Source organism: Pseudomonas sp. SWRI81, from assembly GCF_014268545.1.
GTDB lineage: Bacteria > Pseudomonadota > Gammaproteobacteria > Pseudomonadales > Pseudomonadaceae > Aquipseudomonas > Aquipseudomonas hamedanensis.
Genome location: NZ_JABWQS010000001.1, coordinates 1 through 115,343 on the forward strand (window position 1 = coordinate 1; position 115,343 = coordinate 115,343).

A 115,343-nucleotide genomic window follows, 5' to 3' on the forward strand; every position below is an offset into this window, starting at 1 on the left:
TTCCCCATGTGAGAGTAGGTCATCGTCAAGATTAAATTCCGAAACCCCAATTGCGAAAGCAGTTGGGGTTTTGTTTTGCCTGCGAGAAAGTTCTTACAGCATTCGCAGACGCCGTCCGGCTGTCACAACCTGCCGACAATGCTAAGGTTCTGCCCTGGCTTTCGTACTTCTCCAAGGAAACCTCTATGCCGGACGCCCAGTCCCTCAACGCTGCATTCATGGTGGTCCAGAGCAACAGCCTGGACGAACTGCGCAGCCTGGTGGTCAGCATCATGCGTCGTTACCCATTGGCGCCACTGGAGAACGAGATTGCGCTGGTGCAAAGCAACGGCATCGCTCAATGGCTCAAGTTGGCCTTGGCCGAAGATCCGCAAGAGGGCGACCTGGGTGGCTGCGGTATCGCTGCGGCGATCGATGTGCAACTACCTGGCAGTTTCATGTGGCAGCTCTATCGCATGGTTTTGGGGCGCGACGAAATTCCAGCCAAATCCCTGCTCGATAAGGCGCCGCTGACCTGGCGTCTCATGCGGCTGCTCCCCCAGGTGATTGACCGCCCGCATTTCGAGCCGCTGCAACGCTTCCTCACCCACGACACCGATTTGCGTAAACGCTATCAACTGTCCGAGCGCCTGGCGGATCTATTCGACCAATATCAGGTGTACCGGGCCGATTGGCTTGAAGACTGGGCCGAAGGGCGGCACCAATTGCGAAATGTCCGAGGCGAAGCCAAAGCGCTGCCTGCCACCAGTTGCTGGCAAGCCGAACTGTGGCGCGCATTGCTGAATGATGTCGGCAAGCAAGGCATGGCGCAAAGTCGTGCCGGCGTTCATCAACGCTTTATCGAGCGAATCAACACCCTTGCCGAGGCGCCGGCGGTACTGCCCTCACGGGTGATCGTTTTTGGGATTTCTTCGTTGCCGGCCCAAGTCCTTGAAGCACTGGCCGGGCTCGCGCGTTTCAGTCAGGTTCTGCTTTGTGTGCACAACCCTTGCAGACACCACTGGGCGGATATCGTCGCCGACAAGGATTTGCTGCGTCACCAATACAAGCGCCAGTCCCGCAAGAATGGAATGCCTGTTGTACTTGATCCCGAGACACTGCATCAACATGCTCACCCGCTGTTGGCTGCATGGGGTAAGCAAGGTCGGGATTACATCAATCTGCTCGACAGCTATGACGATCCCGACAGCTATCGTGCAGCCTTCCGCGATGGCCGCATCGACCTGTTCAGTGAAACCCGGCCACAGAATCTGCTCAATCAACTGCAGGACGACATTTTAGAACTGCGCCCACTCAACGAGACGCGCGAGCACTGGCCTGCTGTCGATCTGCAAAAAGACGAGTCGATCCGTTTTCACATCGCCCACAGCGCTCAACGCGAAGTGGAAGTCCTGCATGACCAGTTACTCGCGCGTTTCAGCGCCAATCCGGACCTGCGCCCTCGCGATGTTATTGTGATGGTGCCCGATATCGACAGCTATGCACCGCATATCCGCGCGGTGTTTGGTCAGCTCGATCGGCACGATCCACGTTTCATTCCCTTCACCTTGGCGGATCAGGGCCAGCGGGGCCGCGATCCGCTGCTGATTGCGGTCGAGCATCTGCTTAAACTCCCCGACAGTCGTTTTCCCGTCAGCGAGATTCTCGATCTGCTCGACGTCCCCGCCTTACGCGCCCGTTTCGGTGTGGAGGAGCGTGACCTGCCCACATTGCATCGCTGGATCGAGGGCGCGGGGGTGCGCTGGGGCATGAACGCCGAACAACGCGCAGGGCTGGGTTTGCCGGAGGAACTTGAGCAAAACAGCTGGCATTTCGGTCTGCGGCGGATGCTCCTCGGTTACGCCGTCGGCAGCGCCGGCGCCTGCGCAGGGATTGAACCCTATGATGAAATTGGTGGGCTGGACGCCGCATTGATCGGTCCACTGGTTGCCCTGCTGGATGCATTGGAACTCGCCCATCAGCAGCTCATGCAACCGGCTCAACCCAAGGAATGGGGCCAGCGCCTGCAAGCGCTCATTCAGTTGTTCTTCAAGGCGAGCAACGAGCACGACGATTACTTGCTGGCTCAGTTGGAAGAGCTTCGCGAAACCTGGCTGGAAACCTGTGAAGCGGTCGGTCTGGTCGATGACCTGCCGTTGACGGTCGTTCGTGAGGCTTGGCTTGCCGGTCTGGACCAGGGCCGCTTATCTCAGCGTTTCCTCGCCGGGGCGGTAAATTTCTGCACGCTGATGCCCATGCGCGCCATTCCGTTCAAACTGGTGTGTTTGCTGGGCATGAACGATGGCGATTACCCCCGTGCGCAACCGCCGCTGGACTTCGACCTGATGGGCAGCGACTACCGCCCGGGCGATCGATCGCGGCGTGAGGACGACCGTTATCTGTTGCTTGAGGCGCTCCTTTCCGCGCGCGATCAGCTGTATATCAGTTGGGTCGGGCGCAGCATTCGCGACAACAGCGAGCGGCCTGCTTCGGTACTGATCGGCCAGTTGCGCGATCATCTCGCCAGCGGCTGGCGTCTGCTGGAGGAAGGTCAGGATCTGCTCGGGGCGATGACCCAAGAGCACCCGCTGCAGCCGTTCAGTGCGCGTTATTTCCATGAGGGGGACCCACTGTTCAGCTATGCCAGTGAATGGCAGGTGCTGCATCAGCAACAGGCAACCGATAACCACGCAGAATTACTCTCCCCCTTTGTGCAGGAAGAGCCGCTGAGCCTGGCCCTGCTGCAGGATTTTTTGCGTAACCCGGTAAGGCATTTCTTCACGCAACGACTAAAAGTGTTTTTCGAAGCGGCCGAGGCACCGCTCGCCAACGAAGAACCCTTCGTGCTGGACGCTTTGCAGCGTTATACGCTCAGCGACAGCCTGCTCGAGGCAGCGCTCGGGCAACCGGACAATATCGTCCAGGCGCTCGAAACCCAGGCACGACGTCTGCAAAACAGCGGGCTATTACCAATGGCCGGATTTGGCGAATGCCTGCAACGCGAATTGATCGAACCGCTGCCCGATCTGGTGCAGCGTTATCAACAGTTGCTGACGTTATGGCCGATGCCATTGACCAGCGCGATTGCGCTCAATCTCGACCTTCAGGGTTTACGTATCGACGGATGGCTTTCAGGTCTGCATCAACGCGCCGACGGTGGCCAGCTATCAGTCACGACCATTCCCAATAGCATCGGCTCGATCAAAAGTCGCAAGTGGCATCGGTTGACCAAACCGTGGGTCAATCACCTTGTGGCCTGTGCAAGCGGACTGGCATTGACCACGGCACTGGTTGCCAGTGACGACACCTTGCTGCTTGAACCGATGGCGCAAGACCGTGCGCTGGGGTTGCTTGGCGACCTGCTCCTCGCCTGGCAGGCTGGCATGCGTCAACCTTTGCCGATCGCTGTGAAGACCGCTTTTGCCTGGTTGTCCCAGACCGATCCGCTCAAGGCCGAAGCCGCAGCCCGCAAAGCCTATGAAGGTGACGGCCAGACCAGCGATGGCGAGCGCCGTGAGAGTCCGGCGCTGTCACGCCAGTTTGCCGACTTCGATGCATTAATTATGGATGAGACATTCTCCGGTTGGTGCGACGCCTTGTATCGACCATTGCTCGAAGCCCCTTGGCGTTCATTGTCCAGTGAAGGGGCATGTGCATGAGTACGAAAACACCTTTGGCGCTGGCATTTCCTCTGCGTGGCAGCCAGTTGATCGAAGCCAGCGCCGGCACGGGCAAGACTTTCACCATATCGGCGCTTTATCTGCGGCTGATCCTGGGACACGGTGGTGAAGCCAGCAGCTTCGGCCGCGAACTGCTGCCGCCGCAAATTCTGGTCGTGACGTTCACCGATGCCGCGACCAAAGAACTGCGCGAGCGGATTCGTACACGGCTGGCCGAAGCCGCACGTTTCTTCCGTGACGAGACGCCGGTTCCGGACGGCTTGATCGCCGAACTGCGTGGTCAGTTCGATCCTCAGCAATGGCCAGGTTGCGCCAATCGTCTTGATATTGCTGCGCAGTGGATGGACGAAGCCGCCGTTTCGACCATTCACAGCTGGTGCCAGCGCATGTTGCGTGAGCATGCTTTCGACAGCGGAAGCCTGTTCACCCAATCGCTGGAGACCGATCACAGCGATTTGCTCGGCGAAGTGCTGCGTGATTACTGGCGGTTGTTCTGCTACCCGATGCAGGGCGATGCCCTGAACTGGGTTCGCAGCAATTGGGGCGGCCCTGCGGCTCTGCTCCCGCGCGTTCGCGGTCTGTTCGCCAGCGCGCGCGACAGTGACGAAGACAAGACGCCCGCCGAGCTGATCGACGCCTGCTTGCTGGAACGACGTGCGGCCTTGAGTGAGCTGAAAATGCCGTGGCGCCAATGGGCAGACGAGCTGCTCGCGATCTGTCACCAAGGCGTCACCAGCAAAACTGTCGACGGTCGCAAGATGCAGGCGCGCTACTTCGAACCGTGGTTCGAGAAGCTCAAGGCATGGGCCGAAGACGAAGCTCTGGAACAGTTGGACATCGGCACCGGTTTCAGTCGGCTGACTCCCGATGGCATGGCTGAAGCCTGGAAGGGCCAGGCGCCGAACCATCCGGGGCTGGACGCCATGCCCGGACTCAAGTCGAGTCTCGACGCGTTGCCGACCCCTGATGCGGCAGTTTTGCAGCACGCGGCCAAGTGGGTCGGCACGCGCTTCGAAGAGGAAAAGCGCCGTCGCGCCGAAATGGGTTTTGACGACATGCTTTTGCGCCTGGATGCCGCGCTGCAATCGGAGGGCGGTGAGCGTCTTGCGACATTGATTCGCGAGCAATTCCCGGTGGCGCTGATCGATGAGTTCCAGGACACCGACCCGGTGCAGTACCGGATTTTCGAGAGCATTTATCGCATCGAAGAGAACAGTCCCGACACCGGCCTGTTTCTGATCGGCGATCCCAAACAGGCGATTTACGCCTTCCGTGGCGCGGACATCTACACCTATCTGCGTGCGCGCCAGGCCACCGCCGGACGCTTGCATACGCTGGGCACCAACTTCCGATCCAGCCATGGCATGGTCAAGGCGGTCAATCATGTATTCGAGCGCGCCGAGTCCCGCGAGCAGGGGCGCGGCGCGTTTTTGTTCCGGGAGAGTAGCGGCGAAAATCCCGTGCCGTTCCTGGCCGTCGACTCTCAGGGACGCAAAGAAAAATTGCAGATTGCCGGCAAGGACGTCGCGGCGCTCAGCGTCTGGCTGTTGAGCAGCGACCAGCCATTGTCAGGCGCGGTGTATCGACAACAATTGGCGGCGGCCTGTGCCAGCGAAATCACCGCGTTGCTTAATGGCGGGCAGCGCGGCAGTGCTGGATTCGTTCGGGACGGCAACGATTTCGTCGGCCTGCGCCCCTCGGATATCGCGATCCTCGTTCGTGATGGCAAGGAGGCGCAGGCCGTGCGCAGTGAGCTTGCCGCCCGTGGGGTGCGCAGTGTCTACCTGTCTGACAAGGACTCGGTTTTCGCCTCGCAGGAAGCGCACGACCTGCTGTCCTGGCTCAAGGCCTGCGCCGAACCTGACGTCGAGCGCTTGCTCAAGGCCGCATTGGCCTGCATCACGCTGAACCTGCCTTTGGCTGAACTGGAACGACTCAACCAGGACGAGCTGGTCTGGGAGGCCCGCGTCATGCAGTTTCGCGGTTATCGCGACATCTGGCGCAAGCAGGGCGTACTGCCGATGCTGCGACGCCTGCTGCACGACTTTCATTTGCCGCAGACCCTGATGGCTCGCAACGATGGCGAGCGAGTGCTGACCAACCTTTTGCACCTGTCCGAACTGATGCAGCAAGCCGCCGCCGAACTCGATGGCGAACAAGCACTGATTCGCCACTTGGCCGAGCTCCTGGCCTTGTCCGGTCAGGCCGGCGAGGAGCAGATCCTGCGTCTGGAAAGCGACGAGCAGTTGGTCAAAGTGGTGACCATCCACAAATCGAAAGGGCTCGAGTATCCATTGGTGTTCCTGCCATTCGTGTGCTCGGCAAAACCGGTCGACGGCAGTCGTTTGCCGCTGCATTACCATGACGCGACGGGCACGGCGCAGGTCAGCCTGAAACCGACCGCCGAGTTGATCGCGCAAGCGGACGAAGAGCGTCTGGCCGAAGATTTGCGCCTGCTCTATGTCGCCTTGACCCGCGCGCAGCATGCCTGTTGGCTGGGAGTGGCGGACCTCAAACGCGGCAATAACAACAGCTCGGTGCTGCACCTTTCAGCGTTGGGCTACCTGCTCGGCGGTGGGGCATCTCTGGAGGAGTCGGCAGGACTCGGACGTTGGTTGCAAGACCTGCAGCAAGACTGTCCGGTGATCGCTATTGATGAAATGCCGCCGTCCACCGACGAATACTACCAACCTGCGCGCAGCGAAGCTGTCCTCAGTGCCACGCTGTTGCCCAAGCGCAAGGCGAGCGAGAACTGGTGGATCGCGTCCTACAGCGCCCTGCGTATCAGTGACATTTTAAGTAGCGGCAGCGACGAAGCACCGGACAGTCCGCAAGCACAAAAGCTGTTCGATGACGAACGCCTCGACCCTGACGCCCCGCGCGAAATCATGGCCGGCGGCGCCGATATCCATCGTTTCCCCCGTGGCCCCAATCCTGGGACGTTTCTTCACGGTTTGCTGGAGTGGGCGGGGAGTGATGACAGCTTCGTAGTAACGCGCGAGGCACTGGAGGATGCGGTCGCCCGTCGCTGCAACCTGCGTGGCTGGGAAGGCTGGATTACCACCTTGAGTGACTGGCTGCAGCATCTGCTCAAATCCCCCTTGCCGATTGCCGACGGGCAGCCGCCGGTGATTCTCGAGCAACTGAAGCAGTACCGCGTAGAAATGGAGTTCTGGTTCGCCAGCCATAAAGTCGATGTGCTCAAGCTCGATGAACTGGTCCGCCAGCAGACCCACAACGGCGTCGCTCGCGTGGCGGCAGAGCCGGTGCAACTGAACGGCATGTTCAAGGGCTTCATCGACCTGACCTTCGAACACCATGGCCGTTATTACGTCGCGGATTACAAATCCAACTGGCTGGGTGTGGATGATCTCGCCTACACCAGGCAAGCGATGGAACAGTCGATTCTCGACAACCGCTACGACTTGCAATATGTGCTCTACCTGCTGGCACTGCATCGTCAGCTCAAGGCCCGCTTGCCCGACTACGATTACGACCGGCACGTCGGCGGGGCGCTGTATCTTTTCCTGCGCGGTACTCGCGCCGACAGTCGCGGCGTCTTTTTCGCCCGTCCGCCTCGTGAGTTGATCGAACGGCTGGACCGGATGTTTCAGGGCCAACCCGAACCCAAGGCCGAACCCGCATGGGAACAGGGAGTCCTGCTATGAACCGCACCTTTGCCGATCTGTTGCCGACACCGTTGACGGCCGAGAGTCTCTCTGGACTTGCGCCACTGACCCGCGCCGATGATCTGCTGCTGTTGCTGACCCGCTGGGTCGAACGCGGCTGGCTTCGCGCGCTGGACAAGGCATTCGTTGCCTTCCTTCACGAGCTTGAGCCGGATACCGATCCGTTGGTGCTGCTTGCCGCTGCGTTGACCAGCCATCAACTGGGTCACGGACACGTCTGCCTCGATTTGTTCGAAACCTTGAAGGCCCCGGATTTCGCCCTGTCATTACCGCCCGAGGGCGACGTGCAAGGCGGCGTGTTGCTACTGCCTTCGCAGTTGCTTGAAGCGCTGGATGGTGCGCATTGGTGCAAAACCCTGGCGGGTAGCCGCCTGGTGGCGCTCGCCGTCGATTCCAGTGAAACAGCGCAAGAGCGCCCGCTGGTGCTGTCCGGCAAACGCCTGTACCTGCGCCGTTACTGGACTTACGAAAGGCGCATCGACAGCGCGTTGCGCCAACGTCTCGCCCAAGGTGAGGCGCCACCGAAGGATCTGCCGAAACGCCTCGACGAGCTGTTTGGTTCGGCCAGAGCGGGCGCGCCGATCGACTGGCAGAAACTCGCCTGTGCCCTCGCCACCCGCGGTGCCTTCAGCATTGTCACGGGCGGTCCGGGCACCGGTAAAACAACAACGGTGGTGCGCCTGCTCGCCTTGCTGCAAGCGCCGGCGGTGGAGTCCGGTCATCCGCTGCGCATCCGTCTCGCTGCCCCGACCGGCAAAGCCGCTGCGCGGTTGACCGAGTCGATCAGCCAGCAAGTGCAATCGTTGAAAGTCGCCGAAGACGTGCGGGCAAAAATTCCCTGCGATGTGACCACCGTGCACCGCTTGCTTGGCAGCCGTCCCGGCACACGGCACTTCCGTCACCACGCGGGCAATCGTCTTCCGCTGGATGTGCTAGTGGTCGATGAAGCCTCGATGATTGACCTGGAAATGATGGCCAACCTGCTCGACGCATTGCCCGATCACGCCCGTCTGGTGTTGCTGGGTGACAAGGACCAACTGGCGTCTGTGGAGGCCGGCGCAGTGCTCGGGGATCTTTGCCGTGACGCCGAACACGGCTGGTACAACCCGCAGACCCGAGAGTGGCTGGAGTCGGTCAGTGGCGAGCGCCTGCAGGGCAGCGGCTTGTTCGAGGACGTCGATGGCTCGCATCCGTTGGCGCAACAGGTGGTGATGCTGCGTCACTCGCGGCGCTTTGGCGAGGGCAGTGGGATTGGCCAGCTCGCGCGCCGGGTCAACCAGCAGTTACCGGATGAGGCGCGTCAGTTATTGGCGGGCGGGCATTATGAGGATGTTTATTCACTGCCGCTCAAGGGCGAGCATGACCACACGCTGGAGCGTCTGCTGCTTGAAGGGCACGGGGAGGGGCCGCAAGGTTACCGGCATTATCTGAGCGTGCTGCGCAATCAGCGTCCGGCGCAGGGCCGGCCGCTCGAGCATCCGGACTGGGTCGGCTGGGCTCGCGAAGTCTTGCAGGCGTTCGACACCTTCCAATTGTTGTGCGCTGTGCGCAAGGGACCGTGGGGCGTCGAAGGCCTGAACCAGCGCATCACTGCCGCGTTGCTCAAGGCGCGTTTGATCGACAACGACCAGCAGTGGTACGAAGGCCGTCCGGTGTTGATGACCCGAAACGACTACGGCCTCGGCTTGATGAATGGCGACATCGGCATCGCCCTCAAGCTGCCCGAGCGCGAAGGGCCGGAGGCCGGCAAAACGGTTTTGCGCGTGGCCTTTCCACGCAACGATGGGCAAGGCGGGGTGCGCTTCGTCCTGCCCAGCCGGCTCAATGATGTGGAAACCGTCTATGCAATGACGGTACACAAGTCGCAGGGTTCGGAATTTGCCCACACCGCTTTGATCCTGCCGGATGCTCTGAATCCGGTGCTGACCAAGGAGTTGATTTACACCGGCATCACCCGGGCCAAACACTGGTTCACCTTGATCGAGCCGCGCGCCGGGGTCTTCGAAGAGGCGGTGCAGCGCAAGGTCAAACGTCTGAGCGGGCTGATGCTGGAGCTGGAGGAGGGCAGCGAACCTCGCGGATGAGAACCTCGGCGCGCCGTGGCGATTGCTGACCAGCCGGTCAGAGGTCGCCGCCTCGCTGGTGTTTCAGCGCTGTGCTATCGTTGCGGCATCATTTCGCTACAACCCAAGAGAATCCCTGCATGAAGGTGTCTGTCTCGGCGACAGGGCGCGTCATTGGCGGCAAGCACGTGTTGCGCGTCGGTTTGCTCTGGTTGCTGGCGAGCGCGGCCTGTGCACAGCCGTCAACATCGCCGGGCATGGCGGAGCAGCGAGCCAAATCAGTCACCCAAGTGGTTCTTGGCATCCTCAGTTATGCGCGCTGGCCGGTTGAGCCAGCACAATTGCGCCTGTGCATCGTCGGCCCTACCGAATACACCGACGATCTGGTCAAAGGCACCACGCAGGCGACCGGTCGACCGGTGACGGTACGTCGCCTGCTGGCCGACAACCCGGCCATCGTCAATCAATGCGATGCGGTCTACATCGGCAAACTCACCGCCGATGAACGCAGCCGGCTGTTCGCCGCGTTGATCGGCCATCCGGTGCTGAGCATCAGCGAAAGCGATGACCAATGCACCGTCGGCAGTCTGTTCTGCCTGCGCGTGGGGGATGAGCAGGTGTCCTTCGAGGTCAACCTCGACTCCGTCGCCCGCAGCGGCGTGCGCATTCATCCAAGCGTGCTGCAATTGTCGCGTCGCAAAGCGGCGGCACCATGAGGCTGTTCACATCGAAAACCCGCCCGACCCTGGGCTCGGTCATTGGCCGTGGACATCTGATCGTCGCGCTGGTGGGGGTCGCGATGGCCAGTGTTTCGCTGACCTTGCTTGGCGTGTTGGCGCTACGGGTTTACGCCGATCACAATCTGCACCTGATTGCTCGCTCGATCAGCTACACCGTTGAGGCCGCTGTAGTTTTCAACGACAAGGCGGCAGCCACTGAAGCGCTGGCCCTGATCGCCGCCACCGAGGAAGTGGCAGATGCCAAGGTGCTGGACGCTCAAGGCCAATTAATTGCGCAATGGCAGCGAGCTGAAAGCGGTCTGTTCTCCGAGCTGGAAATGCAGATCACCCGCGCCGTCCTGGAAAAACCGGTCAGCCTGCCGATCGAGCATCAGAATCGCGAAATCGGCCGGGTATTGCTCATCGGTCACGGCGGTAGCCTGATGCGCTTTCTGCTCAGCGGCCTGGCCGGCATTGTGCTGTGCACCGCGATCAGCGCCTGGGTTGCGCTCTATCTGGCGCGGCGGCAGTTGCGCGCCATCATCGGCCCGTTGCACGGCCTCGCTAAGGTGGCGCATGCCGCGCGTAGCGAACGCGCGCTGGATCGGCGCGTGCCGCCGGCGCAGATTGCCGAACTCGACAACCTCGGTAACGACTTCAATGCTCTGCTCGATGAACTGGAGTCCTGGCAGACCCACCTGCAAAACGAAAACGAAACCCTCGCCCATCAAGCCAGCCACGACAGCCTCACCGGTCTGCCGAACCGGGCGTTTTTCGAAGGACGGCTGATTCGTGCCTTGCGAAACGGCAAGAAACTGAATGAGCGTGTCGCCGTGTTGTTTCTCGACAGTGACCGTTTCAAAGGCATCAACGATAACTTCGGCCACGCCGCCGGCGACGCGGTGTTAGTGGCTGTCGCCAATCGCGTCCGCGCGCAACTGCGTGAAGAAGATCTGGTGGCGCGGCTGGGCGGTGACGAGTTCGCCGTGTTACTCACACCGCTGCACTCGGTCGAAGACGCCGAGCGCATTGCCGACAAAATCCTCGCCAGCATGGACATGCCCATTGCGCTGCCGGGTGACAGCAGTGTCGTGACTTCGCTCAGTATCGGCGTCGCGGTTTTTCCCGATCATGGCACCACGCCCGGTGCTCTGCTCAATGCCGCCGACGCAGCGATGTACCAGGCCAAACGCCTGTCGCGCGGTGCGCAATTCACGGCCGGGTCGGAGGACCCGGTCGATCCCGTTCAATCCAGGAGCTGAACCCGTGTTTATAGTGTCCAAGCGATCTTTTTTTGCGTTGCTATTGATGGCGGCGCTGGCCCTGAGCGGCTGCCAAAGCACGCCAAAAGGCCTTTCTCCTGCACAGATCGCCGTGCTCAAACAGCAAGGTTTTGAACTGACCGACGAAGGTTGGGAATTTGGCCTGTCGGGCAAGGTGCTGTTCGGCAGTGACGTCGAAAGCCTGAATGCGCCCAGCACGCAAATCGTCGAACGCATCGGCAAGGCCTTGCTGGGCGCCGGCATCGAACGCGTACGGGTCGACGGTCATACCGATGCGTCAGGCAAGGAGATCTACAACCAGCAATTGTCGCTGCGCCGGGCCAAAAGCGTCGCCAACGTGCTGGGCACAATCGGCATGAAACCCGAGAATATCCAGCTGCAGGGCCTCGGCAGCAGCGAACCGGTGGCGCCCAACGACACCGCCGCGGGTCGCACGGAAAACCGCCGGGTGTCGATTGTGGTCAGCGCCGGTTAATCGGCAAAGCGCATTTCCCGCGTCTGCCCCATCAGTAACGCCTGATTACGCTCAGTCACTTCCCGGATGTAATCCCACAACAGGGTGATCCGTTTCAACTTGCGCAGATCCTCCCGGCAGTACATCCAGAACTGCCGGGTGATATCGATTTCCTCCGGCAGCACCGGTAGCAGACGCGGATCTTGCGCGGCGAGGAAGCACGGCAGAATCGCCAGCGAGCGCCCCTGCTGGGCCGCAACGAATTGCGCGATCACGCTGGTGCTGCGCAAATGCGCACTGGCACCGGGCAGCACGTTGGCCAGGTAAAGCAGCTCCGAGCTGAACGCCAGATCATCCACATAACTGATGAATTGATGCTTGCTCAAGTCAGCCGGGCGGCGGATCGGTGGGTGTTTGTCCAGATAGTCTTGAGTCGCGTAGAGCTGCAAGCGGTAGTCGCAGAGTTTGCAGCAGACATACGGCCCGTGTTCCGGGCGCTCCAGCGCAATGACGATGTCGGCCTCGCGCTTGGAGAGGCTGATGAAGTGTGGCAGCGGCAGGATGTCCACTGAAATCGCGGGGTAGGCGTCGACGAAATGGCTCAACTGCGGCGTGATGAAAAAACTGCCGAAGCCTTCGGTGCAACCCATGCGCACATGCCCGGACAGCGCCACGCCTGAGCCGGAGACCTGCTCGCAGGCCATGTGCAGCGTGCTTTCGATCGACTCGGCATACCCGAGCAAACGCTGGCCCTCGGCTGTGAGGACGAAGCCGCTGGTGCGGGACTTTTCGAACAACAGCGTACCGAGCGCCGCTTCCAGTGAACCGATCCGCCGCGACACTGTTGTGTAGTCGACGGCCAGGCGTTTGGCGGCGGTGCTGGCCTTGCGGGTACGGGCGACTTCGAGGAAAAACTTCAAGTCATCCCAGTTCAGCGAGCCTAATGAGGTGATGTTTTTTTGCATGATGGACGGGCTTTTATGTGCGTTCTTATTAGAAGTTTGCACATCTATACTCCAAAAACAGTCCGACAACCAATTCGTGACACACGCCTCATCTCAAGGCGAACCTTTCGCCTTGGCTCCTACGATAAAAACAAGTTTCGGAGACCAGCATGAACGCATCGCTTACGCCCAACGAAACCACGGTCCAGAAGGTCAAGCTGTTGATCGACGGCGAGTGGGTCGAATCGCAGACCGCCGAATGGCACGACATCGTCAACCCGGCGACCCAGCAAGTGCTGGCCAAGGTCCCGTTCGCCACCGCCGCTGAGGTCGATGCCGCTGTCAGCGCCGCCCAGCGTGCCTTCCAGACCTGGAAACTGACCCCGATCGGCGCGCGGATGCGCATCATGCTCAAGCTGCAAGCGCTGATCCGCGAGCATTCCAAGCGCATCGCCGTGGTCCTCAGCGCCGAGCAGGGCAAGACCATCGCTGACGCTGAGGGCGATATTTTTCGTGGCCTGGAAGTGGTCGAACACGCCTGCTCCATCGGGACCCTGCAAATGGGCGAGTTCGCCGAGAACGTCGCGGGTGGCGTCGACACCTATACGCTGCGCCAGCCGATCGGCGTCTGCGCTGGCATCACGCCGTTCAACTTTCCGGCAATGATTCCGCTGTGGATGTTCCCGATGGCGATCGCCTGCGGTAACACCTTCGTGCTCAAGCCTTCGGAACAGGATCCGCTGTCGACCATGCTGCTGGTCGAACTGGCGATCGAGGCCGGCGTTCCTGCTGGCGTGCTCAACGTTGTTCATGGCGGTAAGGATGTGGTCGATGGCCTGTGCACGCACAAGGACATCAAAGCCGTGTCGTTTGTCGGTTCGACCGCGGTCGGCACTCACGTTTACGATCTTGCCGGTAAACACGGCAAACGCGTGCAGTCGATGATGGGCGCGAAAAACCACGCCGTGGTGCTGCCGGATGCCAATCGCGAGCAAGCGCTGAACGCCTTGGTCGGCGCCGGTTTCGGTGCAGCCGGGCAACGCTGCATGGCCACCTCGGTGGTGGTGCTGGTCGGTGCCGCAAAACAATGGCTGCCGGATCTGAAAGCGCTGGCGCAGAAACTCAAGGTCAACGCCGGCAGCGAGCCGGGCACCGACGTCGGTCCGGTGATCTCGAAAAAAGCCAAGGCGCGCATTCTTGAGCTGATCGAAAGCGGCATCAAGGAAGGTGCCAAGCTTGAACTGGACGGTCGCGACATCAGCGTGCCGGGCTACGAACAGGGAAACTTTGTCGGTCCGACCCTGTTTTCGGGCGTGACCACCGACATGCAGATCTACACCCAGGAAATCTTCGGCCCGGTGCTGGTGGTGCTGGAAGTCGATACCCTCGATCAAGCGATTGCCCTGGTCAACGCCAACCCGTTCGGCAACGGCACCGGTCTGTTCACCCAGAGCGGCGCGGCGGCGCGCAAATTCCAGAGTGAAATCGACGTCGGTCAGGTCGGCATCAATATTCCGATTCCGGTGCCGGTGCCGTTCTTCAGCTTCACCGGTTCGCGCGGTTCGAAACTCGGCGACCTCGGCCCGTACGGCAAGCAAGTGGTGCAGTTCTACACGCAGACCAAAACGGTCACGGCGCGCTGGTTCGATGACGACAGCGTCAACGACGGCGTGAACACCACCATCAACCTGCGCTGAGGAATCGATCATGAAAATCGCATTTATCGGGTTGGGCAACATGGGCGCGCCTATGGCCCGGAACCTGATCAAGGCCGGCCACTCGCTGAACCTGGTCGACCTGAACAAAACCGTGTTGGCGGAACTGGAACAACTGGGCGGCACTGTCCGCGGATCGGCGCGCGAGGCGGCGGAAGATGCCGAACTGGTGATCACCATGCTGCCGGCCGCTGTGCATGTGCGCAGCGTCTGGCTGGGCGAAGAGGGCGTACTCGCCGGGATTCGCCAAGGCGTACCGGCGGTGGATTGCAGCACCATCGATCCGCAGACCGCCCGCGATGTGGCCGCCGCGGCGGCGAAACACGGCGTGGCCATGGCCGATGCGCCAGTCTCCGGCGGCACTGGCGGCGCGACGGCCGGAACGCTGACCTTCATGGTCGGCGCCACCCCGGAACTGTTCGCGACGCTGCAACCGGTGCTGGCGCAAATGGGCCGTAACATCGTGCATTGCGGTGAAGTCGGCACCGGGCAGATCGCCAAGATCTGCAACAACCTGCTGCTGGCGATTTCCATGGTTGGCGTCAGTGAAGCGATGGCCTTGGGTGATGCACTGGGCATCGACACTGGCGTGCTGGCCGGCATCATCAACAGCTCGACCGGGCGTTGCTGGAGTTCGGAGATGTACAACCCGTGGCCGGGCATCGTCGAAACGGCCCCGGCTTCGCGCGGTTATACCGGCGGATTCGGTGCGGAACTGATGCTCAAGGACCTCGGGCTGGCGACGGAAGCGGCAAGGCAGGCGCATCAACCGGTGGTGCTCGGTGCCGTGGCGCAGCAGTTGTATCAGGCGATGAGCCAGCGCGGTGACGGCGGGAAAGACTTCTCGGCGATCATCAACAGCTATCGCAAACCGCAGTAATCGCGATCAGGCCTTTGTGGCGAGGGGATTTATCCCCGTTGGGTTGCGCAGCAGCCCCCTACATTGTGTCAGGTAAACCGAGTGTTCAGGTTTCGCGACTGCTGCGCAGCCGAGCGGGGATGAATCCCCTCGCCACAGGGTTCTCTATTTCCACAGGTAACACTGGGGTGTGTTTAAAAAATTGCAGTAGGTGTTGCCGGGAAATCACGTCGGGTGGTTCCCGGCTTTTTTGCATCAAGCAAAGACGAAATATTTACGCACGGTCTCGACCACTTCCCACGTGCCTTTCATCCCAGGCTCAACCACGAAGATATCGCCAGCGCGCAGGTGAATCGGCGCCATGCCGTCCGGGGTGATCACGCAGTAACCTTCCTGGAAATGGCAGTATTCCCATTTCACATATTCGACGCGCCACTTGCCCGGTGTGCAGATCCATGTGCCCATGATCTTGCTGCCGTCTTCGCTGGTGTAGGCGTTGAGGTTGACGGTGTGCGGGTCGCCTTCGAGTTTTTCCCACTTGCAGGCGTCGAGTACCGGCAGCGGGTGAGTGTCGCGCAGAACGGTGATAGGGGCGGTCGCGGTCATGGGGACTCCGGGGCTAGTGGACTTGAGAGTTGAAGTCGCACCCTATAGCGCCCGGTTATCGTCCGGTTGTCTGGGGTCGACATCGGGGTGCTCAGAAACGCGCGCATCGATGAGCGCTTGTAACAACGCCTGGGCATAACCTGGCAGCGCCGCGAAATCTCTTGCGCAGAGCAACAACGTGCGGCGGGCCCAGGGCTCATTGAGTGTCACGCGCTTGAATCGGCCGACTGTCGCGCGCTGCACCGCTGCCAGCGGCACGATGCCCAGACCGGCGCCACGCGCGACCATGCGCATCACGCCATCGAAACCGTCAGCGCGGATGCGCACCTGCATCCGCGCGCCGCTGTGCAGCGCCTGTTCTTCCAGATAAATCGCCAGTGCACTGTCGGCGCTCAGTCCGACAAAGTCGTGTTGCAACGCATCGCTGAAATTGACCTCGTCGACGTCAGGCAACGGGTGGTCGAGCGGCAGAATCAGCACCAGCGGATCGTCACGAAACGCCTCAGTCTGTAGGCCGTTGGTGTCGACCGCGTCGGAGACTATGCCCAGATCCGCTGCGCCTTCACGCAAGGCATGGATAATCCGCGCGCTCGGCAATTCCTGTAAATCGATGTCGAGATTAGGCTGGTCACGCAGAAAATCAGCGAGCACTTCCGGCAGGTATTCGGTGATTGCCGTGGTGTTGCACAACAGCCGCACCTGACCTTTGACGCCTTGGGCGTATTCGGCGAGATCCTGCTGCATGCGTTCGGCCTGTTGCAAAAGGATGCGCGCGTGGTGGGCGAGGGCCTTGCCGGCCGGTGTCGGGGTGACACCACGGCGTCCGCGCTGCAGAAACTCGGTGCCCAGCGAGGCCTCCATCGCACGGATTCTGGCGCTGGCGGCGGCGAGGGACAAATGGCTGCGCACGGCGCCGGCGGTGATATTGCCGGTGTCGAGGATGTGCAGGTAGAGGCGCAGGTCGGTGAGGTCGAAGTGCATGGGGCTAGCCTCTGGTTTTTTTGTTGTCTGGGCTGGCCTCATCGCGAGCAGGCTCACTGCTACAAGGGATCTGCTGCGAACACGAAACTGTAGGAGTGAGCCTGCTCGCGATAGGGCCAGCCCAGACGAAAATATCAGCCTCTTGCGTAAAAAGAGGCAGCCTCAGTATATGGCAGATTTCCACCCAGCCCCGATCAGCGCACATTACCCCCATGCACACGCTAACCAACTTCTACCAAACCCTCGGCCTGACCCTATCCCTGCTGGTCATCGCCACCTTCCTCCTCGCCGGCATGATCAAGGGCGTGATCGGCCTCGGCCTGCCCACCGTCGCGATGGGCCTGCTCGGTGTGGCTATGGCGCCGGCGCAGGCAGCCGCACTGTTGATCATCCCGGCGACCCTGACCAACCTCTGGCAGCTAGCCTTCGGCGGTCACCTGAAAAGCTTGATCAAACGCCTCTGGCCGCTGCTGCTGATGATCTTTCTCGGAACGGGCATCGGCACACTGTGGATTGGCATGTCCGGCGGGCACTGGGTGGTGCGCGGACTCGGCGCGGCGCTATTGCTGTACGCATTGAGCGGACTTTTCCTGCCCACGCTGCACGTCAAACCGCGCCATGAAGCGTGGCTCGGCCCGCTGTGTGGCTTGATCACCGGCATCATCACCTCGGCCACCGGCGTGTTCGTGATTCCAGCGGTGCCGTACCTGCAGGCGTTGGGGCTGAGCCGCGATGAACTGGTGCAGGCGCTCGGCCTGTCGTTCACCGTCTCGACCCTGGCGCTGGCTGCCGGACTGCTCTGGCACGGCGCACTCGGCGGCGCTGAATTGAGCGCCTCGCTGCTGGCGCTGATCCCGGCCATGCTCGGCATGTGGCTCGGCCAATGGCTGCGCCAGCGCATCAGTGCCGTGCTGTTCAAGCGCGTGTTCTTTGTCGGACTGGGCGCGCTCGGCGCCCATTTGTTGATCAGCGGCTAGCCGAGGATTCGCTGAGCATGTCGATCGGGCGGATATCGAAATCACGCTCCAGATACTCCATGCGTTTGGCGAAAAACGCCTTCATGTGCGGTAACGCCGAGTGCACATCCAGATGCGCCTGGCTTTCCCAAATCTCGTAAAAGATAAACAGCGTCGGATCTTCCTTGTCGCGCAGCATGTGGTACTCGATGCAGCCGGGTTCGGCGCGGCTCGGTTCGACGTAGGCGCGGAACAGCGCTTCGAACGCGGCGGCTTTTTCCGGGCGGGTCTTGGCGTGCAGGATGAAACCCTGGCGTTCACTCATCACAACTTCCTCGAATTCAGAAAGCGGCGAATGCTACGGCAACAATGCGCTGTCGATTCGTGCGTTTTGATCAATTGTATTTTGCGTCGGCGTGGCTGTTTCCGCGCGAGGTCGATGGTTAATCTGCCGCCATTCCATTTCCTGATTCCAACCAGCTCAAGGGCTGCGCCGAGGTTTTCCGATGAAAAAAGTCCTGTTGCTCAATGGCGGTAAAAAATTCGCCCACTCCGATGGCCGCTACAACTCCACCCTGCACGAAACCGCACTGAGCGTGCTCGATCGCGGCGGTGTCGACGTCAAGACCACCTTCATCGATGAGGGCTACGACGTTGCCGAAGAAGTGGCCAAGTTCCTTTGGGCTGACGTGATCATTTATCAGATGCCAGGCTGGTGGATGGGCGCGCCGTGGACGGTGAAAAAATACATCGACGAAGTGTTCACTGAGGGCCATGGCAGCCTCTACGCCAGCGACGGCCGCACCCGCTCCGACGCTTCGCAGAAGTACGGCAGCGGCGGTCTGATTCACGGCAAACAATACATGCTGTCGCTGACCTGGAACGCGCCGCAGCAAGCCTTCGATGACCCGACGGATTTCTTCGAAGCCAAAGGCGTGGACGCGGTGTATTTCCCGTTCCACAAGGCCAATGAGTTTCTGGGCATGACTGCGCTGCCGACCTTCCTCTGCGTCGACGTGATGAAGCGTCCGAACATCGAGAATGATGTGGCGCGCTATGAACAGCATCTGCAGCAGGTCTTTGGTCTCAAGGCGTAAGGCGATTCAGCTACTATCGAATAGCTCGACCCACTCTGTGGCGAGGGAGCAAGCTCCCTCGCCACAATGAATATGTATTCGATTAGAGAATTTCTGTGAAAGCCAGATCCGATGAGTTGCAGATTTTCGTCTGCGTGATCGAGTGCGGTTCGATTTCCGCCGCTGCCGAGCAGGTCGGCCAGACGCCGTCGGCGGTGAGCCGCACGTTGTCGAAGCTCGAAGCCAAGCTCGACACCACGCTGATCAACCGCACCACGCGGCGCATGGACTTGACCGAGGAAGGGAAGTATTTCTTCGAACAGGCCAAGCTGATTCTCGATCAGATGGAGCAACTTGAAGAACGCCTGTCCTCGCGCCAGCAAACGCCGTCCGGGCGCCTGCGGATCAACGCCGCGTCGCCGTTCATGCTCCACGCCATCGTTCCCTACATCGACGAATTTCGTGGGCTTTACCCGGACATTCAGCTCGAACTCAACAGCAACGACCTGATCATTGACCTGCTGGAACAAAGCACCGATGTCGCCATCCGCATCGGCACCCTTGCCGATTCGACGCTGCACGCGCGTTCGCTCGGCTGCAGTCCGTTGCTCATCGTCGCCAGCCCCGCGTATTTGAAAAAACACGGTGCGCCACGACAGGTCGCGGATCTGAGTGAGCACACGCTACTCGGTTTCACCCAGAACGAAGGCCTCAATCAGTGGCCGCTGCGCTACGTGCACGGCGACCGCTGGCCGATCACCCCGGCGATCAGCGCCTCCAGCGGCGAGACCGTGCGCCATCTGGCGCTGGAGGGGCAGGGCATCGCCTGCCTTTCGCATTTCATGACCATCGACGACATCCGCGCCGGGCGTTTGAAGGTTTTGCTTGGCGAATTCAACAGCGGCTACCGCCAGCCAATCAACGCGGTGTACTACCGCAACTCGCAACTGGCGTTGCGCATCCAGTGCTTTCTCGACTTTATCCAGGGCAAACTCGCGGCCTACGCCAGCGCTGATTTCAAAGGCTGATTCGTGATCCCAGCGCAAGATTGAATTGGCCTGTGGCGGGTTTTTCGCCGAGGTTCATCGGTCGATACTCACTGCATCAATTACTCACGCAGGGAGTTTCTCCATGAACGTATTCATCACCGGCGCTGCCGGATTTATCGGCGGTTCCATCGCAACCGGTCTGGTGCAGGCCGGGCACAACGTCACCGGTCTGGTGCGCAGTGTCGAGCAGGCTGACGAGCTGAAGGCATTGGGCATGAATGCCGTGATCGGCACCCTTGAGGACAGCCAATTGCTGGCTGAGCAGGCGCGTGTCGCTGATGCTGTGATCAACGCAGCTAGCAGTGATCATCGCGGCGCGGTTGAGGCGTTGCTTGGCGCCTTGCGCGGTTCCGGCAAAGTGTTTCTGCACACCAGCGGTTCGAGCATTGTCGGCGATGCCTCGGGCGGTAAATCCAGCGACGATATCTACTACGAAGACAACCTGCCCGAACCTACCGTCGACAAGGCCGATCGCGTGGCCATCGACAACCTGGTACTCGCGGCGGCGAAGGATGGCGTGAACTCGGCGGTGATCTGCAACACGCTGATCTACGGCCACAGCCTGGGCGTTAAACGCGACAGCGTGCAATTGCCGCGACTGCTGAAACAGGCGCGCAAAAGCGGCGTCGTTCGCCACGTCGGCAGCGGCCAGAACATCTGGTCCAACGTGCACATCGAAGACGTCGTCGCCCTGTATCTGCTGGCGCTGACCAAGAACGTGCCGGGCACTTTCTACTTCGTGGAAAGCGGTGAAGCCTCGTTCATCGACATGACCACCGCCATGGCCGAAGCGTTGAACCTGGGCAAACCGCAAGACTGGCCACTCAAAGACGCCGAAGCCGAATGGGGCTATGAAATGGCCAACTACGGCCTCGGTTCGAACAGCCGGGTACGCGGCAAACACGCCCGCGAGCTGCTGGGCTGGGCACCGAAGCGCACGTCGGTGGTTGAATGGATTCGTAACGAAATGGTGTGAGTTCAGCTAGCACCGAGTGAAGCCATTCGCGAGCAGGCTCGCTCCCACAATTCGATCGCATTCTGTCTGAAGAAATGTGATCAAAAACTGTAGGAGTGAGCCTGCTCGCGATAGCGTTGTGTCAGTCAAATAATCCTGTTCTGACCCACCGCAATCGCGAGCAAGCCCGCTCCCACCGGTTGACCGTGTTCTGTCTGGAGGAATGCAATCAAAACTGTGGGAGCGGGCTTGCTCGCGAAAGCGGTGGGTCAGCCAATGAAAATGTCGGATGTGATGATCCCTTCGCGAGCAAGCCCGCTCCCACCGGTTGACCGCGTTCTGACTGGAGGAATGTGATCAAAAACTGTAGGAGTGAGCCTGCTCGCGATAGCGTCGTGTCAGTCAAAAAATTGTGTTTTGACACACCGCAATCGCGAGCAGGCTCACTCCTACAATTGACCGCGTTCTGGCTGGAGGAATGCGGTCGAAACTGTGGGAGCGGGCTTGCTCGCGAATGCGGTGTATCAGGCAGTGAAGATGTTGGATGTGATGACGTCTTCGCGAGCAGGCTTGCTCCCACAGGGTTTTGTGGTGATTTGGAAAGACATGAAAATCCAGCCCCGCAATTTTCATTAGGCACGACAACACATACCCGCCAGCGACACGCCTTACCTCTCCACGAAAATTACTTTCATGCGGTTTGAAATCTTTATCTCGAAATGATTTATGAGTTTCACAACCCATTCGAACGTGACCCTTTCGAGGAGTACCGCATGACGCCTTCCTTCGGCTATTGGCTGCTGGTCTACGCCGCCGTGGCCATCATCGCGTTGATCGTGTTGATCGCCCGTTACCGGCTCAATCCGTTCATCGTCATCACTCTGATTTCGCTGGGCCTGGCGCTGGTCGCCGGGATGCCGCCGTCGGCTGTGGTCGGCGCGTATGAGGCGGGTGTCGGCAAGACGCTGGGACATATTGCGCTGGTGGTGGCGTTGGGGACGATGCTGGGCAAGATGATGGCCGAGTCCGGCGGGGCCGAGCAGATGGCGCGAACGCTGATCGAGAGATTCGGCGAGAAGAACGCGCATTGGGCGATGGTCTGCATCGCGTTTCTGGTCGGGTTGCCGTTGTTCTTCGAAGTCGGTTTCGTCTTGCTGGTGCCGATCGCTTTCACCGTGGCCCGCCGCGTTGGCGTGTCGATTCTGATGGTCGGTTTGCCGATGGTTGCAGGCCTTTCTGTGGTGCATGCGCTGGTGCCGCCACATCCGGCGGCGATGCTCGCGGTGCAGGCCTATCAGGCCTCGGTCGGGCAGACGTTGCTGTACGCGATTGCCATTGGCATTCCGACCGCAATCATCGCCGGCCCGCTGTACGCCAAATTCATCGTGCCGCGCATTCAATTGCCGGCGGACAACCCGCTGGAAAAGCAATTTCTCGACCGCGAACCGCGCGACAAATTACCGGGTTTCGGAATCACCATGGCGACCATTCTGCTGCCGGTGGTGTTGATGTTGATCGGCGGCTGGGCCAATCTGATTGCCACACCCGGCAGCGCTTTCAACCAGTTCCTGTTGTTCATCGGCAATTCGGTTATCGCGCTGCTGCTGGCGACCTTGCTGAGCTTCTGGACGCTGGGGATTGCCCAAGGTTTCAACCGTGAATCGATCCTCAAATTCACCAACGAATGCCTGGCGCCAACCGCCAGCATCACCTTGCTGGTGGGTGCTGGCGGCGGCTTGAACCGGATTCTGGTCGATGCTGGCGTGACCGACCAAATTGTTGGCCTCGCCCACGAATTTCACCTGTCGCCGCTGCTTATGGGGTGGCTGTTCGCAGCGCTGATGCGTATCGCCACCGGTTCGGCGACAGTCGCGATGACCACCGCATCAGGCGTCGTCGCTCCGGTGGCCATCGGTCTGGGTTATCCACACCCGGAGTTGCTGGTGCTGGCGACCGGCGCGGGCTCGGTTATCTTTTCCCACGTCAACGACGGCGGCTTCTGGTTGATCAAGGAATACTTCAACATGACCGTCGCGCAGACGTTCAAGACCTGGACCGTGCTTGAGACGTTGATCTCGCTGGTCGCTTTCGCTCTGACCGTCGGCCTTTCTTACCTGCTGTAACCGGAGCCCGCCGCCATGGACATCCTCTACCAGATCCGCGCCCGCCAGGATTCCTTCAGTGCCGGCGAGGGCCGCATCGCCCGGCTGATGCTCGACGACGTCGGATTTGCCGCCAGCGCCAGCCTCGAAGACCTCGCGCAACGCGCCGAAGTCAGCACCGCCACCCTGTCGCGGTTTGCCCGCACCGTGGGTTGCCGTGACCTGCGCGATCTGCGCCTGCAACTGGCCCAGGCCTGCGGTGTTGGCAGCCGTTTTCTCGACCCGGCGGGCACGCCTGAGCAGTCGGCGTTTTACGGGCAGATCGTCGGCGACATCGAAACCACGCTGCGTCAGCATTTGGCCGGATTCGACGAATCGCGTTTCGCCGATGCAGTGAAATTACTCGGCCAGGCGCGGATGATTCACGCCTTCGGCATGGGCGGTTGCTCGACCCTGTGCAGCGACGAGCTGCAAGTGCGCCTGGTGCGTCTCGGCTATCCGATTGCGGTGTGTCACGACGCGGTGATGATGCGCGTCACCGCCGCCAGCCTCAACGCCGAACAGGTGCTCATTGTCTGCTCGCTGACCGGCATCACCCCGGAGCTTTTGGAAACGGTGGAGCTGGCGCGCAACTACGGCGCACGCATTCTCGCCATCACTCGCGGCGATTCACCACTGGCGGAACTGGCCGACGTCGTCCTGCCGCTGCAAGGCGCGGAAACCTCGTTCATCTACAAACCGACAGCCGCGCGCTACGGCATGCTGCTGGCCATCGACGTGCTCGCCACCGAGCTGGCGCTGGCAAGCCCCGAAGACAATCAAGAACGTCTGCGGCGGATCAAACTCGCCCTCGACGAATACCGTGGCGGCGACGATCACCTGCCGCTGGGAGACTGACATGCAGTACGACACCCTGATTCGCAACGCCATGGTCATCGACGGCAGCAACACGCCCGGCTATGAGGCCGGCGTGGCGATTATCAACGGCCGCATCGAGCGCATCGGCGACCTCCACAATGCCAACGCCAGCGAAGAAATCGACGCCGCCGGCCGCGTGCTGGCACCGGGTTTCATCGACGTGCACACCCACGACGACACCGTGGTGATCCGCCAGCCCGACATGCTGCCCAAGCTCAGCCAGGGCGTGACCACGGTGATTGTCGGCAACTGCGGCATCAGCGCTTCGCCGGTCAGCCTGAAAGGTAATCCGCCGGATCCGATGAACCTGCTCGGCAGCGCAGCGGCGTTTATTTATCCGCGTTTCAGCGACTACCGCGCAGCCGTCGAAGCGGCCAACACCACGCTGAATGTTGCGGCACTGGTCGGCCACACGGCGTTGCGCAGCAACCACCTCGACGACTTGTTCCGCACTGCGACGGCTACGGAAATCTCCGCTATGCGCAAGCAGTTGCGCGACAGCCTCGAGGCCGGCGCGTTGGGTTTATCCACAGGTCTGGCCTACGCCAGCGCCTTCAACGCCTCGACTGATGAAGTCATGCAACTGACCGAAGAACTGACGGCGTTCGGCGCGGTGTACACCACCCATTTGCGCAGCGAATTCGCCCCGGTGCTGGAGGCGATGGATGAAGCGTTTCAGATCGGCCGACACGCGCAATCACCGGTAATCATTTCCCACCTCAAATGTGCCGGCGCGGGTAACTGGGGGCGCAGTCCGCAGTTGCTCGCAGCGTTGGAGGAAGCGGCGAAAACCCACCCGGTCGGCTGCGATTGCTATCCGTATGCAGCGAGTTCTTCGACGCTGGATTTGAAGCAAGTGACCGACGCCCACCGCATCACCATCACCTGGTCGACACCGCACCCGGAAGTCAGCGGACGCGACCTGATCGATATCGCTGGCGAGTGGAAACTGTCGCTGGAGGAAACAGCAAAACGTCTGCAACCGGCGGGCGCGGTGTATTACGGCATGGACGAGGCCGACGTCAGAAGAATCCTTGCCCATCCGCTTTCGATGGTCGGCTCTGACGGACTGCCGGAAGATCCGTTCCCGCATCCGCGCCTGTGGGGCGCTTTCCCACGGGTGCTCGGCCATTTCAGCCGTGACGTCGGGCTGTTTCCGCTGCACACCGCCGTGCACAAAATGACCGGTTTGTCGGCGGCGCGTTTTGGTTTGCAGGAAAGAGGCGAGATTCGTGAAGGACATTGGGCGGATCTGGTGTTGTTTGATCCGGCGACCGTGCGCGATGTTGCCGATTTCACCGATCCGCAACGGGCGGCGCAGGGGATTGACGGGGTTTGGGTTAACGGCGTGTTGAGCTATCGCGACGGGCAGGCGAACGGGGGCAGGGCAGGGCGGTTTCTCGCGCGTCAGGGTGATCTGCGCGACAACTTTCGTTAAGGATTCGTGGCGTGCGCCACAGTGATGGCACTATGAGATTAAAGAAAGCCATCAACAAGCCGATTTGCTGACATCCTCCCCGTCTACACTGTGGGGCCAATCAGTCAGGGAGCACCCCATGAGCTTGGGCAAAACCACCCCGATCCTGCGGATCTTCGATGAGGCCAAGGCTGTCGAGTTCTACGTCGATTTTCTCGGTTTCACGATCGACTGGCAGCATCGCTTCGAAGCGAATTTTCCGCTGTATCTGCAGGTGTCGCGGGGTGAGTGTGTGTTGCATTTGTCCGAGCATCACGGCGATGCGTGCCCGGGTTCGGCGCTGCGTATCGAGACCGATGAACTGGAGGCGTTTCAGCAGCAACTGATCGCCAAGAACTACACGTTTTCGCACCCGCAGATTCAGGCGATGCCGTGGGGCAGCCAGGACATGACCATTGCTGATCCGTTTGGCAATCGGTTGGTGTTTACCAATGCGATCAGTCTTTGACCTGAACGCCCGGTAGTTCGCTTACCGCGCAAAAACAGCCCGCAAGCCCTCCATCGAAATCGCTTGCGGGCCGTCACCTCATTCCGTCGGCACCAACCGATCCAACACCCGATTCACCGCCATCTCCGCGACCATCACAATCTGCGCAATGCCCTGCAACGTCTTGCGCTGCGAGCCGTCCACCAGCCCTGCCTGATTGTTGAGCATCACCGTCGCTGACCCCAGCGTTTCGCAGGCGTCGGCCAGCAGCGATTCGTTGTCGGCCTCGGGATTGGCCATGTACAGCGTATTGGGTGTGTAGGCTGGAGCCATGAATTCAGCGCTGGACGTGCCGAGGTAATGGTCGAGGGCGCGGTCGGCGGCTTCGTGGAATTTCTTTGAGTCGGGGGATTCGTAGGGGGATGCCGGGTCGGTGGTTGGCGGGTTTGGGGTTACTTTGAACATATCCAGATCCTCATTTTGGCTGGCCACCGCTTCCCTACTAAAGGAAATGGAGGCAGCTGTGCGCAGGTTAGTAGACCGGGGATCTGGGAAACCGGCGCGCCCGAAGGCGCCCTGCGCACAGCCACCATAAAGTTCAGGCGAGACCTGACTGTCTGATGAGCTATGCACCCCAAATATTCCGGGCTACTAAACCCGATCACTGATGGCAGTGACGCAATCACAGTAGCGGTGAGGTTTGAGGCGCACAAGCCGGCGGATTCTGGCGCAGGCGTGGGCAGCGGCGCAAGGAATTGTGGGTGGTTTCGCGGAATGCCGGTGCGGTTTAAACGGATGTGGCAAAGCTTGTTTAAACGGTGTAGCGGCTGGCCTCATCGCGAGCAGGCTCACTCCTACAGTTGATCTCGGTGAACGCGAATTTTGCGTACGCCGCAAAACCTTGTAGGAGTGAGCCTGCTCGCGATAGGGCCCGCACATTCACCGCCGATTCCGCAGCCGAAACTCCCCCGGCGGCATCCCGCGCCAGCTCTTGAACGTGCGATGAAACGAGCGCGGTTCGGTAAACCCCAGATACTGCGCAATGTCCTGAACCGGCAACGTGCTGTTGAGCAAATAGTGCTCCGCCAGCTCCTGTCGCAGCTCATCGAGAATCTGCTGATACGACGTCCCGACCTGCTGCAATTGCCGCTGCAACGTGCGCACCGAAACGCAAAGCTGTTCGGCCACTTGCTCCTTGCGCGGCAGACCTTCCTTGAGCAGTCCGCGCAAAATGTTTTTCACTTGCTCTCCAAGCGGTGCATCTTCCAGCGTCGCCAGCAAACCCATCGCGTGTTCTTCCAGCGTTCGCAGCAATTGCGCATCGGCCTGGCGCAGCGGCAGCTGCAAATAAGCCAGCGGCACCACCAGCGCCGAATACGCCTGATCGAACAACACCGGGCAACCGAAAAACGCCTCGTACTCGGCCAGCGTCACCTCATTCGGTCGCGAATGCTCCAGCCATACGCAGTCCGGCGACAGCTGCGTGTCGGCGATCCAGCGCGCGTAGTGCAGCCACGAACCGAGCACGTTTTCCACCAAGTGCCGACGAATCCGTGGTCGCTCGTAACGGCAGGTCCAGATCAGATGCACGTGATCGCCTTGCACCTCGGCGCGGCTGATGCCCATGTCGCCGACCAGTTTTTCGAACGGCATGATCCGGCTCATCGCATCGCCCAACGTCGCGCAATTCATGGTGATGTACCCGAGCACGCTCCAGGAGTTGGGCAGGACGAAACTTGCCGCATGCAGCCCGAACAACCCATCGCCCGAGTGCTCGCAGAAATAATCCAGCAAGCGCTCGTGAGCCTCGCCCGGCAGACGCAAGGTGTTGTCGTTCAATTGCTGCGAGTCCAGCCCGGCCGCCGCCAACGCAGGCTCGATGGCCATGCCCAACTGTTCGGCGTGGCGCAGGTATTTGAGCAGCGGCGGAACGGAGGTGAAGCCGAGCGATGGCATGTTCGCGGTCCTTTGATCGACGGCGTGTGAGCAAATGAATGCCGCAAGGTAAGTGGATTGCGCGGCGAAAGTAAATGGCCTGATGTTTGGCGCCATTCGCTACAGGATCTGGCCGGAAGCGACCGTGACACCTTCCCAGCGCTGACTAGTATGGAGGCTTGATCCAACGGCAGAAAAGGACACACGCATGCGACGCTGGAACGGCTGGGGAGAGGCAGGCACGGTGGTCGAAATGCCGGCCCAGGGCACGACATTTCTCCATGAACGCTTGGGCGCTGGCCGCGCGTTGCCCGATGCCGCACTGGAAGCGGCATTGGCGCAAGTGCCGACCTCGCGCCTGGTGCCACATCGTCTGTACAGCGTCGATCCCCACGATCGCCTGCTGCACGCGCGCGGCCAGAGCCTGCCGGACTGGCTGGCGTTGCGCGAAGGCGCGCTGGGCACTTATCCCGATGCCGTGGCCTTTCCCGAAACCGCCGAACAGATCCGCCAATTGCTGGCGCTCGCTCATGATCAGGACCTCTGCCTGATTCCCTACGGCGGCGGCACGTCGGTGGCCGGGCACATCAACCCGCCGAACTCCACGCGCCCGGTGCTGACGGTGTCGCTGGCGCGAATGAATCGCCTGACCGACCTCGACGAACAGAGCCTGCTGGCGACGTTCGGCCCCGGCGCGACCGGGCCGCAAGTGGAAAGCCAGTTGCGCGCACGCGGCTACACGCTCGGGCATTTCCCGCAGTCGTGGGAGCTGTCGACGCTGGGCGGTTGGGTGGCCAGTCGTTCCAGCGGTCAGCAGTCGTTGCGCTATGGGCGGATCGAGCAGTTGTTTGCCGGTGGCACTCTGGAAACCTTCGCCGGGCCTCTGCAGATTGCAACGTTCCCGGCGTCGGCGGCAGGTCCCGATCTGCGTGAGGTGGTGCTCGGTTGCGAAGGCCGTTTCGGGATCATTTCCGAAGTCAAAGTGCGGGTCAGCGCGTTGCCGGCGGACGAACGTTTCTACGGTGTCTTCCTGCCCGACTGGGCGCAGGCGCTGCGAGCGATCCGGCAACTGGCGCAGGCGCGCGTGCCGCTGTCGATGCTGCGCCTGTCCAACGCAGTGGAAACCGAAACGCAACTGGCGCTGGCCGGCCATCCGCAACAGATCGGCTGGCTGGAAAAGTACCTCAAGCTGCGCGGCGCCGGTGACGGCAAATGCCTGCTGACCTTTGGCGTGACCGGCAATCGCCAGCAAAACGCACTGTCGCTGAAACAGGCGCGCCAGCATCTGAAAGCGTTCGGCGGCGTGTTCACCGGCACGCTGCTCGGCAAGAAATGGGCGCAGAATCGCTTCCGTTTTCCCTACCTGCGCGAGAACCTGTGGAACGCCGGTTACGTGGTCGACACCCTCGAAACCGCCACCGACTGGAGCAACGTCGATCACTTGCTCAGCCTCATCGAAAACAGCCTGCGCGACGCCCTGGCCGCCGAGGGCGAAAGGGTGCATGTGTTCACTCATCTCTCGCACGTTTACGGTGAGGGCTCGAGCATTTACACCACCTACGTGTTTCGCCCGGCAGCGGACTATGCCGCTACGCTGGCGCGCTGGCGGGTGCTCAAACACGCGGCCAGCCAGACCATCGTCGACAACCACGGCACCATCAGCCATCAGCATGGCGTCGGCAAGGATCACGCACCGTATCTGCTGCGCGAAAAAGGCCCGCTGGCGATGCAGACGTTGCAGGCGCTGAGCGAACATTTCGACCCGGAGGGGCGCCTCAATCCGGGCACGTTATTGCCAGAGTCGCGGCCATGACGGCGAACTGGAATGCGCAGTGGCGCGAGCAGATTCTGCCGACCTTGGCGGATGATATCTGGGACCTGATCGTGATCGGCGGCGGCATCAGCGGCGCCGGAATCGTCCGCGAAGCCGCGCGCCGGGGCTGGCGCTGTCTGCTGCTGGAGCAGCGCGATTTCGCCTGGGGCACCTCCAGCCGATCATCGAAAATGGTCCACGGCGGTTTGCGTTACATTGCCAAGGGCCAGTGGCGGCTGACCCGCGATTCGGTGCGCGAGCGTCAGCGCCTGCTCGACGAAGCGCCGGGGCTGGTCGAGCCGATGAGCTTCATGATGCCGCACTATCGCGGCGGTTTTCCCGGGCCGCGCGTCATGGGCGGCTTGCTCTCGGTGTACGACGCGCTGGCGGGGCGGCGCAACCATCGGTTTCATGACGCACAGCAACTGCGTTTTCTCGCTCCGGGGGTGAAGGAAAATGGCCTGCTGGGCGGTAGCTGTTTTGTCGATGCACTGACCGATGATGCGCGGCTGGTGATGCGCGTATTGCGCGAGGCTAGGGCCGATGGCGCGGTGATTGTCAGTGGTGTGCGGGCCACACAACTGCTGCGTGACGGCGGGCGAGTGAGTGGGGTTCAGGTCGAAGATGGCGAGGGCGGCGCGACGCTGCAATTGCGCTCTGGCGTGCTGGCCGTGGCTACCGGCGCGTGGGCTGAGCGCTTGCGGCCAACCGAGGCACCACGGCAATTGCGACCGTTGCGTGGCAGTCATTTGTTGCTGCCCGGTTGGCGTCTTCCGGTGGCGCAGGCGTTCACGTTTTTGCATGAGCGCGACCGGCGGCCGGTGTTTGTTTTTCCGTGGGAAGGCGCGACCGTGGTCGGCACCACGGACCTCGATCACCGCGAAGATCTGGACCAGAGCGCGCGCATTTCCAGTGAAGAACTCGACTATCTGCTTGCCGCGTGCCGGCAGCAATTTCCAGGTGCAGAAGTGGGCGTCGGCGACGTGCTGTCGACCTGGTCGGGCGTGCGTCCGGTGGTCGGTCGTGCAGCAGGTGCGCATCAGGACAAACCCTCAAACGAAACCCGCGAACATGTGCTGTGGCAGGAGCCGGGTTGCGTGACTTTGGCCGGTGGAAAACTGACTACGTTTCGCCCGCAAGCGATCGAAGTGCTCACGGCTTGCGCGGCGATGCTTGGGCGTTCCTTTGTCGATGACGGCGCGCCGGTGTTCGCCGCTGTGCAGCCGCTGACAATTCCGGGGCTGAGTACGAGTCAATGGCGACGGTTGGCCGGGCGTCATGGCCGGGACCTGCCGAGGCTGGCGCAACTGCTCGCCGAAATCGGTCAGGAAACGGTCGGCGTCACCGATACGTTGTGGGCAGAACTGGCGTTTGCCTGTGAGGCGGAAATGGTTGTGCATCTGGATGACTTGCTGCTGCGGCGGACCCGGTTGGGCCTGTTGCTGCCGCGCGGTGGCGAGGATTATTTCCCCGCGATTCGCACGCTCTGCCAGTCACGATTGGGCTGGGACGATGAGCGCTGGCAAGCGGAAATTCAGCGTTATCGTTTGCTGTGGTTGCGCGATCACGGGTTACCGGAGACCACGCCATGACGGACGTCGCAAATAAGAAATACCTGCTGGCCATCGACAACGGCACCCAGAGCGTGCGGGCGTTGCTCTTCGATCTGCAGGGCAACCTGCTCGGCAAAGGCAAAGTCGATCTGCAGGCGTATTACTCGACCCAGCCCGGTTGGGCCGAGCAGGATCCGGAGTATTACTGGGCGAAACTCGGCGAGGCCTGTCAGCAACTTTGGCAGCAGACCGGCATCGACCGTGGACAGATTGCCGGCGTGTCCCTCACCACCCAGCGCGGCACCGTGATCAATGTCGATGCCGGGGGCGAACCGCTGCGCCCGGCAATTGTCTGGCTCGATCAACGCCAGACTGAAGTCGAGGGCGGCATCAAAGGGCCGTGGGGATGGCTGTTCAAACTGGTCGGCGCCAACGCGACGGTGGATTATTTTCGCGCCCAGGCCGAAGCCAACTGGATCGCCCGCCATCAGCCTGAAGTGTGGGCGGCGACCGACAAGTTTTTGCTGCTCTCGGGTTTTCTTACCCATCGCCTGTGCGAGCGCTTCGTTGATTCGGTCGGCTGCTGCGTAGGCTATCTGCCATTCGATTTCAAACGGCTGAAATGGGCCGCGCCGACTGACTGGAAATGGCAGGCGTTGGCGGTTCGCCCCGAGCAGTTACCGACCCTGCACAAACCCGGCGAAACCCTCGGCCACATCACGGCCGAAGCCGCCCGCCACACGGGTATTCCCGAAGGCCTTCCGTTAATTGCCGCAGGCGCGGACAAGGCCTGCGAAGTGATCGGTTCCGGCGTGGTCGATGCGAGCACCGTGTGCCTGTCCTACGGCACCACCGCGACCATCACCAGCACCCGCTCACGCTACCTGGAAATCGTCCCGCTGATCCCGCCATACCCCTCGGCCGTGCCGGATCAGTACAACTGCGAAGTGATGATCTATCGCGGTTATTGGATGGTCAGTTGGTTTAAAAATGAATTCGGCCTGCGCGAAATGCAGCAGGCGAAAGAGCAGGGCATCGAGCCGGAGCAACTGTTCGACGCACTGGTCGACGCCGTGCCGCCGGGCTCGATGGGTTTGATGCTGCAACCCTACTGGTCACCAGGCATCCGCGAGCCGGGCGTGGAAGCCAAAGGCGCGATGATCGGCTTCGGCGACGTGCACACCCGCGCGCATATCTATCGGGCGATTCTTGAAGGCTTGGCGTATGCGTTGCGTCAGGGCATGGAAAATATCGAGCGGCGTTCGAAGGTCTCGATCAAGCGACTGCGCGTGGCTGGCGGTGGCTCACAAAGTGACGCCGCGATGCAGTTGACCGCCAATATTTTCGGCCTGCCGGCAGAGCGGCCGCATGTCTACGAAGCGTCTGGGTTAGGTTCGGCGATTTGCTGTGCGGTGGGGTTGGGGCTGCACAAGGATTTTTCCACGGCCATTGCGGCGATGACTCGCGTCGGTGCGGTCTTCAATCCACAACCCGAGGCGCAGAGGATTTACGAGCAACTGTACAAAGACGTCTATCTGCGCATGTATCGACAGCTCAAACCGCTGTACCAAAGTATTCGCAAAATCACCGGATATCCCGAATAGCACTGGCACCCTAGACCCCTGTGGGAGCGAGCCTGCTCGCGAAGGCGCAGTATCAGTCAGCAATGTTTTTCCTGACCCACCGCCTTCGCGAGCAAGCCCGCTCCCACAGGTATTTGCGGGTTGATCAAAAATCGGGGGGTACCACCAAAACCCAGTGTGGGAGCGGGCTTGCTCGCGAAGGCGGAGTGTCAGCCAACGTTTATTTAATTGACCCACCGCCATCGCGAGCAGGCTCACTCCTACAAGGGTTTCGAGGTGTTCACACATGTTGTGTTCGACCTGGACCCTGTAGGAGTGAGCCTGCTCGCGATTGTTTTTCAGCCTCAGCGCAAGACGAACATCAAACGCGGAAGTGGCTGACCATCTGCTGCAACTGACCACCCAGGCGCGCCAGTTCAACACTCGACGCAGCAGTCTCGTCACTCGCCGCTGCGGTCTGCTCGGACACGTCGCGTACGTTGATGATGCTGCGGCTGATCTCTTCGGCCACGGCGCTCTGCTGTTCGGCAGCGGCGGCAATTTGCTGGTTCATCGACTGGATATTCGACACCGTGCGGGTGATGTTTTCCAGCGATACGCCAGCCTTGCGCGTCAGGGCGACGCTGCTGTCGGTCAGCGCGCGGCTGTTGTTCATCACCGCCGAAACTTGCTGGGTGCCGTTCTGCAGACCGGCGACCAGACCTTCGATTTCCTCGGTGGATTTCTGCGTACGCTGGGCCAGGCCACGAACTTCGTCAGCCACTACGGCAAAACCACGACCGGCTTCACCGGCACGCGCCGCTTCAATCGCGGCGTTGAGCGCGAGCAGGTTGGTCTGTTCGGCAACTGCCTTGATCACGTCCATGACGCTGCCGATCTTGTCGCTTTCCTGTTGCAGCACGCTCATCGCTTCGGTCGAACGCACCACTTCGCTGGCCAGACGCTCGATCTGCGCGATGGCCTCGTTCACTACCTTGTCGCCTTCACGGGCTTCGCCATCCGCAGCAGCGGCGGCTTGCGAGGCTTCTTCGGCGTTGCGCGCGACTTCCTGCACAGTGGCAGTCATCTCGTGCATGGCGGTGGCGACCTGATCGGTCTCGATCTTCTGGCTGTTCACGCCAGCACTGGTCTGCTCGGTCACGGCCGACAGCTCTTCGGCGGCGCTGGCAATCTGAGTGACGCCATCGCGAATACCGCTGATCAAGCCACGCAGGGTCACGCCCATGCGCGCGATGCCTTGCTGCAACACACCCAGTTCGTCACGACGGGTGACGGTGACGTTCTGGGTCAGGTCGCCGCTGGCGATGCGTTCGACCACGGCCAGGGTTTCGCGCAACGGACGGGTGATCTGACGGGTGATGATCACGGCAGCAATGATGCCCACCAGCAGCGCCAGCAACGTGCTGATCAACTGAAAGGTGCGCGCCTGGGCGCTTTCGGCATCACGACGGTCAAGTTGAATCTGATACAACTGCTCGCTCAGGGCGACGATAGTCGTGCCCTGATCGGTCATTTCCTTACGCGCCTGCACGGCCTCGGTGTTGGCGTTCTTGTACGCCATCAACGCGCTGCGATAGCTGGTCAGCGCGGTTTCCAATTGGCGCAACGCGTCTTGTTGAGTCGCGGCAAATTGCGCATTCAGCGGTTTGAGGCTGGCGATGGCCGCGTCGATCTGGCCGACGGCTTTCTGTTCGGTGTCGGCATTGCTGGTCGCGGTGTAACCACGCACTTCATAGCGCGCGAGGATGAACGCTTCCTTCGCCGCAGTGACGGCCTGGAACTGCTCGAAGCGCTGATCGCTCAACTCCATCTGTTGCACACGCTGGCTGATCGATTCGATCAGGTTGTACGCGGTCTGGGCGTTGGCACTCATGGTGTCGCGCGCGCTGTTGCCGGTGCGATAGGCGTTGCGCATTTTGTTCAGCGAGGTCTGGTATTCAGCGATGGTCGCCGCCTGCTGCTTGAGCAGTTTGACGTTTTCCGGACTCTTGAATTTGCTGATCAGCGCCTGCTGCTGAGCAGCGAAGCCTTCAAGGGTGGTCTGCACGTTTTGCGCGGCGGTTTCATCGCCGTTGGTCAGCATATACTGCAGACGCACTACGCGCAGTTTGGTCAGCCCGGAGTTGAGCTGAGTGATGTCGCTCATCCAGTTGCTGCGGTCGATCAGGCCACCGAGGCTGGTCCAGCCGGTCAGCGCCAGGATGCAGGTCAGGGCCAGAACCAGGCCGAAGCCCAGGCCGAGTTTCATGTTCACGCTGATGTTACCGAACCAGCTATTCATGCAAATCCTCCAGAAACGTTGGGTTTCTTGTCGTCGGTTAGGCTGGAAGATTGTTGTTCTTTTGAGCCAGCAGGGGTGTTAGCAGGTCTGTATCGGCCGCAAATCCGAGAGCTGAAAGGTTTTTGTCGGATGGCGTTCATAGCAGCCCATCCCAAGAACTTTTTCACATGGCTTTCACTGGCTGACCACGCGCGTCTGCGTACCTTCGCCGCATCGAATGACCTGCAATGCAAAGCGGCGAGGCGTTTTTTGTGGAATTGAGACTGAGTCTGTTTGGCATCAAACGCTCGATCGACCTGAGCGGTCTGGCGCGTTTGCGCGATACATGGGTGGTGCTGGCGGCATCAATACTGGTCATCCCGCTGACCCTGTGGTTGCTGGCGCCCAACGCAGTGCCGGACCTGGCCCACGGTAATATTGCGGGTGCGCAGGCTTTGGCAACAGGGTGGGCCAAAGGCGAGATGATTGTGCTGGTGCGCCACGTCGAGCGTTGCGATCACTCCAAAGCTGCGTGCCTGAGGAGCAATGACGGCATCACCGACCGCTCGCGCAGTGTCGCGGTGGCAGTCGGCGCCCGGTTCGAGCAACTGGGCCTGGCCAACGCTGACATCTATAACAGCCCGTCAATGCGCACGGTGCAGACGGCCGGTTACATGTTCAACCACGCCGCCAGTGGCGACGACTGGCTGATCAACTGCAGAGGTCGCATGCTGCAGGATGCGCTGGCGCACAAGATCCCCGGGCGCAACCTGATTCTGGTGACCCACAGCGAGTGCATGGCGCAGATCGAGAAAGACCTCAAGGCGCCGGCCTCGAACATGGGCTACGGCTCGTCATTGTTTGTCTCCGCTGCCAACCCGGCGACTCCGAAGATGCTCGGCTTCATCGAAGCCTCCGACTGGCGCACGGTAACTACCCAATGAAATCCCGTTTCTACGCGTATAACGTCGGCATTCCGTTGGTCTGTGCGGCCGTCGTGTTTCTGATGTTCGACATGACCCGAATCGACATCGCCTTCAGCAATTTACTGTTCGACCCGCTCACGCAAACCTTCCCGATCGATAAAATCCATTTTTTCGAAAAACTGACCCACAAGTGGGCGCGGATCATTCCGAACTGGACGGCAGAAATCGCCTTGATGGGCGCGATGCTGTCGCTGGTCTGGCCACTGATCAATCCGCACAAACGCCCGCGACTTGGCGCCTTTCTGGAACGCAATAAAGTCGCGCCCGTGCTGCGCTTTACCGCAAATCACCGTAGGGATTTTTTCTTTGTCGTGGTCGCGTTCGCGCTCTGCACGGGCGTGATCCACTTCCTTAAATCCCACACCAGCGTTTACTGCCCGATCGAAACCACGTTGTACGGCGGGAAAATGCCTCACATCGAGTGGTACAGCAACTTCCAACTGTTCCATGAAGCCGGGAGTGGCCGCTGCTGGCCGGGCGGCCATGCGTCGGGCGGTTTCACCATGCTGGCGCTGTACTTCGTGGCGCGCCGGTATCAATGGCGTTTTTCCAGCGCAATCCTGTGGGGCTCGCTGCTGCTGGGTTTGATCTACGGCACCACCCGCGTCCTGCAGGGCTGGCACTACATGTCCCACACGTTCTGGGCGGGAATCTTCGTATGGCTGACCTGTTTGCTGACGGCGTTGGCCTTCTACGGACGCACGCGGTTGGAACTGCCGGTAGTGGGCAAACGCACACAGAAAGTCTTTAGCGCTCAGCCTGAAGTCTTGCTCTGAACGCGTTCAGAAAAACGTGGGTTGAAGGTCAGCCAAGGCGCCGCGACCAACGCTGATCCGGCGCCTCGAAACCGGGATTGACCAGCGCCGTCAGCACATGGTCCTGCCAGCGCCCGGCAATGTTCAGATAATCCTTTGCGTAACCCTCGCGCTCAAAGCCCAGGCGCTCAAGCAACCGCGCACTGCGCTCATTGCCAGGAATGTAATTGGCCATGATCCGGTGCAGGTTCTGCGTATCGAACATGTAACCGATCCCGGCCTCCAGCGCCTCCTGCATCAAACGCTGGCCCTGATGGGCCTCATCGATGTGATACCCCAAATAACACGCCTGAAACGCCCCGCGAATAATCCCGCTGAAATTGCAGGCGCCGATCATTTGTTGGCCGTCCGGAGTCAGCAGCGCGAAATGCATGGCTAGGCCGGCCTCAAAGGCACTGGCCTGGATCTCGAGGCGACGGCGAATGTTGGCGGTGGAGAAGTAGTCGGTGGTGCGGATGGGGGACCAAGGGGCGAGGTGGCGCAGGTTGCGTTGGTAGAAAGCGGTTTCCAGCTCGGCTTGATCGGGGGAGAGGATGGCCAGTGTCAGGCGCGGGCAGGGCAGGGATAACAGCGGCATCGAGCGATCCTTGGCGAGGGGGGATGCTGGCAGAGTCGCGCAAATGGTGGGGGGCGGCAAGGTGTGGGAAATAAAGGGCGAAAAAAAGCCCGCTAGGAGCGCGGGCGAACCGTAGTTTCTTGAATGAGCAGGAGGACTTTACCGGTTCGCGGGGCAGGGGGCGGTGAAGAAAAATTCATCTCGATTTGAGGGGCGGGATCGGCAAGGAAATCAGGCGCGAACCCAATCATTTTTTCGCCATCCCCCGGCGTTCACTCCCGTAAATCCAAGCGGTGTTCTCCAAAACATCTTTGCTCACAAAATCGCGCATGGCGAGATTTTGATACTACACGTCGGATTGGCGGGAGCGACGAAAGACAGACGACGATTATTGTTTTCGCACAAATGCAGGAAACAAAAATCATGCTGCGGTTGATTGAAAGAACAGACAGTCACGTTCATTTTTTTACTTCGCAGGACCTGCGCCGCGTTGCAGGTTCGCTGCCCTATACATTACCGGAACCGCACTCGCTGACGGCTTATCTGGATAACTTGATTGATGCCGGTATTGCTCCGACGCTAATCAATAACGTCCATCTGAGTATTCTGCCGGACTCGGAAAACGTATTTGCCTCGTTTGACGAACTTCAGAATCTTCAGGCGGCCAACCCTCAGCGTTACGGCACCGTGAGGTTAGTGGGGACGATCAAGGCGGAACCGGCTTACGCCACACAAGAGCGTCTTTCGCACCCACAAGTGATTGGCGCCCGCATCGTTTTGCACGATGCACGACCGCAAACCATTTCTTACACCCGGTTCAGCGATAAGCAATGGCTGGCGTTTTATCAACGCCTGCAACCGCACCAGCATCTGCACATTTACGCAAAAGAAGCCGAGACGAATTTGCGCGTACTGCGCCAGATCCCTCGCGATGTGCGGGCCATCATCGATCACCTGGGTACTTGTCACCGTGAGCGGGGCATCACCGAGCCTGCCTGGGTCGCGCTGCTTGCTGAGGCCAAGGCACGCGGCAATGTCTGGTTCAAGGGGCCCGGCTATCGCACGAGTAGCCATCCCGAAGAAACCGCTCGTTTCGTGACGCAAATTGTCCGCGCCGTTGGCGCGGACAAGATCCTACTGGAAGCAACCGATGCCCCTCATGTCGGAACGGACAACGAGGGAGTCAAGTATTCCGAGCTGTTCGATCCGAACAAGGCGTTCAACTTTGTTGATGCCGTTGCGACGCATGTTTCCAAAGCAACCCAAATCCCTGTTGGCCAACTTCTGCGAGGAGCAGTCGGCCAGTTGGCAAGTTGATCTACGCCCACACTCTCCCTTCGAGATCACCAGCAATGACGAACATTACAACAAGAGACATCAACTTCAGCGTCAAGTACGGCGATGAAACACTCAACCTCAAAGGCACGGTATTTCAGCCGGAACAACGCGACGCTGCGTCGCAAGAACTGCCGCCGGTAATTTTCAACTCCGGCTTCACCGGCGGGGTCACGATGTACGGCCAGCTGTTCGGTCGCGCCTTGGCGGCCCAGGGGTATCGCGTCATGACCTATGACGTGGCGGGATTTTTTTCCAACAAACACATCCGTAACACCATCGAGTCAGGCGACAAGGTCATCACCAACGTCATTCTTGAAGACCAGAAGGATGAAGTGCTGGGGGCCGTTGCATGGGCACGTGAGAATTTCGGTGAAATGCCAGTAGTCGCGTCGTGGGCGATGGGCTCGGTGGCCAGCCTTGGAGCGGTGGCAGAGCTCGCCGCAGCCGGTGCTGAGCAGATCCGTTTTTGGGTGCCGATGAGCTACACCAACATCCGTAAATTGCAGGCCTTGCGCGCAGATCCGCGGGCGGCCGATGCGGCCATTGCGCAACTCGCCGATGATGCGCCGATTCCGCCGTTCGACACCGGCACCGATGAGACCCGACTCGGTTACTACCCGCTGGATCCTGAAACCCAAGCCTATGTGGACCAGCAACTGGGCGGCTACACCGACGCGGGCGGCGCGGACCGTTGGCCGGGTTGCACTCACGTGACGGCGAAGTCCTATAAGTCCTATGTGCAATATGACCCCGAGCAATCCATCGAAGGTGCAACAGGCTTCCCGCCGGCGCTGATCATTCATGGGGCCGACAACACCTTGCACATGCCATCGGAGTCCGTGCGTCTGCATCAAAACTACCCGGGCGATGCCGGCGCGCATGCGTTGATCATTTCGAAGATGCAACATGGTCAGCAGAATCAGGCTGACAACCCGGTGTTCAAATCAATGATCCAGAGCATCGACGAAGCCATCCGCGCACGGGGCTGATCCGCTCGCCACTCTCCTGCGAGACCTCGAATATCGAAGTCTCGCAGCGATTCCCCCAGCCTTGCGGGGCTTGTTCCTGTATGGCTGAATGCGTGCCCAGCCCCTAACATGCGGGTCGAAAGCCGTTCGCTCGGACGGCTGGCCCCCACGAAAGGATCTGGCGATGACAGCCCCCATCGATTCAGCGACGTCTGTGAATAACTGTACGACCAAGCGAATCGGGCTGCTCATTCTTCCGCAGTTCTCCATGATGGCATTGGCGGGTGCCAGCGAGCCGTTGCGTGCGGCCAATCGGCTGTCCGGCAAAACGCTTTATGAGTGGACCCTGCTGACTGAATCAGGCGGACCGGTCAGCTCCAGCAGCGATATTGAAATCAATACCGTGCCGGTTGATCAGGCGCCGGAACTGGATCGCGTGTTTGTCCTGGCGAGCCTGGACACCGAGCATCAGAAACCACCGAAAATGCTGCGTTTCCTGCAACGCGCCGCATCGCGCGGGATCACCGTCGGCGCACTCAGCACCGGCACGTTCATCCTCGCCCGCGCTGGGTTATTGGAGGGCAAGCGCTGTACGTTGCATTGGGAATCCATCAGCCAGTTTTCGGAAGAATTCCCTACGATCGAAGTCACCCGGGAGCTCTACGTCAACCATGACAACCGCTGGACGTGTGCCGGGGGCACGGCGGCCATCGACCTCATGCTGGCGCAGATCGCGCTCGATTTCGGTAATCCGCTCGCGGCAAGTGTTGCCGAACAGTTTCTGCACGCCCGGATACGCGCACCGGAAGAGCATCAGCGAATGTCGATCCAGTGGCGTTTCGGCATTCATGATCGCCGGCTGACCGCCGCCATCGCGTTCATGGAGAACAATCTGGAGAACACCGTCGGCATCGAAGACATCGCCGACCGATGCAATCTGTCCCATCGGCAACTTGAGCGTCTGTGGCACCAGCATTTCGGCATGACGCCAAAAAAATTCTATCTGGAGCTGCGGTTGAACGAAGCACGCCGGTTGCTGCGTGAAAGTACCCAGCCCATTGCGTCGATTGCCTACAGCTGTGGGTTCGTTTCGGCATCACATCTGGGTGCTGCTTACCGCCGTGTCTGGGGCTGTACGCCCGGAGAAGAGCGGCGGAAATTTGATGATGCTCATTCCTGATTTCGTTGCACGGTGCATCCACCGAACCACGTCACTCCGCAAGATCCCATAGCTAGCTAATGACTCCGCCCGCCAAGCGAAGAACTCTGGCGAGTCTCTTCATTTGACGACCGCGCATACAGCCATCTGCCATCTATCCAAAGCGCTGCACTTCATGCGAGCTGGTTGCGTCACGTCGATTTTTTGATAGAAATCGTCGAACTCCAAGCTCAGAGTGCTTGCACGGGCGCGGTACTGTTCCGTCCAGACACGGCGCTCAATCCAGATGTTCGACCGATAAAAACAACAATGACGTACAGAAGGCACAACCCTCATGGAAACATTGAGTTTCATTCTGGAAAACGCTGGGCTGATCGGTCTGCTACTCGGCCAGCACCTGCTCATCGTGGCGATAGCGGTGGGGCTGGCAATTCTGACCGGCGTGCCTGTGGGAATCGCCATCTCCCAGCACCCCAGAACACGCCGGTGGGTCCTGGCCTTCGCCGCCGTTCTGATGACCATTCCCTCCGCCGCGCTCTTCGGGTTGATGATTCCAGCGCTGTCGCAGATCGGCTACGGGATCGGCGTGGTGCCGGCGGTCATTGCGCTGTTTCTCTACGCCCAGTTGCCGATCATCCGCAACACCACCACTGCGATCGCCAACATCGATCCGGCCTTGCGTGAAGCCGCAATCGGCATGGGCATGTCGACCGGGCAGAGACTGCGTAAGGTTGAGTTGCCGATTGCGGTGCCGCTGATCATGGCCGGCGTGAGGATGGCCACCGTCATCAACATCGGCATCGCTGCCATTGCGGCTTACATCGGCGCCGGTGGCTTGGGCAGCTTGATCATTCGTGGCATTGCGCAATCGGACACGCGACAGCTTTTGGCCGGTGCGATCGTCATCAGTGTCATCGCCGTTGCGGCCGATTATGCGTTGTATGGCTTGCAGCGCCTGCTGACACCAAACGGCTTGAATAAAAACAAACTGGCCACCGGCCGAATGAAGGAAGCGACGACGTGATCCAGATCGAAAACCTGAACAAGCAATTCGGCGCTGTCACGGCGGTAGAGGATGTCTCGTTCAATGTCGAAGAAGGGCAAATCTGCGTACTGCTCGGACCGTCGGGCTGTGGCAAAACCACGACGCTGAAAATGATCAACCGACTGATCACGCCCACGTCCGGCACAATCAGAATCAATGGTCGCGACACATCCGAACTGGACAGCGTCACCCTCAAACGTTCCATCGGCTATGTGATTCAACAAGTCGGTCTGTTCCCGAATATGACCGTTGAGGAAAACATCTGCGTCGTCCCCAGTCTGTTGGGCTGGGACAAAAGCAAAAGCCGTAAGCGCGCAGCCGAGTTGCTGGAAGTGGTCGCGCTGGATCCGGCGAAATTTCTCAAGCGCTATCCGTGTGAGCTTTCCGGTGGGCAACAGCAGCGCATAGGCGTCGCCCGTGCCCTGGCAGCGGATCCGCCGGTGATGCTGATGGACGAGCCCTTCGGCGCCATCGATCCGATCAATCGCGAAGTGATTCAGGACGAATTCATGCGCATCCAGCGCCTCGTCAACAAAACCGTGTTGTTCGTCAGTCACGACATCGATGAAGCGGTGAAGATGGCCGACTGCGTCGCCCTGTTCCACAACGGAAAAATCCAGCAATTCGGCAGCTCGGATGATCTGCTGGCCCGGCCCAATAGCGACTTTGTCGCGAACTTCATGGGCGGCGATCGGATCATGAAACGCTTGCGCCTGCTGCGCGCGGCGGACGTCGTCAGCAAGATCGCGCCGCGCGAACACATGCAGGTCGTCGGCAGCAACAGCGGCATCGCGGCGCACTCGCACTTGATCGTCAAGCCCGGAGACGACCTGCGCCAAGTGCTTTCGCAACTTCTCGGTCGCGGGCAGGACTGGGCGCTTTGCAACGAGAGCGACGGCCGCTTTATTGGCTATGTGCATCAGGCTGACATCTTGGCGCGACTGGTTGAAAACATCACTCCGGCGGTGAACTGACGATGTCTGACTTACTCATCAGATTCTGGCAGGGGCTGCAGTTCTACTGGGGCGACATCAGCTACCTGACAGTCCAGCATTTGCAGATCGTCGCAGTCAGCGGGGTGTTGGCCATCGCCATTGCGCTTCCATTGGGTGTCTGGATGAGCCGTCCGGCGAACCAGCGTTATGCCATGGCGAGTCTGCAGGTGCTGAACGTGGGGCAGGCGATCCCCAAACTTGCACTGTTGGCATTGGCCATGAGCTTGATCGGCATTGGCAGCGGGGCGGCGATCATCGGATTGTTCGTCGCGACCTTGCTCCCCGTCGCGGTCAACACCTACGAAGGGCTGCGCGCGGTGCCGCAGCACTTGGTCGAAGCGGCCGAAGCCATGGGCATGACGGCACGGGAGACACTGTGGAAAGTTGAAATTCCGAACGCGCTGAACGTGATTTTCGCAGGCATCCGCACGGCGCTGGCGATCAACGTCGGCACCGCACCGCTAGCCTTCCTGGTCGGTGGCGGCGGACTGGGTGAGTTGATCTTCACCGGGATCGACTTGAATGACTTCGGCATGATGCTGGCCGGCGCCGTATCGACCGCGCTCCTGGCGATTGCCGTCGATCTGGGATGCGGCTTGATTCAACATGTTGCCGTCTCTCGCGGCTTAAGAATGGTCGGGCGCCAATGAATCTGAACACCCTCCACCTAAACCAATAACATGAGGTGCACGATGATTTATCGAATGCTAGGCAGTCTGATCTTCAGTTTTAGTCTTGTTGCCGGTGTAGTCGGCAACGCTTCAGCCAACAGTGCAATTGTCGTCGGCGGCAAGAAATTTACCGAGCAGCAATTGGTCGCCGAAATGACCGCACAACTACTGCGCGCCAATGGCTACAAGGTCGATAAACGCGCGGACCTGGGTTCATCGGTACTGCGCGCGGCGCAAGAGAACGGCCAGGTCGATGTGTACTGGGAATACACCGGCACCTCCCTGATTACTTACAACAAAGTCACCGACAAACTCAGCGCTGAGGAAACCTATAAAAGGATCAGCGAACTGGATGCGCAAAAGGGCATCACCTGGCTGAACCCGTCCAGGGCCAACAACACCTACGCACTTGCCATGCGCAAAGTGGACGCCGAAAAGGATGGCGTCGTCTCGATCAGCGATCTGGCAAAAAACATCGAAGCGGGAAAATCCTACAAATTCGCATCGAATGCCGAATTCTTCTCCCGGCCCGATGGGCTGCGTCCGCTGCAGGAGGAGTACGGGTTTGAATTCGAGCGCAAGAACATTGTGCGGATGGATGGTGGGCTGACGTATCAGGCGCTTAGGGATGGTCAGGTGGATTTGGCGTTGGTGCTGTCGACGGATGGGCGGATACCGGCGTTTGGGTTTTTGGTGTTGAAGGATGATAAGGGGTTCTTTCCTGGCTATGCGTTGACGCCGGTTATTCGTACAGACGTACTGGAGGCGAATCCGAAGGTTGGGGAGTTGCTGAATGCGCTTTCTTCCAAGCTGGATGATGAGACGATTGCGGGGCTTAATTCGCGGGTTGATGTGGGGCGGGAGTCGATTGAGCGGGTGTCTAAGGGGTTTTTGCTGGAGAGTGGTTTGCTTTAGTTAGGCTGCGGTGGCGGTGAAGCCACTGGGTTCGGCGTGACTATTCGGACTTACAGGCTGGCCGGGCTAGGCGCAGTGAAGAAAAAATCATCTCGCTTCAGCCTGTTTAATAGGCGTCCCGACAGTTTTTCTTCAACTCGTCATGAAAATATCAGCGCCCATACAGCACCGTATTCATCAACGCATTGACCTGATTTGGCATCGTGTGGATGAACCAGTCGAAAGCGAGACCCGAGGCGAGCAGGTACGCGAGAACCAGCAAGATCGGCATGAAGATGATGTTTTTGCGCAGATTGGCGTACTTACGGGTTTTTCTGGAAAGCCATGGTTCGTGAGTGCCATTATTATTGGCATGAGCACCCGCAACGATGAAGTAGGTTGAAAAAAGCATCATGCGAAGGCTGGTGTAGATGAACAGCATTACGCCTGCCAAGTGCAGCAAAAACCAGTGCATGTCTAGCAAGACGAAATATTTTTTTATCCCCGTCAGGCCCTGCTCATTGATGATCTGCTGGCTGTACTGAAAGTTTTGTGGCGCCAGAGTAGGCGTAAAGGCTTCGTCGGTGATGAAGGTGGCGGCCACGCAGAATGCCAAGGAAAAAAACAGCGCAACGACCCACTGACTGCCCGCGAAGAAGCCCCGGTAAAGGCTATGCAGCGCTCCTCCAGCCCACAGTGAAATAGTGAACAGCGTGATCCAGGAAAGCAGGTTGAGTATTTCAACCCTGAAAAACAGATAAATGAGCCCGGCAACCACCATCATCATCCAGATGACCGGGGTCATATCTTGGTTTGTGCTGGCGGCGTTCACGCCCGGCGGCGGATTTACCACCGTGTTGAAGGTCAGGTTTACAGAGTGGCCTGGCTGATTGGCGGATTGTGGTGCGCTGCCTTTCAGGAATCGATCCAGAATGGCGCCCAGAAACAGGCCGAGGATAGTGAAGAAAAGCGATATGTAGATATCGACTTCCTTGGATTGAATTGTTTCGATGAAGCTCATGTTTTGTCGCCTTCCTTGTGCAGGTTGAGTATCCCATGTGCCAACCGGTTTTCTCTGCGAGGCATCCAGCCAGCCGCGGGATGGTAAAGGGATGGCTGTGGTTTGGCTATCTCCGGGATTTTTTCGGGCCTGTGTTGGCTGATCCTTGGGGGCACGACGCTTGTGGATGGGTATGGCCGTTCTGGTCAGGGAATAGGGTGTTGCGGTTCCGAAGGGCAGGTGCGACGAAGCCCGCACTTGGCGGGCTTCGTCGTTGAGAGTTGGGCCGGGGTAATTTGAAGTCGCTCAGTAAGATATTGATTTATAACATTAATATCTGTTTTTATTTTTAGTTGGAATACCAATTGGAATACTGCACTCCACTTGACCACCCATTTGCTTCGATCTGACCACCGATTGCATCGGAGTTGACCAGCATGCTTCGTAATCATGATAGGCAGAGAACTGCCCGAAGCGGACATCCCTGTGGCAAGCTTAGTGTGAGATTACGTCGTCTATATCACGAACTTCGCCCAGTCCCTCCCCAGTGATGCGTTCGGTCATGTGGGACCGGGCGCAGTCTTTAGGTCCCCGTCGCGTCATAGTGCTCCTTGATCAGCACTAACATCTGCGCCTGGTGCCGGTTGATAGCAGGCGCATCCCATTCCATCTCGGCTTTGCCACTGAAGATGTGAGCAAGTTTGAGCGAGTCGTAACGGGGCTTGCCCTTGAAGTCTTCTCGCTTCTTACCGACGCGCTGGTTGCTATAGGACGAGTTTTCGCCAGGACTCAGCAGCACCAGGTTGCCAAAGCTGTCGAGGTGAACCTTAGCCAACTCAACGCCAAACTCCTCCCGCTGGGGATGGACATGCTCCACAGAGTTCTTCGAGGTGATTCGGTAGGCCGCCAGCTTGGACGCGTCAAAGAAACCGAAGCGGCTGCGCTCTCGCCAGAGAATGTATTCCAGTTTCTGGAACCAGTAATGTTCGAAGCGAGTGCCGTTGGGCTCGTTCAAGTCATCGATAACTGTGTCGATGCCCCGCATGGCGAAGTCGTGACCGGCCAACAGCGCAAAACTGGCTTCCTTCTGACTGTCTTCGGCCAGCGACAGTTGATTGTCAATGCGCTCCAGCAGCGCCACGACCTGCGCTTGCGTCTTTGCCTCGCCAGCCACCAACGCCCCGAGAAACGGCGTCAACCAATACTGCGCGCTTCGCTCGCCGGTGAAGTTTCGCACACTCTGCAACTGGCTCAGGTCGCTGCTTTCCAGCCGGGTGCGGACAAGCCGCCAGCCGTTGTCGGAGCGGCTTCGGCTGACGCTGGTTTGACGCAGATTCCATACCTGGCTGTCAGCCTCCGGCAGCCATTTTACTACCCACAGGTCGAACTGATAACGCACCGCCCACAGGCATTCGATGAAGGTCTTAGCCTGTCTTTCGGTGGCGTGGGCGATGAAGTCGGCAAAGTAGTCGTTGAGCCGACTGTCATGCAGGCGCACCTCGACATCGTCCTGGCTGTGCTCCTTGAGATAGATGCGGTAGGCGTGCATCAGCAGGAGGCCAAAACTGATAATCGGGCGACAATAACGTACGGGCTCTTGCCGTGCTTTGGACTCGTCCGATTCGACCACTGACAGTTTGGCTAACTGTGCAATAGTCTTACCCTGCACATCCCCGGCGGGGACGCGTTTGAGAGGGAAGGTCGTCACACAATGCCTGGCCAGGTCATCCTGTTTCAGGCGTTTCCAATCCGCATCCGGAAAGACCTTGCGCAGATTGCGCTCGAAGAAATCTTCCATGTTCTCACAGGACTGCCAGATAGCATCGAAGCGCAGCTTCTGCGTCTCGATCACAGCCAGCAGACGGGACTTGAGAATGTCACTGTGCTCCAACTGCACGCCGCTGTTATTCATGGTCGAAAACAGTCGGTTCAGGTCCATGCCCGGGGGCATGATGTTGTTCACCCATCGCACCTTCGCATACAGGTACTCGGCCACCTCGGCCAGATACGTCTCCCCCCGCTGGCTGCGCAAAGCGCCCAACCGATCGGCAAGCGCCTTGCGGGCAGCGGACAAGTGCTTGATGTAAGCTTCGTCCGACTCAGAGGCCCTGCCCGTATTTTCCTCGGCATCAAGCCCGGCCCACGCCGCAAACAGTCGCTGCACTTCGTCACGAATGGCAAAGGTCAGCCGGGGCTGCTTGTTCCATACGATGAACTTCGCCAGGGCGTTGTCGGGCACCACCGCCGTCAGCGCGAGGGCAAGCAGCATCAAGGTGGTCATGCGCTGCTGACCGTCGATCACTTCATAGAGAGTATGGGGGTGTCCTGAGTCGCGTGGGGTGACGGCGGACGTCAATACCGTGCCGATATAGTAATGCGGCGCGTCGGTGTCGCAGGCCACCATGATCTGCTCCAACAGACCGACAACATCCTCGCTCGGCCAGACATAAGGACGTTGGTAGCTGGGGACGACCAGGGTAATCTCTGCAGCGCACAACAAGGCTGGCGCCTGGACATAGGAACGGACACTGGTACTCATTGCACACCTTCCTGGCTGGAGGAGAGTTTCTCGAGCATGCGGTTGATGACATGCTTGAGTTCACCATCAAAGTCCGTCTGAAGCGCTTCGCCCGGCTTGCTCGATCCCATCGAAAAGTACGCCTGCACAGTACGCACGAACCGGTACTTCACACTATTCTCATCCAGTCGCTCGGCAATGGAATAACTGAACCTCTGCAAGATTTCGATCAGCTCGTCATGGGTGTAGCTGTAGGCGATCCAGTCCAACACCGGATTGTGCTTGGCAAAGCTCTGCGCTGTGCTTTCACGCACGGCCTTTTCATTGCTCAACCGCGGCGAGAAAATCACCCTGAACAACCAGCACGCCGCCTCCAACAGCCCTTGTCGACCAAACTGGCTGACATACAGCAACACCGCACAGTCAAATAGCTTGCGTAAAAATTCGCTTCCGTTGGCCTTAACCACCAACTCGTCGTACAGCTGATGAAAAGACGCAAGGCTGTTGTCATCACGCCTGATCAATACCGTCCGACGCAGTTCATGGAAATAATCGAAGTAGTGAATGGCATTGGTACCGGCATTGATTGGCTGACGCATCGCATATCCACTGTCCACCTGCAAAGCCTGGCCCTGGCCAAAATGGCTGACCCGCGCGGTGCGATACGCCATATCTAGGCCCTGCCCGGTGCGCTCGGCCAACTCCGCGACGATCTCCTCACGCATCTGCAGTGGCTGGCGGTGGCTCGAGAGACTGCGCCACTTCAGGTGTTGCCAGTGACGCGCCTTCATCAACGCATCCATCGTGTCGTCCAGCTTGCCCCAGGCCTCCCAGCGCCGCGCGTGCTTGTCCTGCTCTTGCCGCGACACCCCGCGCAAGTGATGTGCCTTGAGGATCGCTGGGCCGTCCAGTCGGACCCCGCCGGTGTTCTGCGTCTCGAAAAAGCGGTAGGCGTCATCTTCACTGCGGGTGACGACCAAGGTGATGTTCATCCGCGAGAAGTCCACCGATGGCAACGGCTGTTGCTCAAGCCAGCGCAGATTGCCCAGGGCGCGGGTCTGGGACTCTGGAGAGGCCAATTCGATGCCTTGGGCGAGATCTCGTTGCTTCAGCACATGTGCCAGCAATGCCAGGGTAATCAGGCGCTGCTGGCCATCTATGATGTTCAAGACGTCGGTGCGCATTCTTGTCGGGCGCGATTGGTGGACGATGATGCTACCCAGGTAGAAGTCGTGCTCAGGCGGTGTTGCACCGGTAGGCGGTGAGAAGTATTCGGTGAGATCGTTCAGTAGGCGTTGCAGATGTTTGATCTGCCAGCGGTAAGGGCGCTGGTATTCGGGGATGGTCAACCGGCCTTCTATGTGGCGGTCGTCGCTGCCGCGGATCGACTGGCCGCCTAGCAAGGCGGCAACGGAGGTGCTGGCTACGACGATATCGGGGGTGACGAGGCCGCTTAGCAGCGTTTGAACTTCGTCCTTGATCGGCTGCGTCATGTGTAGCGTTTTTCCTGGAGTTGGCGGAACCTGCGGGAGGGGTGGAATGACAAGTCTCATCCCAAGTGATGGCTTGATGATGTCAGTGAGGCGAGGTGGAAACAAGCAGGCGATGCACGCAGGGGGACGCAGCCATCAAGGGCCACCAAACGTCGACAACATTTTCCGGGACCGTGCTGCCTCTGACTTTTTGAAAAACAATGATTTAGGTGTTTTGAAAAACGTTCTGATCCCCCATTTGTTCCCCCACTTTTTTGTGGTTTCTTGCACGGCATTTGAGCGGTTTTTTTCGTCGCTCAGCCCACAGCGTCCTCGTTGGGGGATTTCTGCTCAGCTGTATAACCAAGGCTCCAACTCAGTCAGGTTTTTCACGACAATCTGCTGGGCTTCAGGTCGAGGCTCCATTTTTGTAGGATCGATCTGATATCGCTGCAATACATATTTTACCAGCGCCCTGCGGGTCGGAATCAGCAATTGGCCATTCAGCATCCCAAAATCAGCTTCGATGATTGCCTTCTGTGCCGGAGTCAATCGGGAGTCGGGCTCTATGATCACTGTTACTTCAGTATTCCAAACCTCATCCTCATCAATCCCGTTTTCGGACTTCCCGTCCAGTGCTGGTTCGCCGCGCAATCGGCTAAGCACAAAATCGCGATACTGGCGGTTCTTCTCGCAGTAGGCGCGTACGTGCCAACGCATACCGGTATAGACCAAGGTATGCGGCGCGATGAGCCGGCCTTCTGGAATGGGGCTATTCAGAGATACATAGTCGACCTCCAGGCACAGGTGGTCACGGCAAGCCTTGAGAAGCGGTCGAAGAATCTCGGCCTTGATTGAGCGGTCCGGCACCTCCAGCACCTTGGTGTGGGCATAGGCCAGGGCCAAACCTTCGATGTGCGGAGCTCGCTCGTTGTTCTGATAAAGCAGGTGCAGATAGGCGCTGGCGCTGTCGTCGATGAACAGCGGTTTGAACAGTTTGCTCGGCACATAGCCCTTGAGCTGCTTGTCATATGTCAAGTTTCGGGGCGCATGTTCGGTGATGTAGGTATTGATGTCTTTGGACGCCTGCTGACGGCTGATGCCGAAGCTCTGGATCAAGTGTCCCGTGGTCAGCCGGCCCTCCCACCAGACAACGGTCTCAATCAAACGATAGCGAAGTGCCAGATCCCAGCGGACTTGTTCGATGGACTGCTTGCGTTTCATAACCTCTCCATGTGCGTGAATACTTTACCTGTATAAGTCTACATTCTAGACCTGTCGTAAATCACTACATATCTTATGTCTGTCTTCGAAATGAATCGAATTCACGAAAGGAAGTGGACATGAGTATGTCGGAAGCGGTTTCGACAGCGGCATTGGTGATGATGGGGGTAATCCTGCTGGTGCTTCTGCTGCAGTACCTGAGGTTGCGTGAACTCTGGCAAATGACTCTTGCCTGTCGAAAGGATGCGCGCTGGGCACGGATTTGGGAGATGGAGATCCGGGAGCTGCGCTCGGCGCTGCGCGCTGAGAAAGCGCACATCGAGCAGTTGCAAAGAAAGCTGGTGATTTTGCAGGAATTGATTCCGGCAGAGGGATAAGGGAAAGGGCATGAACAGACTTGAACGGATCAAAGGCTGCCTGCTGGGTGGCGCCGTCGGCGATGCGCTAGGCGCACCAGTGGAGTTTCTAGAGTGGTCTGCAATCGAAGCTAAGTTCGGTCCACAGGGAATCATCGATTTTGCCCCGGCTTACGGTATCACCGGTGCCATCACCGACGACACGCAGATGATGCTTTTCACTGCAGAAGGTTTGCTGCGGGCATATGTGCGCGGCAGTTCACGAGGGACTTGCCACGTCCCCAGCATTATTCATCATGCCTTGCTGCGCTGGCTGGTGACCCAGGATTACCCTACGGCGATACCGGTGAGTAGGGATGGGTGGCTGATCGGGCAACTGGCGCTCTGGGCTCGCCGCGCCCCTGGTACTACCAGCCTCGGTGCACTCAAGGCCAGTCCGCGGCTGGGCGCTGTTGCCGAGAACAACAGCAAAGGTTGTGGCGCCTTAATGCGCGTTGCGCCCTGCGCATTCTTTGCTAACGCCTTTGACTACGCTGCCCAGTCAGGGCGCCTGACCCACGGGCACCCTACGGGCTACCTGGCGGCTGGGCTGTTCGCAGATATTCTCCAGCGCATTGTCGATCGGCAAGACAGCCTAGAGCACGCAGTCACTCAAAGCATGGCCAATTATGGGCAAAAGCCCGGTATGGAAGAAACCCACAGCCTCATCGAGCGCGTGCTGTTCTTCTTTTACGAAGGCTACCAGCCCACCCCACAACGCATTGGCGAACTCGGTGGTGGTTGGGTCGCCGAAGAAGCCCTGGCCATCGGTCTATGGTGCGCGTTGTTTGCGGACTCATTGGAAAGCGGCGTCATCACGTCCGTAAACCACGGCGGCGACAGCGATAGCACCGGCCTGATAGCAGGCCACCTGCTCGGCGCCCAATACGGCGCTGCCGCTATCCCGGCGCGCTGGCTCATCCAGTTGGAACTGCGTGAGGTGATCGAGCAAATGGCCGACGATATTGACCGTGTTCCGCGTGAGTACTGTGGGGTTGGCGGGGAGTTTGATGAGCAGATCGAGCGGGCGTATCCCGGCTATTGAAACAACTTCAGGAGAACAGTGATGCCGATGCCACCGAGGCCTTTTACCTTTGTATGTGACAACTGTGGTTGGAAGCAAACCGTGGTGCCTCTGAGCGATGCACTGCGGCCTGGGGAGTGGTTTGAGCGCTGCCCGAAGTGTGGGAGCAAGGAATTGAGGATGCGGGCGGCAGGGTGGTTGGATAAAGTGGTGGCGGAGTTTTTGCGGCGGTGTTGATGGCTGTAAGTAAGGGCAGCAATTACACCTCGCGAGCGGACGTAGCGTTTACGCTGGTCTATGACTTGGTAAACGGCATTGTGAGGCCCTGAGTCTGATCAGCTGAGCACCTCAGAAGTGGGCTTACATCCCAGTTGAAGATCCGGGTCTGATCGCTTGCATGCAAGCTGTAACAAGCGATCAGGCTTCAGCTCTGGACTGGGACTCAGGCCGCTTCCAGAATAGCCATACGACCATTGGGCAGGGACAGCAGCAGCCGGTTTTCTTCCGAGTGGATCAGTTGTTTGGCTTTGTGTTCGATGCGATGGAATATTTCGGCCTTTTCGCCGATGCTGCCGCGGATCAGGCTGCGGTGTTGTTCGTTTAGGAAGTTTTTGTAGAGATTCATGGCCCCTTGGTAGCGCTCGGCGCCGTCCTCCAGGATTTGCTGGGCCAATTGTGGTTTGCCGACGCGGGCGGCCAGCAGGTATTCGGTGTGCATTCCCAGGGGCATGATTTCCAGCATCATGTGGGCGAAGTTGACTACCAGTTCATAATGCTTGTTGGTCAGTTCGTTGCTGTTATGCGCAAGGTTGAGGATATTGTCGATGAACGACAGCGCGTGATTGCGCTTGGCTGCTGCGGTGGCTAGCAGTGGGTAGGCCACTTCCCTGATCTCATGGGCCAGGCTGCGGTCCTTCAGCAGGGTGCGGGCGACTTCTATCCCGCCGATGTAGTCGGTGACTTTGTCCATGTAATAGACAATATTCTGGGCGTGCAGGTCTTTGGCGATTTCGTCTACGGTGTTCTGGATCTTGTCGAGTTTGGCGGCCAGATATTTGGTCTGGATGATCAACGCGCCGAGGATCACGCAAGTGGAAGCGGCTGCGGCCATGACGGTGGTCATTTGTGCAGCTTTGATCGCTTCTTCGGCGGACTTGATCATTGTTTCCTTGAACGGCAAGTGTTGAATGATCCCTGTCTCACCGCTGCCTGCTTTCCAGTAGGCAACGCCGTCATGAATGACGGCTTTACCCTGAGCCAGGGCGTCGAGCAGCTTTTTGGAGAAGGCGGCTTCATCGAGAACCCAGATTTTCTGCAGTAGATCGGCGGCGGCTTGCATCAGAAACGGTCCTCTTTTTCGTATTTGCGACGCATGTAGGCGATCTGGATGACCGCTGGAATCGTAACCCGGTAGGCGGTGCCGCTCAGCAACGGTATGGTCACAGCGATAGCCGCGACTGGCCCGGCGAAGGCTGCTACGGCGCGTCCGCCAATCAGAGCAGCGGCGCCACCTGCACCCATGACCAAGGCATTGCCGAAGTACTGGCGGGCGGAATTGGCGAGCCAGGCAGACCATTCGAAGGACCCTATGCCGCCTGAGCTGATAGCTTTGATGATTGCGGCCAGAGGCATGGATTCAATGGCGCCAGGAATATTCATCGATTCCATGGCCTTGCGTTTTTCGGCGTCAGACATGCTGTCCCAAGACTGCTCGACCAGGCGCTCGATCAACTTGTTTTCGATGTCATAGGCAGACGCTTTGCTGTCGTACTTGGCTTTTGCCTTGTCGCAGACGTCGCAAAGCATTTCCTTGTACAGCACGCCTTGGCGGCGAAACAAGTTAACGATCGAGTCGCCACCGAAATGCTGCAGTTCACCGGCCACCAGTTTCCAGCACTGGCGCCACTGGTCCGGCTGGCCCTCCAGTTTTTTGAATTGCTCATCGTTAGCGATCTCGCTGGCAACCCGCTTTTCGCCATCGTTATCGAGCATCAGGTACTTGGCCAACTGGCAGATGTCTGCCTCCGTGCAGTACTGGAGGAACGCCAGATCGTCATCTTGTCTGTAGGTGATACCCATTACTGGAATCCTTTATTTGTGGAGAAAAGTATGGCGAACCAGGTCTAGCGATCTTCCTGTATCACCCAACGCACTTCGATGCGCCGTTGCTGGGCATCCTCTGGTGCGATACCAGGGATAGGCTGGGAGTCGCCGTAACCGGCCACCACGACGCGCTTGGCGCTGGCCGTATCAAGGTCGCCGATGATCAGCTTGCGGGCCTCGCGTGCGCGAGCGGCGGAAAGTGTGAAGTTGTCGTCGTATACCGTGCAGAACGCTTCGAAGTTGGTGACTGGGCGCGATACCGGCAGGTTGTCGGTGTGCCCCTCGACATACACTTTGCCGTTGCTGAACGTGGCCAGGAAATCGGCGATGCGCGCTTCGATGCTGACGAATGCCTGCTTGGCCTGGTCAGTCACGCAGGCGCTGCCGCGGCCGAAAATACCGTCGCGCAGGGTCATCTTCTGGGCGTTGACATCCAGTACCACCAGCCCGTCGTTCTCACTGGTCTCGAGCGAGGCTTTGAGCTGGCTGAGGATTACGCCGACCTTTTCGCGCTGTGAGGTGCTGCTCTTTTCCATCTCCTGTTTGTGCTTGAGGTCGGAGTAGGTCTTCTGCAGCACCGACATCACCAACAGCAGCATGACCACGGCCATAACCCCGGCCATCAGGTCGGCGATGGAGACCCATTCATTTGGTTTGTCTTTCATGGAGGGCTACCTTCACGCCTCTTCGGCATCGAGACTCAACTGCTCGAGACGGGTGTCGAGGTATTCAAGCCGCTCGACGATCCGCTCCAGTGGGCCCTGTAATTGGCTAATGGCTTGCAACTGGCGCTCGTCATCGGCTGCAGACTTTAGCGCTAGCATGTGCTCGTCGAGGCGCTGCAAGCTGTGCCCGATCATATCTACCCTGCCGGCGACGGCGTCCATGACCGGTTGCAAGGGGCTGGAGTGCTGAAGGTTCTGCAGTTCGGCGACCAGTTCTTCGATAGCTACGGCGCTGCGGGCAGCCTTTTCTGTTACTTCCTTGAATTGAGAGTCGACGGCGATCATGCGCCGGCCACTTTCTGACACGGCCTTGAGGCCCGAGACGATGCGTTCGCGCAGGTCCTCGACAAGGCCTGTCATGCCTCCTATGTTCATGTTCAGGTTTTGGCTGGTCGCCAGGAATTCGATTTGGGCTTTCTTCTGGATCTCCATCGAGTCTTCGTTGGACTTTTTCATCTTATCCATCGTCTGGCTGACGCTGCTGGACAGATCGGTGACGGCCGTTGAAATACCGTCGGTGGCGTTGGCCATGGTCGCGGACATAGTGGCCATGTTGTCTGTGAAGCTGTTGCCCATCTGGTCGATGGTAGTACCCAGATCCTGCTTGATGCTGCCCAGCACATCAGCCACACCGTCCTTGAAACCACTGATGACCGACTGCAACTCACCAGCGGACTGCCCAACATCGCTGGCGGCGCTGGCCATCTGCGTGGCAGCTTCGGAGATTGCACTCAGGTTGCTGAGACTGGCTTCGACTTGCTCCAGGCTTTTTTGCGCAGTGCGGGTGGCCTTGAGTTGTAGCTGCTGTCCTTCGTTGCTCTGCTGCAGAGCGCTTGCGGAGTCGCGCAGCGTATCGAGGGCCAGCTCACTGCTGCTCTTGAGGGCTTGCACCTCGGGTACCAGAGCTTGCTGCAGCTCTTGAAGGGCGGAGTGGGTTGCGCCCAAAGTGACGCCGTGTTGCTGCAGGTTGCTGACAGTTTCGTTCAGTGCATCGCGAGCCTGGGCATTGCTGGCGTTGAGGCTCTGCACTTCGGGTACCAGAGCTTGCTGCAGCTCTTGAAGGGCGGAGTGGGTCGCGCTCAGAGTGAGGCCGTGTTGCTGCAGGTTGCTGACGGTTTCCTGCAGTGCATCGCGGGCCAGGGCATTGCTGGCATTGAGGGTCTGCACCTCGGGTACCAGAGCTTGCTGCAATTCCTGAACGGCAGTGTGGGTCGCGCCCAAAGTGAGGCCGTGTTGCTGCAGGTTACTGACAGTTTCTTTCAGTGCATCGCGGGCCTGGGCATTGCTCGCGTTGAGGCTGCGCACCTCGGGTATCAACGCTTGCTGCAGCTCTTGAATGGCGGAGTGGGTCGCGCTCAGAGTGAGGCCGTGTTGCTGCAGGTTATTGACGGTTTCCAGCAGAGTATCGCGGGCCTGCTCATGGCTGGTGTTTAGGGTGCGAACTTCTGGCACCAAGGCTTGTTGCAAGTCTTGAACGGCCTTGTGGGTCGCCACTAAGGTGATACCGGCATGCTTATTCAGCTTGCATTGGGTGTCGAGTAAGGCGTGCTGGGCTTGCCATTGGTTGACCAGCGTCTGGTCAATTCTGCCCAAGGCCTCGATCAGTGCATGTTGGGTTTGCTGACGCTCCTGCAACTGTGCCTGGCGGCTATATTCGAAGGCGGCTTTCATCTTGCCGACACACCAGCGCAGCCGTCGCTCCTCGTAGCCATTGTGCGCGGACCAGGCCTTGATCAACAGAAAAGCCATGATGCCCCACGTCGAAGTTTTGAACTTGGTGCCCAGGCCTTCCATCATGCCCATCAGGTTGGCCATGGCATTGTCCATGCCGCCACCAGCGTTGGCTTCGAGCAGGATGGTTGAGGCCTTGTTCAAGGCGATACCCAGGCCGAGGAAGGTGCCGAGCAAACCTAGAATCAGCAGAATGCCTGGCATGATGTCAGCGAGTTTTTCGCCGGTGCTGGCGACGGCCGCACTGATTTCATTGACTGAGCCATGTTCGACATCCAGGTTATCTGCGTGGTCGCCGATCTGGCCGTTACCATTCCACTTTTTTTCCCAGGACGCCGGCGTTGCACCACGCCATACACCGATCAGGGTAGCGGCGATCAGGATCAGGAAAACGCTACCAAAAACCAACTGGATGGGGTCGTTTCCCGGTATTAGAAAGGCGAGGATTTCTTCGGGATTCACACGGCCACCTCGACCAGCTTGGCCGCTCGGGCGCGACTGGCTTCTTCATAGATGTTGGCGAAGTCGATAATCAGGAATTGCTCGGATTCGCTGAGTTCCTCCCATTGTTTGCCGTGCTGAGCACACTCGATGATGATCATGCCGGCGGCGCTGCTGTCTTCGAGCAGGTACTCCTTGTCGGCGAAGTCCTCGGGATTTTTCTCCAGCATTTGCAGGAAACCTTCAGCGGCAAAAACGTAGCTGCGCATTTCATTGGTGCGCTTGCGCTTGCTGTCCATCTGGGCTTTGAAGGCTGGGACTTTAACTTGAAGGTCAGCCAGTATTGCAGCTTCTTCGGTATCCAATTCAGACAGGCGCTGGCCGATTTCTAGGCGGCGCAGCAGTATCTGATCCTTGGAGATGGCTTGGTTCTCGGCTTTCCATTCATTTTCCATGGTGTCAAGGTTGCAGCCCCAGGCCATGATCATTTCTTCAAACACGAACGGGATCAGCTTCTGCTGGAAGCGCGCGTAAACGACGTCGTCCAGGTGTTGTGTGTCGGCATCGCTGATGGTCGGGACTTTCTTCAGCAGTTCAGCACCGATCTCCATCAGGAATAGGTCATCGGCGTTGATGGCATGGATGTCCTGGGCGAGCATCAGGCGTCTCTCGGTGTCCTTGAGCAACTTCTGCGCAGCGCGCAGGCGCAGATAGTGCTCGAAATCCTCGATATTGTTGTTCTCCATTACATGCGCAATACGAGTGGAGAGCTGGGCATAGCTGGTGATCAGGCTGGCCAGGTCAATCGCCTTCGCAGCATCGCCCCGCACTTCGTTGCGGGCCTCGCGCAGAGTTTCTTCGTGTTGCGCAGCGGTGGACATTTCCTCTTTATTGAGGTTGACGTTGTGCAGGTCTTTGGCTCTCTGGATGACCCAGTGGATAGCTGCATCGAGTTTTTTCGCCATAGAGGTCTTGTCCCAGGCCAATAAGGCATCCAGGGCTTTGTCGAAGGCGGTGATGGCGCCGGCGACCCAAGGAAAGGCAGGCAGCGCCATGGCCGTCCATTGGGCTGCTACCTTGAGGGCTGGCTGCACCACCTTGGCAATGTAGGGTTTGACTTTCTGCCAGACGCTTTTCACGGTGCCCACGAAGGTTTCGGCTTTTTCCGCCATCCAGCCGATCGCTTTGCCGGCAACCTCTTTGGTTTTTTCCCACGCCGACTTGGCTATATTGACTGTAGATGTGGCAAGACTGGTTATGCCGCCCCAAACTTTTGAAAGGAATCCCATATGCTTTGCTCGTTGTTGAGTTATTGAAGGCCTAGTAGGCTCTTGGCGCGCGCCACGTCCTGCTCGCTGTGTGTTCTATTGGAAGGCGGCGTCGACACCTGGTGGTGGCTGGCCAAAACTTCATCTATGGCGGCGTGCACATGTTCGGCGTGCAAGCACGGGAGTAGGCCGTGCTTCTCGGCGGCAAGAAGCGACTTGGGCAGGGCCAGGCGCATGCAGGTACGTATTTCCCGGCCGGACAGGCCGTCGGAACGCTGGCTAGCGCTTTCGATCAGTGCTTCACGTGGCTCGGCCAGCGGAATCTGCTCGACCAGGAAGCGCTCCCAGAGCTGTTGCCGGGCACCCAAGTCGGGCAGGCAGAATTCGACGTGATAGCCGATCCGGCTGCGAAAGGCTTCGTCGTAGTTCTTGGCGAAGTTGGTGGCGAACACCACGATGCCCTCGAAGCGCTCCAGCTCGATCAGCAAGGTCGAGCGCATGGCATTGACCTCGTTGTCCACCCCTTGGGTGACTGACGACAGGCGTTTGCCCAGCAACGTGTCGGCTTCGTCGAAGAACAACAACGCGCCGGTTTGCCGGGCCTGTTCGAACGTGGCTTGAATGTTTTTTGCCGTATCGCCCATGAACTTGCTTTCCAGCTCCGCAATACCCAAGGCCATGAACGGCAACCCCAACTGGCCGGCGAGGGCTTCAGCGCAAAGCGTCTTGCCAGTGCCGGGTGGGCCGTAGAAATTCAAGATGGCGGTCATGCCCATGGGGTCTACAGCGGCAAATCCCCAGTCTTGGTAGATCTTGGTGTGAAAACGCAGGCGTGCGAGGCACTCGTCCAGTTGCAGTCGGGTACGCGCAGGGAGCACCACATCCCGGGTGAGGTTGAAACGAGGTTCGCGCAATGGTGTTTTCGGCGCAGGGGGCGTCGCCTCCATTAAACGCCGATGGGCGCTGGAGGGGGGAGTCTCGGTCATAGGGGAGCCTGAAATGAACGGGGTAGGGTAACCGCCGGCAAATAGTGCCCGGTCTGCTCGACACCAGCAGTGGTGCTCGGGAAACAGGTACAGTAAGGCCGAAAGCCAACGTAGCGGATCCTTCGCTTTGACATGGTAACTGCCTTGTACTGCGGGCTTGGGGGATGATGTTAATTTGGACACGAGCCTACTACGAGGAGTGGCTATTTGCTACTTTCCGTTGGTCGGCTGCGCAAGGTCGGGGGCTGAGCCGCCATTCGGCGATCGCTTCGGTCACCTTTTTACCGTTCACTTAGGACTTTGCCCTCCTTGGAGTGTTTTAGTCGTTTGTGGGTTGGTATTAGAAGAGCTGACACTTTGTAGTACCCCATTCGGCGGGCTGGCGAAACGTTCTCGATGTTGACCGTCTCGCCGAAAGGGATTCATACAATGTCACTCCCTTACAGACTCATGGTAACAACCAGACTGTACTGGGGCGGGCGGTTCGACCTATACCTACTGATCCACATGCTTCAAGAATCGGTAGCACATACGTGATCACCATGGGCCCGGAACTACCACCAGGCTCTCTGCGTGCAGCCTGGCAAAGCGGACTTGCCAGCAAAGGGTCTTTATTGGACCCGATTGCGACCTGATTGGAATGCCCCTGATGTCCCTGAGTGAGCAGATAGTCCAGCGTCTGTTCAAATGCCTGCCGCGAAACACTGACAGTGCTGCTGTGTGTCGCTATGGTCACGTGAGTAGGGCTGACTGCCTGAACTTCAAAATCCGACCGGTTGGCAGGTGTATCTAAACGCTGGCCACTGAGGTTGGAAATTTGTGCCCAAAGTGCATTGGAAACTCGAGGAGTGGTCATCAATCTTGCTCCGGATAATTTTGAAAATACGCTTGTCGGCCGCTCGAAAAGTCCAGCCAAGCTCTACCGCTTCCCGATGCCCAATCCATTGGTAATCCGGCACTTGCTCGGTTCGACACCTCCCCAATGGTTGGACGGAAACGGCCCGGCATTGACCACCGTTCCATCGGCAGTTTGCACCTCCAGCACCGCATTCCACAGTGACACCCGAGGGGCTTCGAGGAATGGATCGAGGCAGAGCAGGTGGGTGACGTTGGTCTGGGACTTGGCACCCGCTACTTCTACCACCTGACCTTGATAGCCAACGACCAGCAACCAATGACCTTCGCCGCCCGGCCAGTCGACTCCGATGATGGTGGAGTAGCCATTGGTTACTGCTGCCACCAGCTCGGTCACCATAGAGCGAGTGTTGCCGCTGAATTTCTCAAGGCTGATCTGGTTGCGAAAGCAGTCGACTAGCCAGTCCAAGTCACATCCGTTGGTACCGTTATTGATCAGGCCGCCGAATTCGGCTAGGCGATTATGGAATTTGCCCAGCCGAGTGCGGCCGTCGTTCAGCCCCATGTAACTGGCCTCGAAGCGGCTGATGATGCCGTTGGCAACTAGCGCCATCAGAAGACTGTAAGGGCCGCAGGCGCCGTCAAGGTCGCCTTGACGAAAATGTACCTGCTCCCCGGCTTCGTTTACCGGGCCACAGGGAGACAGGGACAGTTGGGGCATTACGTTCATCACATTCATGGTGCGCAGCATCCGATGCAGTAGGTTGGTTCGTTCTCAATGCTTAACAGGGGCAGGGAATCAGGGCAGGTCACCGCGGTTAATGTTGGCCGCCTGGTTTCCCCAAGCGCTTCAATCATCGCCGTCTACAACCCCAGATTCGCCCGCTCCACCCCATCGGCAACTCCTTCGATACCGAAACTCCGATATCTTTGAAATCCGCCGCCGCTGGGCTTGCTGCGCCCATCCTCATACAAGCGTTCGTCGGGCCCGATGGGGGTAATCGATCAGTGAGGGCGGGTGCGACAAGGTGCGTCGTGGATTTGGCGATGGCATCGTGAATGTGAGCTGCCCGCAACGATGATGGCTAATTGCTTTGCCTCTGTCGAGAGTGCTGTATGGCTCGGTGCCGGACCTGGCGGGTGCCAGGAAGCATGAGCAGGCGTTTTCGCCGATCTACATCGGTACCATCAACGGCGGGGTGCTGGCGCTGGAGCTTGGCAGCCTAGGTGACGTCACGGGGATCCCTGCTACCGACGCTGCCCATGTCCTGGTTTGTGCAGCTGGTCCTGGATGCCGATGAGGCGCCAAGCTGGACGCAAACTACTGCCATTTTTAGCCTTTATGCAACCTGGAAGTTGGGATGAGCTGAGTGCCATCATGCAGCGCCCTATGGACTCGCCAAACTTCACCGGGCAAGCTTCGTGTTTTTGTGATGGCACGGAGATGGCAATGCCGAAAGAGATAGTATTCACCATCCGCCCACGCGGCCTTGTCAGTGCTCTGCTTGTATCGCCGTTAGTCGTCCTAGCCGCTTGGTGGATCTTCAATTGGCCTTGGGGAAATCCCAACGCGCCAGCATGGGTTCAGGCTGTGGGTTCTATCGCGGCCATACTGGCATCGGTGTGGATAGCAAATGCGAAGGATCGACGTGATGAGGAAAGGGCGCTGCGCGAAGTAGAGAAGGCAAAGGAGAAAATGACTTTTCTTCAAAATTCAATAAGCCATACCGCCCTATCCATGCACGACTTTGCTGTACGCCTGTTGGACTGCGTTCAGGGCTTGGGGGCGCTGACTAAAACAGTTGATTGGGGTCAGGTAAGGAGATCACTTGAAGGCTATTACGAGCAGCTGAATAAGCTGAGTGCATTGGATCTACCCAGCGACCAGCTGGCGAAAGCTTATCTGAGCTTGTGGGGAGCAGTTAGAGAAGCTCATGCCGAGATCAGCATTTCGATGAGTGACAGTCAGCACGAGAATTTGGTCCCTAATGCCATTTCTGGCTGCGAGCGAATCATTAAAGCTGCCAACTATTGGGCTGAGACCACGAAGCTCGATTAGCGCTGTGTATTTTCCAACCGCCTACGCGTGCATACGTGGAGAGTAAGACAAGCCGGCTTTCTGTGAGGTCGGTGATGCTGCCATGGGTGCCCCATAAGTGATACCAATTTGGAATGCGGCGCGTATCGACACCGGCGCTCCGTGAGGCGCGGGGCAGTGAGTGCTGGTCAAGTGCCATTATTCTTCGTTAAAGTTGAAATAATTTGTTTGCGCTTGTGCACATGATCGCTGCCAGAACCAGTCTAAGGAATGACGCAATGTCCCAACGCTCTAACTTCTTCTTCCTTGCCGAACACGACCCGGTTTTCAATAAGTTGGCCGCAAGCGCCGAGCAAGCTTTCAGCAGCGATCCCAACATTACGCTGATCAAGCTCCGACAGTTGGGAGAAGCCCTAGCGCAGGACCTTGCCAGCCGTGCGGCCATCGAATTTGATGTCAAGACCACCCAGGCCGACCTGCTTTACAAACTGGGCCGTGAAATCCAGCTTGATCGAAATATTGTCAGCCTGTTCCATACGCTGCGCATTGAAGGAAACAAAGCGACCCACGAGTTCAGCACCTGCCACCGGGAAGCGCTCGATGGCTTGAAAGTCGCCCGCGAGCTCTGCGTCTGGTACCACCGCGCTGTTGGTAAAGCCGACAGGACATTCAAGCCTGGCCAATTCATCACGCCAGCAGATCCCAGCGCGCCGCTGCGCGAGCTCCAAAGCGAAATTGATCAACTCAAGGCACAGCTGCGCGAATCTGATCATCGACTGGAGGATGACCAGCAACTGGCAGATCTGCTCAAGCGTGAAGCCGAAGAGCACGCAGAGCTCGCGCACCTAATGGAAATCGAGTCGCGCGACTACAAACAGAAGGCGGACGAGCAGGAAAAGCGACTGGCCGATTTGCGGGCCGAGCATGAAAGGAACCTTGAGGCCTTGCGCAAAGAGCTGGCCTCTCAAGCCAAGGTCTCTCAAGCGTTTGCCAAGAAAGCCAAGCGAGCGACCAGACAGTTCGATCTGGATGAAGACCTTACCCGTATTCTCATCGACCAGCAGCTCAATGAGGCGGGCTGGGAAGCCGACTCTTTGGATCTCACCTATACCAAAGGCGGGCGTCCGGAAAAGGGCAAGAACAAGGCAATTGCCGAGTGGCCCATGTCCAACCTGAATTCCAAGGCAGACTATATTCTGTTCCGTGGCCTGATGCCGATTGCTGTAGTCGAGGCCAAGCGCAAGCGCATCAACATTGCGGAGCGCATTCCCCAGGCCGAACGATACGCTCGAGGGCTCGATCCCACCGCACACGTGACCGCCTGGAGCGAAGCGGGTCGCTCCGACGCATGGGAAGACGGAGAAGGCGGTCGCTTCCAAGTCCCCTTCGCCTTCGCCTGCAATGGTCGCCCGTACATCCAGCAGCTTGCCGAGCAATCTGGTACATGGTTCAGAGACCTTCGCAGCCCTGCCAATACCCGTCGTGCCCTGCAGGACTTCCACCGGCCAGACGATCTGCTCGACCTGCTCAAACAGGATCGGGCAAAAGCCGAAGCCAAACTTCATACAGAAGGTTTTGGCTACCTGAAGCTGCGAGACTACCAGGAGAAAGCCATCCTGGCTGTCGAAAAGGCCTTGGCCGAAGACAAACGCAATTGTCTACTGGCCATGGCCACCGGGACTGGCAAGACTCGTACGATAATCGGCCTAATGTATCGCTTCCTGAAATCGTCACGGTTCAAGCGCATCCTGTTCCTGGTAGACCGCAGTGCTCTGGGTGAACAGGCCATCGATTCGTTCCACGATATGCCATTGGAGCAGAATCAGACCCTCGCGCAAATCTACGACGTCAAGGTGCTCGGCGATATGGCGGCTGAAGCGGAGACCCGCGTCCAGGTGGCCACTGTCCAAGCCATGGTCAGTCGTATCTTCCGTTCGGATAATCCACCACCGGTTGGCGAGTTCGATTGCATCATCGTTGACGAAGCGCACCGCGGTTATACTCTTGATCAGGAGATGACTGAAGGCGAACTTTCCGTCCGGGAGCACAGTCAATACCTTTCGCAATATCGTCGCGTACTCGACTATTTCGACGCCTGCCGCATCGGGCTGACCGCCACCCCGGCGATGCAGACAACGGAGATCTTCGGAAAACCGGTATTTACCTACAGTTACCGCGAAGCGGTCGCCGATGACTGGCTGATCGATCACGAACCACCGATCAACTACAGAACTGAGCTAAGCGAAAACGGCATTCATTTCGATAGAGGCGAGAAGGTCAACGTAATCAACACGCAAACTGGCGAAGTCGACGTCGCCGAGCTGGAAGATGAGCTGGATTTCCAAATTGAATCATTCAACCGCCGAGTGATTACACCTGACTTCGACCGGGTCATCTGCGAAGCCCTCGCTGGAGATATCGACCCAAATGGCGAAGAGAAATCCATGATCTTTTGCGTCAGTCAGGCTCATGCGGAAAGGGTGAAAAACCTTCTCGACTCGGCCTTCAAGGATATCTACGAGGAGAGCTACAACCAGGCTGCGGTACAGGTCATCACAGGCCAGAGCGACCATGTTGAAAGTCGTATTCGCCATTTTAAGAACGAGAAATATCCTAATATCGCCATTACCGTCGACCTATTGACCACCGGTATTGATGTGCCCTCGATCTGCAACCTGGTGTTCATGCGTCGCGTGCGTTCTCGCATCCTCTATGAGCAAATGAAAGGCCGCGCGACCCGGCGCTGCGATGACATAGGCAAGACCGTATTCCGCATCTATGACCCAGTGGACCTGTACGCCAGCCTGGAATCGGTCGATACGATGCGGCCACTGGTAAAAGACCCGAGCATCACGTTGGAGCAATTGCTGGATGAAATTACCAGCGACCATAGCCACGAAGCGCCGGGCAACAATGAGCAGACGAGTCATGCCCATGACGTACTAGACCAACTCAACCAGCGCATCATGCGTATCTTGCGCAAGGCCCAGCACAGAGCTGAGACGCGGCCGGACATCAAGCATAAACTCGATGAGCTACATGAACTCTGGGGAGTAGAGCCGGCTAGCCTACATCAGCATCTTCATGAGCTGGGCCCCCAGCAAGCAGCAAATTTCGTTCGTCAGCACAGCCAGCTGCTCAATCAGCTTGCCACGGTGAACGAGTTGCTCGGTACCTATCGTTATCCGGTGATCTCGCATCACCCGGATAAGCTGTTGGTCCGTGAACAAAGTTATGGTCATTACGGCAAGCCTTCCGACTATCTGGACAGCTTTCGCGAGTTCATCCACCTGCAGATCAACCAATCCGCGGCCCTGTCTGTAGTGGTAAACCGTCCGAAAGATTTGACACGTGAACAACTCCGCGAGATCCGCCTATTGCTCGATCAGAATGCATTCGGTGAAGCCAGTCTGCGTAGCGCCTGGTTCAATAACAGTAATCAGGAAATCGCTGCCAGCGTGATCGGCTACATTCGTCAGGCTGCACTGGGTGAAGCGCTGATTCCTTTTGAGCAGAGGGTCGCCAACGCCATGCAGAAAATCTATGCCCTTCAGCCCTGGAACCAGGTCCAGCGCAGATGGTTGGATCGCCTGGCGACCCAATTGGTCCATGAAATTGTGGTCGATAAGCAGCAACTGAACCGTGCATTTTCCAATGACGGCGGATTGAAAAGGCTCGACAAGCTGCTTGGAGGCCAACTGGAGCAAGTGCTGGATACACTCGGCGACAACCTCTGGTCCGCCGCCGCGTGATCAGCCGGGGGCGTCGGGATGGTCTCTTGCAATGTCAGGCAGATCTCCATACGCTCCCGCGCCACATGCTGGCCAGCTTCAGCCACCGCAAAACTTTCCTTTCGATTTTTACATAGGTCGATGACTCGCATGGGCTGCCACGCCTTTCCCGATCGACTCGATACGTTCTTTTCTCAGGGCAACCAATGACCAATAGCGATATCGTCCAGAAACTCTGGAACCTCTGCGACGTCCTGCGCGACGACGGCATCAATTACAGCGATTATGTGACCGAACTGGTCCTGCTGCTGTTCATCAAGATGGAATACGAGCAGGTTCAGAACAACGACGACTTCAACCACAAGCTGCCGGCCGGTGCCCGCTGGCCAGACCTGTCGAGTAAGTCAGGTCTGGATCTGCTCAACCATTATCGCCAAATGCTCCTCGATCTAGGCAAGAGCAGCGATCAATTGATCGCCGCCATCTATACCGACGCCCAAACCCGTCTTAAGGAGCCACGCCATCTCGAACAAATGGTAAGGAGCCTAGATGGAATCGACTGGTTCAGTGCCCGTGAGGACGGCCTCGGCGACCTTTATGAAGGTCTGCTGGAAAAGAACGCCAGCGAAACCAAATCCGGTGCGGGGCAGTACTTCACCCCGCGCCCGCTGATCGACAGCATCATCAACTGCATCAAGCCCCAGCAGGGCGAAGTCATTCAGGACCCGGCCGCCGGTACCGCAGGGTTTCTGATTGCCGCCGATACCTACATCAAAAGCCAAACCGACGACTATTACGACCTCGACGAAAAGGCCCGCAGCTTCCAGCGCAACCGTGCCTTTGTCGGCGTAGAACTTGTGCCTGGCACTCGCCGCCTGGCATTGATGAACACTCTGCTGCATGGCATGGAAGGTGACGAAGAAGGCGTGGTGCACCTGGGCAATGCCCTTGGCCAAACCGGGGCCAACCTGCCGAAAGTCGACTTAATTCTCTCCAACCCCCCGTTTGGCACCGCAAAGGGCGGCGGCGGCCCGACCCGTGACGACCTCACTTACAAGACCAGCAACAAACAACTGGCCTTCCTGCAGCACATCTATCGCGGCCTCAAACCCGGTGGCCGCGCCGCCGTGGTGTTGCCGGACAACGTATTGTTCGAAGCCGGCGTCGGCACCGACGTGCGCCGCGACCTGATGGACAAGTGCAACCTGCACACCATTCTGCGACTGCCAACGGGGATCTTTTACGCCCAAGGCGTGAAGACCAATGTGCTGTTTTTCCAGAAAGGCACTGTTGAAAATCCGCGCCAGGATCAAGGCTGCACCCAGCGTGTGTGGGTTTACGATTTGCGTAGCAACATGCCGAGTTTTGGTAAGCGCACGCCGTTTGGTGCGACGCATCTCAAGCCTTTCGAAGTGGCGTACGGGGTGGATGCCAATGGCAATAGCCCGCGTGCGGAGAATGTAGAAGGGATTGGGGAGCTGAGCCGCTTTCGGGTGTTTACTCGCGAGCAGATTGAACGGCGCGGTGATTCGCTGGATATCAGTTGGTTGAAGGATGCGGACAGTCTGGATGCTAACGACTTGCCGGCCCCGGAAGTGTTGGCGGGTGAGGCTATGGCTGAGCTGACTGAGGCGCTGCATGAGTTGGAAGAGTTGATGAAGGCGCTGGGGGCAGGGGATGAGGTCGCGGCGCAGAAGCAGTTGATGGCGGAAGTGATGGGGTTGGTGGTGGCTCAGGAGAATGGGGATGAGTGAGTTGCCTAATGGCTGGATGTGCATCGCCGTATCACAAGTGTGCGCCATCTTGCGGGGGGTGACATACAACAAGATGGAGAGTAGCCATGATCCACAACCGGGCTATGTGCCCGTGTTAAGGGCTAATAATATTCAAGAGGGCAAGCTGGTATTTTCTGATTTGGTATATGTCCCCGAAAGCTGTGTCGCCGCTCAGCAACTAATAAAAGCAGGCGATGTTGTTGTGGCCATGTCTAGCGGTAGTAAAAGCATGGTAGGGAAGGCTGCAAAAGCAGGATCGGATTGGTTAGGTTCGTTTGGAGCATTCTGTGGGGTATTACGGCCCAGCAATGAAATCGATCCTAGATACTTTTATTTTTTTTCGCAGAGTGCTGAATACAGGTCGTGCGTTTCTGAGCTTTCTGCTGGAGTGAACATCAATAACTTAAAGCCAGCACATTTTGACCTGATAGAAATTCCTGTTGCACCTCGTACCGAACAAAATCGCATCGCCCAAAAACTCGATGAGCTGCTGGCTCAGGTCGACACCCTAAAAGCCCGCATCGACGCCGTCCCCGTCCTGCTCAAGCGTTTTCGCCAGTCTGTCCTTGCCTCCGCGACCTCTGGACGGTTAACAGAAGAGTGGCGTGCACTCCGAATCAGTAGAGAGATTACAGCTGAGCAGACATGTGGGGATGGAAGTTTTCCACCAGGCTGGAAAGTGCGTCCACTAAAAAAATTAGTGACAAAAATTGAGCAAGGATGGAGCCCTAAATGTGAGTCAGTGTCTGCAAGTGATGACGAATGGGCAGTCATCAAAACTACTGCCATACAACCTATTTCGTTTGGACCATTAGAGAACAAAAAACTTCCGACAACCTTACTACCAAGACCAGAGTTAACCATTGTCGTCGGAGACATATTAATTACCCGGGCAGGCCCAAGAAGTCGGGCAGCCGTTTGCTGTTACGTAAAAGCAACGCAGCCAAAGCTTATGGTTTGCGATAAAGCGTACAGGTTTAAAGCTATCGAAGAGGAGTTCTCAGGACTTCTGCTTTGCTACTTCTTAAATTCGCCACAATTCGTTCGTGCTCTCGATGATCTGAAGACGGGGATTTCTGAAAGCGGGGTAAACTTGACCATGAAAAAATTTCAGGACCTAGAATTACCTCAACCGCCGACAGAAGAGCAAACCGAAATCGTCCGCCGAGTCGAACAACTCTTCGCCTTCGCCGACCAACTGGAAGCCAAAGTTGCCTCAGCCAAAAGCCGTATTGATCACCTGACCCAAAGCATCCTGGCCAAGGCCTTCCGTGGTGAATTGGTGCCCCAAGACCCGAACGATGAACCCGCCAGCGTTCTACTGAAGCGCATTAAAGCCCAGCGTGCCGCCGCACCCAAGGCAAAACGTGGCCGCAAGGTGTCGGCCTGAATTCAAGAAAGGAAGCAATCATGGCCATTCCCGATTTCCAATCCGTTATGCGTCCCGTGTTGGCCGTGGTCGCGGATGGCCTGCCCATCAGCCTCAGGCCTTGCGGGAGCAGGTCATCGAGCAGTTTCAGCTGAGCGAAGTCGAGTGCCATGAAATGTGCGGTCTGAACGGCAGCGAGTAATCAATACCTACCTACGCCTAGCCTAGCAACTGATCAGCAATTCTCGGCCGTTACCTAATCGCTTCCAGACCAATAGGGCGGTGAGTCGTTAGTAATACCGGGTGGCGCTGGAGTGGTTTTTCAGGTGCTGAACAAAAAACCAGCGCACATACTTGAGTCGCCAGGTCCAGGGATTGTCTCGCTGCCATCGCTTTTGGATGGCCGCTTGCATGACTCGAGCTTGCCGCAGGTGTCGTTGCTGAGTGGCCTTCGAGCCGGTCAGTACGCCGCTCAGGAACAGCGCCATATCAAAGGGCTTGCTCACGCTCGACCTCCAATGTAGGCCGATACCACATCAATCCGGTTATGCCCGAGTTCAAGGCTGATCTGTCGGCGCGCCTGTTGATCAAGATTGCGGTCAACGCGATAGCAGTGACCGCCATTGACCGGTGCGGTGTGCCCAGTGAGTTGCTCATAACGCTCGCAGGCGTAGGCCGCTCGCAGTTCATGAAAGCCCTTCAACCCTTGTTCATGCAGCGTTTCGCGGGCGGGGAGCACGGTCTGTTGCAGGAACGCGGCGTAGCTTTCGTCGCGGGCGAGCAAGTTGCGGCTGCGGGTCGGCGACACATGACGGGCCAACTGCAGCGCCGCTTTCACCGCTTCAGTGGCCACGATCCATCGCGGCGCTGAAGCCCCCGAACGGCCGCCTTTGGTGCCGTCCTGGATGTTGATACGGCCCAAGTGTTTGGCTTCGCGTTGCAGTCGTGGCAGATCCGCCAGGATCGCTTCGCGCAGGCGCATACCGGTTGCTCGGGCCAACAGGACAATCGCGGCCACCCGGGCGTGTTGCTGTTCGCCAAGCGCCTCGAGGACTCGCCGCACCTGTTGGTGGTCTTGGCCATCCGGTACGCGGGTGCGTACGCTCGAGCGCTGGTGGCCTAACGCCTGACTCGGGCTGGCGATCCTCACGTCTTGATCACCGCGCAGCGCAGCGAGAGTACGGTTGACGCTGCTCAGGCGGTTCTGCGCGGTAGCGATGCAGAGTTCACCTTGCTGGATCTGCTGGCGCAGGTAAGCGGCGTAGTCTTGCAGTGCCCGTCGATCGATCTGGCGTGCATCGTTGTAACCGGGGCCGTCCTCTGACCGACACCAACGCACGAACGCTTGCCAGCGATCGCTATGCGCTTTGACCGTGGCGAAGTGGCCGCCGGCAAACAGATCGTTTAGCGCTTGTGGGCCGGCGTAGCTCAGCTGGCGGCCATAGCCCAAGTTACGACCCTCACGCCGACCGACCAGAGCCATCATCATCACCGTTTTCGTTGTCTTGCAGAAAGAGCAGCAGGGCTTTCCAGTGAGGGCTGAGCCTGTCCATCTGTCGCCAGTGTGTCGGGCGGATCAGAAGGGTGTTCTCCTGGTGTTGCAGCAATGCCCCTTCCTCACGCAGTTGCTCGATCAGCAGGGCGAGGTTGGCAGGGTCAATTGGTGGTGTGGCGACAGCGGCGACAGTGGCGACAACCCGCGTCGTTTCTGTCCTGGCACGTGGCGACAAAGTGGCGACAGAGGCGGCGACATACCGCGAATCTGGCTGCGATTGATGTTGCGTCTGGTAGCGGCGCACCGCGTCATTGAGGCGAAACATGGCGGACCTCGAAAATTTTCCCGTCGCGGCTGATCAGCCAGCGATGAGTGATCAGCACGACCAATAAAGAGGCGGTATGTTCAGCGCTCTTGCGGGCAAAACGAGGGCCGTTTCGATTGACGTCGCGGATGGTGAAGTGGGTCCAGCCTTTCTGCACCAGCCACCGCAGCAGCCGATCCGCCTCTTCGCATCGGCTGTTGACCGGCTCTTGTTCGGTCAAGCGCTGGATCTCGGTCAGGTAGTAATCCATCAGGGTGGAGGCACGCTGGATGTGTGCTTCGTCCAACGCACTGGCCTCTTCAACGATGGCCAGCACGCCCGCGATACGCAGTACATTCGCCGCGGCCTTGCTCGCGACAGACTGGACGCCGGCCAGCTCGCCGAACTCGCCAGACTGGCACTCGATGGTGTCGTGAATATCAATCCAGGCACAACGGGCACGGGGAGTCAGCTCCAGTGTGGCCGGATGGAGTGAACCATCCAGGTGAAGCGACCAGGGCTTCTGTAGCAGGGCGGTGATCCGCTGTTGGTAGCGCTGGACTTTGGCATCCCGGCTCAGGTCGATCGCCTTGTAGAGCCGCTGGCCGGCCAGGCGTTCGGGCCAACTGATCAGGCAACGGCCGAGGATGCCTTGGCCATTGATCACCGGGTCTTTGAACAACTGGTTGGCCAGGTAGGGCTGCAGCATCAGATGTAGACTGAGGCGGCGGTCATAGGCCCGCAGACTTTCTCCGGCCATGGAGCGCGCCCGGTCGATCGGGCTGCCATCCCACAATGTCGATAAGGTGGTGATCGCCTTGAGCAGATTCTCTTTGCTCATGGTGCTGCTACCCAAGAACTGTCCACCTTCATCATTAAACAAGCCCATGCTGGGCAAACCCTGGCACAGACTTTTGACCAGAGCCTCAATGGTGGGCTCGGCAATGATCAGCCTTGGCGGTACCGGCTCGGATAGTTCGCTGCCTTCCGCCGCCGCGTGTCTCTTTGCGGTTGTGGGTTTGGCCATGATGCTGCTGGCTGCGCGATAGGCTTTGAGCTTTTCCGCATACAGGGCCCACTGCTGTCGTTCCCAGTCGCGCGCCGCTTTCAGTGCGAGCTGATCCACTGCACTTTTGCGATCACCCGAGGACGCCACCGTCAGTAGGTAGAGGGACAGCGGATAGGTTCGACCGTCGAGTTGAACATTGGCATGACCCTGGCTCACCAGGGCAGCGCTGGCCAGCATCGATTGTGCAGCCATGGCGCAGGGTACGCCGATCACCTCGGCCAGTCGCTCGACCGCAGGGCCCAATAGTTCCCCGAGTGCTTCGACCGGGTAGGGCAGTGGCGTCTGCTGGTATTCCAGCAATGGTTGTGGTGGCTCGAACGCTTCGCACAGTTGCATCGCAATTCTCCTGAGATTATCGACTTCGTCCTCACTCATCCCGCCACGGTTGTTGAGTGTTATCAGGGATCAAGGCCCCTGCGACCTGTGAGGTTTGTCCACTCACGCGGGACTGACGGCTCCTTACGGCCGGGAGCTTGGGCATCTCATGATCTGGCCTCCTGAACACTTCCGTAGAAGTGGGCGGGTGGAGGCTGCACTGGCTGACGAGACCGGCGCCGCGAGATCCTGAGTCAGGTGAAAGCAGTTATGCGATGACCGGGGCATGCCTGACTGTCAGTCAGGTGCAGTCCATTCCATGGGCTGCGGCACCGTCATTGACATCGCTGTTGCTGGTGACTTTTCGGTGTTTGTCACGCCGATTGTCACGAGGGGGAAAGCCGCAAAGACCCGTGCGAGCAGGGCTGCAGCAGTGGCAGGAGCGCCCGTCTCTTTAGGGGGCAAAGAGACGGGCAAAAGGTTGGCGCAAGAAATGGCCAAGCGGATAAGTTGCTGCAGAGCAGCCAGGAGGGGCATGAGTTGCCGCAGTGGGCATTCTGGAAGAGTGGGCATCCATCACATCGCTGTGACTGTGCGAGCCGCCGGACGCTAATCGCACTTGGGGGTGAGCCACCACGGTGTGGCGTAGCCTCAAAGGTTCTGGCTACCTGGGGGCTGTCGAGGACAGCGCTTGTACGGCTCTGATTTAGCGCTCGTTCTGCTCGCGGTCAACAGTATTTTGGGGGCGACTCTTGCGCCAATCGGTTGTGCTGGAAGGCCTTGGAGGCCGGTGGTTTCCCGTGGCTGGGTGGTCGTTCGTCGGTTTTTAATGTGAGCCCAAGCGAGTGGGAATGCGGAGCCTTCCCGCTCGCTTGGGCTTGGTCGAGAAAGCCTCAAGAGAGAGGCTTGCAGCGGCGACAGTCGCCACTTTTGTCGCCATGCTGCAGACCAGGTATTACGCGGGTTGTCGCCGGTGTCGCCGCTGTCGCCAAATCAACCATCACTCCATCTGGGGAGTTATTTTCGGTTACCGGCGGCGTCCGGTGAGCGCTCACCGTATCGGCACGACATTGCAGTTCCTGATGTCATTAATGGCAGCTGCCGACAGACTGCCCGTTGCTGCTTTTTGGATATGTTCACTCCACCAAGCCATCATCGGTCTCCGGCGTTCGATGTAGTCCGCTCGGTTGTAAGCGCTTCGGACTTCGTCCTTGTCGACATGCGCTAGCGCGACTTCGATCAGCTCCGGATCCCACCCATGCTCGTTCAGGATGGTGCTGGCCATGGAGCGCATGCCGTGGCTGACCAAGCGGTCCTGGAAGCCCATGCGCTTCAACGCCATGTTGGCGGTCTGGCTATTCGCGTGGGTGCGCGGGTTTCTATCTGCCGGGAATACGTATTCTCTGTGGCCGCTGTGGGGCTTAAGTGTCTCCAGTAACGAGAGTGCATGTTCGGTCAGCGGGATTGTGTGCGGACGACGCTTTTTCATTCGCTCCGGAGGGATGGTCCAGATGCGTTTGTCGAAGTCGATGTCTGCCCATCGGGTAGTCGCCGCTTCGGCAGGGCGGGTCATAGTGTGTAGCTGCCATTCGATCAGGCAGCGGGTCGTCCTCTTGATGCTGGCATTCGCGATTTCCATCATTAGCTCCGGAAGCTCATCAGGTGGTAGCGCTGCCATGTTCTCTTTCTTAGGTTTCTTGAACACCGCTCGAATGCCGCTGAGAGGGTTGGCAAAGATCATTCCGGAATTGACCCCGTAGGTCATGATCTCGTTAAGGCGCTGGCTCACTCGCTTAACTGTCTCGAGGCTGCCTTTGGCCTCAATCGGACGAAGGAGCTTGATGACCATTGGGGCGCTGACTTCCGAGAGAGGCGTTGATTTCATGCTCGGAAAAACATGCAGTGTGAGGGAGCGCCAAATGTCTTCGGCATACGCCGGCGTGACGGAATCCTTCTTCAGCTCGAACCAGGCTGTGGCCACGTTCTCGAAGGTGTGTTCCGTTTCCGCTCGTTTGGCTTCCTGCAGCTCATTGCGCTGAGCTTTTGGGTCGATGCCTTGTGCAAGCAGCTCTCTGGCCTCAACGGTTTTCTTCCTCGCTTGCGCCAGAGAAACCTCGGGATAGGAGCCGAGTGCCATGTTGATTCGGTTCTTGGTTACTGGATGCCGGTAGTTGAAATTCCACTGCATCGAGCGATTGACCCTGACTCGCAGCTGGAGCCCGTCGCCATCGGTGAGGACGTAATCCTTGTCTTTCGGTTTGACCGCCTTGAGCTGGCGGTCGGAGAGGCGGGTGGTTTGAGCGCACATGAGAAGTACTCCATGACACCTTTTGGTATTCCCAAGATTAGCGCCGGGTAGCCGGGAATACCATTGGGAATACCAAACCGCCTGGAACTCAAAAAACCTGGAAAGCCTCCCGCAGCCCTGAACCCCCTTATTTACCGGGTTTCAGGCACAAAAAAAGACGTCCGTGGACGTCTTTAGATGATGAAATGGTGGAGCCGGGGGGATTTGAACCCCCGTCCGCCAGTACTCCGCTGTCGGTACTACATGCGTAGCCGTGTCTATTAAGTTAACCCTCAGCGACCCGACGGGCAGGGTGCTTTGGGCGAGTTGTGTAAGTTTTAGCCGCTTCGTCCACAACGTACTGCACGGCGATTCTGTTCTATATGACAATCATTTTGGGTTTACAGACATCCCCTGATGATTGCTGGACCCGAAGGTACCAGAAGGGAAGGCTAAGGCTGCTTACGCAGCGAGAGCGTATTCCCCGTAGGTTTCGTCATTGGCAACTATAAGAAGTTGCAACAGTGGATTTACGAGTTCTGTTACCAACTCGGCATGCACCTAAAGTTTCGCAACCGGCGTCGAATCCTAAACGGCCCCGAACTCATTGCTCAGTACAGCGTTTGAGCAACAAGCCTGCACAGTGTACGCCAATCAGCCCGCGAGGCCAACCCGAAGGTTGGCCGGCTGGTCGGTCATTTGTTGGTGCCGTCAGAGGTCTTGCGGATTTCCAGGATGGTTTGCTGGGTTTCCGCGACGCAATCGTCGATTTTGCCTTGTGCCTTCAGCGCTTGGGCCTTTTGCACACTGGCTGATACGCGAGCATCCAGATCGGGTGACGACTGGAGGTCAGTCTTGGCGTTGTTGATGGTTTGGATGTTGGCATCACACAAGTCAGCAGGCTTGTCAGCGGCGAACGAAGTGGAGGCCATCATCGAGGCAGTAACGAACAGACCTAACAGTACAGAACGCTTCATATGTATCTCCTTGAACTGAGGGATCCAGGCTTCGCTGACCGCAGGGCGAGCCACCGAATGGAGGAAAAGCCCCGATTTGTCGGGGCTTACTCTGTGGACTACCGCCTCGCTCAAGGGTTCTATTTTTTCTTCAGGCGGTTCTCGCCTGTGTCACCCGATCCACCAGATAAACCAGCCCGTGATAGTCAATCCCGCCGTGTTGCGTCAGGCCGATTTCGCACGTGCGGCTGGTGGAAATGCCTTCGCTGCAGTGCTGCACCGCGCCCTTGAGTGTACGCAACGAATGACCGTTGAGTTCCGGTGTGGTGAAGCCCTTGTCGCCGGCAAACCCGCAGCAATGAATGCCCTCGGGAATCACCACGTTTTTGCTGCATTTGCGCGCCAGATCGATCAGCGCCTGGCTTTCGCCCAGATGCTGAGTGCTGCACGTTACGTGTACGGCAATCGGCGCTTCCTGCGGTGTGAAATCGAGGCGATCCATCAGATGCGTACGAATGAAGCGCACCGGATCGTACAGATCCAGTCGCGTTTCGCCGATGTCCTGAACCAGCCGCAACGTACACGGGCTGGTGTCGCAATAGATCGGATCGAGGCCGCCGCGACTGGCGTGGAGCAGGGCGCTGATCAGTTCCTGGCGCTTGTGCTCGGCTTGTTCTGCGTAGCCTTTCGAGGCGAAGGGCTGACCGCAGCAGAGGTTGTCTTGATTGTCGGGAAAGACTACTTGGTAGCCGGCCTTTTCCAGCAGGGCGCGGGTTTTGTCGTACAGCGACATTTGCTCTTTGTCGCCCGCCGCCGGGCCCATGACGCGCGACACGCAAGCGGCCAGATAAACCACTCGCGGGCGCTCGTCCGCCACGCTCGGGCTGAAGCGAATGGCTTTTTCCGGTTGTGGCATGGCGCTGGTCCACAACGGCACCTGGCCTTTGGACAAGCGCGTCAAGGTTGCCGAAAGTTTTGCCAGACGCGGTGCGCCGAGCAACATCCGCGCGCCGTTGGCGACGTGCAGAGTGAAGCGCGCGCCTTGCAGGGTCTTGGCGAAATTTCCTTCAATCCAGTCAGCGGTTTTCTGGTGTGTGGCGTGTCGGCCACGCAGCTTTTTCACCAGTTCGCCGGTGTTGATGCCTACAGGGCAGCGTTGCGCACACAGACCGGTCGCGGCGCAGGTGTCGATGCCTTGGTAGTCGTAGGCTTTTTCCAGTTCGGTGGTGTCGATGCCTGCGCGTTTTTTCGCCTGGATATCGCGCCAGATCACGATGCGCTGGCGCGGGCTCAGGGTCAGGCCCTTCGACGGGCAGACCGGCTCGCAGAAACCGCACTCGATGCACTTATCCACAATCTCGTCGGCCGCCGGCAGCGGTTTCAGGTGTTTGAGGTGAATCTGCGGATCTTCGCTCAGCACCACGTCCGGATTGAGAATGCCGTTCGGGTCGAGCAGGCGTTTGAGCTGCCACATCAACTGATAGGCATCGCTGCCCCATTCCAGTTCGACGAACGGCGCCATGTTGCGTCCGGTGCCGTGTTCGGCTTTCAGCGAACCGCCGAATTCAACTGCGACGAGTTGTGCGACGTCGTCCATGAACGCTTGATAGCGTGCGACTTCTTCCGGGTTGTTGAAGCCTTGCGTGAAGACGAAGTGCAGATTGCCTTCCAGTGCGTGTCCGAAAAGGATTGCTTCATCGTAGGCATGTTTGTCGAACAGCTCGATCAGGCGGTTGACGCCGATCGCCAGTTGCTCGACCGGGAAGGTCACGTCTTCGATAATGACTGTGGTGCCGGTTTTGCGCACCGCACCGACGGCGGGGAAGGTGTCCTTGCGGATGGCCCAGAGACGGGCGTTTTCCACTGGGTCTTCAGTGAAATCGACTTGTTTCTCTACGGGGAAATTGCGCAGGGACGCCATGATCTGCGCCAATTGTTCCTGCAGCAAAATAGACGAAGCCGCACGGGATTCGATGAGCAGCGCGCAGGCATTTTCCGATAGCAGTTGTACGAAAGCGGGCATGCCTTTTTTGTCCTGCACCGAACGCAGACTGCGTCGGTCCAGCAACTCCACCGCTGACACTGGTTGGCTTTTCAGCACGGTAACCGCGTTGCAGCACGTTTCCACATCCGGAAACACGATCAGCGCCGAGGCCTTGTTCGGGTGGTCGATCACGGTGTCGTAGGTCACCGCGCTGATAAAGCCGAGCGTGCCTTCGGAGCCGACCAGCAGGTGGCTCAAGATATCCACAGGCTCGTCGAAATCCACCAGGGCATTGAGCGACAGGCCAGTGGTATTTTTCAGACGGTATTTGTGGCGGATTCGCGCGGCCAGTTCGGAATTGGCGCGGGTCTCGCGGCCCAATGTCGCCAGGCGTTCGAGCAGATCGCCGTGGCTCGAACGAAACGCCGCAACGCTGGCAGCGTCTTCGGTATCCAGACGCGTGCCGTCAGCCAGCACCAGACGAATCCCGGCCAGCGTGTGATAGGTATTCTGTGCGGTGCCGCAGCACATGCCACTGGCGTTGTTGGCGACGATGCCGCCGATCTTGCAGGCATTGATCGACGCCGGATCGGGGCCAATCTTGCGCCCGAACGGCGCCAGCCAGGCGTTGGCCTGCGCGCCGATCACTCCGGGTTGCAGGCGGATCTGCTCGCCCTGGCCGCGTATCTCGCGGGCGTTCCAGTTATCCCCAAGCACAATCAACACAGAATCGCTGATCGCCTGCCCGGACAGGCTGGTGCCGGCGGCGCGGAAGGTCACCGGCACGTTGTCGCGCTGGGCCAGTTTCAGCAGCGCCACCACTTCGTCTTCGGATTCGACGCGGATCACCAGTTTCGGGATCAGCCGATAGAAACTCGCATCGGTGCCAAAGGCCAGAGTCGACAGCGGATCGTCGAAGCGGCGGTCCGCCGGAATCAGTTGCTCGGCGTCACGCAGGAAAGCAGCAGGAAGACTCATTGGTCCTCCAGAATCAGCACCACAAGGTCTTTCGGGCCATGCGCGCCGTAGGCGAGGACCTGCTCAATATCGGCGGTTTTCGACGGGCCGGAGACCAGCAGCGCGTTGGTCGGCATGCCTTGCGCCCATTCGAACTCTTGCTGCACCTGATAGAAGTTGTCGCGGATCTCGCTGGCCTTGAGCAGGGCGAAATGGATGGGTGGCACCAGGCTCATCAAGCGCGGTTCTTCGCGGGTGGGCCAGATGATCAGGCTGCCTGTGGCGGCGATGGCGCCGAGGGTGCCGGTGAGGCTGGCCGGGGTGTCGTTGAACAGCTCGGCTTTCCACTCTTCCATCGGCCGGTCGTAGGATTTCAGTGCCGGGAGATCAGGATTATTCGCCCAGTACTGTGTGATGCGTTGCCCATGCGGCGTGGTCGGTGCGATCAGCAGGCTCGGCAATTGGCGGTCACGCAGCAGTTGCGCAAGCAGCGCTGGCCACTCGGCACCTGAGGTCAGGTGGATTTCGGTGTGCACCGCTTCCATCAGTTTGCGCAGTTGCGGGATGCGTTGTTCGGGGCTGTAGGTATAAGGCTGCGTCACCAGATCGACATCGAAGTCATCAGCGATCGGTGTGGTGCCCGTCAGACTTTTCCGCAGTTTGCCGAGGATATTTTGCTTGGCGCTCATCAGCGATCTCCCTGTTTGGCCTGATGCTCGCGGGCCATGTCATGCAATGAACGCGCGGCGGGTTTTGGTGCGCTGTGGTTCTGCGTCCAGGGACCGACGTTTTTCGGCGTCAGTGCACGCAAGCGAGTGGCGAAAAAAATGAACAGTCGGTACAGCGTCGGCGAGCTATTGAGCTTGGCCCAGGCGTTCCAGATAAAACGTTCCTTGCGCGAATACTTGCTGCCTTGACCGCGCATGACCTGATGAGGCGAGTCCGGGGCTTTGACGTTTTCTTCGCGCAGACGCCGCAGGATGGCCGGGATCGGAATTTTTACCGGGCAGACTTCACCGCATGCACCGCATAGCGAAGACGCGCTCGGGTGATCTGGCACTTTCGCGAGGCCGACCATGTGCGGGGTGATGATTTTGCCGATCGGACCTGGATAGACCTCGCCGTAGGTGTGGCCACCGACGCGGGTGTAGACCGGGCAATGATTCATGCAGGCGCCGCAGCGGATGCAGTTGAGGGTCTGGCGCAACTCGCTGTCGGCAAAGGCCTGGCTGCGACCGTTGTCGAGCAGCACCAGATGCACTTCCCGTGGGCCGTCGAGCTCATGTTCCTTGCGCGGGCCGGAGATCATGTTGACGTAGGTGGTGATCGGAATGCCCAGTGCCGAGCGCGTCAGCAATGACAGCAGCGGCACCACGTCGCGCAGGTTCTCCACGACTTTTTCGATGCCGGTGACGGCGATGTGCACGGGGGGCACGGTGGTGGTCATGCGCCCGTTGCCTTCGTTTTCCACCAGCAGCAGGGTGCCGGTTTCGGCCACGGCGAAGTTGACGCCAGAGACGCCAATGTCCGCTTCGAAGAATTTCTGCCGCAGGACCCTGCGACCGATCTGAATGAGTTGGTCAACGTCCTTGGTGTATTCCACGCCAAGTTTGTCGTGGAACAAGGACGCGACCTGACCGGCATTCTTGTGGATCGCCGGCATAATAATGTGTGAAGGCTTCTCGTGGTCGAGCTGGACGATGTACTCCCCCATGTCGGACTCCAGACATTCAATGTCCCGAGCCTCGAGGAAATGGTTCATCTCCATCTCTTCGCTGACCATCGATTTGCCCTTGATCACTTGCCGCGCCTCGTGAGCGCGGATGATCGATAAGACGATGCCATTGGCCTCGTCCACCGTTTCCGCCCAGTGCACTGTCACACCGTTGCGGGTCAGGTTCTGTTCCAGTTGCTCAAGCAGATCGGGCAACCTGGACAGCGCGCGGGCCTTGATAGAATTGCCCAGTGCGCGCAAGTGTTCTCTTTCGTGGGCATCGCTGAAAGCCGCTGCCCGCTTGGTCATCAGTGAATCCATGGCCGTGCGGAAGTTGTTCCGCAGCTGCGCATCGCCCAGGGCATTGTGTGCCCGGGTGCGAAAATCTTCTTCTACGGCGACCGTAGGAATTATCGTCGAGGTGCTCATTTCGCACCTCCGGTTCGCTGCCAGAGGAAGCTGGCCAGGTGTTGGCCGCGCAACGCTTCCTGCTGTTTCTCCAGTGCGCCGTTGATGTTCATCAAACAGCCGCAGTCGGCGCTTAGTACCTTGTGCGCGCCGGATTCCTTCAGCGCTCGGGTCTTGTCAGCCACCATCGCGCCGGAAATGTCTGGCATACGGACGCTGAATGTCCCACCGAAGCCACAGCATTCGCTTTCGTGATCGTGGTTGACCCGCTCCACGTTGCTCAACTGCGCCAACAACTCGCGGCCGTGCAGGTGGGTGTTCATTTCGCGGCGCGCCGAACACGAGGTATGCAGTGCGACTTTCACCGGTTCGCCGCTGTCCTTGAGCTGCACCTTGCAGACGAACAGCAGAAATTCGGCCAGTTCATAGGTACGCGCCGCCAAGGCCTGCACCTGTTTCAACGTTTGCGGCTCGTCCTTGAACAAGTCGGCGTAATGCTCGCGCAGCATGCCGGCGCAGGAACCCGACGGCACCACCACCGGATAATCCCCGGCGAACAGCGCCAGTTGCGAGCGCGCCACCGTCCGCGCCTGCTCGGTGTAACCCGAGGTGTAGGCCGGTTGCCCGCAGCAACTCTGCCCTTGCGGGTACTCGACCCGAATCCCTTCACGCTCCAGCAGACGGATCGCGTCCATCCCGGCTTCGGGGTAGAACAGGTCGACCACACACGTGCCGAACAGATAGACCCGCGACGGTTTCTCGCTGGGGTATTGCCGAGGTTCGGGCAGTGGCGGTGCCACGCGAGTCGCGTTCGGCACAGCGTTGTAAAAAAGCTCGCTCATCAGGCGTGTCTCCGGGTGGGCCCGGTTATCCGTCTGCTGCGGCTGCTGAATATAAAGCGCGTTGCTTTCAGCAGCCTTACAGACCCGGTGGTGAATTGCTGACGCCGGATCACGGGCCGGCGTCGGTTTTTTCCGTGTTGTATGTAGTCTTAATGCACCAGCATGCCGGTGAACCAGTAGGCCTGAGCCAGGGTGATCAAACCGACAATCGTTGCAAAGAATAGGCTGTGCTTGAGGGTGAAGCGGAACAGATCCGATTCCTTGCCGACCAGACCGGTCGCGGCGCAGGCCACGGCGATCGATTGCGGCGAAATCATTTTGCCGGTCACGCCGCCGCTGGTGTTTGCCGCCACCAACAGGGTGTCGTTGACGCCGATCTGGTGCGCGGTGGTCGCTTGCAGCGAACTGAACAGCGCGTTGGACGAAGTATCGGAGCCGGTCAGGAACACGCCCAGCCAGCCGAGAAACGGCGAGAAGAACGGGAACGCAGCGCCGGTTCCGGCCAATACCAAAGCCATGGTCGAGGACATGCCGGAGTAGTTGGTGACGAAGGCGAACGCCAGCACCATGCCGATCGACAGGATCGGCCAGCGCAGTTCGTAGAACGTCTCTTTCAAAGTGGTCAGACCAGTTTTGAAATTGATCTTCAGCACCAGCATCGAAATCAGTGCGGAGAAGAAAATCGCCGTGCCGGTCGCGGAAATCGGATCAAGTTTGAATACCGCCGGGATGGCCGTCGGGTTGGCTACGATTGGCGCGGTTTTGATCACCAGTTGGTCAAGATGCGGAATGGCGAAATTGAAGACCCAGCTGTACATCGAGCCGCCCGCTGCGAACATCGCTTTGAAGGGCTTCAGTGTCCAGATCGTCACCAGCACGGTGAGGATCAGGAATGGCGACCAGGCCTTGATAATTTCACTGAGGCTGTAGGGCGAAGCCACGGTCGTGCGCTTCTGGCCGAAACCGCCGACGCTGGCGCTGACCACCGAGGCGGACACGGCGCCGACGATGTGCTGGCCGGCGGCGCGTCGGGGTTGCCAGACTTTCAGGAACAGGGTCAGGGAAATCAGGCTGGCCAGGGCCGAGGTGATGTCCGGCAGTTCCGGGCCGATGAAGTTGGACGTGAAGTACTGAGTGATGGCGAAGCTCAAGCCTGCCACCAGCGCGGCCGGCCAGGTTTCCCGCACGCCGCGCAGGCCGTCCATCATGAACACCAGCCAGAACGGCACGAACAACGACAACAGTGGCAGTTGGCGGCCGGTCATGGCGCCGATCTTGAACGCGTCGATGCCGGTGACCTGGCCTGCGACGATGATCGGAATCCCCAGAGCACCAAAGGCCACGGGCGCAGTGTTGGCGATCAGGCACAGACCGGCGGCGTACAGCGGATTGAAGCCCAGTCCTACAAGGAGAGCGGCAGTAATCGCCACCGGCGCGCCAAAACCGGCAGCACCTTCAAGAAATGCGCCGAAGCAGAAACCGATCAGCAACACCTGCAAACGCTGGTCGTCCGTTATCGACAGGACCGAGCTGCGGATGACCTCGAACTGACCGCTTTTCACCGTCAGTTTGTACAGGAACACCGCCGCGACAATGATCCAGGCAATCGGCCACAGACCGTAAGCGAAGCCATAACCGGCAGCGGCGAACGCCATGTCCACCGGCATTTGGAAGGCGAAAATTGCCACGGCAATCGATAGGGCGAGGGTGATGCTGCCGGCCACATGGCCTTTGAGGCGGAACACCGCCAGCGCGAGGAAGAAAAACACGATGGGGATGACGGCCGCGAGAGCGGAGACGCCGAGACTGCCGAGCGGGCTGTAAAGCTGTTGCCAGGTTTGCATAGTGGGGTGGCCCCTAATTGTTGTTGGTCAGGCACTGTCAGCGTTCTTGGATAATTGGTAAGACCAATTTACAATCGCTGTTGGCTAGGGTAAAAGCCTTGATGGCGGTGTGTCAATTTGCCGCCCTGAAACTTTCGTCGAAGATGCGGTGCAGAAGGCAACTGATCCGGTTTGGCGAGGTGGCGTCTGGCAGGTGTCGGCGGCGCGCGGATAGGCCAGAATAGACAGCCCGGCGAGCGGTCGGGATCGTGGAGAAATGAGTTATGGGCTTTGATCAGATTCGGCAGCGCCGTTTGTCTGACGATATTGTCGAGCGCCTTGAGGGGATGATCCTCGAGGGCACGCTGAAGTCGGGCGAGCGGCTTCCGGCGGAGCGCACGCTGGCCGAACAATTTGGCGTATCACGCCCGTCGTTGCGTGAGGCGATCCAGAAACTGGCGGCCAAAGGCTTGCTGGTCAGTCGTCAGGGCGGCGGCAACTATGTGGTGGAATCCCTGGGTTCGACGTTCAGTGATCCGCTGTTGCAATTGCTCGAAAGCAATCCCGAGGCGCAACGGGATTTACTGGAATTTAGGCACACTCTGGAGGCATCGTGCGCCTATTACGCCGCATTGCGCGCCACCGATGTTGATCGCGAGCGGCTGACCGCCGCGTTCGAAGAACTGCAGGATTGCTATTCGCGTCATGACGAAGTGAACCGGGCCGAGGAAGGCGCGGCGGATGCGAAATTTCATTTGGCGATTGCCGAGGCCAGTCATAACGCCGTGTTGCTGCACACCATTCGCGGGCTGTTCGATCTGCTCAAGCGCAACGTCGTGACCAACATTGGCGGCATGTACAAGCAGCGCACGGAAACCCGCGACATGCTGATTACCCAGCACCGCGAATTGTATCTGGCGATTATCGAAGGACGGGCGGAGCAGGCGCGTGAAGTGTCCAGCCGACATATTTTGTATGTCCAGGAAGTGCTGGAAGAGGTGAGGCAGGAGGTGCAGCGCATGGCTCGGGCGGAGCGGCGCAAGGGGATGTGATCAGGTGTATTTGTGTTGATGCTGAAATAGCTTTCGCGAGCAGGCTCGCTCCCACATGGAAATGCATTCCAAGGGTGGGAGCGAGCCTGCTCGCGAATACGCGCTAGAGGCAGAAGAGGTTAGTCTTCCTTGCCCTTGTTGCGCACCGCACGTTGCAGTTCACGACCGGCATCGCGCTCGCGCTCGGTGTCACGCTTGTCGTATTCCTTCTTGCCCTTGCCCAGAGCGATCTCGCACTTGACCATGTGCTTGCTCCAGTACCAGGACAGGCAGACGCAGGCGTAACCCTTTTGCTGCACGGCGGCGGCGAGCTTTTCCAGCTCGCGGCGGTTGAGCAGCAACTTGCGCGTGCGCACCGGGTCGGCGATGACGTGGGTACTCGCGGTCATCAACGGCGTGATGTGGCTGCCGAGCAACCATGCTTCGCCGTCCTTGAGCAGCACATAGCTGTCGACCAGCTGTAGCTTGCTCGCCCGCAGACTTTTTACTTCCCAGCCGGCCAGGACCAGACCAGCCTCGAACTTGTGCTCGATGAAGTAATCGTGTCGCGCCTTTTTGTTCTGCGCGATGGTCCCTGTTGGGTGTTTCTTCTGTTTAGCCATAGGGGCGGCATTATATGGAGTTGTTCGGCTGTCGGCTACGGTGTTGCTGCGTGCTTGAGCAGGTTGAGTGAATCCCGGACAATGCGGCCTCTTTTTCTAACGCTTGGGCGTGATAAACGATGTCGACAGACAAGGTTTCTGTCCACGGCAGTTGGGCTAGCCGCTGGGTATTCATACTCGCCGCGACCGGTTCGGCCGTGGGACTGGGTAGTATCTGGAAGTTCCCGTACATGGTCGGGGTCTACGGCGGCGGTGCGTTTGTACTGATGTTCCTGGCGTGCATCGCGCTGATCGGCGTCCCTGTCATGCTCGCCGAAACCCTGATTGGCCGGCGTGCGCGGCAAAGTCCGGCGAATGCCCTGAAGGTCCTGGCGCTGGAAGCCGGGCACTCGGCCAAATGGTCGTGGGGCGCGTTTGCCGGGATGATCACGGCGTTGCTGATTCTGTCTTTCTATAGCGTGGTTGGCGGCTGGTCGCTGGATTACATCGTCGATATGGGGCGCGGAGATTTTCAGGGCGCGACGGCTGATCAGGTTGGCGCGTACTTCGGCAATGTCATCTCCAATCCGTGGCGTCTGACACTTTGGCACACGATTTTTATGCTGCTGTCGGCCTATGTGATCGCCAAAGGCGTCGTCGCCGGGCTTGAGCGCAGCCTGCGGATCATGATGCCGTTGCTGTTTGTGATGATTCTGGTGCTGCTGGGTTACAGCATGACCACCGGGCATTTCATGGAAGGCGTGCATTTCATGTTCGACTTCCACCCGGAAAAAGTCCTCGACGGCCTGCTGCCGGCGATGGGGCACGCGTTCTTCTCGCTGAGCGTCGGGGTCGGCTCGATCATGATCTATGGCGCCTACATGCCGAAGAACACCTCGCTGTCGGGCACGGTTGTTGGCGTGGCGTTGCTGGATACCTTCGTTTCACTGGTGGCCGGTCTGGCGCTGTTTCCTATTGTGTTCGCCGCTGGCCTGAACCCAAGTGAAGGCCCGGGCCTGATGTTCGTCAGCCTGCCATTTGCTTTTGGTAATGTATTTTTCGGCCAATTGATGGGCGTGGTGTTCTTTGTGCTCGTCGCGGTGGCAGCCTGGAGTTCGGCGATTTCCTTGCTCGAACCGATGGTGGCTTACCTGGTAGAACGCACGAAAATCAGCCGCACCTGGGTGACTTTCTGGCTGGCGTTCACCTGTTGGTTCGTTGGTCTGGGCACGGTGTTCTCCTTTAATATCTGGAAGGAGGCCAAGTTTTTCGTGAACGAAGGCGGGGTATTCAGCCTCTACCAATGGGGTGCGCAGAGCGGTCTGGACTTCTTTGGCGTGATCGATTTCTTCACCTCGCGGATCATGTTGCCGTTGGGCGGCCTGTGCTTCGTACTGTTCGCCGGGTGGGTGATGGGGCGCGAAGCGGTACGTGACGAATTGTCGATCCGCAATCCGTTGCTGTTTGCCCTGTCTTTGTTCTTGATGCGCTACGTGGCGCCTATCGGCATTCTTGTAGTATTTGCCGCTCAGCTCTGGAAGTAACGCTTACATGACGACACATATTCAACGATCGGCGCTGCTGCCTTACCCGGCGCAATTTCTCTACGACTTGGTCAACGACGTGGCGCGTTATCCGGAATTTCTGCCGTGGTGCTCGGAGGCCGAAGTGCTGGAAAGCTCGCCGGAGCACATGCGCGCCAGTGTCGGCGTGGCGAAGGGCGGGCTCAGTCAGCATTTCGTCACGCGCAATACACTGGTGCCGGGGCAGTCGATCGAAATGAACCTTGAAGAAGGTCCTTTCAATCAATTGCACGGCGTCTGGGTATTCAAGGCGCTGAACGAAAAGGCCTGCAAGATCAGTCTGGATTTGTCCTTCGATTACGCCGGGCCGCTGGTGCGCGCTACGTTGGGCCCGCTGTTCAATCAGGCCGCCAATCAGTTGGTGGATGCTTTCTGCCAGCGCGCCAAGCAGATGCACGGTTGAGCCGATGATCGATATAGAAGTCGTCTACGCGGCGGTTGATCGGCAGGTTTTACGCGCGGTCAGCGTGGCTGAGGGCGTGACCGTTCGCGCGGCGGCGCAGGCATCAGGAATCGCGGCAGAGTTTCCTGAGCTGAATCTGGCGGAGTGTCCGCTGGGTATTTTTGGCAAAGTGGTTGCCGATGCCGATTCACGCGTGGTTCAAGCGGGTGATCGCATCGAAATCTACCGACCGTTGCTGGCCGATCCTAAAGAAGTGCGACGCTTGCGCGCGGCGAAAGCGGCCGAGGCCAAATCTCGGAATACTTGATCAGCACGAACGGCAGGCAATAAAAAACCCGGAATCTCCGGGTTTTTTATTGCCTCGCGAATTACTGCGGCGAGGTGTCCAGCGGCTCTGGCGTTGGAACCGGTACGGTTTCCACACCATCGACTTCTTTCTGGATCTGATCCAGCATCGAACCGGGCTTGGCCGGTTTTTCCGCTGCTGGCTTCTCGGCGTTTTCAGCAGGCGCGGTCACAGTTGTGCCACTGTCCTTGCCGAGAATGGCTTCGTCACGGCTGACGCCCGGCATGAAGTCACCGGACAGGCTGACAAGCTGGTCGTTGGAATTGAAGATAACGCTGATGCGTTCCTGTTGGCGTTCACCGCCACCCGGTTGCAGGCTGTACAGATAATCCCAGCGATCGGCATGGAACGTGTCGGCAAGCAGAGGGTTGCCCATGATAAACCGTACTTGCGGCCGGGTCATTCCCGGGCGTAACTGGTCTATCATGTCCTGCGTGACGACATTGCCCTGCTGGATGTCGATTTTGTAAACCCCGGGGAATGAACAACCGGCGAGTGCGAGCAGTCCCACAAAGGTGAAACTGGTTAGCAAGAGCTTGGTGTTTTGCATCGGTGGGCGACTTCCACTATCTTGGCTGGGACAACGTAAACGCCGATCATACCCGCATTAAGAGAAGCTGCGAAGCAGCATCGCGAGAAAGCTGACCATGGTTGAAAATAGCGAACTACGCAAAGCCGGCCTCAAAGTGACCCTGCCACGGGTCAAGATCCTGCAAATGCTCGACTCCACCGAGCAGCGCCACATGAGTGCCGAAGACGTCTACAAGGCGTTGATGGAAGCTGGTGAGGACGTCGGTCTGGCCACGGTTTACCGTGTTCTGACTCAGTTCGAAGCGGCTGGCCTCGTGGTCCGCCACAACTTCGACGGCGGCCACGCGGTCTTCGAACTGGCTGATGGCGGCCACCATGACCATATGGTCAACGTGGAATCGGGTGAAGTGATCGAGTTCTTCGACGAAGAAATCGAAAAACTTCAGAAATCGATTGTCGAGAAGCATGGCTTCGAGATGGTTGATCACAACCTGGTGCTGTACGTACGCAAGAAAAAGTAAGCATGTCGCGCGAATTTCACATTCGCGAAACGAACGAAGGCGACCCAAGGGTCGCCTTCGTGCTTTCTATTACTTGTTAAGCCTTCGCGGTCACTACCATTTTTTTCGCGTGGGCCAGGGACTCCTTGGTCAGATCGATACCACCAAGCATCCGCGCGACTTCTTCGATGCGCTCATTCTTGCTCAGCTTCGCGACGGCCGTGTGAGTCGCTTTTTCATCGCGGACCTTATGCACGAACAGATGCTGATGTCCCTGCGCCGCCACTTGCGGCAAGTGGGTCACGGTCAGCACTTGGCCACGATCACCGAGGCGCCGTAATAACTGGCCGACAATCTCGGCAGTCGGGCCGCCAATACCTACGTCGACTTCGTCGAATACCAGCGTGGGAACGCGAGACGTCTGTGCGGTGATCACCTGAATCGCCAGGCTGATCCGCGACAACTCACCCCCGGATGCCACTTTTGCCAAGGCCTTGAGCGGTTGACCAGGGTTGGCGCTGACCAGCAGTTCGACCTGCTCCAGTCCGTTCGGCAGCAGTTCGTCGCTGTTATTGGCTTTCAATTCGATGGTGAACCGACCGCCAGGCATGCCCAGTCGCTGAATTTCCTGTTCCACCGCACTGGCGAGACCGCCCGCCGCCTGATGGCGAAGGTCGCTGAGTTCGCGTGCTTTCTGTTGATAGTGGCGGGCATAGGACGCCAGCTCTTCACCCAGGCGCTCGATGGATTCGTCATTGGCGTTGAGGGTTTCAATTTCATCCAGCAGCTTCTGTTGCATCTCGGCGACTTCGGTGGGCTGGATCCGGTGTTTACGCGCCAGGGTATAGATCGCGTCGAGGCGTTCTTCCAGATATTGCAGACGCGCCGGGTCGGCGTCGAAATTGTCGAGGAAGCGGTTGAGCTCGCCGACCGCTTCTTCAACCTGAATCTGCGCGCTGGTCAGCAGACTGCTGGCTTCGCCGAGTGCACCAACCGAGTTGTTCACGCTGGACAAGCGGTTGAGGCTCGCGGTGAGTGCATTGAGCACGTTGCCGGAATCGCTCTCGCTGCATTGCTCGACCACTTGTCGGCAAATGCCGAGCAGGGCTTCGGCGTTGGTCAGGTTCTTGTGTTCCTGCTCCAGTTGTTCCAGTTCGTTTTCGCCGAGGCCAAGGTTTTCCAGTTCTTCGAGCTGATAGCTGAGCAATTGATGGCGGGCGCGTTGCTCATCGCCGGAATTGGAAAGGCGCTCCAGCTCTTGCCGGGTCTGGCGCCAACGCTGGGCGGCGAGTTGCACCTGGCGGGCCAGGTCGGTGGCGCCAGCGTATTCATCGAGCAGGCGGCGATGGGTGTCGGTTTTCAGCAGCGACTGATGTTCGTGCTGGCTGTGGATGTCGATCAGCAATTCGCCAAGGGCTTTGAGATCGCCAAGCGGGCAGGGCGTGCCATTGATATAGCCGCGCGACCGGCCCTCCGAGGTAATGACCCGACGCAGAATGCACGGCCCGTCGATGTCCAGATCGCGCTCGGCCAGCCAGGCGCTGGCTTCGGGGATGTCCGCCAGGTCGAAGGTCGCCAGAATATCGGCCTTGTCGGCGCCCGGCCGCACCACGCCGCTGTCGGCACGATCGCCTAGGGTCAGGCCCAGCGCATCGAGCATGATCGATTTGCCGGCGCCGGTTTCCCCTGTGATCACGCTCATCCCGCGATCGAGTTCGAGATCGAGATGTTCAACGATGGCGTAGTTATGTACAGACAGGTGCACCAGCATGACGGCCGCTCCCAGGCTTGAGGTCTGGTTATTTATACAGTGTTTTGTTTCGCCCTGACAATCACCTCCTTTAGCTCGATTTGCTTGAATTTAAGATCTTCTTAGCGCGTTCGGGAATGAGAAAGCGGCACTTTTTTGTAGGGTTAATTTTTCAAAGCCCTTGAAGCCTGATTTTGCGGCCCCATATACCGGGGCAGAAGCGCGAGTCAGGCTCGCGGACGAAATTGAAAGGAGAATTCCATGGCTGACGAACAGACAGTAGATACGCAAAACCCAGAAGCCAATCAGGCGCCGGAAGGTTCGGGGGATGACCTGGCGACCCGTGTGCAAGTGCTCGAAGAGCAATTGGCCGCCGCGCAGGATCAGTCTCTGCGTGTAGCTGCCGATCTGCAGAACGTCCGCCGCCGTGCCGAACAGGATGTCGAGAAGGCCCACAAGTTTGCGCTGGAAAAATTTGCCGGCGACTTGCTGCCGATCGTCGACAGCCTGGAGCGCGGTCTCGAACTGTCGAACCCGGACGATGAAAGCATCCGTCCTATGCGCGAAGGCATCGAGCTGACCCTGAAAATGTTCAACGACACCCTCAAGCGTTATCAGCTTGAAGCGATCGATCCGCATGGCGAACCGTTCAACGCCGTTCTCCATCAGGCAATGGCCATGCAGGAAAGCGCTGACGTCGAACCGAACAGCGTCCTGAAAGTGTTCCAGAAGGGCTATCAGCTCAATGGTCGCCTGCTGCGCCCGGCCATGGTCGTGGTCAGCAAGGCCCCTGCGCCAGTTTCGCCTTCGATTGACGAACAGGCTTGAAATTAGCCGCAAGGCCCCCATTTAGAAGTCAAGCGTTTAAGTGCTACCGCAGTTAGCCACCACTGCTGCGGCAACAAAATCCAAAGTTTCGGGAGAGTGAACATGGGCAAAATTATCGGTATCGACCTGGGGACTACCAACTCCTGCGTCTCCGTGCTGGAAAACGGCAAGGCCAAAGTTATTGAAAACGCTGAAGGCGCGCGTACCACGCCGTCGATCATCGCTTATGCCAACGACGGCGAAATTCTGGTAGGTCAGTCGGCCAAGCGTCAGGCTGTGACCAACCCGCACAACACCCTGTACGCAGTAAAGCGTCTGATCGGTCGTCGTTTCGACGAAGAAGTTGTGCAGAAAGACATCCAGATGGTCCCTTACAAGATCGTCAAGGCTGACAACAATGACGCCTGGGTTGAAGTGAACGGCCAGAAAATGGCGCCGCCACAAATCTCGGCTGAAATTCTGAAGAAGATGAAGAAGACCGCCGAAGACTACCTCGGCGAGGCAGTGACCGAAGCGGTGATTACCGTTCCGGCCTACTTCAACGACAGCCAGCGCCAGGCGACCAAAGACGCCGGCCGCATCGCTGGTCTGGACGTAAAACGTATCATCAACGAACCGACCGCAGCCGCGCTGGCTTACGGTATGGACAAGGCCAAGGGCGATCACACCGTGATCGTTTATGACCTGGGTGGCGGTACGTTCGACGTTTCCGTGATCGAAATCGCTGAAGTTGACGGCGAGCACCAGTTCGAAGTGTTGGCCACCAACGGTGACACTTTCCTGGGCGGTGAAGACTTTGACATTCGTCTGATCGACTACCTCGTTGACGAATTCAAGAAAGAAAGCGGCATGAACCTCAAGGGTGACCCGCTGGCCATGCAGCGCCTGAAAGAAGCCGCTGAGAAAGCCAAGATCGAGCTGTCGTCCGCTCAGTCGACCGACGTCAACCTGCCGTACATCACTGCAGATGCCACCGGTCCTAAGCACCTGAACGTGAAGATCTCGCGCGCCAAGCTCGAAGCGCTGGTTGAAGACCTGGTTCAGCGCACCATCGAACCTTGCCGCATCGCCATGAAAGACGCCGGTATCGACGTTGGCGCGATCAACGACGTGATTCTGGTCGGTGGTCAGACCCGTATGCCGCTGGTGCAGAAGCTGGTGACCGATTTCTTCGGTAAAGAAGCACGTAAAGACGTCAACCCTGACGAAGCCGTTGCCATGGGTGCCGCGATTCAGGGCGCTGTTCTGGCCGGTGATGTGAAAGACGTTCTGCTGCTCGACGTCAGCCCGCTGACCCTGGGTATCGAAACCATGGGTGGCGTGATGACCGCGCTGATCGAGAAAAACACCACGATTCCTACCAAGAAATCGCAAGTGTTCTCGACTGCCGACGACAACCAGGGCGCTGTGACCATTCACGTTCTGCAGGGCGAGCGCAAGCAAGCCGCACAGAACAAATCGCTGGGCAAGTTCGACCTGGCCGACATTCCACCTGCTCCACGTGGTGTGCCGCAGATCGAAGTTACCTTCGACATCGACGCCAACGGCATTCTGCACGTCGGCGCGAAAGACAAGGCGACCGGCAAGACTCAGTCGATCGTGATCAAGGCCAACTCCGGTCTGTCCGACGAGGAAATCGAGCGCATGGTGCGTGACGCCGAAGCTAACGCTGAGGAAGACCGCAAGTTCGAAGAGCTGGCCGCTGCCCGCAATCAGGGTGACGCACTGGTTCACTCGACTCGCAAGATGGTCGCTGACGCCGGTGACAAGGTCACTGCCGAAGAGAAGACTGCCATCGAAGCTGCAGTGGTTGCCTTGGAAGCCGCCGTCAAAGGCGACGACAAGGCTGCCATCGAAGCCAAGGTTGAAGAGCTGTCGAAAGTCTCTGCTCCGGTTGCTCAGAAGATGTACGCCGAACAGGCTCAGCCAGCTGATGGCGCGGCCCCGCAAGGCGAATCGGCTGAGAAGGCTGACGACGTTGTCGATGCCGAGTTCGAAGAAGTCAAAGACCACAAGTAAGTTGTTGGTCGCCCGGTTGACTGCCTTGCGGCGGTGACTGGTAGGATGTCGCCGCGCGGGAGCTTGCCTCCCGCGTTGGCGTATCTGGAATACGCGAATTTTTACAGCATGCGACAACGCTCGCTTGCTGGCGGTATGGCCGAAAATGCTCCTGCTTTTCTCGCCGCAGATACCGCATCAATCAAGACCAGGATCGTTGAATTGACGTGAGTTGGGTCCGGGCCTTAATGGGGGCTCAACGAGTTTGGCGAGGCTCAGGAGAGGTTTGCCGAACGTCCTTAAGGGTGCAAAGAAACTTATGGCAAAGCGTGACTATTACGAAGTATTGGGTGTCGAGCGGGGCACGAGCGAAGCGGACCTGAAGAAGGCCTATCGCCGCCTGGCAATGAAGCACCACCCCGACCGTAATCCGGGCGACAAAGCTTCGGAAGAGGCGTTCAAAGAGGCCAACGAGGCCTATGAAGTGTTGTCCGATGCCAGCAAGCGCGCGGCCTACGACCAATATGGCCATGCCGGCGTCGACCCGAGCATGGGCGGCGGCGGTGCCGGTTTTGGCGGGCAGAACTTCTCCGACATTTTTGGCGACGTCTTCAGTGACTTCTTCGGCGGCGGTCGCGGCGGTTCCCGTGGCGGCGCCCAGCGTGGCAGCGATCTGCGCTACACCCTGGAGCTGAATCTGGAAGAAGCGGTGCGCGGCACCACCGTGAACATCCGTGTTCCGACGCTGGTCAATTGCAAACCGTGCGATGGCTCTGGCGCCAAGAAAGGTTCGTCGCCTTCGACGTGCCCGACCTGCGGCGGTATCGGCCAGGTGCGCATGCAGCAGGGCTTCTTCTCGGTGCAGCAGACCTGCCCGCGCTGCCATGGCCAGGGCAAGATCATTTCTGATCCGTGCGACTCCTGTCACGGCGACGGTCGCGTCGAAGAATACAAAACTCTCTCGGTCAAAGTGCCGGCTGGCGTCGACACCGGCGACCGCATTCGTCTGTCCGGCGAAGGCGAAGCGGGTACCCAAGGCGGGCCGACTGGCGACCTGTACGTTGTCATCAATGTACGCGAGCACGACATCTTCCAGCGTGACGGCAAGCATCTGTTCTGTGAAGTGCCGATCAGCTTCGTCGATGCGGCTCTGGGCGGCGAGCTGGAAATTCCGACCCTCGACGGTCGCGTCAAACTGAAAATCCCTGAAGGCACCCAGACCGGCAAGCAGTTCCGCGTGCGCGGTAAGGGCGTTGCGCCAGTGCGTGGCGGTGGTGCCGGCGATCTGATGTGCCGTGTGGCTGTCGAAACGCCGGTCAATCTGAACCGTCGTCAGCGCGAACTGCTGGAAGAATTCCGCAGCTCCCTGGCCGATGACAACAGTCACTCGCCGAAAACCACCGGTTGGTTTGATGGTGTGAAACGCTTCTTCGGCGATTTGTAAGGAGTCGGCATGCGACGTATTGCAGTGATGGGCGCCGCCGGGCGCATGGGCAAGACCCTGATCGAAGCGGTGCAGCAAACGCCGGGCGCCGGCCTGACCGCTGCGGTGGATCGTCCTGACAGCACGCTGGTCGGTGCGGATGCCGGTGAGCTGGCAGCGCTGGGCCGTATCGGCGTGCCGCTGTCCGGTGATCTGGATCGTGTGGTTGAAGAATTCGACGTACTGATCGACTTCACCCATCCGACCGTGACCCTGAAGAATCTCGCGTTCTGCCGCAAGCACGGCAAGGCGATGATCATCGGCACGACCGGTTTCAGTGTCGAAGAGAAGCAATTGCTGGCCGACGCGGGCAAGGACATTCCGATCGTCTTTGCCGCCAACTTCAGCGTTGGCGTCAACCTGTGCCTGAAGTTGCTCGACACTGCTGCACGGGTGCTGGGTGATGATGTCGATATCGAAATCATGGAGGCTCATCACCGGCACAAGGTCGATGCGCCGTCGGGCACGGCGGTGCGCATGGGTGAAGTGATTGCCGATGCGCTGGGTCGCGATCTGAAAAAGGTCGCGGTCTACGGTCGCGAAGGGCAAACCGGTGCGCGTGAGCGTGAAACCATTGGTTTTGCCACTGTGCGTGCCGGCGACATCGTTGGTGATCACACCGTGCTGTTTGCTGCTGATGGCGAGCGCGTCGAGATCACCCACAAGGCTTCTAGTCGCATGACCTTCGCCAAGGGCGCGGTGCGTGCGGCGCTGTGGCTGGATGGTCGCGAGCCAGGCCTGTACGACATGCAGGACGTGCTCGACCTGCGTTGAGCTGTTGCTGAACCCGGCGCAAACGCCCTGTTTGCGCCGGTTTTTACCGCTTGGCGACGGTCTGTCGCATTCTCCGGCCTTTAAGGCTCTTTAGCGGTGGACCAAAAACGCCCTTTTCTGTAAGCTACAGCTTTAGTGTGTCCACTAAAAGCGCGCAGAATAATTTCAGTGAAGAAGCGGGGTGACGTGTCCATACGTCACTCCGCTTTTTTACAACCTGCGATTGCCCTTTCATGCGTTATTTACGGGAGGTCTTCTTGACTAAGCCAGCCATACTCGCCCTTGCTGATGGCAGCATTTTTCGCGGCGAAGCCATTGGAGCCGACGGTCAGACCGTTGGTGAGGTGGTGTTCAACACCGCAATGACCGGCTATCAGGAAATCCTTACCGATCCTTCCTACGCCCAGCAGATCGTTACCCTGACTTACCCGCACATCGGCAACACCGGCACCACGCCTGAAGACGCCGAGTCTGACCGCGTCTGGTCCGCTGGCCTGGTCATCCGTGACCTGCCGCTGGTCGCGAGCAACTGGCGTAACACGATGTCCCTGTCCGATTACCTGAAAGCCAACAATGTCGTGGCGATCGCCGGTATCGACACCCGTCGCCTGACGCGCATCCTGCGTGAAAAAGGCGCACAGAACGGCTGCATCATGGCCGGTGACAACATCTCCGAAGAAGCGGCGATCGCCGCTGCGCAAGGCTTCCCGGGCCTGAAGGGCATGGACCTGGCGAAAGTCGTCAGCACCAAGACTCAATACGAATGGCGCTCGACTGTCTGGGATCTGAAAACCGACAGCCACGCGACCATCGAAGCTTCCGAGCTGCCTTACCATGTGGTCGCTTACGACTACGGCGTCAAGGTCAACATCCTGCGCATGCTGGTCGAGCGCGGATGCCGCGTCACTGTGGTGCCGGCGCAAACCCCGGCTGCCGACGTGCTGGCGCTCAAGCCAGACGGCGTGTTCCTGTCCAACGGCCCGGGCGACCCTGAGCCATGCGACTACGCGATCCAGGCGATCAAGGAAGTGCTGGAAACCGAAACTCCGGTATTCGGCATCTGCCTCGGCCACCAGTTGCTGGCCCTGGCTTCCGGCGCCAAGACCCTGAAAATGGGCCACGGCCACCACGGTGCCAACCACCCGGTGCAGGATCTGGACACAGGCGTGGTGATGATCACCAGCCAGAACCACGGTTTTGCAGTAGACGAAGCCACCCTGCCAGCCAACGTGCGCGCGATCCACAAATCGCTGTTCGACGGCACCCTGCAAGGTATCGAGCGCACCGACAAGAGCGCGTTCAGCTTCCAGGGCCACCCTGAGGCGAGCCCGGGCCCGAACGATGTAGCGCCACTGTTCGACCGCTTCATCAACGAGATGGCCAAGCGACGCTAAGCGTTCGCCTTGAGACTGTAGAGAGAAGCGCTCGAGGGTGGCCCCGTTAACGGCGGCCCCTTCGGGACTTCAGAAATCGATCAAGACGGCTTGCCGACTGACCTGCGGATTTGAGTGACAACCCATGCCAAAACGTACAGACATTAAAAGCATCCTGATTCTTGGCGCTGGCCCGATCGTGATCGGCCAGGCCTGCGAATTCGACTACTCCGGCGCCCAGGCCTGCAAAGCCCTGCGCGAAGAGGGTTACCGCGTCATCCTGGTGAACTCCAACCCGGCCACCATCATGACCGACCCGGACATGGCCGACGCCACCTACATCGAGCCGATCAAATGGCAGACCGTGGCCAAGATCATCGAAAAAGAGCGCCCGGACGCCGTGCTGCCAACCATGGGTGGCCAGACTGCGCTGAACTGCGCGCTGGACCTGGAGCGCGAAGGCGTTCTGGAGAAGTTCGGCGTAGAGATGATCGGTGCCAACGCCGACACCATCGACAAGGCTGAAGACCGTTCGCGTTTCGACAAGGCGATGAAGTCCATCGGCCTGGCGTGCCCGCGTTCCGGTATTGCCCACAGCATGGAAGAAGCCAACGCGGTCCTCGAGACTCTGGGCTTCCCGTGCATCATTCGTCCGTCCTTCACCATGGGCGGCACCGGTGGCGGTATTGCGTACAACCGTGAAGAGTTCGAAGAAATCTGCGCCCGTGGCCTGGACCTGTCGCCGACCAAAGAGCTGCTGATCGACGAATCGCTGATCGGCTGGAAAGAATATGAAATGGAAGTTGTCCGCGACAAAAAGGACAACTGCATCATCGTCTGCTCGATCGAAAACTTCGACCCGATGGGCGTGCACACCGGTGACTCGATCACCGTTGCGCCGGCGCAGACCCTGACCGACAAGGAATATCAGATCCTGCGTAACGCCTCCCTGGCGGTGCTGCGCGAGATCGGCGTCGAAACCGGCGGTTCCAACGTGCAGTTCGGTATCTGCCCGAACACTGGCCGTATGGTCGTGATCGAAATGAACCCGCGCGTTTCGCGTTCTTCGGCACTGGCCTCGAAAGCCACCGGTTTCCCGATCGCCAAGGTCGCGGCCAAACTGGCGGTGGGTTACACCCTTGATGAGCTGTCGAACGACATCACCGGCGGCAAGACCCCGGCGTCTTTCGAACCGTCGATCGACTACGTCGTCACCAAACTGCCACGTTTCGCCTTCGAGAAATTCGCCAAGGCTGACGCGCGTCTGACCACGCAAATGAAATCGGTGGGCGAAGTCATGGCCATCGGCCGGACCTTCCAGGAATCCCTGCAGAAAGCCCTGCGTGGTCTGGAAGTCGGCGTTTGCGGTCTGGACGAGAAGCTCGATCTGAGCAATCCGGAAAGCATGAGCGTGCTCAAGCGCGAGCTGACCGTACCGGGCGCCGAGCGTATCTGGTACGTGGCGGACGCCTTCCGCGCCGGTCTGTCGGTCGAAGACATCTTCGGCATGAACATGATCGACCCGTGGTTCCTGGTGCAGATCGAAGACCTGATCAAGGAAGAAGAGAAGGTCAAGACCCTCGGTCTGTCCTCGATCGACCGCGACCTGATGTTCAAGCTCAAGCGCAAAGGCTTCTCCGATCAGCGTCTGGCCAAGCTGCTGGGTGTGACCGAGAAGAATCTGCGCACGCACCGTCAGAAACTCGAAGTGTTCCCGGTCTACAAGCGCGTTGACACCTGCGCCGCCGAGTTCGCCACCGACACCGCTTACCTCTACTCGACCTACGAGGAAGAGTGCGAAGCCGCGCCGTCGGGTCGCGACAAGATCATGATTCTGGGTGGCGGTCCGAACCGTATCGGTCAGGGCATCGAGTTCGACTACTGCTGCGTTCACGCTGCCCTCGCTCTGCGCGAAGACGGCTACGAAACCATCATGGTCAACTGCAACCCGGAAACCGTTTCCACCGACTACGACACTTCCGACCGTCTGTACTTCGAGCCGGTAACCCTGGAAGACGTACTGGAAATCTGCCGCGTCGAGAAGCCGAAAGGCGTGATCGTCCAGTACGGCGGTCAGACTCCGCTGAAACTGGCTCGCGCCCTGGAAGCGGCCGGCGTACCGATCATCGGCACCAGCCCGGACGCCATCGACCGCGCTGAAGACCGTGAGCGTTTCCAGCAAATGGTCGAGCGCCTGAATCTGCGTCAGCCGCCAAACGCCACCGTGCGCAGCGAAGACGAAGCGGTTCGCGCTGCAGCGAAAATCGGTTATCCGCTGGTGGTGCGTCCGTCCTACGTACTGGGCGGCCGCGCGATGGAAATCGTGTACAAGGAAGACGAGCTCAAGCGTTACCTGCGTGACGCGGTGCAAGTGTCCAACGACAGCCCGGTGCTGCTCGACCACTTCCTCAACTGCGCCATCGAAATGGACGTGGATGCGGTGTGCGACGGCAAAGACGTGGTAATCGGCGCGATCATGCAGCACATCGAACAAGCCGGTGTTCACTCCGGTGACTCCGCATGCTCGCTGCCGCCGTACTCGCTGCCAGCGCACATCCAGGACGAGATGCGCGAACAGGTCAAGAAAATGGCCCTGGAACTGGGCGTTGTCGGCCTGATGAACGTGCAGCTGGCTTTGCAGGGCGAAGACATCTACGTCATCGAAGTCAATCCGCGCGCTTCGCGTACCGTGCCGTTCGTGTCCAAGTGCATCGGCGTGTCCCTGGCCATGATCGCTGCTCGCGTGATGGCCGGTAAGACCCTGAAAGAAATCGGCTTCACCAAAGAAATCATCCCGAACTTCTACAGCGTGAAAGAGGCGGTGTTCCCGTTCGCCAAATTCCCTGGCGTTGACCCGATCCTTGGCCCAGAGATGAAGTCGACCGGTGAAGTGATGGGCGTCGGCGACACCTTCGGTGAGGCATTTGCCAAAGCTCAGATGGGCGCCAGCGAAGTGCTGCCGACCGGCGGTACCGCGTTCATCAGCGTGCGCGACGACGACAAGCCACTGGTTGCAGGCGTGGCCCGTGATCTGATCAACTTGGGCTTCGAAGTGGTCGCCACTGCCGGCACTGCCAAGCTGATCGAAGCGGCAGGCCTGAAAGTGCGCCGCGTCAACAAGGTGACCGAGGGTCGTCCGCACGTGGTCGACATGATCAAGAATGACGAAGTCACGCTGATCATCAACACCACCGAAGGTCGTCAGTCGATCGCCGATTCGTATTCCATTCGTCGTAACGCCCTGCAGCACAAGATTTACTGCACCACGACCATTGCTGCGGGCGAAGCGATCTGCGAAGCGCTGAAGTTCGGTCCGGAAAAGACCGTGCGCCGCTTGCAGGATCTCCACGCAGGATTGAAGGCATGAGCATAACCAAGTACCCGATGACTGTTCAGGGCGCCAAAGCCCTGGAAGAAGAACATGCTCACCTGACCAAGGTCGTTCGTCCGAAGCTCAGCCAGGACATTGGTACGGCCCGCGAGTTGGGTGACTTGAAAGAAAACGCTGAATACCATGCTGCGCGCGAACAGCAAGGCATGGTCGAGGCGCGGATTCGTGACATCGAAGGCCGTATGCAGAACGCTGTGATCATCGACGTCACCACCATCCCGCACACCGGCAAAGTGATTTTCGGCACAACCGTTGAAATCGCCAATGTCGAGACGGATGAAAGCGTCACTTACCACATCGTGGGTGAGGATGAGGCTGACTTCAAACTCGGCAAGATTTCTGTCGGTTCGCCGCTGGCCCGCGCCTTGATCGGCAAGGAAGAGGGCGACGTGGTCGCCGTCAAAACGCCAAGCGGCGTGATCGAGTACGAGATTGTCGAAGTTCGTCACATCTGAAAGAAGGCGCCCGCTGCATGCGGGCGCCATGCTTTGGCAGCTGACCCAGATGCTTTGGGTCGGTGGTCTATGGTTGATTCACATCGGTTTGCAGCCGGCGTTGGGCCAGATCGGTCTGGCGCCGCTGTTGATCGACGAAGTTGCCAGCGCATTTGAAGTGCTGGTGGTGGGATTCGCCGCTTTATGCGTGGTCTTTCAGGTTTTGGTGCTGGTACAGGCCGAGGGCCCTGGCAGTCTATGGCGGGATTTTCGCGGGCAGGTGTTGTTGATGGCGTTGTACGCGTGCGCGATGTATATCGCAGTGCGTGTCGGCTGGCCGGATGCGCAGCGCTGGCAGGTGTTCAGTTATCTGGTGCTGGGCTTTTCCGGGCTGGTGCTGGTGATGCAGCCAGTGCCGGGATGGAGTGGCAGGGTGCGCGAAGCACACCCCTGACCCGGGTCATCACTTGAAGCGATGAACGTTCGACAGCTGCTTGTTGACGCTGAAGTTCTTGCGGTAAATCAGTGCCATCTTGCCGATGACCTGTACCAGGTCCGCTTTGCCGACCTTGCACAGTTCGGCGATGTGCGCCAGGCGCGACTCGCGGTCGAGGATATTGAGCTTGACCTTGATCAGCTCGTGATCGGCCAAGGCGCGTTCGAGTTCGGCTAGCACACCTTCAGTCAAACCGTTGTCCGCCACCGTCAACACTGGTTTGAGGTGGTGGCCGATGGATTTGTACTGTTTCTTCTGCTCTGGAGTGAGCGGCATAATCTGACCCTTTCGTCTGGATTCTGTAAAATGGCGGCCATTTTACCCGAGGGTTCGTGGATCCGCCCAATTAATCACGACCCTTATCATCGAGGTGCCCAATGGCGCGTTCCAAGACAAGCCTTGGTTGGCTGAAAAGACATGTCAACGATCCCTATGTGAAGCAGGCGCAGAAGGATGGCTACCGCTCGCGTGCGAGTTACAAGCTTCTGGAGATCCAGGAAAAATACAAACTGATCCGTCCGGGCATGAGCGTAGTCGACCTCGGCGCCGCGCCGGGTGGCTGGTCGCAGGTCACCAGTCGGCTGATCGGCGGGCAGGGACGTTTGATCGCCTCTGACATTCTGGAAATGGACAGCATCCCTGACGTGCATTTTATTCAGGGCGACTTCACTGAGGATGCCGTGCTTGCCGAGATTCTTGAGGCCGTGGGTAATTCACAGGTGGACCTTGTGATTTCCGATATGGCCCCCAATATGAGTGGTACGCCCGAAGTGGACATGCCCAAAGCCATGTTTCTCTGCGAGCTGGCCCTTGATCTGGCGGAACGGATACTCAAGCCCGGTGGCAATTTCGTTATCAAGATTTTCCAGGGCGAAGGGTTCGATGTTTATCTGAAGGATGCTCGCAAGAAATTCGACAAGATCCAGATGATCAAGCCAGACTCCTCCCGTGGCAGCTCCCGTGAGCAATATATGTTGGCCTGGGGCTACCGCGGCGGTAATGAATAAAGCGGGTTTTTTTGGTCGGGCGATAGGTTTTTCATATTTCGCTCTGCCTGCATAAGCGAATATTGTGTAGAAAGTGTTTCACAAAGGGTTACAGACGGCGCCTGCCAGAGTTGTAGGTAATGTAGTAAGTTAGGCCGGTGAATATCATGCGAAGCGCGCGCCAGTAGCGGAGCTTGCTTCAGAGGGTAGTTAATTGAACGATATGGCAAAGAATCTGATCCTGTGGTTGATCATCGCGGCTGTCCTGGTGACGGTGATGAACAACTTCTCCAGCCCTAACGAGCCGCAGACCCTCAACTATTCCGACTTCATCCAGCAGGTCAAGGATGGCAAGGTCGAGCGCGTAGCCGTTGATGGCTATGTGATTACCGGCAAGCGTACCGATGGCGACAGCTTCAAGACCATTCGTCCGGCAATTCAGGACAACGGCTTGATCGGCGATCTGGTCGACAATCATGTAGTGGTTGAGGGCAAGCAGCCTGAGCAGCAAAGCATCTGGACCCAGCTTCTGGTGGCCAGCTTCCCGATCCTGGTGATCATCGCGGTGTTCATGTTCTTCATGCGCCAGATGCAGGGCGGTGCCGGTGGCAAGGGCGGGCCGATGAGTTTCGGCAAGAGCAAGGCGCGCCTGCTTTCCGAAGATCAGGTGAAAACCACCCTGGCTGACGTTGCCGGTTGCGACGAAGCCAAGGAAGAAGTTGGCGAACTGGTTGAATTCCTGCGTGATCCGGGCAAGTTTCAGCGCCTGGGCGGTCGCATACCGCGCGGCGTGCTGATGGTCGGCCCGCCAGGTACCGGTAAAACCTTGCTCGCCAAGGCGATTGCCGGTGAAGCCAAAGTACCGTTCTTCACCATTTCCGGTTCTGACTTCGTCGAGATGTTCGTCGGTGTCGGTGCCAGCCGTGTCCGTGACATGTTCGAACAGGCCAAGAAGCACGCGCCTTGCATCATCTTCATCGATGAGATCGACGCCGTAGGTCGCCATCGTGGCGCCGGTATGGGCGGCGGTCATGACGAGCGTGAGCAGACTCTCAACCAGTTGCTGGTAGAGATGGACGGCTTCGAAATGAATGACGGCATTATCGTGATTGCTGCGACCAACCGTCCAGACGTGCTCGACCCTGCGCTGCTGCGTCCGGGCCGCTTCGACCGTCAGGTGGTGGTGGGCTTGCCGGACATTCGTGGTCGCGAACAGATTTTGAAAGTGCACATGCGTAAAGTGCCAATGGGCGACGACGTTGCTCCGGCCGTGATCGCACGTGGTACCCCGGGCTTCTCCGGTGCCGACCTGGCCAACCTGGTCAACGAGGCCTCGCTGTTCGCTGCGCGCAGCGGCAAGCGTATTGTCGAGATGAAAGAGTTCGAGCTGGCCAAGGACAAGATCATGATGGGCGCCGAGCGCAAATCCATGGTCATGTCCGAGAAAGAGAAGCAGAACACCGCTTATCACGAAGCCGGTCACGCCATTGTTGGTCGTGTCGTGCCTGAGCATGACCCGGTGTACAAGGTCTCGATCATCCCGCGCGGTCGAGCGCTGGGTGTGACGATGTTCCTGCCGGAAGAGGATCGCTACAGCCTGTCCAAGCGTGCACTGATCAGTCAGATCTGCTCGCTGTATGGTGGCCGTATCGCTGAGGAAATGACCCTGGGCTTCGACGGGGTTACGACCGGTGCGTCGAACGACATCATGCGTGCCAGCCAGATTGCTCGAAACATGGTCACCAAGTGGGGGCTGTCGGAAAAGCTCGGTCCGCTGATGTACGCCGAAGAAGAGGGTGAAGTGTTCCTCGGCCGCGGCGGTGGTGGTCAGGCTGCCAGCTTCTCCGGTGAGACAGCCAAATTGATCGACTCTGAAGTGCGCAGCATCATTGATCACTGCTATGGCACCGCCAAGCAGATCCTCACGGACAACCGTGACAAGCTCGATGCAATGGCTGATGCGTTGATGAAGTACGAAACCATTGATGCCGAACAGATTGACGACATCATGGCGGGTCGTACGCCTCGCGAGCCGCGCGACTGGTCAGGTGGCACCGGTACGCCTCCGCCGCCCGTCGTGCAGGACGAGCGTCCGGAAAAACCGATTGGCGGTCCGGCTGCTGACGTTTAAGGCTTGAAATGACTTCTGTACAGTCCCTGACCCGGTTGCCTTGCGGCAACCGGGTTCTTGATTTGGCCCAGACGCATGTCATGGGCATTCTCAATGTCACTCCTGATTCCTTCTCCGATGGTGGCCGCTACAGCCAGCTCGATGCGGCGTTGCGTCATGCTGAAGCGATGGTGCTGGCCGGTGCGACACTGATCGATGTCGGTGGCGAATCGACCCGACCGGGTGCACGAGCAGTTTCGCCGCTGGAGGAGCTTGAGCGCGTAGCGCCGGTCGTCGAGCTGATCAGTCGCGAGCTGGATGTCATTATCTCGGTCGATACGTCGACCCCTGCCGTCATGCGTGAAAGCGCGCGGCTTGGCGCCGGATTGATCAATGATGTGCGCTCGCTCAGGCGCGATGGCGCACTGGACGCGGCGGCGGCAACGGGGCTGCCGGTCTGTCTTATGCACATGCTGGGTGAGCCTGGCGATATGCAGGACAATCCGCAGTATCAGGATGTCACCCGCGAGGTTGGCGAGTTTCTTATTGAGCGAATGGCACAATGTGCGTTAGCGGGTATTCCTGTCGAACGTATCATCCTCGACCCCGGTTTCGGTTTCGCCAAAACCCTGCAGCACAATCTAAGCTTGTTCAAGCATATGGAAGACCTGCATGCGCTGGGGCGACCGCTGTTGGTCGGCGTGTCGCGCAAGAGCATGATCGGGCACGCCTTGAATCGTCCTGTGGGCGAGCGACTGTACGGCGGTCTGGCGCTGGCGGCACTGGCATCGGCCAAGGGCGCGCGTATATTGCGCGTCCATGATGTGGCGGAAACGGTAGACGTGGTGCGGATGATCGCGGCCGTGGAATCAGCCGAATAAGAATGATGGAGTACTTATGAGCAAGAAATATTTTGGCACCGACGGCATTCGTGGTCGTGTCGGTGTTTACCCGATTACTCCTGACTTCATGCTCAAGCTCGGCTGGGCGGCGGGCATGGCGTTCCGCAAGATGGGCGCCTGCAAGGTGCTGGTTGGCAAGGACACGCGAATTTCCGGCTACATGTTCGAATCTGCACTCGAGGCGGGTCTGACATCGGCAGGTGCTGACGTGATGCTGCTGGGCCCGATGCCGACACCGGCCATTGCTTATCTGTCGCGTACGTTCCAGGCCGAGGCCGGCATTGTCATCAGTGCCTCGCACAACCCCCATGACGATAACGGCATCAAGTTTTTCTCTGGCAAGGGCACCAAGCTGCCGGATGAGGTCGAGTTGATGATCGAGGAATTGCTCGATGCACCGATGACCGTGGTCGAGTCGAGCAAGATCGGCAAGGTGTCGCGAATCAACGACGCGTCCGGGCGCTATATCGAATTCTGCAAGAGCAGCGTGCCGACCGGTACCAGCTTCTCCGGCCTCAAGATTGTCCTCGACTGCGCCCATGGTGCGACCTATAAGGTGGCGCCCAGTGTTTTCCGCGAGCTGGGTGCGGAAGTTGTCGTGTTGTCGGCACAGCCAAACGGGCTGAATATCAACGACAACTGCGGCTCGACTCATATGGATCAGTTGCAGGCTGCGGTGCTGGCCGAACACGCCGACTTGGGTATCGCGTTCGATGGCGACGGTGATCGCGTCTTGATGGTCGATCACACAGGCGCCATTGTTGATGGTGACGAACTGCTGTTCATCATCGCCCGCGACCTGCATGAGCGCGGAAAGCTGCACGGCGGTGTAGTAGGGACGCTCATGAGTAATCTGGGTCTCGAACTGGCCCTGGCGGATCTTTCGATTCCGTTCATTCGCGCCAACGTCGGCGACCGCTATGTGATTGCCGAATTGCTGGAGCGCGACTGGCTGGTCGGTGGAGAGAATTCGGGGCATATCGTTTGCTTCAATCACACGACCACCGGCGATGCGATCATCGCGGCGCTGCAGGTGCTGATGGCGCTGAAGACTCGCAATGAAGGCTTGGCGCAGTCTCGTCAGGCATTGCGCAAATGTCCCCAGGTGCTGATCAATGTGCGTTTCGGTGGTGGCGAAAGCCCGCTGGAGCATCCCGCTGTCAAGGAAGCCAGTGCGCGTGTTACCCAGGCCATGGCGGGGCGCGGTCGAGTGCTCCTGCGCAAGTCCGGGACAGAGCCGCTCGTGCGTGTGATGGTCGAAGGCGAGGACGAAACACAGGTTCGCGGCTACGCCGAGGAACTGGCAAAACTGGTAACTGAAGTTTCTGCCTGATACGGCTTGCCAGCCATGATTGTGTTGGGTAACATCTGCGCCCACTTTGACCGACGAGGTACAGCATGCGTCGCCCTATGGTAGCTGGTAACTGGAAGATGCACGGTACCCGCGCCAGCGTCGCTGAGCTGATCAACGGCCTTCGTCATCTGGCCTTGCCAAGCGGTGTTGATGTCGCGGTATTCCCGCCTTGCTTGCATATCAATCAAGTGATTGATGGCTTGAAAGGCAAGTCGATTTCGGTCGGCGCGCAGAATTCTGCGGTGGAAGCCATGCAAGGCGCATTGACCGGTGAAATTGCGCCGAGTCAATTGGTGGATGCAGGTTGTTCCCTCGTGCTTGTCGGGCACTCCGAACGCCGTCAGATTCTGGGCGAGCGAGACGGAATGCTGAATCGCAAGTTCGCAGCGGCACAGGCATGTGGCTTGATCCCGGTGTTGTGTGTAGGGGAAACCCTTGAGCAGCGCGAAGCCGGGAAAACTCTTGAGGTTGTCGGGCGTCAGCTGGGCAGCATCATCGAGGAGCTGGGTGTCGGTGCCTTTGCCAAGGCAGTCATTGCTTACGAGCCGGTCTGGGCCATTGGTACCGGACTGACTGCAACGCCGCAACAGGCTCAGGATGTGCATAAAGCCATTCGCGAGCAGTTGGCGGCAGAGAATTCTGAAGTCGCACGAGGTGTGCGGCTTCTATACGGCGGCAGCGTGAAGGCGGCCAATGCGGTCGAACTGTTCGGCATGCCGGATATCGATGGGGGGCTCATTGGTGGAGCTTCCCTGAATGCAGATGAGTTCGGTGCGATCTGTCGCGCCGCGGGAAACTGAAAAAATGCTGGAAACAGTCGTAGTCGTTTTTCATCTGCTGGGTGCATTGGGCGTAGTTGCTCTGGTTTTGCTGCAGCAGGGTAAGGGTGCGGACGCTGGCGCGTCTTTCGGAGCAGGTGCTTCAAATACTGTGTTCGGAAGCCAAGGTTCCTCTACCTTTCTTAGTAAGTTTACTGCTATACTTGCCGCCGGTTTCTTCATAACCAGCTTGGGGTTAGGTTACTTTGCTAAAGAGAAAGCTCATCAGCTGACTCAAGCAGGATTGCCAGATCCAGCAGTGTTGGAAGTACCTAAGCAACAACCGGCTTCTGATGATGTCCCGGTGCTTCAAGAGCAAAAGTCGGCTACTCCAGCGACTGACGTACCTCCAGCTCAAGAGCAGAAGTAAGAAGGGTTTCAAACGTAGTTTTGCCGAGGTGGTGGAATTGGTAGACACGCAACCTTGAGGTGGTTGTGCCCATAGGGTGTAGGGGTTCGAGTCCCCTTCTCGGTACCAATTAGTCAGGAGAGCCCGCTGTTGCGGGCTTTCTTGCAGGTGGAAGGTTACATTGACCCTAAAAGGGATCGGTCGTATACTTCCGCCCCAGCTTTGTCGCGGGGTGGAGCAGTCTGGTAGCTCGTCGGGCTCATAACCCGAAGGTCGTCGGTTCAAATCCGGCCCCCGCAACCAGTTTCAGGAGCCCCTTTTAAGGGGCTTTTTGTTAGCTGGACACTTCAACGCCGCTGTTCGACGGCGTTTCAAGGATGGGCGTTATGCCCATTTTTTTATTTTGCAAAGCATGCACATATCATGCACTAGGGGGTTCAGGTGTCGAGCAAGCTAGAAGAGTTGCAGGCCTTGCTGGCCCCGGTGGTCGTGGCCCTGGGCTATGAATGCTGGGGTATCGAGTTTTCGGCTCAGGGTCGGCACTCGATGTTGCGCGTTTATATTGATAAAGAGGGCGGCGTGCTGGTGGACGATTGCGCCATTGTCAGCCGTCAGATCAGCGGTGTTCTGGATGTCGAAGATCCAATTGCCGTTGAATACACCCTTGAAGTTTCCTCGCCTGGCATGGAGCGCCCGCTGTTCACTCTTGAGCAGTTTGCAAAGTTTGCCGGTGAACAAGTGAAGATCAAGCTGCGCTCGCCTTTCGAAGGTCGACGCAACTTTCAGGGCCTTCTGCGCGGTGTAGAAGAGCAGGATGTCGTGGTGCAGGTAGAAGACCATGAGTTCCTGTTGCCGATCGATATGGTCGACAAGGCCAACATTATTCCCAGTTTTGACTGAGACGCGGATCCCGCGGATCCAATGGCTTGCGAAAGGCGAGGCGTACGATGAGCAAAGAAGTACTGCTGGTTGTTGAGTCGGTATCCAATGAAAAGGGTGTACCGGCAAGCGTAATTTTTGAAGCGCTGGAGCTGGCTCTGGCCACTGCTACCAAGAAGCGTTTTGAAGACGAAGTGGACCTGCGTGTGGAAATCAACCGCCACACCGGTGCCTACGAAACCTTCCGTCGCTGGACGGTCGTCGAAGAGAATGATCTCGATGATCCGGCCATCGAAACCTGGCCAAGCAAGGTTGCTGAAACGCATCCTGGTGCCAAGGTTGGCGACGTCGTTGAAGAAAAAATCGAATCGATCGAGTTCGGCCGCATCGCTGCACAGACTGCCAAGCAAGTCATCGTGCAGAAAGTGCGTGAAGCCGAGCGCGCACAGGTGGTTGACGCCTATCGCGAGCGCCTGGGGGAAATCATCTCTGGCACCGTGAAGAAAGTCACCCGCGACAATGTGATCGTCGATCTGGGTAACAACGCTGAAGCGTTGCTGGCCCGTGAAGACATCATTTCTCGCGAAACCTTCCGTGTCGGCGTGCGTCTGCGTGCGCTGCTCAAGGAAATCCGCACCGAGAACCGCGGCCCGCAGTTGATCCTGTCGCGTACCGCGCCGGAAATGCTGATCGAGCTGTTCCGTATCGAAGTGCCGGAAATTGCTGAAGGCCTCATCGAGGTCATGGCTGCGTCCCGTGATCCGGGTTCGCGCGCCAAGATCGCCGTTCGCTCCAAGGACAAGCGCATCGATCCACAAGGTGCCTGCATCGGTATGCGCGGTTCGCGCGTCCAGGCAGTATCGGGTGAATTGGGCGGTGAACGTGTTGATATCGTGCTGTGGGACGACAACCCGGCGCAGTTCGTGATCAACGCCATGTCCCCGGCCGAGGTTGCGGCAATTATTGTTGACGAAGATGCCCATGCCATGGACATCGCCGTTGGCGCAGACAATCTGGCTCAGGCCATCGGTCGCGGTGGTCAGAACGTACGTCTGGCCAGCCAATTGACTGGCTGGACCCTGAACGTGATGACCGAATCGGACATCCAGGCTAAGCAGCAAGCGGAAACCGGCGACATCCTGCGCAACTTCATCGACGAGCTGGAAGTCGACGAAGAACTGGCGCAGGTGCTGGTTGACGAAGGCTTCACCAGCCTGGAAGAGATTGCCTACGTACCGGTGGAAGAAATGCTCAACATCGACGGCTTTGACGAGGATATCGTCAACGAGCTTCGCGCTCGCGCCAAGGATCGTTTGTTGACCAAAGCCATCGCTACTGAGGAAAAGCTGGCAGACGCCCATCCGGCCGAAGACCTGCTCTCGCTTGAGGGTATGGACAAGGATTTGGCGATGGAACTGGCGGTGCGCGGCGTAATTACCCGCGAAGACCTGGCCGAGCAGTCTATTGACGACCTGCTCGACATCGACGGCATTGACGATGATCGTGCCGGCAAGTTGATCATGGCCGCCCGAGCCCACTGGTTCGAGTAATTAGGCGCGGCCTGAGGAGAGAAGTGCATGACGCAAGTCACGGTGAAACAACTGGCCGATGAGGTCAAAACACCGGTAGAGCGCCTGTTGCAGCAGATGCGTGAGGCAGGTCTGCCGCACACCGCCGCCGACGAAAATGTGACTGACAGTGAGAAGCAATCCCTGCTGACTCACTTGAAGAGCAGTCACAAGGCGAAAGTGGAAGAACCACGCAAGATCACGCTGCAGCGTAAAACCACCAGCACCCTGCGTGTGGCTGGTAGCAAGAGCATCAGCGTTGAAGTTCGCAAGAAGAAAGTTTTCGTACAGCGCAGCCCGGAAGAAATCGAGGCCGAGCGCAAGCGTGAACTGGATGAGCGTCGCGCAGTAGAAAATGCTGCCCGTCAGAAGGCTGAAGAAGAAGCCAAGCAACGCGCCGAAGAAGAAGCGCGTCGCCAGCCTGCTGCCGCGCAGAACGCTGCCAGCAACGCCGTTTCGGCGCCGGCTGCCGCAGCCGAGCCTGTTCGCGAAAGCGCACCGGTGGTTGCCGCTGCTCCAGCGCCGTCGGCTGACGTTCGCAACAAGCAGAACGAACAGCGCCGTCCGGACAAGCCACGTGCCGACGATAACAATCGTCGCAGCGGTGGCGGCGATGGCGAGCGTAAAAACGCTCCGCATCGTGCTTCGGTCAAAGAAAAAGCCCCGGCGCCACGTGTGGCACCTCGTACCACCGACGAAGAAAGCGATGGCTTCCGTCGTGGTGGTCGCGGCAAGGCCAAGCTGAAGAAGCGCAACGCCCACGGTTTCCAGAGCCCGACCGGCCCTGTCGTGCGTGACGTGCAGATCGGCGAGACCATCACCGTTGGCGATCTCGCCAACCAGATGTCGGTCAAGGCTGCCGAAATCATCAAGTTCATGTTCAAACTGGGTACCCCAGCGACCATCAACCAGGTGCTTGATCAGGAAACTGCTCAACTGGTAGCCGAAGAACTGGGCCACAAAGTGACCCTGGTCAGCGACACCGCCCTGGAAGATTCCCTGGCCGAGTCCCTGAAGTTTGAAGGTGAGTCGTTCTCCCGTGCTCCAGTCGTGACCGTAATGGGCCACGTTGACCACGGTAAAACTTCCCTGCTCGACTACATCCGTCGTGCCAAGGTAGCGGCTGGCGAAGCCGGCGGTATCACCCAGCACATCGGTGCATACCACGTTGAGACTGATCGCGGCATGGTCACTTTCCTCGATACCCCGGGTCACGCTGCGTTTACCGCAATGCGTGCCCGTGGTGCCAAGGCGACCGACATCGTGATCCTTGTGGTTGCAGCGGACGACGGCGTGATGCCACAAACCATCGAAGCGGTTCAGCATGCTCAGGCTGCTGGCGTGCCTCTGGTGGTAGCGGTGAACAAGATCGACAAGCCGGGCGCCGATCTCGATCGCATCCGCAGCGAACTGTCGGTTCACGGCGTGACTTCCGAAGAGTGGGGTGGCGACACACCATTCGTTCCGGTTTCGGCGAAGATGGGTACTGGCGTTGACGAGCTGCTTGAAGCCGTTCTGCTGCAAGCCGAAGTTCTCGAACTGAAGGCAACCCCGTCGGCTCCTGGCCGTGGTGTTGTGGTTGAATCGCGTCTCGACAAGGGCCGTGGCCCGGTTGCGACCGTGCTGGTTCAAGACGGTACCCTGCGCCAAGGCGACATGGTTCTGGTCGGTTCGAACTATGGCCGCGTGCGTGCCATGCTCGACGAGAACGGCAAGCCAATCAAGGAAGCCGGTCCTTCCATCCCTGTCGAGATTCTCGGCCTGGACGGTACGCCGGACGCTGGCGACGAGATGAGCGTAGTTGCCGACGAGAAGAAAGCCCGTGAAGTGGCTCTGTTCCGTCAAGGCAAGTTCCGCGAAGTCAAACTGGCTCGCGCTCACGCCGGCAAGCTGGAAAACATCTTCGAAAACATGGGTCAGGCTGAGAAGAAGACGCTTAACATCGTCCTCAAATCCGACGTCCGTGGTTCGCTGGAAGCGTTGAACGGTGCCTTGAATGGCCTGGGCAACGACGAAGTACAAGTGCGCGTAGTGGGTGGCGGTGTCGGTGGTATCACCGAGTCCGACGCCAACCTGGCACTGGCTTCCAACGCTGTACTGTTCGGCTTCAACGTGCGTGCCGATGCCGGCGCTCGCAAGATCGTCGAGCAGGAAGGTCTGGATATGCGTTACTACAACGTGATCTACGACATCATCGAAGACGTCAAGAAAGCCCTGACCGGCATGCTCGGCAGCGATGTTCGCGAGAACATCCTGGGTGTGGCCGAAGTGCGCGACGTGTTCCGTTCGCCGAAGTTTGGCGCGATCGCCGGTTGCATGGTCATCGAAGGTGTTGTGCACCGTAACCGTCCGATCCGCGTTCTGCGTGAAGACATCGTTATCTTCGAAGGCGAGCTGGAATCCCTGCGCCGCTTCAAGGATGACGCTTCCGAAGTCCGTGCCGGCATGGAATGCGGTATCGGCGTGAAGAGCTACAACGACGTCAAAGTCGGCGACAAGATCGAAGTCTTCGAGAAGGTTCAGGTTGCTCGCAGCCTCTGACTCGCGCACTTCAAGGGCCACGATGGGCCGTAGCATGCAAATGCACGGCACAGCGTCCGGACTCTAAACGCAACGCCCGGTCTGGCTTTTGTCAGGCCGGGCGTTTGCCGCTTTCAGACCTTGCGGATCTCACCGCTGGGCAGTAACAGGTAACAAATCATGGCAAAAGAATACAGCCGTACCCAACGTATCGGCGATCAGATGCAGCGCGAGCTGGCTCAACTGATCCGTCGCGAAGTCAAGGATCCGCGCGTCGGTCTCGTCACCATTACCGCTGTGGAAGTGTCCCGTGACGTCGGTCACGCGAAAATTTTCATCACCGTGATGGGCCAGGACAACGCTGAAGACATCGCGCAAAGCATCAAGGTGCTGAATGCCGCCGCAGGTTTCCTGCGCATGCAACTGGCCCGTGAAATGAAGCTGCGCAGCGTGCCGCAATTGCACTTCCACTACGACGAGTCCGTCGTGCGTGGCGCGCACCTGTCGGCATTGATCGAGCGTGCCGTGGCTGAAGACAATCAGCACGTTGCCGCTCCTGCACCTGAAGACACCAAGGAGTAATTCGGTGGCTCAGGTCAAACGTATCCGTCGTAACGTCAGCGGCATCATCCTGTTGGACAAGCCGTTGGGGTTCACCTCCAACGCCGCCTTGCAGAAGGTGCGCTGGCTGCTCAATGCCGAGAAGGCCGGGCACACCGGCAGCCTCGACCCGCTGGCCACCGGCGTGCTGCCGTTGTGCTTTGGCGAGGCGACCAAGTTCTCGCAATACCTGCTCGATTCCGACAAGGGCTACGAGACTCTGGCGCAATTGGGCAAGACCACCACCACGGCCGATGCCGAAGGTGAGGTTTTGCAGGAGCGTCCGGTGACCGTTGGTCGCGCCGATGTCGAAGCGGTGCTGCCGAAATTTCGCGGGCAAATCAGTCAGATACCGCCGATGTACTCGGCGCTCAAGCGTGATGGCCAGCCGTTGTACAAACTGGCACGTGCAGGCGAAGTAGTGGAGCGCGAACCGCGTTCTGTTACTATTGCGCGCTTGGAATTGCTGGCCTTCGAAGGCGATACTGCGCGGCTTGCGGTGGACTGCAGCAAGGGCACCTATATTCGCACCCTGGTGGAGGATATCGGTGAGCAACTCGGTTGTGGTGCGTACGTCGCAGAACTGCGTCGGACCCAGGCCGGGCCTTTTACCCTGGCGCAAACCGTGACCCTCGAAGAGCTGGAAGCGGTACATGCCGAAGGCGGCAACGAAGCGGTCGATCGCTTCCTGATGCCATCGGACAGCGGCCTGCAGGATTGGCCGTTACTGCACTTCTCCGAAGCGAGCGCGTTCTACTGGCTCAACGGCCAGCCGGTGCGCGCCCCGGATGCGCCGAAGTTCGGCATGGTGCGGGTACAGGATCACAATGGTCGCTTCATCGGTATCGGTGAAGTGAGCGAAGACGGGCGCATCGCGCCGCGTCGCTTGATTCGGTCAGAATGACCGGAACCGGTCTGCGAAAGCGGGCCGGCGAGTGTGGCTGTTAACAGGCATGGTCACTACTCATTTATAGATACAGGGATTTGTCCCTGGCCTGTTGAAGCTGTTTCCCTGAAACAGTTTCCTGATAAGGAAGGATTGCCTCATGGCTCTCGACGTTCAAGAAAAAGCTCAAATCGTTGCTGACTACCAGCAAGCTGTTGGTGACACTGGTTCGCCAGAAGTGCAGGTTGCACTGCTGACCGCCAACATCAACAAACTGCAAGGTCACTTCAAGGCCAACGGTAAAGATCACCACTCCCGTCGTGGTCTGATCCGCATGGTAAACCAGCGTCGCAAGCTGCTGGACTACCTGAAAGGCAAGGACGTGAGCCGTTACGCTGCTCTGATCGCTCGCCTGGGTCTGCGTCGCTAATCAGCGATTGCGCTATGAGGTTGGTTGTCTGCCAGACGTCAGCGGTTTTCCGCTGGCGCCTTGCAGGCTCCCAGCCTCAAGTTTTATCTGCAATATGGCTTTACCTGTAACACCCGGACAATTGCCCTCGGGCCGATTCCCGAGATTGCCCAAGAATTCGCAAGAAACCGTTTCCCCCAAGAGCCACAAAGAAGGTAGGACACCGTGAACCCGGTAATCAAAAAATTCCAGTTCGGTCAATCGACCGTTACCCTCGAGACAGGCCGTATCGCCCGTCAGGCCTCCGGCGCAGTATTGGTCACCGTTGACGACGACGTCAGCGTGTTGGTGACTGTCGTCGGTGCAAAACAAGCCGATCCGGGCAAGGGTTTCTTCCCTCTGTCCGTTCACTACCAGGAAAAGACTTACGCTGCCGGTAAGATCCCTGGCGGTTTCTTCAAGCGTGAAGGCCGTCCTTCCGAGAAAGAAACCCTGACTTCCCGACTGATCGACCGCCCGATCCGTCCGCTGTTCCCAGAAGGCTTCATGAACGAAGTGCAGGTCGTCTGCACCGTCGTTTCCACCAGCAAGAAGACCGATCCGGACATCGCTGCGATGATCGGTACCTCGGCTGCCCTGGCCATTTCCGGCATTCCATTCGACGGCCCGATCGGCGCCGCTCGCGTGGCTTTCCACGAAAGCACCGGCTACCTGCTGAACCCGACTTACGAACAGCAAGCCGCTTCGAGCCTGGACATGGTCGTGGCCGGTACTGCCGACGCTGTGCTGATGGTTGAATCGGAAGCCAAAGAGCTGACCGAAGACCAGATGCTGGGCGCGGTACTGTTCGCTCACGACGAATTTCAGGTTGTGATCAACGCTGTCAAAGAACTCGCTGCCGAAGCCGCCAAGCCAACCTGGAACTGGGCGCCTGCGCCTGAAGCCACCGAACTGCTGGGCGCTATCCGTGCCGAGTTCGGCGAAGCGATCTCCCAGGCTTACACCATCACCATCAAGGCCGACCGTTACGCTCGTCTGGGTGAGTTGAAGGATCAGGTGGTTGCCAAGCTGTCCGGTGAAGAAGGCCAGCCTTCCGCTGCTGAAGTCAAAGCTGCCTTTGGCGAAAT

The 115,343-nt window shown here is 58.8% G+C and carries 94 protein-coding genes, 2 tRNA genes, 1 other RNA gene and 1 pseudogene (1 of these 98 running past the window's edge); 63 read left to right on the forward strand and 35 right to left on the reverse strand.

From position 1 onward, the window contains the following. The first annotated feature begins 185 nt into the window (after positions 1-185). The 6 genes from recC to HU765_RS00030 all read left to right on the forward strand — a co-directional run bounded on the left by recC (position 186) and on the right by HU765_RS00030 (position 11,888). On the forward strand, positions 186-3,638 hold the full coding sequence (recC, locus tag HU765_RS00005) for an exodeoxyribonuclease V subunit gamma (protein ID WP_186618576.1): 3,453 nt from the start codon (positions 186-188) through the stop codon (positions 3,636-3,638). Then, positions 3,635-7,327: an exodeoxyribonuclease V subunit beta gene (gene recB, locus HU765_RS00010; RefSeq protein ID WP_186618577.1), complete on the forward strand. Its 3,693-nt coding sequence runs from the start codon at positions 3,635-3,637 to the stop codon at positions 7,325-7,327. The genes recC and recB overlap by 4 nt, the downstream gene beginning before the upstream one ends. Further along, positions 7,324-9,432: an exodeoxyribonuclease V subunit alpha gene (gene recD, locus HU765_RS00015; protein ID WP_186618578.1), complete on the forward strand. Its 2,109-nt coding sequence runs from the start codon at positions 7,324-7,326 to the stop codon at positions 9,430-9,432. The genes recB and recD overlap by 4 nt, the downstream gene beginning before the upstream one ends. A 119-nt stretch (positions 9,433-9,551) precedes the next feature. Further along, the gene (locus HU765_RS00020) at positions 9,552-10,127 is read left to right on the forward strand and encodes a YfiR family protein (RefSeq protein WP_186618579.1); all 576 of its coding nucleotides are present in this window, start codon (positions 9,552-9,554) and stop codon (positions 10,125-10,127) included. Then, positions 10,124-11,392, forward strand: coding sequence for a diguanylate cyclase (locus HU765_RS00025; RefSeq protein WP_186618580.1), 1,269 nt, complete (start codon positions 10,124-10,126; stop codon positions 11,390-11,392). Before HU765_RS00020 ends, HU765_RS00025 begins: the two co-directional genes overlap by 4 nt. Positions 11,393-11,438: 46 nt before the next feature. Continuing rightward, positions 11,439-11,888 carry an OmpA family protein gene (locus HU765_RS00030; RefSeq protein ID WP_186618776.1) on the forward strand — a complete coding sequence of 150 codons (450 nt, stop codon included), beginning with the start codon at positions 11,439-11,441 and terminating at the stop codon, positions 11,886-11,888. Here HU765_RS00030 and HU765_RS00035 read toward each other — a convergent pair. Further along, positions 11,885-12,832: a LysR family transcriptional regulator gene (locus HU765_RS00035; RefSeq protein WP_186618581.1), complete on the reverse strand. Its 948-nt coding sequence runs from the start codon at positions 12,830-12,832 to the stop codon at positions 11,885-11,887. The two genes, HU765_RS00030 and HU765_RS00035, sit on opposite strands and share 4 nt — an antisense overlap. A gap of 149 nt (positions 12,833-12,981) precedes the next feature. Here HU765_RS00035 and HU765_RS00040 point away from each other — a divergent pair, with 149 nt between their 5' ends. Both HU765_RS00040 and mmsB read left to right on the forward strand, forming a co-directional pair. After that, the gene (locus HU765_RS00040; protein WP_186552206.1) at positions 12,982-14,508 is read left to right on the forward strand and encodes a CoA-acylating methylmalonate-semialdehyde dehydrogenase; all 1,527 of its coding nucleotides are present in this window, start codon (positions 12,982-12,984) and stop codon (positions 14,506-14,508) included. Between the two features lie 10 nt (positions 14,509-14,518). Then, on the forward strand, positions 14,519-15,406 hold the full coding sequence (gene mmsB, locus HU765_RS00045; RefSeq protein ID WP_186618582.1) for a 3-hydroxyisobutyrate dehydrogenase: 888 nt from the start codon (positions 14,519-14,521) through the stop codon (positions 15,404-15,406). A 234-nt stretch (positions 15,407-15,640) separates the two neighbouring features. Here the strand turns inward: mmsB and HU765_RS00050 are convergent, their stop codons facing one another. Both HU765_RS00050 and HU765_RS00055 read right to left on the reverse strand, forming a co-directional pair. Then, positions 15,641-15,991, reverse strand: a complete 351-nt coding sequence (locus tag HU765_RS00050) for a cupin domain-containing protein (protein WP_122589396.1) — start codon at positions 15,989-15,991, stop codon at positions 15,641-15,643. A 42-nt stretch (positions 15,992-16,033) separates the two neighbouring features. After that, positions 16,034-16,972, reverse strand: a complete 939-nt coding sequence (locus tag HU765_RS00055; RefSeq protein ID WP_186618583.1) for a LysR substrate-binding domain-containing protein — start codon at positions 16,970-16,972, stop codon at positions 16,034-16,036. A gap of 212 nt (positions 16,973-17,184) precedes the next feature. On the opposite strand from HU765_RS00055, the gene HU765_RS00060 reads away from it, so the two are divergent. Beyond that, entirely contained in the window at positions 17,185-17,949 is a 765-nt protein-coding gene (locus HU765_RS00060; protein ID WP_186618584.1) for a sulfite exporter TauE/SafE family protein, read from the forward strand. On the opposite strand, the gene HU765_RS00065 is transcribed toward HU765_RS00060, so the two are convergent. Further along, entirely contained in the window at positions 17,939-18,253 is a 315-nt protein-coding gene (locus HU765_RS00065; protein WP_186552202.1) for a putative quinol monooxygenase, read from the reverse strand. The two genes, HU765_RS00060 and HU765_RS00065, sit on opposite strands and share 11 nt — an antisense overlap. A gap of 181 nt (positions 18,254-18,434) precedes the next feature. Between HU765_RS00065 and HU765_RS00070 the strand changes: the two genes are divergently transcribed. From HU765_RS00070 to HU765_RS00100, 7 genes are all read left to right on the forward strand, one after another. Beyond that, on the forward strand, positions 18,435-19,025 hold the full coding sequence (locus HU765_RS00070; RefSeq protein ID WP_186618585.1) for an NAD(P)H-dependent oxidoreductase: 591 nt from the start codon (positions 18,435-18,437) through the stop codon (positions 19,023-19,025). 95 nt (positions 19,026-19,120) lie between these two features. Next, positions 19,121-20,032: a LysR substrate-binding domain-containing protein gene (locus HU765_RS00075; protein WP_186618586.1), complete on the forward strand. Its 912-nt coding sequence runs from the start codon at positions 19,121-19,123 to the stop codon at positions 20,030-20,032. 103 nt (positions 20,033-20,135) lie between these two features. Then, positions 20,136-21,029 carry an NAD-dependent epimerase/dehydratase family protein gene (locus HU765_RS00080; RefSeq protein WP_186618587.1) on the forward strand — a complete coding sequence of 298 codons (894 nt, stop codon included), beginning with the start codon at positions 20,136-20,138 and terminating at the stop codon, positions 21,027-21,029. A gap of 752 nt (positions 21,030-21,781) precedes the next feature. Continuing rightward, positions 21,782-23,131 (forward strand): GntP family permease, encoded by a 1,350-nt coding sequence (locus HU765_RS00085; protein ID WP_186618588.1) that lies wholly within the window; start codon positions 21,782-21,784, stop codon positions 23,129-23,131. Positions 23,132-23,146: 15 nt separating this feature from the next. After that, positions 23,147-24,007: a MurR/RpiR family transcriptional regulator gene (locus HU765_RS00090; protein WP_186618589.1), complete on the forward strand. Its 861-nt coding sequence runs from the start codon at positions 23,147-23,149 to the stop codon at positions 24,005-24,007. 1 nt (position 24,008) lies between these two features. Then, on the forward strand, positions 24,009-25,466 hold the full coding sequence (locus HU765_RS00095) for a D-aminoacylase (RefSeq protein ID WP_186618590.1): 1,458 nt from the start codon (positions 24,009-24,011) through the stop codon (positions 25,464-25,466). Between the two features lie 118 nt (positions 25,467-25,584). Next, the gene (locus HU765_RS00100) at positions 25,585-25,953 is read left to right on the forward strand and encodes a glyoxalase superfamily protein (protein WP_186618591.1); all 369 of its coding nucleotides are present in this window, start codon (positions 25,585-25,587) and stop codon (positions 25,951-25,953) included. Positions 25,954-26,031: 78 nt separating this feature from the next. Here the strand turns inward: HU765_RS00100 and HU765_RS00105 are convergent, their stop codons facing one another. Further along, a complete protein-coding gene (locus tag HU765_RS00105) occupies positions 26,032-26,397 on the reverse strand; it encodes a hypothetical protein (RefSeq protein WP_186618592.1) in 366 nt (121 codons plus the stop codon). A 474-nt stretch (positions 26,398-26,871) separates the two neighbouring features. Next, complete coding sequence (locus tag HU765_RS00110) at positions 26,872-27,888, reverse strand: AraC family transcriptional regulator (RefSeq protein WP_186618593.1); 1,017 nt, start codon at positions 27,886-27,888, stop codon at positions 26,872-26,874. 187 nt (positions 27,889-28,075) lie between these two features. Here HU765_RS00110 and HU765_RS00115 point away from each other — a divergent pair, with 187 nt between their 5' ends. The 3 genes from HU765_RS00115 to HU765_RS00125 are packed head-to-tail and all read left to right on the forward strand — an operon-like array spanning position 28,076 to position 32,837. Beyond that, positions 28,076-29,680 (forward strand): FAD-binding oxidoreductase, encoded by a 1,605-nt coding sequence (locus tag HU765_RS00115; RefSeq protein WP_186618594.1) that lies wholly within the window; start codon positions 28,076-28,078, stop codon positions 29,678-29,680. Further along, a complete protein-coding gene (locus HU765_RS00120; protein WP_186618595.1) occupies positions 29,677-31,272 on the forward strand; it encodes a glycerol-3-phosphate dehydrogenase/oxidase in 1,596 nt (531 codons plus the stop codon). The genes HU765_RS00115 and HU765_RS00120 overlap by 4 nt, the downstream gene beginning before the upstream one ends. Continuing rightward, positions 31,269-32,837 (forward strand): FGGY-family carbohydrate kinase, encoded by a 1,569-nt coding sequence (locus HU765_RS00125; RefSeq protein ID WP_186618596.1) that lies wholly within the window; start codon positions 31,269-31,271, stop codon positions 32,835-32,837. Before HU765_RS00120 ends, HU765_RS00125 begins: the two co-directional genes overlap by 4 nt. Before the next feature lie 340 nt (positions 32,838-33,177). Here HU765_RS00125 and HU765_RS00130 read toward each other — a convergent pair whose 3' ends face one another. Further along, positions 33,178-35,097, reverse strand: coding sequence for a methyl-accepting chemotaxis protein (locus HU765_RS00130; protein WP_186618597.1), 1,920 nt, complete (start codon positions 35,095-35,097; stop codon positions 33,178-33,180). 251 nt (positions 35,098-35,348) lie between these two features. Here HU765_RS00130 and HU765_RS00135 point away from each other — a divergent pair, with 251 nt between their 5' ends. Beyond that, a complete protein-coding gene (locus tag HU765_RS00135; RefSeq protein WP_186618598.1) occupies positions 35,349-36,020 on the forward strand; it encodes a histidine phosphatase family protein in 672 nt (223 codons plus the stop codon). Beyond that, complete coding sequence (locus tag HU765_RS00140; protein ID WP_186618599.1) at positions 36,017-36,838, forward strand: phosphatase PAP2 family protein; 822 nt, start codon at positions 36,017-36,019, stop codon at positions 36,836-36,838. Before HU765_RS00135 ends, HU765_RS00140 begins: the two co-directional genes overlap by 4 nt. A 28-nt stretch (positions 36,839-36,866) precedes the next feature. Here the strand turns inward: HU765_RS00140 and rimJ are convergent, their stop codons facing one another. Further along, a complete protein-coding gene (rimJ, locus tag HU765_RS00145; RefSeq protein ID WP_186618600.1) occupies positions 36,867-37,454 on the reverse strand; it encodes a ribosomal protein S5-alanine N-acetyltransferase in 588 nt (195 codons plus the stop codon). Positions 37,455-37,856: 402 nt separating this feature from the next. Between rimJ and HU765_RS00150 the strand changes: the two genes are divergently transcribed. From HU765_RS00150 to HU765_RS00180, 7 genes are all read left to right on the forward strand, one after another. After that, a complete protein-coding gene (locus HU765_RS00150) occupies positions 37,857-38,750 on the forward strand; it encodes an amidohydrolase family protein (protein ID WP_186618601.1) in 894 nt (297 codons plus the stop codon). A 35-nt stretch (positions 38,751-38,785) separates the two neighbouring features. Further along, the gene (locus tag HU765_RS00155) at positions 38,786-39,760 is read left to right on the forward strand and encodes an alpha/beta hydrolase (protein ID WP_186618602.1); all 975 of its coding nucleotides are present in this window, start codon (positions 38,786-38,788) and stop codon (positions 39,758-39,760) included. Positions 39,761-39,923: 163 nt separating this feature from the next. Further along, entirely contained in the window at positions 39,924-40,919 is a 996-nt protein-coding gene (locus HU765_RS00160; protein WP_186618603.1) for a GlxA family transcriptional regulator, read from the forward strand. A gap of 313 nt (positions 40,920-41,232) precedes the next feature. Continuing rightward, positions 41,233-41,922, forward strand: coding sequence for an ABC transporter permease (locus tag HU765_RS00165; protein ID WP_186618604.1), 690 nt, complete (start codon positions 41,233-41,235; stop codon positions 41,920-41,922). Beyond that, complete coding sequence (locus HU765_RS00170) at positions 41,919-42,917, forward strand: ATP-binding cassette domain-containing protein (RefSeq protein WP_186618605.1); 999 nt, start codon at positions 41,919-41,921, stop codon at positions 42,915-42,917. The genes HU765_RS00165 and HU765_RS00170 overlap by 4 nt, the downstream gene beginning before the upstream one ends. A gap of 2 nt (positions 42,918-42,919) precedes the next feature. After that, positions 42,920-43,588: an ABC transporter permease gene (locus HU765_RS00175; protein WP_186618606.1), complete on the forward strand. Its 669-nt coding sequence runs from the start codon at positions 42,920-42,922 to the stop codon at positions 43,586-43,588. A 42-nt stretch (positions 43,589-43,630) separates the two neighbouring features. Next, entirely contained in the window at positions 43,631-44,524 is an 894-nt protein-coding gene (locus HU765_RS00180; RefSeq protein ID WP_186618607.1) for a glycine betaine ABC transporter substrate-binding protein, read from the forward strand. Between the two features lie 151 nt (positions 44,525-44,675). Here the strand turns inward: HU765_RS00180 and HU765_RS00185 are convergent, their stop codons facing one another. From HU765_RS00185 to HU765_RS00200, 4 genes are all read right to left on the reverse strand, one after another. Then, positions 44,676-45,524: a hypothetical protein gene (locus HU765_RS00185; protein WP_186618608.1), complete on the reverse strand. Its 849-nt coding sequence runs from the start codon at positions 45,522-45,524 to the stop codon at positions 44,676-44,678. Positions 45,525-46,086: 562 nt separating this feature from the next. Next, positions 46,087-48,042, reverse strand: a complete 1,956-nt coding sequence (locus HU765_RS00190) for a DUF262 domain-containing protein (RefSeq protein ID WP_186618609.1) — start codon at positions 48,040-48,042, stop codon at positions 46,087-46,089. Next, entirely contained in the window at positions 48,039-49,514 is a 1,476-nt protein-coding gene (locus HU765_RS00195) for a DUF262 domain-containing protein (protein WP_186618610.1), read from the reverse strand. The genes HU765_RS00190 and HU765_RS00195 overlap by 4 nt, the downstream gene beginning before the upstream one ends. 330 nt (positions 49,515-49,844) lie before the next feature. Further along, positions 49,845-50,717: a WYL domain-containing protein gene (locus HU765_RS00200; RefSeq protein WP_186618611.1), complete on the reverse strand. Its 873-nt coding sequence runs from the start codon at positions 50,715-50,717 to the stop codon at positions 49,845-49,847. 119 nt (positions 50,718-50,836) lie between these two features. On the opposite strand from HU765_RS00200, the gene HU765_RS00205 reads away from it, so the two are divergent. Together HU765_RS00205 and HU765_RS00210 are read left to right on the forward strand one after the other, a co-directional pair. Beyond that, entirely contained in the window at positions 50,837-51,094 is a 258-nt protein-coding gene (locus HU765_RS00205) for a hypothetical protein (protein ID WP_186618612.1), read from the forward strand. A gap of 10 nt (positions 51,095-51,104) precedes the next feature. After that, on the forward strand, positions 51,105-52,157 hold the full coding sequence (locus HU765_RS00210) for an ADP-ribosylglycohydrolase family protein (RefSeq protein WP_186618613.1): 1,053 nt from the start codon (positions 51,105-51,107) through the stop codon (positions 52,155-52,157). A 421-nt stretch (positions 52,158-52,578) separates the two neighbouring features. On the opposite strand, the gene HU765_RS00215 is transcribed toward HU765_RS00210, so the two are convergent. From HU765_RS00215 to HU765_RS00245, 7 genes are all read right to left on the reverse strand, one after another. After that, on the reverse strand, positions 52,579-53,475 hold the full coding sequence (locus HU765_RS00215; protein ID WP_186618614.1) for a hypothetical protein: 897 nt from the start codon (positions 53,473-53,475) through the stop codon (positions 52,579-52,581). After that, positions 53,475-54,215 carry a DUF3944 domain-containing protein gene (locus HU765_RS00220; RefSeq protein ID WP_186618777.1) on the reverse strand — a complete coding sequence of 247 codons (741 nt, stop codon included), beginning with the start codon at positions 54,213-54,215 and terminating at the stop codon, positions 53,475-53,477. Before HU765_RS00220 ends, HU765_RS00215 begins: the two co-directional genes overlap by 1 nt. 44 nt (positions 54,216-54,259) lie before the next feature. After that, positions 54,260-54,904 carry an OmpA family protein gene (locus tag HU765_RS00225; RefSeq protein WP_186618615.1) on the reverse strand — a complete coding sequence of 215 codons (645 nt, stop codon included), beginning with the start codon at positions 54,902-54,904 and terminating at the stop codon, positions 54,260-54,262. A 12-nt stretch (positions 54,905-54,916) separates the two neighbouring features. After that, positions 54,917-57,157 carry a hypothetical protein gene (locus tag HU765_RS00230; RefSeq protein WP_186618616.1) on the reverse strand — a complete coding sequence of 747 codons (2,241 nt, stop codon included), beginning with the start codon at positions 57,155-57,157 and terminating at the stop codon, positions 54,917-54,919. Continuing rightward, positions 57,154-58,425: a hypothetical protein gene (locus HU765_RS00235; RefSeq protein ID WP_186618617.1), complete on the reverse strand. Its 1,272-nt coding sequence runs from the start codon at positions 58,423-58,425 to the stop codon at positions 57,154-57,156. Before HU765_RS00235 ends, HU765_RS00230 begins: the two co-directional genes overlap by 4 nt. Before the next feature lie 20 nt (positions 58,426-58,445). Beyond that, complete coding sequence (locus tag HU765_RS00240; RefSeq protein ID WP_186618618.1) at positions 58,446-59,390, reverse strand: ATP-binding protein; 945 nt, start codon at positions 59,388-59,390, stop codon at positions 58,446-58,448. Positions 59,391-60,309: 919 nt separating this feature from the next. Further along, positions 60,310-60,984, reverse strand: a complete 675-nt coding sequence (locus HU765_RS00245; RefSeq protein ID WP_186618619.1) for a hypothetical protein — start codon at positions 60,982-60,984, stop codon at positions 60,310-60,312. Positions 60,985-61,348: 364 nt separating this feature from the next. Here HU765_RS00245 and HU765_RS26735 point away from each other — a divergent pair. From HU765_RS26735 to HU765_RS00265, 5 genes and pseudogenes are all read left to right on the forward strand, one after another. Beyond that, positions 61,349-61,610, forward strand: a pseudogene (locus HU765_RS26735) (hypothetical protein); the annotation flags it as partial. An 85-nt stretch (positions 61,611-61,695) separates the two neighbouring features. Next, entirely contained in the window at positions 61,696-62,304 is a 609-nt protein-coding gene (locus tag HU765_RS00250) for a hypothetical protein (RefSeq protein ID WP_186618620.1), read from the forward strand. A 257-nt stretch (positions 62,305-62,561) separates the two neighbouring features. Then, positions 62,562-66,035 (forward strand): type I restriction-modification system endonuclease, encoded by a 3,474-nt coding sequence (gene hsdR, locus HU765_RS00255; protein WP_186618621.1) that lies wholly within the window; start codon positions 62,562-62,564, stop codon positions 66,033-66,035. Between the two features lie 185 nt (positions 66,036-66,220). Further along, positions 66,221-67,768, forward strand: coding sequence for an N-6 DNA methylase (locus HU765_RS00260; RefSeq protein WP_186618622.1), 1,548 nt, complete (start codon positions 66,221-66,223; stop codon positions 67,766-67,768). Continuing rightward, positions 67,761-69,179, forward strand: a complete 1,419-nt coding sequence (locus tag HU765_RS00265) for a restriction endonuclease subunit S (RefSeq protein WP_202883670.1) — start codon at positions 67,761-67,763, stop codon at positions 69,177-69,179. The genes HU765_RS00260 and HU765_RS00265 overlap by 8 nt, the downstream gene beginning before the upstream one ends. Positions 69,180-69,448: 269 nt before the next feature. Here HU765_RS00265 and HU765_RS00270 read toward each other — a convergent pair whose 3' ends face one another. The 12 genes from HU765_RS00270 to HU765_RS00325 all read right to left on the reverse strand — a co-directional run bounded on the left by HU765_RS00270 (position 69,449) and on the right by HU765_RS00325 (position 83,333). Then, a complete protein-coding gene (locus HU765_RS00270; RefSeq protein ID WP_186618624.1) occupies positions 69,449-69,664 on the reverse strand; it encodes a hypothetical protein in 216 nt (71 codons plus the stop codon). Beyond that, complete coding sequence (locus HU765_RS00275; RefSeq protein ID WP_186618778.1) at positions 69,661-70,641, reverse strand: integrase domain-containing protein; 981 nt, start codon at positions 70,639-70,641, stop codon at positions 69,661-69,663. Before HU765_RS00275 ends, HU765_RS00270 begins: the two co-directional genes overlap by 4 nt. After that, the gene (locus HU765_RS00280) at positions 70,619-70,978 is read right to left on the reverse strand and encodes a hypothetical protein (protein ID WP_186618625.1); all 360 of its coding nucleotides are present in this window, start codon (positions 70,976-70,978) and stop codon (positions 70,619-70,621) included. The genes HU765_RS00275 and HU765_RS00280 overlap by 23 nt, the downstream gene beginning before the upstream one ends. After that, entirely contained in the window at positions 70,962-72,362 is a 1,401-nt protein-coding gene (locus HU765_RS00285) for a YfjI family protein (protein ID WP_186618626.1), read from the reverse strand. Before HU765_RS00285 ends, HU765_RS00280 begins: the two co-directional genes overlap by 17 nt. Positions 72,363-73,392: 1,030 nt before the next feature. Further along, entirely contained in the window at positions 73,393-74,649 is a 1,257-nt protein-coding gene (locus HU765_RS00290) for an integrase domain-containing protein (protein WP_186618627.1), read from the reverse strand. Positions 74,650-74,835: 186 nt separating this feature from the next. Next, positions 74,836-75,228, reverse strand: a transfer-messenger RNA (tmRNA) gene (gene ssrA, locus HU765_RS00295). A 95-nt stretch (positions 75,229-75,323) separates the two neighbouring features. Then, complete coding sequence (locus HU765_RS00300; protein ID WP_186618628.1) at positions 75,324-75,605, reverse strand: hypothetical protein; 282 nt, start codon at positions 75,603-75,605, stop codon at positions 75,324-75,326. Positions 75,606-75,735: 130 nt separating this feature from the next. Continuing rightward, positions 75,736-78,546: an FAD-binding and (Fe-S)-binding domain-containing protein gene (locus tag HU765_RS00305; RefSeq protein WP_186618629.1), complete on the reverse strand. Its 2,811-nt coding sequence runs from the start codon at positions 78,544-78,546 to the stop codon at positions 75,736-75,738. After that, entirely contained in the window at positions 78,543-79,214 is a 672-nt protein-coding gene (locus HU765_RS00310; RefSeq protein ID WP_186618630.1) for a lactate utilization protein, read from the reverse strand. Before HU765_RS00310 ends, HU765_RS00305 begins: the two co-directional genes overlap by 4 nt. Continuing rightward, a complete protein-coding gene (locus tag HU765_RS00315; protein WP_186618631.1) occupies positions 79,214-80,668 on the reverse strand; it encodes a LutB/LldF family L-lactate oxidation iron-sulfur protein in 1,455 nt (484 codons plus the stop codon). The genes HU765_RS00310 and HU765_RS00315 overlap by 1 nt, the downstream gene beginning before the upstream one ends. After that, the gene (locus tag HU765_RS00320) at positions 80,665-81,489 is read right to left on the reverse strand and encodes a (Fe-S)-binding protein (protein ID WP_186618632.1); all 825 of its coding nucleotides are present in this window, start codon (positions 81,487-81,489) and stop codon (positions 80,665-80,667) included. Before HU765_RS00320 ends, HU765_RS00315 begins: the two co-directional genes overlap by 4 nt. A 149-nt stretch (positions 81,490-81,638) precedes the next feature. Further along, positions 81,639-83,333 (reverse strand): lactate permease LctP family transporter, encoded by a 1,695-nt coding sequence (locus HU765_RS00325; RefSeq protein WP_186547357.1) that lies wholly within the window; start codon positions 83,331-83,333, stop codon positions 81,639-81,641. 263 nt (positions 83,334-83,596) lie between these two features. Between HU765_RS00325 and HU765_RS00330 the strand changes: the two genes are divergently transcribed. Further along, positions 83,597-84,364, forward strand: coding sequence for an FCD domain-containing protein (locus HU765_RS00330; protein WP_186618633.1), 768 nt, complete (start codon positions 83,597-83,599; stop codon positions 84,362-84,364). Positions 84,365-84,483: 119 nt separating this feature from the next. Here the strand turns inward: HU765_RS00330 and smpB are convergent, their stop codons facing one another. Beyond that, positions 84,484-84,966 (reverse strand): SsrA-binding protein SmpB, encoded by a 483-nt coding sequence (gene smpB / locus HU765_RS00335; RefSeq protein WP_007915208.1) that lies wholly within the window; start codon positions 84,964-84,966, stop codon positions 84,484-84,486. A gap of 119 nt (positions 84,967-85,085) precedes the next feature. Between smpB and HU765_RS00340 the strand changes: the two genes are divergently transcribed. The 3 genes from HU765_RS00340 to HU765_RS00350 are packed head-to-tail and all read left to right on the forward strand — an operon-like array spanning position 85,086 to position 87,238. Then, entirely contained in the window at positions 85,086-86,489 is a 1,404-nt protein-coding gene (locus tag HU765_RS00340) for a sodium-dependent transporter (RefSeq protein ID WP_186547356.1), read from the forward strand. Positions 86,490-86,496: 7 nt separating this feature from the next. Further along, positions 86,497-86,931 carry a type II toxin-antitoxin system RatA family toxin gene (locus HU765_RS00345; protein WP_186547355.1) on the forward strand — a complete coding sequence of 145 codons (435 nt, stop codon included), beginning with the start codon at positions 86,497-86,499 and terminating at the stop codon, positions 86,929-86,931. 4 nt (positions 86,932-86,935) lie between these two features. After that, positions 86,936-87,238: an RnfH family protein gene (locus HU765_RS00350; protein ID WP_186618634.1), complete on the forward strand. Its 303-nt coding sequence runs from the start codon at positions 86,936-86,938 to the stop codon at positions 87,236-87,238. A gap of 61 nt (positions 87,239-87,299) precedes the next feature. Here HU765_RS00350 and HU765_RS00355 read toward each other — a convergent pair whose 3' ends face one another. Beyond that, positions 87,300-87,827 carry an outer membrane protein assembly factor BamE gene (locus tag HU765_RS00355; protein WP_186547353.1) on the reverse strand — a complete coding sequence of 176 codons (528 nt, stop codon included), beginning with the start codon at positions 87,825-87,827 and terminating at the stop codon, positions 87,300-87,302. Positions 87,828-87,924: 97 nt separating this feature from the next. On the opposite strand from HU765_RS00355, the gene fur reads away from it, so the two are divergent. Then, entirely contained in the window at positions 87,925-88,329 is a 405-nt protein-coding gene (gene fur, locus HU765_RS00360) for a ferric iron uptake transcriptional regulator (RefSeq protein WP_016771770.1), read from the forward strand. A gap of 76 nt (positions 88,330-88,405) precedes the next feature. Here fur and recN read toward each other — a convergent pair whose 3' ends face one another. Next, entirely contained in the window at positions 88,406-90,079 is a 1,674-nt protein-coding gene (gene recN, locus HU765_RS00365; protein WP_186547352.1) for a DNA repair protein RecN, read from the reverse strand. A 240-nt stretch (positions 90,080-90,319) separates the two neighbouring features. Between recN and grpE the strand changes: the two genes are divergently transcribed. The 8 genes from grpE (at position 90,320) to HU765_RS00405 (ending at position 100,793) form a co-directional block, all read left to right on the forward strand. Further along, positions 90,320-90,886: a nucleotide exchange factor GrpE gene (gene grpE, locus HU765_RS00370; RefSeq protein ID WP_186547351.1), complete on the forward strand. Its 567-nt coding sequence runs from the start codon at positions 90,320-90,322 to the stop codon at positions 90,884-90,886. A 102-nt stretch (positions 90,887-90,988) separates the two neighbouring features. Continuing rightward, on the forward strand, positions 90,989-92,905 hold the full coding sequence (gene dnaK, locus HU765_RS00375) for a molecular chaperone DnaK (protein WP_039759567.1): 1,917 nt from the start codon (positions 90,989-90,991) through the stop codon (positions 92,903-92,905). Positions 92,906-93,203: 298 nt separating this feature from the next. Beyond that, complete coding sequence (dnaJ, locus tag HU765_RS00380) at positions 93,204-94,328, forward strand: molecular chaperone DnaJ (RefSeq protein ID WP_186547350.1); 1,125 nt, start codon at positions 93,204-93,206, stop codon at positions 94,326-94,328. 9 nt (positions 94,329-94,337) lie between these two features. Next, entirely contained in the window at positions 94,338-95,141 is an 804-nt protein-coding gene (gene dapB / locus HU765_RS00385) for a 4-hydroxy-tetrahydrodipicolinate reductase (RefSeq protein WP_041477928.1), read from the forward strand. A 257-nt stretch (positions 95,142-95,398) separates the two neighbouring features. Next, positions 95,399-96,535: a glutamine-hydrolyzing carbamoyl-phosphate synthase small subunit gene (carA, locus tag HU765_RS00390; protein WP_016771765.1), complete on the forward strand. Its 1,137-nt coding sequence runs from the start codon at positions 95,399-95,401 to the stop codon at positions 96,533-96,535. Between the two features lie 124 nt (positions 96,536-96,659). Next, positions 96,660-99,881 carry a carbamoyl-phosphate synthase large subunit gene (gene carB, locus HU765_RS00395; protein WP_126360072.1) on the forward strand — a complete coding sequence of 1,074 codons (3,222 nt, stop codon included), beginning with the start codon at positions 96,660-96,662 and terminating at the stop codon, positions 99,879-99,881. Between the two features lie 2 nt (positions 99,882-99,883). Next, on the forward strand, positions 99,884-100,360 hold the full coding sequence (gene greA, locus HU765_RS00400) for a transcription elongation factor GreA (RefSeq protein ID WP_186547382.1): 477 nt from the start codon (positions 99,884-99,886) through the stop codon (positions 100,358-100,360). Between the two features lie 28 nt (positions 100,361-100,388). Beyond that, positions 100,389-100,793 carry an MFS transporter gene (locus tag HU765_RS00405; RefSeq protein WP_186547349.1) on the forward strand — a complete coding sequence of 135 codons (405 nt, stop codon included), beginning with the start codon at positions 100,389-100,391 and terminating at the stop codon, positions 100,791-100,793. Between the two features lie 9 nt (positions 100,794-100,802). Here HU765_RS00405 and HU765_RS00410 read toward each other — a convergent pair whose 3' ends face one another. After that, the gene (locus HU765_RS00410; protein WP_186547348.1) at positions 100,803-101,111 is read right to left on the reverse strand and encodes a YhbY family RNA-binding protein; all 309 of its coding nucleotides are present in this window, start codon (positions 101,109-101,111) and stop codon (positions 100,803-100,805) included. Between the two features lie 101 nt (positions 101,112-101,212). Between HU765_RS00410 and rlmE the strand changes: the two genes are divergently transcribed. The 15 genes from rlmE to pnp all read left to right on the forward strand — a co-directional run. Continuing rightward, a complete protein-coding gene (rlmE, locus tag HU765_RS00415; RefSeq protein ID WP_186547347.1) occupies positions 101,213-101,842 on the forward strand; it encodes a 23S rRNA (uridine(2552)-2'-O)-methyltransferase RlmE in 630 nt (209 codons plus the stop codon). Positions 101,843-102,044: 202 nt separating this feature from the next. Continuing rightward, positions 102,045-103,952: an ATP-dependent zinc metalloprotease FtsH gene (gene ftsH / locus HU765_RS00420; protein ID WP_101158080.1), complete on the forward strand. Its 1,908-nt coding sequence runs from the start codon at positions 102,045-102,047 to the stop codon at positions 103,950-103,952. An 8-nt stretch (positions 103,953-103,960) separates the two neighbouring features. Beyond that, positions 103,961-104,812, forward strand: a complete 852-nt coding sequence (folP, locus tag HU765_RS00425; protein ID WP_186618635.1) for a dihydropteroate synthase — start codon at positions 103,961-103,963, stop codon at positions 104,810-104,812. Positions 104,813-104,828: 16 nt separating this feature from the next. Then, complete coding sequence (glmM, locus tag HU765_RS00430; RefSeq protein ID WP_186547345.1) at positions 104,829-106,166, forward strand: phosphoglucosamine mutase; 1,338 nt, start codon at positions 104,829-104,831, stop codon at positions 106,164-106,166. Positions 106,167-106,231: 65 nt separating this feature from the next. Then, positions 106,232-106,987: a triose-phosphate isomerase gene (gene tpiA, locus HU765_RS00435; protein WP_186547344.1), complete on the forward strand. Its 756-nt coding sequence runs from the start codon at positions 106,232-106,234 to the stop codon at positions 106,985-106,987. A 4-nt stretch (positions 106,988-106,991) separates the two neighbouring features. After that, a complete protein-coding gene (gene secG / locus HU765_RS00440) occupies positions 106,992-107,375 on the forward strand; it encodes a preprotein translocase subunit SecG (protein ID WP_016771756.1) in 384 nt (127 codons plus the stop codon). Positions 107,376-107,397: 22 nt separating this feature from the next. Next, a tRNA-Leu gene (locus HU765_RS00445) sits at positions 107,398-107,483 on the forward strand. A 97-nt stretch (positions 107,484-107,580) separates the two neighbouring features. Continuing rightward, a tRNA-Met gene (locus tag HU765_RS00450) sits at positions 107,581-107,657 on the forward strand. A gap of 138 nt (positions 107,658-107,795) precedes the next feature. Next, a complete protein-coding gene (gene rimP, locus HU765_RS00455; protein ID WP_149657639.1) occupies positions 107,796-108,254 on the forward strand; it encodes a ribosome maturation factor RimP in 459 nt (152 codons plus the stop codon). Positions 108,255-108,301: 47 nt separating this feature from the next. Beyond that, on the forward strand, positions 108,302-109,783 hold the full coding sequence (gene nusA / locus HU765_RS00460; protein WP_186618636.1) for a transcription termination factor NusA: 1,482 nt from the start codon (positions 108,302-108,304) through the stop codon (positions 109,781-109,783). A 27-nt stretch (positions 109,784-109,810) separates the two neighbouring features. Then, positions 109,811-112,342 carry a translation initiation factor IF-2 gene (gene infB / locus HU765_RS00465; RefSeq protein WP_186618637.1) on the forward strand — a complete coding sequence of 844 codons (2,532 nt, stop codon included), beginning with the start codon at positions 109,811-109,813 and terminating at the stop codon, positions 112,340-112,342. A 159-nt stretch (positions 112,343-112,501) separates the two neighbouring features. Further along, the gene (rbfA, locus tag HU765_RS00470; RefSeq protein ID WP_016771753.1) at positions 112,502-112,903 is read left to right on the forward strand and encodes a 30S ribosome-binding factor RbfA; all 402 of its coding nucleotides are present in this window, start codon (positions 112,502-112,504) and stop codon (positions 112,901-112,903) included. Positions 112,904-112,907: 4 nt separating this feature from the next. Next, positions 112,908-113,825, forward strand: coding sequence for a tRNA pseudouridine(55) synthase TruB (gene truB / locus HU765_RS00475; RefSeq protein WP_024011571.1), 918 nt, complete (start codon positions 112,908-112,910; stop codon positions 113,823-113,825). A gap of 142 nt (positions 113,826-113,967) precedes the next feature. Beyond that, entirely contained in the window at positions 113,968-114,237 is a 270-nt protein-coding gene (rpsO, locus tag HU765_RS00480; protein ID WP_016771751.1) for a 30S ribosomal protein S15, read from the forward strand. Between the two features lie 204 nt (positions 114,238-114,441). Next, on the forward strand, positions 114,442-115,343 hold the 5' portion of the coding sequence (gene pnp / locus HU765_RS00485) for a polyribonucleotide nucleotidyltransferase (RefSeq protein WP_186618638.1). The gene runs 1,204 nt beyond the window's last position; 902 of the gene's 2,106 nt are visible here — the first part of the coding sequence; it begins with the start codon at positions 114,442-114,444; the stop codon falls past the right edge of the window.

What these genes read in the sequence shown, in the direction of transcription:
- dnaJ (WP_186547350.1), top strand. Translation starts at nt 93,204, where the DNA reads ATGGCAAAGCGTGACTATTACGAAGTATTGGGTGTCGAGCGGGGCACG.
- dapB (WP_041477928.1), top strand. Translation starts at nt 94,338, where the DNA reads ATGCGACGTATTGCAGTGATGGGCGCCGCCGGGCGCATGGGCAAGACC.
- hsdR (WP_186618621.1), top strand. Translation starts at nt 62,562, where the DNA reads ATGTCCCAACGCTCTAACTTCTTCTTCCTTGCCGAACACGACCCGGTT.
- HU765_RS00140 (WP_186618599.1), top strand. Translation starts at nt 36,017, where the DNA reads ATGAAATCCCGTTTCTACGCGTATAACGTCGGCATTCCGTTGGTCTGT.
- HU765_RS00085 (WP_186618588.1), top strand. Translation starts at nt 21,782, where the DNA reads ATGACGCCTTCCTTCGGCTATTGGCTGCTGGTCTACGCCGCCGTGGCC.
- dnaK (WP_039759567.1), top strand. Translation starts at nt 90,989, where the DNA reads ATGGGCAAAATTATCGGTATCGACCTGGGGACTACCAACTCCTGCGTC.
- HU765_RS00220 (WP_186618777.1), bottom strand. Translation starts at nt 54,215, where the DNA reads ATGGGTATCACCTACAGACAAGATGACGATCTGGCGTTCCTCCAGTAC.
- HU765_RS00245 (WP_186618619.1), bottom strand. Translation starts at nt 60,984, where the DNA reads ATGAATGTGATGAACGTAATGCCCCAACTGTCCCTGTCTCCCTGTGGC.
- folP (WP_186618635.1), top strand. Translation starts at nt 103,961, where the DNA reads ATGACTTCTGTACAGTCCCTGACCCGGTTGCCTTGCGGCAACCGGGTT.
- HU765_RS00350 (WP_186618634.1), top strand. Translation starts at nt 86,936, where the DNA reads ATGATCGATATAGAAGTCGTCTACGCGGCGGTTGATCGGCAGGTTTTA.
- HU765_RS00325 (WP_186547357.1), bottom strand. Translation starts at nt 83,333, where the DNA reads ATGCAAACCTGGCAACAGCTTTACAGCCCGCTCGGCAGTCTCGGCGTC.
- HU765_RS00340 (WP_186547356.1), top strand. Translation starts at nt 85,086, where the DNA reads ATGTCGACAGACAAGGTTTCTGTCCACGGCAGTTGGGCTAGCCGCTGG.
- tpiA (WP_186547344.1), top strand. Translation starts at nt 106,232, where the DNA reads ATGCGTCGCCCTATGGTAGCTGGTAACTGGAAGATGCACGGTACCCGC.
- fur (WP_016771770.1), top strand. Translation starts at nt 87,925, where the DNA reads ATGGTTGAAAATAGCGAACTACGCAAAGCCGGCCTCAAAGTGACCCTG.
- rimJ (WP_186618600.1), bottom strand. Translation starts at nt 37,454, where the DNA reads ATGCCGCTGTTATCCCTGCCCTGCCCGCGCCTGACACTGGCCATCCTC.
- rbfA (WP_016771753.1), top strand. Translation starts at nt 112,502, where the DNA reads ATGGCAAAAGAATACAGCCGTACCCAACGTATCGGCGATCAGATGCAG.
- HU765_RS00055 (WP_186618583.1), bottom strand. Translation starts at nt 16,972, where the DNA reads ATGCACTTCGACCTCACCGACCTGCGCCTCTACCTGCACATCCTCGAC.
- HU765_RS00035 (WP_186618581.1), bottom strand. Translation starts at nt 12,832, where the DNA reads ATGCAAAAAAACATCACCTCATTAGGCTCGCTGAACTGGGATGACTTG.
- HU765_RS00100 (WP_186618591.1), top strand. Translation starts at nt 25,585, where the DNA reads ATGAGCTTGGGCAAAACCACCCCGATCCTGCGGATCTTCGATGAGGCC.
- HU765_RS00175 (WP_186618606.1), top strand. Translation starts at nt 42,920, where the DNA reads ATGTCTGACTTACTCATCAGATTCTGGCAGGGGCTGCAGTTCTACTGG.
- HU765_RS00195 (WP_186618610.1), bottom strand. Translation starts at nt 49,514, where the DNA reads ATGACGCAGCCGATCAAGGACGAAGTTCAAACGCTGCTAAGCGGCCTC.
- HU765_RS00285 (WP_186618626.1), bottom strand. Translation starts at nt 72,362, where the DNA reads ATGCAACTGTGCGAAGCGTTCGAGCCACCACAACCATTGCTGGAATAC.
- recN (WP_186547352.1), bottom strand. Translation starts at nt 90,079, where the DNA reads ATGCTGGTGCACCTGTCTGTACATAACTACGCCATCGTTGAACATCTC.
- infB (WP_186618637.1), top strand. Translation starts at nt 109,811, where the DNA reads ATGACGCAAGTCACGGTGAAACAACTGGCCGATGAGGTCAAAACACCG.
- rpsO (WP_016771751.1), top strand. Translation starts at nt 113,968, where the DNA reads ATGGCTCTCGACGTTCAAGAAAAAGCTCAAATCGTTGCTGACTACCAG.
- rlmE (WP_186547347.1), top strand. Translation starts at nt 101,213, where the DNA reads ATGGCGCGTTCCAAGACAAGCCTTGGTTGGCTGAAAAGACATGTCAAC.
- carB (WP_126360072.1), top strand. Translation starts at nt 96,660, where the DNA reads ATGCCAAAACGTACAGACATTAAAAGCATCCTGATTCTTGGCGCTGGC.
- HU765_RS00225 (WP_186618615.1), bottom strand. Translation starts at nt 54,904, where the DNA reads ATGAAAGACAAACCAAATGAATGGGTCTCCATCGCCGACCTGATGGCC.
- glmM (WP_186547345.1), top strand. Translation starts at nt 104,829, where the DNA reads ATGAGCAAGAAATATTTTGGCACCGACGGCATTCGTGGTCGTGTCGGT.
- HU765_RS00240 (WP_186618618.1), bottom strand. Translation starts at nt 59,390, where the DNA reads ATGACCGAGACTCCCCCCTCCAGCGCCCATCGGCGTTTAATGGAGGCG.
- mmsB (WP_186618582.1), top strand. Translation starts at nt 14,519, where the DNA reads ATGAAAATCGCATTTATCGGGTTGGGCAACATGGGCGCGCCTATGGCC.
- grpE (WP_186547351.1), top strand. Translation starts at nt 90,320, where the DNA reads ATGGCTGACGAACAGACAGTAGATACGCAAAACCCAGAAGCCAATCAG.
- HU765_RS00120 (WP_186618595.1), top strand. Translation starts at nt 29,677, where the DNA reads ATGACGGCGAACTGGAATGCGCAGTGGCGCGAGCAGATTCTGCCGACC.
- HU765_RS00320 (WP_186618632.1), bottom strand. Translation starts at nt 81,489, where the DNA reads ATGAGCGAGCTTTTTTACAACGCTGTGCCGAACGCGACTCGCGTGGCA.
- HU765_RS00200 (WP_186618611.1), bottom strand. Translation starts at nt 50,717, where the DNA reads ATGAAACGCAAGCAGTCCATCGAACAAGTCCGCTGGGATCTGGCACTT.
- HU765_RS00190 (WP_186618609.1), bottom strand. Translation starts at nt 48,042, where the DNA reads ATGAGTACCAGTGTCCGTTCCTATGTCCAGGCGCCAGCCTTGTTGTGC.
- HU765_RS00030 (WP_186618776.1), top strand. Translation starts at nt 11,439, where the DNA reads ATGGCGGCGCTGGCCCTGAGCGGCTGCCAAAGCACGCCAAAAGGCCTT.
- HU765_RS00260 (WP_186618622.1), top strand. Translation starts at nt 66,221, where the DNA reads ATGACCAATAGCGATATCGTCCAGAAACTCTGGAACCTCTGCGACGTC.
- HU765_RS00300 (WP_186618628.1), bottom strand. Translation starts at nt 75,605, where the DNA reads ATGAAGCGTTCTGTACTGTTAGGTCTGTTCGTTACTGCCTCGATGATG.
- HU765_RS00275 (WP_186618778.1), bottom strand. Translation starts at nt 70,641, where the DNA reads ATGGCTCTGGTCGGTCGGCGTGAGGGTCGTAACTTGGGCTATGGCCGC.
- HU765_RS00265 (WP_202883670.1), top strand. Translation starts at nt 67,761, where the DNA reads ATGAGTGAGTTGCCTAATGGCTGGATGTGCATCGCCGTATCACAAGTG.
- HU765_RS00050 (WP_122589396.1), bottom strand. Translation starts at nt 15,991, where the DNA reads ATGACCGCGACCGCCCCTATCACCGTTCTGCGCGACACTCACCCGCTG.
- HU765_RS00105 (WP_186618592.1), bottom strand. Translation starts at nt 26,397, where the DNA reads ATGTTCAAAGTAACCCCAAACCCGCCAACCACCGACCCGGCATCCCCC.
- HU765_RS00310 (WP_186618630.1), bottom strand. Translation starts at nt 79,214, where the DNA reads ATGAGCGCCAAGCAAAATATCCTCGGCAAACTGCGGAAAAGTCTGACG.
- HU765_RS00115 (WP_186618594.1), top strand. Translation starts at nt 28,076, where the DNA reads ATGCGACGCTGGAACGGCTGGGGAGAGGCAGGCACGGTGGTCGAAATG.
- smpB (WP_007915208.1), bottom strand. Translation starts at nt 84,966, where the DNA reads ATGGCTAAACAGAAGAAACACCCAACAGGGACCATCGCGCAGAACAAA.
- HU765_RS00070 (WP_186618585.1), top strand. Translation starts at nt 18,435, where the DNA reads ATGAAAAAAGTCCTGTTGCTCAATGGCGGTAAAAAATTCGCCCACTCC.
- HU765_RS00065 (WP_186552202.1), bottom strand. Translation starts at nt 18,253, where the DNA reads ATGAGTGAACGCCAGGGTTTCATCCTGCACGCCAAGACCCGCCCGGAA.
- secG (WP_016771756.1), top strand. Translation starts at nt 106,992, where the DNA reads ATGCTGGAAACAGTCGTAGTCGTTTTTCATCTGCTGGGTGCATTGGGC.
- HU765_RS00060 (WP_186618584.1), top strand. Translation starts at nt 17,185, where the DNA reads ATGCACACGCTAACCAACTTCTACCAAACCCTCGGCCTGACCCTATCC.
- HU765_RS00125 (WP_186618596.1), top strand. Translation starts at nt 31,269, where the DNA reads ATGACGGACGTCGCAAATAAGAAATACCTGCTGGCCATCGACAACGGC.
- HU765_RS00410 (WP_186547348.1), bottom strand. Translation starts at nt 101,111, where the DNA reads ATGCCGCTCACTCCAGAGCAGAAGAAACAGTACAAATCCATCGGCCAC.
- HU765_RS00215 (WP_186618614.1), bottom strand. Translation starts at nt 53,475, where the DNA reads ATGCAAGCCGCCGCCGATCTACTGCAGAAAATCTGGGTTCTCGATGAA.
- recD (WP_186618578.1), top strand. Translation starts at nt 7,324, where the DNA reads ATGAACCGCACCTTTGCCGATCTGTTGCCGACACCGTTGACGGCCGAG.
- HU765_RS00160 (WP_186618603.1), top strand. Translation starts at nt 39,924, where the DNA reads ATGACAGCCCCCATCGATTCAGCGACGTCTGTGAATAACTGTACGACC.
- recC (WP_186618576.1), top strand. Translation starts at nt 186, where the DNA reads ATGCCGGACGCCCAGTCCCTCAACGCTGCATTCATGGTGGTCCAGAGC.
- HU765_RS00205 (WP_186618612.1), top strand. Translation starts at nt 50,837, where the DNA reads ATGAGTATGTCGGAAGCGGTTTCGACAGCGGCATTGGTGATGATGGGG.
- HU765_RS00330 (WP_186618633.1), top strand. Translation starts at nt 83,597, where the DNA reads ATGGGCTTTGATCAGATTCGGCAGCGCCGTTTGTCTGACGATATTGTC.
- HU765_RS00280 (WP_186618625.1), bottom strand. Translation starts at nt 70,978, where the DNA reads ATGTTTCGCCTCAATGACGCGGTGCGCCGCTACCAGACGCAACATCAA.
- HU765_RS00315 (WP_186618631.1), bottom strand. Translation starts at nt 80,668, where the DNA reads ATGAGCACCTCGACGATAATTCCTACGGTCGCCGTAGAAGAAGATTTT.
- HU765_RS00150 (WP_186618601.1), top strand. Translation starts at nt 37,857, where the DNA reads ATGCTGCGGTTGATTGAAAGAACAGACAGTCACGTTCATTTTTTTACT.
- HU765_RS00235 (WP_186618617.1), bottom strand. Translation starts at nt 58,425, where the DNA reads ATGGGATTCCTTTCAAAAGTTTGGGGCGGCATAACCAGTCTTGCCACA.
- nusA (WP_186618636.1), top strand. Translation starts at nt 108,302, where the DNA reads ATGAGCAAAGAAGTACTGCTGGTTGTTGAGTCGGTATCCAATGAAAAG.
- HU765_RS00210 (WP_186618613.1), top strand. Translation starts at nt 51,105, where the DNA reads ATGAACAGACTTGAACGGATCAAAGGCTGCCTGCTGGGTGGCGCCGTC.
- recB (WP_186618577.1), top strand. Translation starts at nt 3,635, where the DNA reads ATGAGTACGAAAACACCTTTGGCGCTGGCATTTCCTCTGCGTGGCAGC.
- HU765_RS00305 (WP_186618629.1), bottom strand. Translation starts at nt 78,546, where the DNA reads ATGAGTCTTCCTGCTGCTTTCCTGCGTGACGCCGAGCAACTGATTCCG.
- HU765_RS00155 (WP_186618602.1), top strand. Translation starts at nt 38,786, where the DNA reads ATGACGAACATTACAACAAGAGACATCAACTTCAGCGTCAAGTACGGC.
- HU765_RS00185 (WP_186618608.1), bottom strand. Translation starts at nt 45,524, where the DNA reads ATGAGCTTCATCGAAACAATTCAATCCAAGGAAGTCGATATCTACATA.
- HU765_RS00165 (WP_186618604.1), top strand. Translation starts at nt 41,233, where the DNA reads ATGGAAACATTGAGTTTCATTCTGGAAAACGCTGGGCTGATCGGTCTG.
- HU765_RS00290 (WP_186618627.1), bottom strand. Translation starts at nt 74,649, where the DNA reads ATGTGCGCTCAAACCACCCGCCTCTCCGACCGCCAGCTCAAGGCGGTC.
- HU765_RS00090 (WP_186618589.1), top strand. Translation starts at nt 23,147, where the DNA reads ATGGACATCCTCTACCAGATCCGCGCCCGCCAGGATTCCTTCAGTGCC.
- HU765_RS00345 (WP_186547355.1), top strand. Translation starts at nt 86,497, where the DNA reads ATGACGACACATATTCAACGATCGGCGCTGCTGCCTTACCCGGCGCAA.
- HU765_RS00355 (WP_186547353.1), bottom strand. Translation starts at nt 87,827, where the DNA reads ATGCAAAACACCAAGCTCTTGCTAACCAGTTTCACCTTTGTGGGACTG.
- ftsH (WP_101158080.1), top strand. Translation starts at nt 102,045, where the DNA reads ATGGCAAAGAATCTGATCCTGTGGTTGATCATCGCGGCTGTCCTGGTG.
- HU765_RS00095 (WP_186618590.1), top strand. Translation starts at nt 24,009, where the DNA reads ATGCAGTACGACACCCTGATTCGCAACGCCATGGTCATCGACGGCAGC.
- HU765_RS00180 (WP_186618607.1), top strand. Translation starts at nt 43,631, where the DNA reads ATGATTTATCGAATGCTAGGCAGTCTGATCTTCAGTTTTAGTCTTGTT.
- HU765_RS00405 (WP_186547349.1), top strand. Translation starts at nt 100,389, where the DNA reads ATGCTTTGGCAGCTGACCCAGATGCTTTGGGTCGGTGGTCTATGGTTG.
- HU765_RS00025 (WP_186618580.1), top strand. Translation starts at nt 10,124, where the DNA reads ATGAGGCTGTTCACATCGAAAACCCGCCCGACCCTGGGCTCGGTCATT.
- HU765_RS00110 (WP_186618593.1), bottom strand. Translation starts at nt 27,888, where the DNA reads ATGCCATCGCTCGGCTTCACCTCCGTTCCGCCGCTGCTCAAATACCTG.
- HU765_RS00250 (WP_186618620.1), top strand. Translation starts at nt 61,696, where the DNA reads ATGCCGAAAGAGATAGTATTCACCATCCGCCCACGCGGCCTTGTCAGT.
- HU765_RS00040 (WP_186552206.1), top strand. Translation starts at nt 12,982, where the DNA reads ATGAACGCATCGCTTACGCCCAACGAAACCACGGTCCAGAAGGTCAAG.
- HU765_RS00020 (WP_186618579.1), top strand. Translation starts at nt 9,552, where the DNA reads ATGAAGGTGTCTGTCTCGGCGACAGGGCGCGTCATTGGCGGCAAGCAC.
- HU765_RS00080 (WP_186618587.1), top strand. Translation starts at nt 20,136, where the DNA reads ATGAACGTATTCATCACCGGCGCTGCCGGATTTATCGGCGGTTCCATC.
- HU765_RS00130 (WP_186618597.1), bottom strand. Translation starts at nt 35,097, where the DNA reads ATGAATAGCTGGTTCGGTAACATCAGCGTGAACATGAAACTCGGCCTG.